Annotated in this window: 96 protein-coding genes and 12 pseudogenes; 53 read left to right on the top strand and 55 right to left on the bottom strand. The window is 68.6% G+C overall.

Going from position 1 to position 112,662, the window contains the following annotated elements; all coding sequences use genetic code 11:
* Positions 1-26: 26 nt before the first annotated feature.
* Positions 27-2,792 carry a helix-turn-helix transcriptional regulator gene (locus ACZ5VQ_RS00285; RefSeq protein ID WP_469102942.1) on the top strand — a complete coding sequence of 922 codons (2,766 nt, stop codon included), beginning with the start codon at positions 27-29 and terminating at the stop codon, positions 2,790-2,792.
* Here the strand turns inward: ACZ5VQ_RS00285 and ACZ5VQ_RS00290 are convergent.
* Positions 2,789-3,300, bottom strand: a pseudogene (locus ACZ5VQ_RS00290) (LuxR C-terminal-related transcriptional regulator); the annotation flags it as partial. The gene ACZ5VQ_RS00285 and the pseudogene ACZ5VQ_RS00290 sit on opposite strands and share 4 nt — an antisense overlap.
* A gap of 93 nt (positions 3,301-3,393) precedes the next feature.
* On the opposite strand from ACZ5VQ_RS00290, the pseudogene ACZ5VQ_RS00295 reads away from it, so the two are divergent.
* Positions 3,394-3,615: pseudogene (locus ACZ5VQ_RS00295) on the top strand (transposase); the annotation flags it as partial.
* Between the two features lie 632 nt (positions 3,616-4,247).
* Here the strand turns inward: ACZ5VQ_RS00295 and ACZ5VQ_RS00300 are convergent.
* Positions 4,248-4,796: a hypothetical protein gene (locus ACZ5VQ_RS00300; RefSeq protein ID WP_469103579.1), complete on the bottom strand. Its 549-nt coding sequence runs from the start codon at positions 4,794-4,796 to the stop codon at positions 4,248-4,250.
* A 389-nt stretch (positions 4,797-5,185) separates the two neighbouring features.
* Here ACZ5VQ_RS00300 and ACZ5VQ_RS00305 point away from each other — a divergent pair, with 389 nt between their 5' ends.
* The 5 genes from ACZ5VQ_RS00305 (at position 5,186) to ACZ5VQ_RS00325 (ending at position 9,193) form a co-directional block, all read left to right on the top strand.
* Entirely contained in the window at positions 5,186-5,332 is a 147-nt protein-coding gene (locus ACZ5VQ_RS00305) for a hypothetical protein (protein ID WP_469102943.1), read from the top strand.
* A 421-nt stretch (positions 5,333-5,753) separates the two neighbouring features.
* The gene (locus ACZ5VQ_RS00310; protein WP_469102944.1) at positions 5,754-6,875 is read left to right on the top strand and encodes an FAD-dependent oxidoreductase; all 1,122 of its coding nucleotides are present in this window, start codon (positions 5,754-5,756) and stop codon (positions 6,873-6,875) included.
* A gap of 143 nt (positions 6,876-7,018) precedes the next feature.
* Positions 7,019-8,143 carry an IS701 family transposase gene (locus ACZ5VQ_RS00315; protein ID WP_469102945.1) on the top strand — a complete coding sequence of 375 codons (1,125 nt, stop codon included), beginning with the start codon at positions 7,019-7,021 and terminating at the stop codon, positions 8,141-8,143.
* Between the two features lie 196 nt (positions 8,144-8,339).
* Positions 8,340-8,705 (top strand): Mu transposase domain-containing protein, encoded by a 366-nt coding sequence (locus ACZ5VQ_RS00320; RefSeq protein ID WP_469103542.1) that lies wholly within the window; start codon positions 8,340-8,342, stop codon positions 8,703-8,705.
* A 233-nt stretch (positions 8,706-8,938) separates the two neighbouring features.
* Positions 8,939-9,193, top strand: coding sequence for a hypothetical protein (locus ACZ5VQ_RS00325; protein ID WP_469102946.1), 255 nt, complete (start codon positions 8,939-8,941; stop codon positions 9,191-9,193).
* Between the two features lie 79 nt (positions 9,194-9,272).
* On the opposite strand, the gene ACZ5VQ_RS00330 is transcribed toward ACZ5VQ_RS00325, so the two are convergent.
* On the bottom strand, positions 9,273-9,692 hold the full coding sequence (locus ACZ5VQ_RS00330) for an ATP-binding protein (RefSeq protein WP_469102947.1): 420 nt from the start codon (positions 9,690-9,692) through the stop codon (positions 9,273-9,275).
* Between the two features lie 613 nt (positions 9,693-10,305).
* Positions 10,306-10,788: an STAS domain-containing protein gene (locus ACZ5VQ_RS00335; RefSeq protein WP_469102948.1), complete on the bottom strand. Its 483-nt coding sequence runs from the start codon at positions 10,786-10,788 to the stop codon at positions 10,306-10,308.
* A 292-nt stretch (positions 10,789-11,080) separates the two neighbouring features.
* Here ACZ5VQ_RS00335 and ACZ5VQ_RS00340 point away from each other — a divergent pair, with 292 nt between their 5' ends.
* The 7 genes and pseudogenes from ACZ5VQ_RS00340 to ACZ5VQ_RS00370 form a co-directional block, all read left to right on the top strand.
* Positions 11,081-11,368, top strand: coding sequence for a DUF3662 domain-containing protein (locus tag ACZ5VQ_RS00340; RefSeq protein WP_469102949.1), 288 nt, complete (start codon positions 11,081-11,083; stop codon positions 11,366-11,368).
* 563 nt (positions 11,369-11,931) lie between these two features.
* Positions 11,932-13,581 carry a serine/threonine-protein kinase gene (locus tag ACZ5VQ_RS00345; RefSeq protein WP_469102950.1) on the top strand — a complete coding sequence of 550 codons (1,650 nt, stop codon included), beginning with the start codon at positions 11,932-11,934 and terminating at the stop codon, positions 13,579-13,581.
* Positions 13,578-14,276: a hypothetical protein gene (locus ACZ5VQ_RS00350; protein ID WP_469102951.1), complete on the top strand. Its 699-nt coding sequence runs from the start codon at positions 13,578-13,580 to the stop codon at positions 14,274-14,276. The genes ACZ5VQ_RS00345 and ACZ5VQ_RS00350 overlap by 4 nt, the downstream gene beginning before the upstream one ends.
* A 337-nt stretch (positions 14,277-14,613) precedes the next feature.
* Complete coding sequence (locus ACZ5VQ_RS00355; protein ID WP_469102952.1) at positions 14,614-15,726, top strand: sugar ABC transporter substrate-binding protein; 1,113 nt, start codon at positions 14,614-14,616, stop codon at positions 15,724-15,726.
* Between the two features lie 30 nt (positions 15,727-15,756).
* Positions 15,757-16,536 carry an ATP-binding cassette domain-containing protein gene (locus tag ACZ5VQ_RS00360; protein ID WP_469102953.1) on the top strand — a complete coding sequence of 260 codons (780 nt, stop codon included), beginning with the start codon at positions 15,757-15,759 and terminating at the stop codon, positions 16,534-16,536.
* On the top strand, positions 16,527-17,768 hold the full coding sequence (locus tag ACZ5VQ_RS00365; protein ID WP_469102954.1) for a sugar ABC transporter permease: 1,242 nt from the start codon (positions 16,527-16,529) through the stop codon (positions 17,766-17,768). Before ACZ5VQ_RS00360 ends, ACZ5VQ_RS00365 begins: the two co-directional genes overlap by 10 nt.
* 14 nt (positions 17,769-17,782) lie before the next feature.
* A pseudogene (locus ACZ5VQ_RS00370) lies at positions 17,783-18,059 on the top strand (ATP-binding protein); the annotation flags it as partial.
* Between the two features lie 8 nt (positions 18,060-18,067).
* On the opposite strand, the pseudogene ACZ5VQ_RS00375 reads toward ACZ5VQ_RS00370, so the two are convergent.
* Positions 18,068-18,235 (bottom strand): annotated as a pseudogene (locus ACZ5VQ_RS00375) (IS481 family transposase); the annotation flags it as partial.
* 284 nt (positions 18,236-18,519) lie between these two features.
* Between ACZ5VQ_RS00375 and ACZ5VQ_RS00380 the strand changes: the two are divergent.
* The gene (locus ACZ5VQ_RS00380) at positions 18,520-19,389 is read left to right on the top strand and encodes a bacteriocin fulvocin C-related protein (RefSeq protein WP_469102955.1); all 870 of its coding nucleotides are present in this window, start codon (positions 18,520-18,522) and stop codon (positions 19,387-19,389) included.
* A 473-nt stretch (positions 19,390-19,862) separates the two neighbouring features.
* Here the strand turns inward: ACZ5VQ_RS00380 and ACZ5VQ_RS00385 are convergent, their stop codons facing one another.
* Positions 19,863-20,297 carry an Rrf2 family transcriptional regulator gene (locus ACZ5VQ_RS00385; protein WP_469102956.1) on the bottom strand — a complete coding sequence of 145 codons (435 nt, stop codon included), beginning with the start codon at positions 20,295-20,297 and terminating at the stop codon, positions 19,863-19,865.
* A gap of 127 nt (positions 20,298-20,424) precedes the next feature.
* On the opposite strand from ACZ5VQ_RS00385, the gene ACZ5VQ_RS00390 reads away from it, so the two are divergent.
* The gene (locus ACZ5VQ_RS00390; RefSeq protein ID WP_469102957.1) at positions 20,425-21,180 is read left to right on the top strand and encodes an SDR family NAD(P)-dependent oxidoreductase; all 756 of its coding nucleotides are present in this window, start codon (positions 20,425-20,427) and stop codon (positions 21,178-21,180) included.
* Positions 21,181-21,326: 146 nt separating this feature from the next.
* On the opposite strand, the gene ACZ5VQ_RS00395 is transcribed toward ACZ5VQ_RS00390, so the two are convergent.
* Complete coding sequence (locus ACZ5VQ_RS00395; RefSeq protein WP_469102958.1) at positions 21,327-22,040, bottom strand: hypothetical protein; 714 nt, start codon at positions 22,038-22,040, stop codon at positions 21,327-21,329.
* Between the two features lie 154 nt (positions 22,041-22,194).
* On the opposite strand from ACZ5VQ_RS00395, the gene ACZ5VQ_RS00400 reads away from it, so the two are divergent.
* The 3 genes from ACZ5VQ_RS00400 to ACZ5VQ_RS00410 all read left to right on the top strand — a co-directional run bounded on the left by ACZ5VQ_RS00400 (position 22,195) and on the right by ACZ5VQ_RS00410 (position 25,094).
* Entirely contained in the window at positions 22,195-22,692 is a 498-nt protein-coding gene (locus ACZ5VQ_RS00400; protein ID WP_469102959.1) for a peptidylprolyl isomerase, read from the top strand.
* Positions 22,693-23,793: 1,101 nt separating this feature from the next.
* A complete protein-coding gene (locus tag ACZ5VQ_RS00405) occupies positions 23,794-24,360 on the top strand; it encodes a sigma-70 family RNA polymerase sigma factor (protein ID WP_362069745.1) in 567 nt (188 codons plus the stop codon).
* On the top strand, positions 24,357-25,094 hold the full coding sequence (locus ACZ5VQ_RS00410) for a zf-HC2 domain-containing protein (protein WP_469102960.1): 738 nt from the start codon (positions 24,357-24,359) through the stop codon (positions 25,092-25,094). Before ACZ5VQ_RS00405 ends, ACZ5VQ_RS00410 begins: the two co-directional genes overlap by 4 nt.
* A 157-nt stretch (positions 25,095-25,251) precedes the next feature.
* Here the strand turns inward: ACZ5VQ_RS00410 and ACZ5VQ_RS00415 are convergent.
* Positions 25,252-25,640: pseudogene (locus tag ACZ5VQ_RS00415) on the bottom strand (right-handed parallel beta-helix repeat-containing protein); the annotation flags it as partial.
* A gap of 119 nt (positions 25,641-25,759) precedes the next feature.
* Between ACZ5VQ_RS00415 and ACZ5VQ_RS00420 the strand changes: the two are divergent.
* The gene (locus ACZ5VQ_RS00420; protein WP_469102961.1) at positions 25,760-26,839 is read left to right on the top strand and encodes a glycoside hydrolase family 5 protein; all 1,080 of its coding nucleotides are present in this window, start codon (positions 25,760-25,762) and stop codon (positions 26,837-26,839) included.
* Between the two features lie 227 nt (positions 26,840-27,066).
* On the opposite strand, the gene ACZ5VQ_RS00425 is transcribed toward ACZ5VQ_RS00420, so the two are convergent.
* From ACZ5VQ_RS00425 to ACZ5VQ_RS00445, 5 genes are all read right to left on the bottom strand, one after another.
* Positions 27,067-27,714 carry a CHRD domain-containing protein gene (locus ACZ5VQ_RS00425; RefSeq protein ID WP_469102962.1) on the bottom strand — a complete coding sequence of 216 codons (648 nt, stop codon included), beginning with the start codon at positions 27,712-27,714 and terminating at the stop codon, positions 27,067-27,069.
* Between the two features lie 366 nt (positions 27,715-28,080).
* Entirely contained in the window at positions 28,081-28,554 is a 474-nt protein-coding gene (locus ACZ5VQ_RS00430; protein WP_469103543.1) for a nuclear transport factor 2 family protein, read from the bottom strand.
* Positions 28,555-28,692: 138 nt separating this feature from the next.
* Positions 28,693-28,971 carry a DUF4259 domain-containing protein gene (locus tag ACZ5VQ_RS00435; protein WP_469102963.1) on the bottom strand — a complete coding sequence of 93 codons (279 nt, stop codon included), beginning with the start codon at positions 28,969-28,971 and terminating at the stop codon, positions 28,693-28,695.
* Complete coding sequence (locus ACZ5VQ_RS00440) at positions 28,941-29,129, bottom strand: DUF4259 domain-containing protein (protein ID WP_469102964.1); 189 nt, start codon at positions 29,127-29,129, stop codon at positions 28,941-28,943. Before ACZ5VQ_RS00440 ends, ACZ5VQ_RS00435 begins: the two co-directional genes overlap by 31 nt.
* 184 nt (positions 29,130-29,313) lie before the next feature.
* Entirely contained in the window at positions 29,314-30,330 is a 1,017-nt protein-coding gene (locus ACZ5VQ_RS00445; RefSeq protein ID WP_469102965.1) for an aldo/keto reductase, read from the bottom strand.
* A gap of 142 nt (positions 30,331-30,472) precedes the next feature.
* Between ACZ5VQ_RS00445 and ACZ5VQ_RS00450 the strand changes: the two genes are divergently transcribed.
* The gene (locus tag ACZ5VQ_RS00450) at positions 30,473-31,357 is read left to right on the top strand and encodes a helix-turn-helix domain-containing protein (protein WP_469102966.1); all 885 of its coding nucleotides are present in this window, start codon (positions 30,473-30,475) and stop codon (positions 31,355-31,357) included.
* Between the two features lie 548 nt (positions 31,358-31,905).
* On the opposite strand, the gene ACZ5VQ_RS00455 is transcribed toward ACZ5VQ_RS00450, so the two are convergent.
* The 4 genes from ACZ5VQ_RS00455 to ACZ5VQ_RS00470 are packed head-to-tail and all read right to left on the bottom strand — an operon-like array spanning position 31,906 to position 36,119.
* The gene (locus ACZ5VQ_RS00455; protein ID WP_469102967.1) at positions 31,906-32,871 is read right to left on the bottom strand and encodes a PfkB family carbohydrate kinase; all 966 of its coding nucleotides are present in this window, start codon (positions 32,869-32,871) and stop codon (positions 31,906-31,908) included.
* Positions 32,868-34,340 carry a purine-cytosine permease family protein gene (locus ACZ5VQ_RS00460; protein WP_469102968.1) on the bottom strand — a complete coding sequence of 491 codons (1,473 nt, stop codon included), beginning with the start codon at positions 34,338-34,340 and terminating at the stop codon, positions 32,868-32,870. Before ACZ5VQ_RS00460 ends, ACZ5VQ_RS00455 begins: the two co-directional genes overlap by 4 nt.
* Positions 34,341-34,389: 49 nt before the next feature.
* Positions 34,390-35,403 carry an ADP-ribosylglycohydrolase family protein gene (locus ACZ5VQ_RS00465; protein WP_469102969.1) on the bottom strand — a complete coding sequence of 338 codons (1,014 nt, stop codon included), beginning with the start codon at positions 35,401-35,403 and terminating at the stop codon, positions 34,390-34,392.
* Complete coding sequence (locus tag ACZ5VQ_RS00470; RefSeq protein WP_469102970.1) at positions 35,400-36,119, bottom strand: GntR family transcriptional regulator; 720 nt, start codon at positions 36,117-36,119, stop codon at positions 35,400-35,402. The genes ACZ5VQ_RS00465 and ACZ5VQ_RS00470 overlap by 4 nt, the downstream gene beginning before the upstream one ends.
* A gap of 179 nt (positions 36,120-36,298) precedes the next feature.
* Here ACZ5VQ_RS00470 and ACZ5VQ_RS00475 point away from each other — a divergent pair.
* Positions 36,299-36,395: pseudogene (locus ACZ5VQ_RS00475) on the top strand (aldehyde dehydrogenase family protein); the annotation flags it as partial.
* 178 nt (positions 36,396-36,573) lie between these two features.
* Here the strand turns inward: ACZ5VQ_RS00475 and ACZ5VQ_RS00480 are convergent.
* The 7 genes and pseudogenes from ACZ5VQ_RS00480 to ACZ5VQ_RS00510 all read right to left on the bottom strand — a co-directional run.
* Positions 36,574-36,702, bottom strand: a pseudogene (locus tag ACZ5VQ_RS00480) (sigma factor); the annotation flags it as partial.
* 62 nt (positions 36,703-36,764) lie between these two features.
* Positions 36,765-38,354: an ATP-binding cassette domain-containing protein gene (locus ACZ5VQ_RS00485; RefSeq protein WP_469102971.1), complete on the bottom strand. Its 1,590-nt coding sequence runs from the start codon at positions 38,352-38,354 to the stop codon at positions 36,765-36,767.
* Positions 38,351-40,078, bottom strand: a complete 1,728-nt coding sequence (locus ACZ5VQ_RS00490; protein ID WP_469102972.1) for an ABC transporter ATP-binding protein/permease — start codon at positions 40,076-40,078, stop codon at positions 38,351-38,353. The genes ACZ5VQ_RS00485 and ACZ5VQ_RS00490 overlap by 4 nt, the downstream gene beginning before the upstream one ends.
* Positions 40,065-40,295: a hypothetical protein gene (locus tag ACZ5VQ_RS00495; RefSeq protein WP_469102973.1), complete on the bottom strand. Its 231-nt coding sequence runs from the start codon at positions 40,293-40,295 to the stop codon at positions 40,065-40,067. The genes ACZ5VQ_RS00490 and ACZ5VQ_RS00495 overlap by 14 nt, the downstream gene beginning before the upstream one ends.
* Positions 40,292-41,293 carry a cytochrome d ubiquinol oxidase subunit II gene (locus ACZ5VQ_RS00500; RefSeq protein WP_469102974.1) on the bottom strand — a complete coding sequence of 334 codons (1,002 nt, stop codon included), beginning with the start codon at positions 41,291-41,293 and terminating at the stop codon, positions 40,292-40,294. Before ACZ5VQ_RS00500 ends, ACZ5VQ_RS00495 begins: the two co-directional genes overlap by 4 nt.
* The gene (locus ACZ5VQ_RS00505) at positions 41,290-42,708 is read right to left on the bottom strand and encodes a cytochrome ubiquinol oxidase subunit I (protein ID WP_469102975.1); all 1,419 of its coding nucleotides are present in this window, start codon (positions 42,706-42,708) and stop codon (positions 41,290-41,292) included. The genes ACZ5VQ_RS00500 and ACZ5VQ_RS00505 overlap by 4 nt, the downstream gene beginning before the upstream one ends.
* Before the next feature lie 42 nt (positions 42,709-42,750).
* Complete coding sequence (locus ACZ5VQ_RS00510) at positions 42,751-44,229, bottom strand: MFS transporter (RefSeq protein WP_469102976.1); 1,479 nt, start codon at positions 44,227-44,229, stop codon at positions 42,751-42,753.
* A 102-nt stretch (positions 44,230-44,331) separates the two neighbouring features.
* On the opposite strand from ACZ5VQ_RS00510, the gene ACZ5VQ_RS00515 reads away from it, so the two are divergent.
* From ACZ5VQ_RS00515 to ACZ5VQ_RS00525, 3 genes are all read left to right on the top strand, one after another.
* On the top strand, positions 44,332-44,865 hold the full coding sequence (locus tag ACZ5VQ_RS00515) for a MarR family winged helix-turn-helix transcriptional regulator (protein ID WP_469103544.1): 534 nt from the start codon (positions 44,332-44,334) through the stop codon (positions 44,863-44,865).
* An 884-nt stretch (positions 44,866-45,749) separates the two neighbouring features.
* Positions 45,750-46,421 (top strand): glycoside hydrolase family 11 protein, encoded by a 672-nt coding sequence (locus ACZ5VQ_RS00520; RefSeq protein ID WP_469102977.1) that lies wholly within the window; start codon positions 45,750-45,752, stop codon positions 46,419-46,421.
* Positions 46,418-47,104: a polysaccharide deacetylase family protein gene (locus ACZ5VQ_RS00525; protein WP_469102978.1), complete on the top strand. Its 687-nt coding sequence runs from the start codon at positions 46,418-46,420 to the stop codon at positions 47,102-47,104. The genes ACZ5VQ_RS00520 and ACZ5VQ_RS00525 overlap by 4 nt, the downstream gene beginning before the upstream one ends.
* A 171-nt stretch (positions 47,105-47,275) precedes the next feature.
* On the opposite strand, the gene ACZ5VQ_RS00530 is transcribed toward ACZ5VQ_RS00525, so the two are convergent.
* Positions 47,276-47,665 carry a MarR family winged helix-turn-helix transcriptional regulator gene (locus ACZ5VQ_RS00530; protein WP_469102979.1) on the bottom strand — a complete coding sequence of 130 codons (390 nt, stop codon included), beginning with the start codon at positions 47,663-47,665 and terminating at the stop codon, positions 47,276-47,278.
* Positions 47,666-47,774: 109 nt separating this feature from the next.
* On the opposite strand from ACZ5VQ_RS00530, the pseudogene ACZ5VQ_RS00535 reads away from it, so the two are divergent.
* Positions 47,775-48,358: pseudogene (locus ACZ5VQ_RS00535) on the top strand (SDR family NAD(P)-dependent oxidoreductase); the annotation flags it as partial.
* 72 nt (positions 48,359-48,430) lie between these two features.
* Here ACZ5VQ_RS00535 and ACZ5VQ_RS00540 read toward each other — a convergent pair.
* Positions 48,431-49,345, bottom strand: coding sequence for a LysR family transcriptional regulator (locus ACZ5VQ_RS00540; protein ID WP_469102980.1), 915 nt, complete (start codon positions 49,343-49,345; stop codon positions 48,431-48,433).
* A gap of 106 nt (positions 49,346-49,451) precedes the next feature.
* On the opposite strand from ACZ5VQ_RS00540, the gene ACZ5VQ_RS00545 reads away from it, so the two are divergent.
* From ACZ5VQ_RS00545 to ACZ5VQ_RS00565, 5 genes are all read left to right on the top strand, one after another.
* Complete coding sequence (locus tag ACZ5VQ_RS00545; protein ID WP_469102981.1) at positions 49,452-50,297, top strand: oxidoreductase; 846 nt, start codon at positions 49,452-49,454, stop codon at positions 50,295-50,297.
* 713 nt (positions 50,298-51,010) lie between these two features.
* Positions 51,011-51,289, top strand: coding sequence for a hypothetical protein (locus ACZ5VQ_RS00550; RefSeq protein WP_364197388.1), 279 nt, complete (start codon positions 51,011-51,013; stop codon positions 51,287-51,289).
* A gap of 116 nt (positions 51,290-51,405) precedes the next feature.
* On the top strand, positions 51,406-51,654 hold the full coding sequence (locus tag ACZ5VQ_RS00555; protein WP_469102982.1) for a hypothetical protein: 249 nt from the start codon (positions 51,406-51,408) through the stop codon (positions 51,652-51,654).
* A 743-nt stretch (positions 51,655-52,397) separates the two neighbouring features.
* The gene (locus tag ACZ5VQ_RS00560; protein ID WP_469102983.1) at positions 52,398-53,678 is read left to right on the top strand and encodes a prolyl oligopeptidase family serine peptidase; all 1,281 of its coding nucleotides are present in this window, start codon (positions 52,398-52,400) and stop codon (positions 53,676-53,678) included.
* Between the two features lie 524 nt (positions 53,679-54,202).
* Positions 54,203-55,084: a hypothetical protein gene (locus ACZ5VQ_RS00565; protein ID WP_469102984.1), complete on the top strand. Its 882-nt coding sequence runs from the start codon at positions 54,203-54,205 to the stop codon at positions 55,082-55,084.
* Positions 55,085-55,332: 248 nt separating this feature from the next.
* Here ACZ5VQ_RS00565 and ACZ5VQ_RS00570 read toward each other — a convergent pair whose 3' ends face one another.
* Both ACZ5VQ_RS00570 and ACZ5VQ_RS00575 read right to left on the bottom strand, forming a co-directional pair.
* A complete protein-coding gene (locus ACZ5VQ_RS00570; protein WP_469102985.1) occupies positions 55,333-55,839 on the bottom strand; it encodes a hypothetical protein in 507 nt (168 codons plus the stop codon).
* A 293-nt stretch (positions 55,840-56,132) separates the two neighbouring features.
* Positions 56,133-56,729 carry an NADPH-dependent FMN reductase gene (locus ACZ5VQ_RS00575; RefSeq protein ID WP_469102986.1) on the bottom strand — a complete coding sequence of 199 codons (597 nt, stop codon included), beginning with the start codon at positions 56,727-56,729 and terminating at the stop codon, positions 56,133-56,135.
* Between the two features lie 112 nt (positions 56,730-56,841).
* Here ACZ5VQ_RS00575 and ACZ5VQ_RS00580 point away from each other — a divergent pair, with 112 nt between their 5' ends.
* On the top strand, positions 56,842-57,681 hold the full coding sequence (locus ACZ5VQ_RS00580) for a helix-turn-helix domain-containing protein (protein ID WP_469102987.1): 840 nt from the start codon (positions 56,842-56,844) through the stop codon (positions 57,679-57,681).
* Between the two features lie 277 nt (positions 57,682-57,958).
* Here the strand turns inward: ACZ5VQ_RS00580 and ACZ5VQ_RS00585 are convergent, their stop codons facing one another.
* The 3 genes from ACZ5VQ_RS00585 to ACZ5VQ_RS00595 form a co-directional block, all read right to left on the bottom strand.
* On the bottom strand, positions 57,959-58,252 hold the full coding sequence (locus tag ACZ5VQ_RS00585; protein WP_469102988.1) for a putative quinol monooxygenase: 294 nt from the start codon (positions 58,250-58,252) through the stop codon (positions 57,959-57,961).
* Between the two features lie 30 nt (positions 58,253-58,282).
* Positions 58,283-60,844, bottom strand: coding sequence for a GH32 C-terminal domain-containing protein (locus ACZ5VQ_RS00590; RefSeq protein WP_469102989.1), 2,562 nt, complete (start codon positions 60,842-60,844; stop codon positions 58,283-58,285).
* A gap of 221 nt (positions 60,845-61,065) precedes the next feature.
* The gene (locus ACZ5VQ_RS00595; RefSeq protein ID WP_469102990.1) at positions 61,066-62,028 is read right to left on the bottom strand and encodes a carbohydrate kinase family protein; all 963 of its coding nucleotides are present in this window, start codon (positions 62,026-62,028) and stop codon (positions 61,066-61,068) included.
* A gap of 247 nt (positions 62,029-62,275) precedes the next feature.
* Between ACZ5VQ_RS00595 and ACZ5VQ_RS00600 the strand changes: the two genes are divergently transcribed.
* From ACZ5VQ_RS00600 to ACZ5VQ_RS00625, 6 genes are all read left to right on the top strand, one after another.
* Positions 62,276-63,298, top strand: coding sequence for a substrate-binding domain-containing protein (locus tag ACZ5VQ_RS00600; protein ID WP_469102991.1), 1,023 nt, complete (start codon positions 62,276-62,278; stop codon positions 63,296-63,298).
* 134 nt (positions 63,299-63,432) lie between these two features.
* Positions 63,433-64,428 carry an ABC transporter permease gene (locus ACZ5VQ_RS00605; RefSeq protein WP_469102992.1) on the top strand — a complete coding sequence of 332 codons (996 nt, stop codon included), beginning with the start codon at positions 63,433-63,435 and terminating at the stop codon, positions 64,426-64,428.
* Positions 64,425-65,261, top strand: a complete 837-nt coding sequence (locus ACZ5VQ_RS00610) for an ATP-binding cassette domain-containing protein (protein WP_469102993.1) — start codon at positions 64,425-64,427, stop codon at positions 65,259-65,261. Before ACZ5VQ_RS00605 ends, ACZ5VQ_RS00610 begins: the two co-directional genes overlap by 4 nt.
* A gap of 75 nt (positions 65,262-65,336) precedes the next feature.
* Positions 65,337-66,368, top strand: coding sequence for a LacI family DNA-binding transcriptional regulator (locus tag ACZ5VQ_RS00615; RefSeq protein ID WP_469102994.1), 1,032 nt, complete (start codon positions 65,337-65,339; stop codon positions 66,366-66,368).
* A 364-nt stretch (positions 66,369-66,732) separates the two neighbouring features.
* On the top strand, positions 66,733-67,053 hold the full coding sequence (locus ACZ5VQ_RS00620) for a hypothetical protein (RefSeq protein WP_469102995.1): 321 nt from the start codon (positions 66,733-66,735) through the stop codon (positions 67,051-67,053).
* A 674-nt stretch (positions 67,054-67,727) separates the two neighbouring features.
* Positions 67,728-68,132: a hypothetical protein gene (locus ACZ5VQ_RS00625; protein ID WP_469102996.1), complete on the top strand. Its 405-nt coding sequence runs from the start codon at positions 67,728-67,730 to the stop codon at positions 68,130-68,132.
* Positions 68,133-68,700: 568 nt separating this feature from the next.
* Here the strand turns inward: ACZ5VQ_RS00625 and ACZ5VQ_RS00630 are convergent.
* The 4 genes from ACZ5VQ_RS00630 to ACZ5VQ_RS00645 form a co-directional block, all read right to left on the bottom strand.
* Positions 68,701-69,414 carry a hypothetical protein gene (locus tag ACZ5VQ_RS00630; RefSeq protein WP_469102997.1) on the bottom strand — a complete coding sequence of 238 codons (714 nt, stop codon included), beginning with the start codon at positions 69,412-69,414 and terminating at the stop codon, positions 68,701-68,703.
* Between the two features lie 65 nt (positions 69,415-69,479).
* The gene (locus ACZ5VQ_RS00635; RefSeq protein ID WP_469102998.1) at positions 69,480-69,665 is read right to left on the bottom strand and encodes a hypothetical protein; all 186 of its coding nucleotides are present in this window, start codon (positions 69,663-69,665) and stop codon (positions 69,480-69,482) included.
* A 116-nt stretch (positions 69,666-69,781) separates the two neighbouring features.
* Positions 69,782-70,105, bottom strand: a complete 324-nt coding sequence (locus ACZ5VQ_RS00640; protein WP_469102999.1) for a hypothetical protein — start codon at positions 70,103-70,105, stop codon at positions 69,782-69,784.
* Positions 70,102-70,713, bottom strand: a complete 612-nt coding sequence (locus tag ACZ5VQ_RS00645) for a TetR/AcrR family transcriptional regulator (RefSeq protein WP_469103000.1) — start codon at positions 70,711-70,713, stop codon at positions 70,102-70,104. The genes ACZ5VQ_RS00640 and ACZ5VQ_RS00645 overlap by 4 nt, the downstream gene beginning before the upstream one ends.
* Positions 70,714-70,856: 143 nt before the next feature.
* Between ACZ5VQ_RS00645 and ACZ5VQ_RS00650 the strand changes: the two genes are divergently transcribed.
* From ACZ5VQ_RS00650 to ACZ5VQ_RS00665, 4 genes and pseudogenes are all read left to right on the top strand, one after another.
* Positions 70,857-71,591, top strand: a complete 735-nt coding sequence (locus ACZ5VQ_RS00650; protein WP_102934405.1) for an SDR family NAD(P)-dependent oxidoreductase — start codon at positions 70,857-70,859, stop codon at positions 71,589-71,591.
* A gap of 32 nt (positions 71,592-71,623) precedes the next feature.
* A complete protein-coding gene (locus ACZ5VQ_RS00655; RefSeq protein WP_469103001.1) occupies positions 71,624-72,247 on the top strand; it encodes an NADPH-dependent F420 reductase in 624 nt (207 codons plus the stop codon).
* Between the two features lie 121 nt (positions 72,248-72,368).
* Positions 72,369-72,744, top strand: a pseudogene (locus tag ACZ5VQ_RS00660) (helix-turn-helix domain-containing protein); the annotation flags it as partial.
* A gap of 2 nt (positions 72,745-72,746) precedes the next feature.
* Positions 72,747-72,983 (top strand): annotated as a pseudogene (locus ACZ5VQ_RS00665) (transposase family protein); the annotation flags it as partial.
* A 127-nt stretch (positions 72,984-73,110) separates the two neighbouring features.
* On the opposite strand, the gene ACZ5VQ_RS00670 reads toward ACZ5VQ_RS00665, so the two are convergent.
* The 3 genes from ACZ5VQ_RS00670 to ACZ5VQ_RS00680 all read right to left on the bottom strand — a co-directional run bounded on the left by ACZ5VQ_RS00670 (position 73,111) and on the right by ACZ5VQ_RS00680 (position 78,693).
* On the bottom strand, positions 73,111-73,296 hold the full coding sequence (locus ACZ5VQ_RS00670; protein ID WP_469103545.1) for a DUF3885 domain-containing protein: 186 nt from the start codon (positions 73,294-73,296) through the stop codon (positions 73,111-73,113).
* Between the two features lie 772 nt (positions 73,297-74,068).
* Positions 74,069-75,826, bottom strand: coding sequence for a ThuA domain-containing protein (locus ACZ5VQ_RS00675; protein WP_469103002.1), 1,758 nt, complete (start codon positions 75,824-75,826; stop codon positions 74,069-74,071).
* Between the two features lie 17 nt (positions 75,827-75,843).
* Complete coding sequence (locus ACZ5VQ_RS00680) at positions 75,844-78,693, bottom strand: PQQ-dependent sugar dehydrogenase (protein ID WP_469103003.1); 2,850 nt, start codon at positions 78,691-78,693, stop codon at positions 75,844-75,846.
* A gap of 395 nt (positions 78,694-79,088) precedes the next feature.
* Between ACZ5VQ_RS00680 and ACZ5VQ_RS00685 the strand changes: the two genes are divergently transcribed.
* From ACZ5VQ_RS00685 to ACZ5VQ_RS00705, 5 genes and pseudogenes are all read left to right on the top strand, one after another.
* Entirely contained in the window at positions 79,089-80,051 is a 963-nt protein-coding gene (locus ACZ5VQ_RS00685) for a threonine ammonia-lyase (protein ID WP_469103004.1), read from the top strand.
* A 189-nt stretch (positions 80,052-80,240) separates the two neighbouring features.
* Positions 80,241-80,411 (top strand): annotated as a pseudogene (locus ACZ5VQ_RS00690) (helix-turn-helix domain-containing protein); the annotation flags it as partial.
* 366 nt (positions 80,412-80,777) lie between these two features.
* Positions 80,778-81,524 (top strand): phosphotransferase family protein, encoded by a 747-nt coding sequence (locus ACZ5VQ_RS00695; protein WP_469103005.1) that lies wholly within the window; start codon positions 80,778-80,780, stop codon positions 81,522-81,524.
* Between the two features lie 230 nt (positions 81,525-81,754).
* Positions 81,755-82,831 (top strand): AI-2E family transporter, encoded by a 1,077-nt coding sequence (locus ACZ5VQ_RS00700; protein WP_469103546.1) that lies wholly within the window; start codon positions 81,755-81,757, stop codon positions 82,829-82,831.
* A gap of 105 nt (positions 82,832-82,936) precedes the next feature.
* Complete coding sequence (locus ACZ5VQ_RS00705; protein WP_469103006.1) at positions 82,937-83,665, top strand: DUF4389 domain-containing protein; 729 nt, start codon at positions 82,937-82,939, stop codon at positions 83,663-83,665.
* 72 nt (positions 83,666-83,737) lie between these two features.
* Here ACZ5VQ_RS00705 and ACZ5VQ_RS00710 read toward each other — a convergent pair whose 3' ends face one another.
* The 4 genes from ACZ5VQ_RS00710 to ACZ5VQ_RS00725 form a co-directional block, all read right to left on the bottom strand.
* A complete protein-coding gene (locus tag ACZ5VQ_RS00710) occupies positions 83,738-84,592 on the bottom strand; it encodes a carbohydrate ABC transporter permease (protein ID WP_469103007.1) in 855 nt (284 codons plus the stop codon).
* 2 nt (positions 84,593-84,594) lie between these two features.
* Positions 84,595-85,602: a carbohydrate ABC transporter permease gene (locus ACZ5VQ_RS00715; RefSeq protein ID WP_469103008.1), complete on the bottom strand. Its 1,008-nt coding sequence runs from the start codon at positions 85,600-85,602 to the stop codon at positions 84,595-84,597.
* Positions 85,603-85,666: 64 nt separating this feature from the next.
* The gene (locus ACZ5VQ_RS00720; protein ID WP_469103009.1) at positions 85,667-87,007 is read right to left on the bottom strand and encodes an ABC transporter substrate-binding protein; all 1,341 of its coding nucleotides are present in this window, start codon (positions 87,005-87,007) and stop codon (positions 85,667-85,669) included.
* Between the two features lie 75 nt (positions 87,008-87,082).
* Positions 87,083-88,102, bottom strand: coding sequence for a LacI family DNA-binding transcriptional regulator (locus tag ACZ5VQ_RS00725; RefSeq protein ID WP_469103010.1), 1,020 nt, complete (start codon positions 88,100-88,102; stop codon positions 87,083-87,085).
* Positions 88,103-88,283: 181 nt separating this feature from the next.
* Here ACZ5VQ_RS00725 and ACZ5VQ_RS00730 point away from each other — a divergent pair, with 181 nt between their 5' ends.
* Positions 88,284-89,624, top strand: a complete 1,341-nt coding sequence (locus tag ACZ5VQ_RS00730) for a glycoside hydrolase family protein (protein ID WP_469103011.1) — start codon at positions 88,284-88,286, stop codon at positions 89,622-89,624.
* Positions 89,625-89,701: 77 nt separating this feature from the next.
* On the opposite strand, the gene ACZ5VQ_RS00735 is transcribed toward ACZ5VQ_RS00730, so the two are convergent.
* From ACZ5VQ_RS00735 to ACZ5VQ_RS00745, 3 genes are all read right to left on the bottom strand, one after another.
* Entirely contained in the window at positions 89,702-90,745 is a 1,044-nt protein-coding gene (locus ACZ5VQ_RS00735) for an isopenicillin N synthase family dioxygenase (RefSeq protein ID WP_469103012.1), read from the bottom strand.
* 120 nt (positions 90,746-90,865) lie between these two features.
* Positions 90,866-91,762: an RNA polymerase sigma-70 factor gene (locus ACZ5VQ_RS00740; RefSeq protein WP_469103013.1), complete on the bottom strand. Its 897-nt coding sequence runs from the start codon at positions 91,760-91,762 to the stop codon at positions 90,866-90,868.
* Between the two features lie 151 nt (positions 91,763-91,913).
* The gene (locus ACZ5VQ_RS00745) at positions 91,914-93,113 is read right to left on the bottom strand and encodes an NAD(P)/FAD-dependent oxidoreductase (protein ID WP_469103547.1); all 1,200 of its coding nucleotides are present in this window, start codon (positions 93,111-93,113) and stop codon (positions 91,914-91,916) included.
* A gap of 471 nt (positions 93,114-93,584) precedes the next feature.
* On the opposite strand from ACZ5VQ_RS00745, the gene ACZ5VQ_RS00750 reads away from it, so the two are divergent.
* Positions 93,585-94,373, top strand: a complete 789-nt coding sequence (locus ACZ5VQ_RS00750; RefSeq protein ID WP_469103014.1) for an SAM-dependent methyltransferase — start codon at positions 93,585-93,587, stop codon at positions 94,371-94,373.
* A gap of 96 nt (positions 94,374-94,469) precedes the next feature.
* Positions 94,470-96,368 carry a Na+/H+ antiporter NhaA gene (gene nhaA, locus ACZ5VQ_RS00755; RefSeq protein ID WP_469103548.1) on the top strand — a complete coding sequence of 633 codons (1,899 nt, stop codon included), beginning with the start codon at positions 94,470-94,472 and terminating at the stop codon, positions 96,366-96,368.
* 95 nt (positions 96,369-96,463) lie between these two features.
* On the opposite strand, the gene ACZ5VQ_RS00760 is transcribed toward nhaA, so the two are convergent.
* Both ACZ5VQ_RS00760 and ACZ5VQ_RS00765 read right to left on the bottom strand, forming a co-directional pair.
* Complete coding sequence (locus tag ACZ5VQ_RS00760) at positions 96,464-97,078, bottom strand: VOC family protein (RefSeq protein ID WP_362069939.1); 615 nt, start codon at positions 97,076-97,078, stop codon at positions 96,464-96,466.
* A gap of 139 nt (positions 97,079-97,217) precedes the next feature.
* Complete coding sequence (locus tag ACZ5VQ_RS00765; RefSeq protein ID WP_469103015.1) at positions 97,218-98,234, bottom strand: phage baseplate protein; 1,017 nt, start codon at positions 98,232-98,234, stop codon at positions 97,218-97,220.
* A gap of 255 nt (positions 98,235-98,489) precedes the next feature.
* Here ACZ5VQ_RS00765 and ACZ5VQ_RS00770 point away from each other — a divergent pair, with 255 nt between their 5' ends.
* Positions 98,490-101,783, top strand: a complete 3,294-nt coding sequence (locus ACZ5VQ_RS00770; protein ID WP_469103016.1) for a GH92 family glycosyl hydrolase — start codon at positions 98,490-98,492, stop codon at positions 101,781-101,783.
* A gap of 542 nt (positions 101,784-102,325) precedes the next feature.
* Positions 102,326-102,931 (top strand): annotated as a pseudogene (locus tag ACZ5VQ_RS00775) (2-oxo acid dehydrogenase subunit E2); the annotation flags it as partial.
* 42 nt (positions 102,932-102,973) lie between these two features.
* On the opposite strand, the gene ACZ5VQ_RS00780 reads toward ACZ5VQ_RS00775, so the two are convergent.
* The 3 genes from ACZ5VQ_RS00780 to ACZ5VQ_RS00790 form a co-directional block, all read right to left on the bottom strand.
* The gene (locus ACZ5VQ_RS00780) at positions 102,974-104,035 is read right to left on the bottom strand and encodes a threonine aldolase family protein (RefSeq protein ID WP_469103017.1); all 1,062 of its coding nucleotides are present in this window, start codon (positions 104,033-104,035) and stop codon (positions 102,974-102,976) included.
* 106 nt (positions 104,036-104,141) lie between these two features.
* On the bottom strand, positions 104,142-104,717 hold the full coding sequence (locus ACZ5VQ_RS00785) for a helix-turn-helix domain-containing protein (protein WP_469103018.1): 576 nt from the start codon (positions 104,715-104,717) through the stop codon (positions 104,142-104,144).
* Positions 104,714-105,517, bottom strand: coding sequence for an alanyl-tRNA editing protein (locus tag ACZ5VQ_RS00790; RefSeq protein ID WP_469103019.1), 804 nt, complete (start codon positions 105,515-105,517; stop codon positions 104,714-104,716). Before ACZ5VQ_RS00790 ends, ACZ5VQ_RS00785 begins: the two co-directional genes overlap by 4 nt.
* 235 nt (positions 105,518-105,752) lie before the next feature.
* Here ACZ5VQ_RS00790 and ACZ5VQ_RS00795 point away from each other — a divergent pair, with 235 nt between their 5' ends.
* Complete coding sequence (locus ACZ5VQ_RS00795) at positions 105,753-107,864, top strand: LamG domain-containing protein (RefSeq protein ID WP_469103549.1); 2,112 nt, start codon at positions 105,753-105,755, stop codon at positions 107,862-107,864.
* A 92-nt stretch (positions 107,865-107,956) separates the two neighbouring features.
* Here ACZ5VQ_RS00795 and ACZ5VQ_RS00800 read toward each other — a convergent pair whose 3' ends face one another.
* The 5 genes from ACZ5VQ_RS00800 to ACZ5VQ_RS00820 form a co-directional block, all read right to left on the bottom strand.
* Entirely contained in the window at positions 107,957-108,889 is a 933-nt protein-coding gene (locus tag ACZ5VQ_RS00800; protein ID WP_469103020.1) for a hypothetical protein, read from the bottom strand.
* Positions 108,886-109,368: a hypothetical protein gene (locus tag ACZ5VQ_RS00805; RefSeq protein ID WP_362070003.1), complete on the bottom strand. Its 483-nt coding sequence runs from the start codon at positions 109,366-109,368 to the stop codon at positions 108,886-108,888. Before ACZ5VQ_RS00805 ends, ACZ5VQ_RS00800 begins: the two co-directional genes overlap by 4 nt.
* 3 nt (positions 109,369-109,371) lie before the next feature.
* Positions 109,372-110,592: a macrolide family glycosyltransferase gene (locus ACZ5VQ_RS00810; RefSeq protein WP_469103021.1), complete on the bottom strand. Its 1,221-nt coding sequence runs from the start codon at positions 110,590-110,592 to the stop codon at positions 109,372-109,374.
* Positions 110,589-111,497 carry a patatin-like phospholipase family protein gene (locus tag ACZ5VQ_RS00815; protein WP_469103022.1) on the bottom strand — a complete coding sequence of 303 codons (909 nt, stop codon included), beginning with the start codon at positions 111,495-111,497 and terminating at the stop codon, positions 110,589-110,591. Before ACZ5VQ_RS00815 ends, ACZ5VQ_RS00810 begins: the two co-directional genes overlap by 4 nt.
* Before the next feature lie 248 nt (positions 111,498-111,745).
* Positions 111,746-112,477, bottom strand: coding sequence for a nitroreductase (locus ACZ5VQ_RS00820; RefSeq protein WP_469103023.1), 732 nt, complete (start codon positions 112,475-112,477; stop codon positions 111,746-111,748).
* Positions 112,478-112,662 lie beyond the last annotated feature (185 nt).

Here is a 112,662-nt window from a genome sequence, read left to right on the forward strand (position 1 = left end):
CGAAGTATCCTGACAGGGGAGATGCCATGGCGAGGAGCGGCTCGAGTGCCGGACTCCTCGGGAGGCAGAACGAGTGCCAGGTTCTCGACCGCCTCTTGGCAGGCGCCAGGGCTGGGCGGAGCGGGGTCTTGGTCCTGCGCGGTGAGGCAGGGATCGGGAAGACCGAGCTGTTGAGATACCTCCTCGATCGTGCCGCTGGATGCCGCACCGTCAGGGTTGCCGGCGTCCAGTCCGAGATGGAGCTCTCCTACGCCGGCCTGCACCAGCTCTGCGCCCCACTGCTGGCCGACCTCGAGAATCTCCCCGTACCTCAGCGCGACGCACTCGGCACTGCGTTCGGTCTGCGCGCCGGCGATGCGCCCGACCGGTTCCTCGTGGGCCTGGCCACTCTGAGCCTCCTCGCGGACGCCGGAGGAAACCAGCCGCTGGTCTGCCTCATCGACGACGCACAGTGGCTGGATCGCGCGTCCGCACTGACCTTGGAGTTCGTCGCCCGGCGGCTGCTCGCGGAATCGATTCTGCTCGTCTTCGCCGTCCGCGAGCCCAGCGTCGGCGAGGCTCTTGGCAGCTTCCCCGAGCTGCCCGTCACGGGGCTGACCGAGCGCGACTCCCAAACACTCCTCGACTCGGCCGTTACCGGGCCGCTCGATGAGCGGGTGCGCGACCGCATCGTTGCGGAGTCGCGCGGTAACCCGCTGGCACTGCTCGAGCTGCCTCGCGGGTTGACCGCGGCGGACATGGCCGGCGGCTTCGCGCGTCCGGATGCATGGCCGTTGTCGAGTCAGATCGAGCAGGGTTTCCTCCGCCGTGTCCAGGCGCTTCCGGCCGAGACGCAGCGCCTGCTGTTCACCGCAGCCGCCGAGCCGGTGGGCGACGTGACGTTGTTGAGGCGTGCGGCCGAGCAGTTGGGGATCGACGTGGACGCCGCTGCGTCGCACGCCGACGCAGTGGAGCTGCTCACGCTCGGCACCCGGGTGCGGTTCCGGCACCCGCTGGTGCGCTCGGCGGCCTATCGCGCGGCGGGCCCGAACGACCGTCGCGAGGTACACAAGGCGCTGGCTGACGCGACCGATGCTCAGCTCGATCCCGATCGTCGGGCCTGGCATCTGGCGCGCGCAGCCTCAGACCATGACGAAACGGTGGCTGCCGAGCTGGAGCGTTCGGCGGACCGGGCGCAGGCGCGCGGCGGAATTGCGGCGGCGGCGGCGTTCCTCAATCAAGCTGCCGAGCTGACGCCCGATCCCGCACGACGTGCGCAGCGCACAGTGGATGCTGCACAGGCGAAGCTCCGCGCCGGTGCGTTCGAGCCAGCGGCTGCTCTCCTCGCCACTGCGGAGGCCGGCCCCCTCGACGAGCTCGGGCGCGCGCGGATCGATGTACTGCATGCCCAGATCGCGTTCGCGCAGGGCCACGGCAGTGAGGCTCCTCCGCTGCTGCTCGCCGCCGCTCGCCGGCTCGAGCAGCTCGACGTGGCGCTCGCTCGTGATACCTACTTGGAAGCAGTCTCGGCGGTGATATTCGCCGGCCGCCTGGCGCGCAGCCCCGGGTGGCGGGAGGTTGGCGAGGCGGCTCGCGGGGCACCGCCGCAGCTGCTGCGCGCGCCCGACATGCTGCTGGATGCCCTTGCCGTGCGTCTCACCGACGGCTACGCGGCCTCGACGCCGATGATCGAGCGAGTCCTCGGGGCGTTCTGTGACGAGGACGTCTCCGTCCAGGACTCGCTGCGCTGGCTCCTGCTTGCTGGGATCATCGCGGCGGATCTATGGGACCACGAGCGCTGGCACATAGTCGCAGCCCGTCACGTGGCGATCGCCCGTGAGGCCGGCGCACTCAGCGAGCTCCCCCTTGCGCTCGACTCCTCCGCCGTCGTGCACGTCTTCGCCGGCGAGCTCGCGGCGGCGGCGTCGCTGATCGAGGAGGTAAGAACGGTGAGTGCGGCGATCGGGAGCAACCAGCCGCCCTTCGGGGCGCTCGCATTGGCTGCCGTTCGTGGTCGCGAGCGCGAGGCACGCACGCTGATCGACACCACGATCAGCGAGTCCGTGCCGCGTGGCCAGGGGCTCGGAGTTACCGTCGCGCACTCCCACCACGCGGTGCTCTGCAACGGCCTCGCCCAATACGAGGTCGCTCTGGCCGCGGCCCAAGCAGCAGCCGCCCACCAGTGGGAGTTCGGCGCGCCGCGATGGGGCTTGGCCGAGCTGGTCGAGGCGGCCGTACGTAGCGGCGCGCCCGAGCTGGCGACCGACGCGCTCGAGCAGCTCTCGGAGACGACACAAGCCAGCGGTACCGACTGGGCGCTCGGTATCGAAGCGCGCTCGCGCGCGCTCCTGAGCGAGGGGGACGCCGCGGAGCGGCTCTACCGTGAGGCGATCGAGCGCCTCGCCCGGACCCGGGTCCGCGTGGAGCTGGCCCGCTCACACCTCTTGCACGGCGAGTGGCTGCGCCGCGAGAACCGCCGCGTCGATGCCCGTGCCCAACTGGGCGTCGCACACGAGATGTTCAGCCAGATCGGGGCCGAGGCGTTCGCCGAACGCGCGCGAAGCGAGCTGCAAGCGACGGGTGCGACGGTTCGGAAACGGACCCTCGCGACGCACACGGCCCTCACTCCTCAGGAGGCACAGATCGCTCGACTTGCCAGCGATGGGCTCACCAATCCCGAGATCGGCGCCCGGTTGTTCCTCAGCCGGCACACGGTCGAGTGGCACCTTCGCAAAGTGTTCTCGAAGCTGGGCATTGCCTCCCGCAAGGAGATCCGCACCAGGTCGCTCGAAGGCGAGGCGACGTCAGCCTAGGCCCGGGCCGTGGGGGATGGTCGGTCGGAGAGTGCGCTGCGGAGTTGTCTGCGGGAGGTGATGCGAGTTTGGCGAACACTTTCCGCAGGTGCCACTCGACGGTGTGAGGGCTGATGAACAGGTGCGCGCCGATCTCGGGGTTCGTCATTCCGTCCCGGGCGAGGCGGGCGATCTGTGCCTCCTGGGCGGTGAGCCCCGCTGGAGTGGCGGTGGTGCGCTTGGCGACCGTTTCGCCGGTGGCCCGCAGCTCGCGGCCGGTGCGGCCGGTGAACGCGCCGGCGCCGAACCGGGTGAACATCTCGTAGGCGGTCCACAGCTGGTCACGGGCGTCGCTGCGGCGGTTCTCCCGGCGCAGCCATTCCTCGTACAGCAGGTGGGCCCGGGCGAGTTCCACGCGGATGCGGGCGCGGTCCAGCCGCTCGATCGCCTCGCGGTAGAGCCGCTCCGCGGCGTCGCCCTCGCTCAGCAGCGCACGCGAGCGCGCCTGGATACCCAGCGCCCAGTCCGCGACCACCACGCCTTCCTCATCCGGCTGCACCTGGACCACTACGACCAGCTCACCGACGCAATCGGACAGCTGGATGCGCGGATCACGGAGGCGATGGCCCCCTTTCGAGGCACCCTCAACCTGCTCGACACCATCCCCGCCATCAACCAGGCCGTCGCCGAAGTGATCATCGCGGAGACTGGCGGCGACATGGCCCGGTTCGCCTCCGCCCGCCACCTCGCCTCCTGGGCCGGGGTCTGCCCCGGCCACCACGAGTCCGCCGGCCGCACCAAGAACACCAAGGTCCGGCCCGGGAACCCGTATCTCAAAGGAGCCCTCGGACTGGCAGCGTTCGGCGCGGTGAGAACCAAGGACACCTACCTGCAGGCCCGTTACAAGCGGCTCACTGCCCGCCGCGGCCCGCTCAAAGCCCTGGTCGCCGTCGAGCACTCGATCATCACCGCGCTCTGGCACATGCTCACCGACACGCCCCCTACCACGAGCTCGGCGGCATCTACTTCACCCAGCGTGACCCCGAACGCGCCACCCGCTGCGCGATCACCGCACTCAACCAGCTCGGCTACACCGTCACCCTCAACCCGATCGAGGACGCAGCCTGACACCCAGAACCCGGACACCCGGCGACCACCACGGCCACCGGGGGCACCGGGGGCACCGGGGGCATCCAGACCTGCCTACCACCGTCCTGACCTGCACCTATTTGCGCGTCAGATCCCCATGCCTATCAAGAGCGGCAGGTCACAGAGTCGGCTGGTCCCTTCCGGGACATCTGACCATCAGGAAGCAGCGCTGGCACTCACTACGTCGAGTGGGCCTGACCTGCCCGACAAGCCACCTGACACCCCATCAGAACGAGCGTCAAATGAGCGTCACGATCGTCATTTCAGCGCAAAGATACCGCCCGTAACGCCCACACCGCACATAATCCGCACACGCAAAACCGCAGGTCAGGATCCCTTAGCCGCCGGTTCGAGGATCGCCACACACTCCACATGATGCGTCATCGGGAACACGTGGGGCCAAGCAGCGTACCGCTCACTCTGTGCTTCACCGTCCACCTCGACGTTCTGGCCGTAGGGACTCCACCCTTTCAGGTACGCCTTGAGCTCGCCCGGCTTCGGTTGCCTTGGAGTTGGCATCTCCGGAAGCCGGTTCAAGGGGTCGATCGCACGCACGAATTCGCGTGCCCACTCCAACCAGCGTCTGGTCGATTCCAGAGCCGGCTCATCCACGAAGCCGCCCGACTCTGGAAGACGATGTTCCAGAGCATCGCAGTACTCACCGACTACGGCGGCCTCCTGCCAGCGTCCGGCGTCCTCGCGAAGCACCTTGGCGAGTTGATCCCGAACAGCTCGCTTCTTCGCCTCCTTCATGGCCGTCCGCCAGCGAATCTCACGCTCCGCCCTGGTCCGCTCCTCGCTCTCTCTGCGCTGAGCGTCCGCCGGCGCTCGCGCCTCGATCTCCCCGAGAATTACGCCCCACGCATTCTCAAGCACCCGGGCCTTCCGATCGCGCCAGCGGCCGGGCCGACCGGATCGGCCGTGGTCAAGTTCGACGACGAGACGCGCCGAGGTCTGCAGCCCGGAGCCCCCGTCGCGGCAGGTCACTGGTCTCTACCGGGACAAGTGACCACAGTAAATCCGGCAGGCCAAACAGCCGCCCACGGTAATCACTCAGCGTGCCTGCCGTGGGAAGAGTCTTCACTGCGCCCCGCCCGTGACGACGCCACCTCCCTGGAGAGAATCTGGGGAGTATCCGGGCTCCTGGGGAGCGCGTGGGGAGGATCGACCACATAAAACGGCACGACACCGAAAGGCACTGAAAGACTCATCTGTCCAGGTCAGCGCCAGGAAGAGTCGAATCACCCCAGGTCAGCGCCATCCAGGTGGACAACTCCAACACCCAGCCGGCCGCCTGGCTGAAGGTCGCCAACCGGCGCCGGCACCGCACTTTGCTGGCCCGTCCCACCGACCGGTGGGAGGCCGACCGGGCCGGGATGCTCGCGCTGCCACCGGTCGATCCGCCCTCCTAGTACTCCAGTCTGGTTTCGCGATCTGTCCAGTGGGCTCGTCGGCGGTAGTGGCTGCGCCGGGCTATCGCCTGGTGGTTGTCTGCGCCAGATGGACCAGTGCAGCAGCCTGGCCGTGGACAAGGCAGCACTCGGACAACCACGCCCAACGACACCGCCGAGCCGGTCGAGGCGGCTATCGGCGATGAACGTGGCGGGGGCGGTGCGTCGCAGCGTGAGCGGCCCCGACCGCTGCGGGCTGGATGCCGGGCTATAGTCACAGCGTCGCGAAAAACGATGTCCCGCGGGTCCACCCGCCGGGCATCGCGCATACATCGATGCAGGTGGTTCTGATCGGTGAGCGTCTCCTGCCGAGACCGGACATCCCGTCCGCTCACGGCGCTGACAATCGCCGACGCGTGTCGGCGCTACAGAGGAGCGCAGCATGCAGAAGACCATCGCCATTGTCGGAGCGGGACTGGGCGGACTGACGCTCGCCCGGGTACTTCAGGCTCACGGCATCGCCGCGACGATCTACGAGGGTGAGGCTTCGGCGACGACCCGTGCACAGGGCGGCTTGCTTGACATCCACGAAGAGACCGGACAGGTCGCGCTTCGCGCAACTGGTCTGTACAACGAGTTCCTCACTCTGGTCCGCCCGGGCGAGGACGCCAAGCGCGTGGTCGACCGCCACGGCACGATCCTTTTCGACATGCCTGCGGACCCTGGTTCGGCCCGTCCAGAGGTGGATCGTGGCGAACTCAGGCGCCTGCTCATCGACTCGCTCGCGCCCGGGACGATCAGGTGGGGTCACAAGCTCGCCTCGATCCGGCACCGTCCGGAGGGCGACTACGCCCTCACCTTCACGGAAGGTTCCGCCACGCGCGCCGACATCGTCATCGGCGCGGACGGTGCCTGGTCGAAGGTGCGTCCGCTGCTCACCCTCGCCGAGCCTCTCTACAGCGGAACCTGCTTCATAGAGATCGCCTTCACCTCGGGCGGCCAGAACCATCGGGCGAGCGTGGCCGCGATCGGCAGCGGCACGCTGATGGCGGTCGCGCCGGGCAAAGGCATCATCGCCCACCGCTACTCCGAAGGGCACGTGCGCGGATACGTGGCGCTGAACAAGCCCGAGACGTGGATGAGGTCGATCGACTTCCGCGACCCGTCCGCCGGCCTCCGTCAAGTCGCCGACGAGTTCGACGGCTGGTCGCCGCTGCTCACCGCCTTTGTGACAGAGAGCTGCGCGGAACCCTGGCTCCGACCCATCTACGCCCTTCCCGTCGGGCTTAAATGGGACAGGGTGCCCGGCGTCACGCTCGTCGGCGACGCCGCGCACCTGATGCCGCCCTTTGCCGGCGAAGGCGCAAACCTCGCCATGTACGACGGTGCCGACCTAGCGAGCGAGCTGGTTGAGCAACCCGACATCGAGGCCGCGCTCACCGCCTACGAAGAGCGGCTGTTCCTGCGTGGTAGCGGCGCCGCAGGCCGCTCGGCGCAGAACCTGGAAATCTTTTTCGGCCGGGAAGCACCGCAGAGCGTAGTCACTCTGTTCGATCACTCCTGATACCCCGGTCCGGGTTCGCCATCTTGCCGCGGCCCCGGCGGGGAACAGGTATGGCCATCGCGTGATCATCGGGGGTTGTGTGGACGCCTGAAGATCGTGCGGTGGCCGCGGGCCATAGCGTGGACCCTGTCCGTTGGCGGGCGATGTTCGATCAGGTCATGATCCGGATCGCGGGCCGGTTCGGGCGGGTGGAGCCCCTAGCGACCGCCCGCGCCTACCTGCTCGGGCTGCTGTCGAGTGTCGAGCGGAAGAACTGCTGGCAGCTGGCCGAACAGGCCAGCCATGCCCGGCCCGGGCCGATGCAGCGCTTGCTGCGCTACGCCCGCTGGGACGCGGATGCCGTCCGCGACGACGTCCGCACCTATGCCGTCGAACACCTGGGCACTGACGGCGGTGTCCTTATCGTCGACGAGACCGGCTTCGTGAAGAAGGGCCGGGCCTCGGCAGGGGTGCAGCGGCAGTACACCGGCACCGCAGGACGCATCGAGAACAGCCAGGTCGGCGTGTTTCTCGCCTATGCCACCCAGCGGGGACGGGCTCTGATCGACCGTCGGCTCTACCTTCCAGAGCATTCCTGGTGCTCCGATCCAGAGCGCCGCCGCGCAGCCGGGATACCCGAGACGGTGCAGTTCGCAACCAAGCCCCACCTGGCCGGGGAGATGATCGCCGCCGCGCTGGACGCGGGACTCACCGCGTCCTGGGTGACCGGCGACGAAGCCTACGGCCAGGACCCACACCTACGCGTCATTCTGGAGGAGACCGGAATCGGCTACGTCCTGGCCGTGGCCTGCTCCACCAGGGTACGGATCAACCAAGGACGCACCCTCGTGCGTGCGGACACCCTCGTCGGCCGGCTCCCCACAGCCGCCTGGCAGCGGTACAGTGCCGGCAACGGTGCAAAGGGCCCGCGCTACTACGACTGGGCCTGGGTCCGCATCGGCACCGGCGGCCACCGCCACCTGCTCATCCGCCGCAACCGGGCCACCGGTGAACTCGCCTTCTACCTCTGCTGGTCACCCACCGACGTGCCCCTGTCCGAGCTGGTCCGCGTCGCCGGTGTCCGTTGGAGTGTCGAGGAGTGCTTCCAGGCCGCCAAGGGCCAGGTCGGACTCGATCACTACCAGGTCCGCAACTGGACCTCATGGCACCGGCATATCACGCTCGCCATGCTCGCCCTGGCCTTCCTCGCTGCCTTGCAGTCGGCGCTGCTCCCGACCGAGCCGTCGATCCGCACCATCCCACCAGCAGCCGCGAGCCGATGCCATTGACCGTCCCGGAAATCCGCCGCCTATTCGCTGCCTGCCTCGTCCCACCGGCCATGTCCGTGGCCAGGCTGGTGCACTGGTCCACCTGGCGCAGACGCCACCAGGCGACAGCCCGGCGCAGCCACTACCGACGACGGACCGCCGACGAAGCCGCTGGATAGATCACGAAATCGCACTGGAGTACTAGTGGAGATTCCAGATCCGCCTCGGCCGCGACCACTACGTCCGCATCGACACCAACGACTACACCGTCGACCCCGCCGCGATCGGGCGGATGGTGACTGTGCACTGCGACAACGACCAGGTCATCGTGCTGGCCGCGGGTGGGGAGATCGTCGCCCAGCACCCTCGCTGCTGGGCCCGCCACCAGACCATCACCGACCCCCACCACGCGGCCACCGGCATCGTGATGCGCCAGGAAGTACACCGTCAGCAGGCCACCCGCCGGGCCGAGGCGGCGGGCACCGGTCCGCTGATCGAGGTCGAACAGCGCGAACTGGGTACCTATGACCGGCTGTTCACCGTCATCGACGGTGGCGGCGATGACCAGAGGGAGGCCGGCTGATGCCCCGCACCGCCATAGCCGACGGCGAAGGCGCCCGAGACGACGGCCGCCACCGCCAAGACGGGGACGACGAGTCGCCGCACGGGTCAGCAGACCGCCGCTGACCTGGCCTTCCTCGCTCGCGCGATGAAGGCAAATGGGTCCGTTTTGACTCGGCCAACGTGGGTCACGATTCAGCCGCCGCCGACAGTTTGCTCTTCCAGTACGGTACGTACGCATTCGACGGACCACCTATGTTCACCCTGGACCTCACCCGTCAATTCGGGATCAACGATGACGACGGCGAGCAAGATCACTATGTGCAAGTCCACTGCGAGCTCGAATATCCGTCAGATCCAGCCCTTGACCAGCTCAGCAACTTCAACTCCTGGTTCTTCCACGACACTGACGAGGCTCTCGATCAATGGGCTGAGGCTCTGGCTAAGCGTCTGGGGCCGCTCCGCGGCCGTCAGCCAGCCGATCTGCGCCTCTACGACGAGCCGGTGTAGGCCGACCTGCGTTACTCCGGTCGGTCGTTTGCTCCGTGCGGTGTGCCAGAACACCGATGACGCGAGCAACACCGGGGAATCAGATGGCCAGGACCGCGCGCACTCTCTTGCCGCCCCCGCTGACCGGGGTGATGTCGAACCGCTGCGCCAGGCACCGCACCATGGCCAGGCCCCGCCCGCTTTCGCCCTCGGCGGTCAACGGCCGCACGCGGGGCTGGTTCGGGTTGTCGTCGTAGACCTCGACGGTCACCCGTTCGTCGGACACCTGCAGGCGCAGACGGCAGGCACTGCGGCCGTGCTGGGTCGCGTTGGCTACCAGCTCGGACACGATGAGCGTCGCGTCGTCGATGTGCCCGGCGTCCACCTGGGCCATCCGGTGGCGGGATCGGGCGAGGAACACGGTAGTCAGCCTCCGCGCCCTCCCCGCCGATGCGGCCTCGTCGGGCAGCAGGTACTCCACTCGTACGGAACGCCGATGAGCACGCCGATGCGTACGCATGGCGAATCACTTCCCCTCCTAGGACAACCGGCAGCCTCGCTCCGTGACCGCGGCATGTCTTGCGCGGCTGGTCCCGCCCCGCCGTGATGCCCCGTGCCGGTGATCGCCAATCGCGCGGGCCATCAGGCCGACTTGACGGCCCCGATCGCTGGCGCACAGAGTCCGCCCTGACCTGGGAGGGTGACGCAAACGGAGCATCAAATACTCACGGCCGGATCGGGTAGCGGGAGGCGCTGTCTCATGCCTCCGCCCCAGGACGTCGTCGAGCTGATCCTCGAGGACCGCCGGAGCATGGAAGACGCACATCGGCGTGCAGGGCCTCCTGCACGGCGGGCGCCCATCCGGCCTGTCAGGACAGTTCTCCATCCTGAGGTTCGCCGACAGAACCGCTACAGGGCGCCATAGCTGTGGCACCATTCTCTCGGAGAAATTCGAACTCACACGTGATGCCAATACCCGCGGAAGGCACTCCCGCCCCCAAGGGAATCGCCAACTCACCCGCACAGATGGCCGGCTCGACCGCGTACGCACGCCTCGGGCCAGGCAGGGACCTTGGGGATGGTGGGCGCCCGACTCACCGTGAAGTCGGTAGGGGGCCCCGCCTACCATCCCGCTAGGAATCCTCATGGGCCTGGGTGCGCTGCCGCGGTGGGACCGGAGGCAGCGACTGCGCAAGGCTACGGAGATCATGGCCCTCGTCACCGTGCGGCTCCGGAGGCCAGATGGGGCGATGCGCTGCGGGCAGGTCCATCAGTGCCTGGCCGACGGTTGGCCGGACGGCCAGCAGCTCGGAGCTGCCCGTCTGCACGAGCAGCTCCATCAGACGACGCCCCGCTCCGGCCAGCAGGAACTTTCCGTCCCGGCGCTCCAGCAGCCACCGGATGGCGAGCAGGCAGTTGAGCCCCCGCGAGTCGCAGAAGACGAGGGCTGTCACGTCCAGCACCAAGTGCCGATGACCGGCGTCGACGCTGGCGCCGAGTGTGCTCAGGAAGATTCCCTCGCAGCTCTGATCGAGTTCGCCGCTCACCCGCAGGACCGCGCAGGCGTCGCAGGCGGCGACCTCGGTGATGGTCAGGCGGTGGATCTGCGTGGACATCGCACCTCCATCCGACCGTCGCGCGGAAAGGCTGTGACGAGCGGCCCTGCGCGTCGGCGCCCCTCCGACCAGACAAGCGCCCGAGGCGATACCGCTCGGGCCGGCCGGATCGGTGTGGCTGTCGTGTCTCCCGGCACCGTCTGATTCGGTACCCGTACGGGTGCGTGTGCCCCGCATTCCGTCGGGCAGCGGAACAGGATGAGATTCCTCATCGGCCTGGAACACACCATGGAGCGATGGGCCAACGCCCTGTGGAAGGTGCTCATTTCCGCGCGCCAGGAAGCAGGCCGAGGTGGTAGCGATACTCCGCCGCGAGTGCGACGACCGCGCCTTGATCCTGGACCGCCGGCGCACTCTGGTACCCAACACCTTCGTCATCGAACTCCCGCCGGAATCCCACCTCCGATTGACCGCAGGCAGTGCTGAGGTGGCGGGACACCTCGCGGCTCAGGTCCGCCGCCATGCCGCGGAGCAGGGGTACACGTTCGCCGGGCCGGTGGCCGTTCACCTGGCACAGACCGATGACGCCGGCGTTGGTCGCTTCCGTGTCCGAAGCCGCATCGTCCCCCTCCAGAGGTGAGCCGAGCTGGGCATCGCACCACGTGCCCATACCTGTTGACCGCAGCTGCTGCGTCGAGGAACTCGAAGGCGGACGCGGAGGTCCGCGTACGCCGGAGTCTGCCCTTTCTCGCAGGCCGCAACTGCAGCCAGACCAGCACAGCGACAGCGGCCGGCGCCACATCCGCACCCAGCCGCTGCATCCCCGCGAAGCGTCCCAGACGCAGCCGGAGCCCACGCACCGCACGCCGGTCCCACACGGTCCGCACCGACGGGGCAGCCACTCCCACCGGCACGCAACCACCACCATCCCCACAGGCGGAGGCTCGTCAACGACTGGGGGCGGCGCCAGCACTGCCCGTACGAGTCACGCATCGTCGGTCACCATCGAGTTCGAGCCGCCCTGCCGATGGCCTGCCGGATCACGCAGGGCGCGTTCCGCGCCGTGGCCGACCAGTGGCTCGGGGCGACCGGGGGTTGCTCCACCGCAACCGACATGGCCGAAAATGTGTCTCCCATCGCGTGGCCCGGAGCTTGCCAGGTGCATGGAGGCTCCGGCACCACGACGGCCCTGAGGGGGTACCGATGAACACATGGGCAGTTCCTGGCTACACCGAATCGCTGGAGCTGGGCTCTGGGGCGAGCGGCCGGGTCGTCCTGGCCGTGCACGAAGGGACGGGCATCGCGGTCGCGGTGAAGTACCTCAGCGAGTCCCTGTACACCCGACCTGGCTTCGTCCACGACTTCCGCGCGGAGGCGCGACTGCTCGCCGGCCTGAACAGCCCGTATGTCACCGGGTTGTACGAGTACGTCGAGAGCCCCGATGGCGCCGCCATTGTGATGGAGCTGGTGGACGGAGTGTCCCTCCGTTCCCTTCTGGCCACGCAGAGTCCGCTGGAACCCGAAGCCGCACTCGTGATCCTCAAGGGCTCCCTGCTCGGCCTGGCCGACGCCCACCGGCTCGGTGTGGTCCACCGCGACTACAAACCGGAGAACGTCCTCGTCAGTTCCGACGGCACGTCGAAGCTGGTCGACTTCGGCATCGCAGTGGCCACGGGTGAGAGCGCCGGAGTGGCCGGAACACCCGCCTACATGGCCCCGGAGCAGTGGACCGGTGCGCCCGCCTCACCGGCGGGCGACGTGTACGCGGCAACTGCCACCTTCTTCGAGTGCCTGACCGGCCACAAGCCGTACCCGGCCGACAACCTCGCCGAACTCGCGCTGCGGCACGTCGACTCGCCCGTCCCGGCCGATGAGGTTCCCGAGGCGGTGCGGTCACTGGTCTGCCGCGGCCTGGCCAAGTCGCCAGAGGCACGGCCCTCGCACGCCGCGGCGTTCGTCGCGGACCTGGAGGCGGCGGCCGTCGCCGGATACGGCCACGAGTGGGAGGAACGAGGCCGCGGCAGGCTCTCCGCACTCGCGGCACTGTTGCTGCTGCGCTCCCCGGCCCGCCCCGGCCCGGAGACCACCACGGACACCGCCCGCACCGTCCTGCGCCCGGGAGCCGGTGAGGGCGGTGGGCGGACCCACATGTGGCGGCCCACTCGCCCAGGCATGCTCGTGTCGGCCGCGGCCGCGCTCCTGGCGATCGTTCTGGCGTATGGCGTGCCGCGGAACGACGGCCAGGCGACCGACCAGGCGGCCGAAGCGTTCGCCACGACCAGTGCACAGCCCGGCGTGGAGTCGGGGTCCACCGCTCCGACCTCATCGGCCGACCCTGCCGAGTCCTCGGCATCCGCCGGATCGACCGGCCCTTCCCCGTCGGGCTCGCAGAGCTCGGCCTCCGACGGACCCTCGGCGTCGGCCTCGGCCCCGACGGAAGAGACCACGCCGCCCGGCGGAGCGACGGCCACACCCACCCCGACGACCGCGTCCCCCGACCCCACATCACCCACCGCGCCCGCCACGCCCGCGGTCAAAGACATCGCCGTGTCCGGCTTCCGCCAGACAGGCCCCACCACGGGTACGACCACCGTCTCCGTCACCACGGACGGCACCGGGCCGATCTCCGTGACCGTGTCCTGGTACACAGGCGACACCAGTGGACAGCTCGGCACGCCGGACGGAACGCCCGAGACATTCGACCGCAGTGGCGCCACGCAGTACACGTTGACCCTCGACCACACGTTCCAGGGCAAGGGCTGCTACTGGGCCGTGCAGGCCACGACAGCTCCCGCGTCCGCCGACGGCGGCGCCTCACAGCAGCTCCTGACGAGGCGGTGCGACATCCGTTGACTCCCACCAACGACCGCACCACGCCGCCCGGCAGCGGCTCCTGGCCCGCCCCACCCGACCACACCGCCGACGCGGAGGCGGAGTACAGCGCCACCGTGCTGGGGAGCCACTGGTTCCAGAGACCCGAGCAGGACACCACGCCGCAAGAGGACCGGACCGCCGTGGCACCGGCCACGCCGGAGACCCGGCCCGACCGTGTCGAGGGAACGGTCCTGCGCTTCGGCCCCGGTGTGACCGCCGCTCTCACGCACCGTTCAGGGACCCCGCTGTCCGCCGCCGTGCCGACGCCCACGCGGCATCCGCGAGGAAGGCTGCGCCGACATGCCCTGCCGGCACTGGTGCTGCTCATGGTCATCGCGTTCCTCGCCTGGCAGCGTTCCGGCCCTGGCTTCGCCGCGGACCAGGCGGCCGTCACCACCCGCAACACCGCAGTGGGATGCGACAGCACGGCGGACATCGTCGGAGTGATCACCACGAACGGCCGACCGGGCACCCTGTCCTACCGCTGGGTCCGCAGCGACGGCACAACCTCGGCCGTCCTGCGCGAAGTGATTCCCGGGGGCCAGAAGAGGGCACGGGTGCATCTGCTCTGGACGTTCCGGGGCGAAGGCCGCTACCGGGCCCAGGCCGAGTTGCACGTCCTCTCCCCCAGCCGCCACACAGCCACGATTCGCTTCGTGTACGACTGCTCCTGACGGCGGGGAGGCACGCGGTGGTTGCCGTACTGGCTGGATTGGCGGTCGTGATCGATTCGATGTCCGCCTTCCGAACGGCAGACCGTCGCTGGTGCAGGCGTACTCACACCGAGCACACAACACGCACTGCGTACGCGCCTCCATGTCGACAGTCGCCCCCTCATCATCAAGTCCACGCCTCGGCATGGTCGTGCGCCGCCGTCGTCACGTTCGGCCGCCGTCCGGTACTGCCAGGTGGGGCCGAACCTGAACGGGACGACACCGATACGTTGGTTACGCTTGGCACTAAGCGCCTATTACTGGGCACAATGGGGCGAAATTCCCTAAGGAACCGAAAATGGGTCTCGGTGTCAGCCTTCCGGCTGTGAAGCGTGGGTCGCTCACCCGTGCGTTTGTGGCGATCTCGGTTGCCGTCGGCCTGACCCTGAGCGGAGCCTGCGGCGGGGACGGTGAGGGCGGCGGCGACAGCCTCACCGTCGGCGTATTGCTCCCGGGCGGCGGGGCCTCGCGCTTCGGGCAGTTCGACAGGCCGCTGATCGAGCAGAAGCTGAAGCAGTTGTGCCCTCGCTGCCCGGCGGCGACCGTCGCTGCCACACCTGAGCCGGCGGTCCAGCGGCAGCAGCTCGAGGCCATGATCACCAGAGGTGTGGATGTCCTGATCCTCGCCGTCGTCGACGCCAAGGGGCTGCGCTCGACGGTCGAGGCCGCACACCGGGCCGGTATCCCGGTCGTCGCCTATGACCGGCTCGCACAAGGCCCGATCTCCGGCTACGTCACTTTCGACGGCACGACGGTCGGCAGGCTTCAGGGCGAGGGGCTGCTCAAGGCTATGGGCACGAAGGCGAACGGCGGCCAGATCGTCATGATGAACGGCGCCACGACCGATCCCAATGCCGACTGGTACAAGCAGGGAGCACTCTCCGTCCTCAAGGACAACGTGAAGATCGGCAAGTCGTACGACACCGTCGGATGGCGACCGGAGAACGCCTACGTCAACATGACCGGCGCCATCGCCGCCCTGGGTGCGGACAACATCGACGGCGTTCTGGCTGCCAATGACAGCCTCGCCGGCGCCGTGGTCTCCGCCTTCAACGCCACGGAAGTCAGGCCACTCCCCCCGGTCACCGGCCAGGACGCCGACCTCGCGGCGGTGCGCCGGATCGTCCGGGGCGACCAGTACATGACCGTCTACAAGCCTTTCAAGCCTGCGGCCGACGCCGCCGTCGAGATGGCCGTCGCCCTGGGGCGCGGCGAGACGGTCGCGTCCATCGCTCCCGGCACGGTCGACAGCGCCACCACCAAGGACATCCCGGCGGTCCTGCTCCCGTCGGTCTCGGTGACGGCCAGCAACATCAAGGACACTCTGGTAAAGGATGGTATGTACACAATCGACCAGATCTGCACTTCGAAGCTCCGGTCCGCCTGCGACAAGGCCGGACTCACCCCATGAGCTTTCGCGGAGGCGGAAGGAGGTGGCCACGTGCCGGCACAGCCCCTGCTGGCGTTGCGCGGCGTCTCCAAGCGCTTCGCTGCCGTCCAGGCGCTGGTGGACGTCGAGCTGGAGATCAGGGCCGGGGAGGTGGTCGCCCTGGTCGGCGACAACGCCGCCGGAAAGTCCACCCTGGTCAAGGTGATCTCGGGGGTCGCTCCCGCCGACAAGGGCGTGATCGAGTGGCAGGGCAGTGCCGTTCAGATCAAGCGTCCACAGGACGCCCAGATCCTCGGGATCTCGACCGTCTACCAGGACCTCGCGATGTGCGGCAACCTCGACGTCGTCGGCAATCTCTACCTCGGCCGGGAAATCCACCGGCTCGGCATCCTCAACGAGGTGGAGATGGAGCGCCGCACCCGCGAGCTGCTGCAAACCCTGTCCATCCGCATCCCTGACGTACGCGCACCGCTCGCCACCCTGTCCGGCGGCCAGCGGCAGGTCGTCGCGATCACCCGCTCGTTTCTCAGCGCCCCCAGACTGCTCCTCCTCGACGAGCCCACCGCCTCCCTGGGCATCGAGCAGACCAACCAGCTCCTCGACCTCATCGAGCAGGTGCGCGACCGGGGCGCAGGAGTGCTCCTCATCAGCCACAACATGGGCGACATCAAGGCAGTCGCCGACCGCATCGCCGTGCTGCGCCTCGGCCGCAACAACGGCCTCTTCGACGTGAACACCACCTCCCAGGAACAGATCATCTCCTCGATCACCGGAGCGTCGGACAATGCCGTCGCCCACCGCACGACCCACCCGGACGAGGCATGGCCGTGAGGTGGAGAGGGACGCGGGCGCGCGCCGGCGACGCCTCGCCCCGCGCCGGCCGCCGCAGGGCCCTCACCGGTGCGGTGCGCCGCAGACTGCACGAGGCCGAACTCGGCCCGGCCCCCGCCCTGCTCGCTCTCGCCGTGACCTGGATGGTCTTCCAGGGCCTCAACGACAACTTCCTCTCCTCGCGCAATCTGTCCGTCCTCAGCGTGGACATTGTCGGGACCGGAATGATCGCCGTCGGCATCGTCTTCGTACTGCTGATCGGAGAGATCGACCTGTCGGTGGGCTCGCTCGCCGGCCTGGCGGGCGCCCTGTTCGCGGCGCTCAACGTGAACCTTGGAATGCCGGAATGGCTCGCCGTGATCATCGCGGTCATCTGCGGTGCAGCCGCCGGCGCCGTCCACGGATTCTTCTTCGCCAAGATCGGCGTACCCGCGTTCGTCGTCACCCTGGCGGGCCTGCTGGCCTGGAACGGCCTGATGCTCTACCTACTGGGTCCGGAGAGCTCCATCAATTTCAGCGACGACGGGTTGGTCGCCACGCTGACCAGCCGCTACTTCAGTGCCGCCGTGGCCACCTACGGCCTGGCTGCACTCGGTACGGTCGCGTACCTCCTCCTCTCCTACCACGACCGCAGACACCGCAGCGCCGCCGGAATGCCCTGTCGGCAGGTGCGCGAGATCTGGGCCCGTACGGCCCTGCTCACGGTGGTCGCGTTCGCCGCCGTCCATGTGCTGGGCCGGTTCGAGGGCCTGCCGCTGGCGCTCCTGATCTTCCTCGGAGTCATCGTCGCCTCGGACTTCTTCGTGCGCCGCACACGCTATGGCCGGCAGGTCCTGGCACTGGGTGGCGGTGTGGAGGCGGCCCGGCGGGCCGGCGTGGATGTGGCGCGCGTGCGGATCGCGGTGTTCCTGGTGTCAGGAACCCTGGCCGCGGTCGGCGGCCTGTTCGTCGCCTCGCGGCTCACGTCGGCGACCACGGTTCCGGGCTCCGGCATGCTGCTGATCAACGCCATCGCCGCTGCCGTCATCGGCGGCACCAGCCTGTTCGGCGGACGCGGCTCGACCTGGTCCGCGCTGCTGGGGGTGCTGATCATCCAGTCGATCGCCTCGGGCATGGCACTGCTGGGAGTCGAGCCCGCGGTCCAGTTCATGATCACCGGTGGAGTGCTGCTCACCGCGGTGGTCTTCGACTCGTTGGCCCGGCGCGCCGTGGAAGCACGCGGGCGGGCCTGAGGGATGTCCGGTCACCGGTCACCATCCACACCTTCGCGTCCTACGAATGGATCAGGAAAGGCAAGCCGCTCTGTCCGGTAGGCGACTCCGGCACCGGCAAGTCGCACCTGCTGATCGCGCTGGGCACCGAGGGCGCGCCGGCCGACTTCCGGGTCCGCTGCACTCTCGCCGCCACGCTCGTCTGCGAACGCACCAAGGCCCTCTACGAGCGCACCAAGGCTTGACCGAGAAGGAAGAAGAAACCTCGTGGCCATTGCCTCGAACGAATCGTTCGAGGGCTGGACCAGGACCGCCCAGGTGAATTGACCCGCAGCGTTGTTCACAAGGCTGATCGGTGGTTGGCCGCCGAGTCCAGTGTGGCAGCGGTGGTGGCTGTAGGTGTGCAGGAAGTCTGTCAGGGCCGTGGTCCGTTCGGTGTTGGTGGTGTAGCGCCGAAGGCAGGCCCATTCGTCGAGCAGGGTGCGGTTTCGATGAGTGGCCATGCTGAAATCGCTCAGTGAGTGTCAAACGTTTCGATCCTCGCCGAAATGATTGGCGCTTCCAGACTCCTCGGCAAATGATTTCGCTTCAGGTAGATCCGATGCGCGAAAGAGTACTGAACGGCGCGCTACGGATCGGCGTGAAAACCCACCCCGGACGGGCACCACTGGACGGGTTGTCACATAAGCGTGGGGAGAAGCTTGTGACCGAGTGGATATTGGCATTCGACGCCGACTGCCGATTCTGTGAAGAAGTGGTGGATCGGGTTCGCGTGTCCGTCGACGGCACGTTGACCACCGCGGGCCTCACGGAGCCCCGTATTCGCGGCCTGCGCGCGCGTGCCCTGGGGGAAGGAGCAGCGTGGGCCCCGACTCTGCTGGCGGTCAACGGCGACCAGGTGCGGACCTGGACCGGAACCGCGCTGTCCTTCCGCCTGGCGCGGCTGTTGGGGCCGTCGGACTCGCTGCGGGTGGTGCGTGCGCTCCGCGACCTCGATGTGCTGCGGCCCCCGAGCCGTCGAGGAATCCTCAAGGCCGTGCCGGGGCTGGCCCTGGGAACGTTTCTGGTCACCGGCGGCCTGGCAACCTCACCGGCCCAGGCTGTGACCCGTGCCAAGGGCAGCAAGGCGTCGCGATGGGTGAAGGCCAACCTCGACCGGCTCCCCTCCGGCTACTCCGAGTTCGCCTCGTACCCCGCGGACTATCGGCGCGCCATTTACGGTGCGCTGTCCGCTTCGGCTCGGAGTGATCTGCGGGTGGCACACTTCGCGAACTACCGGAAGACACACCCCGGTCTGTCGGCCGAGCAGTCCGCCGTCCTGGACGACGCGACGCGGCTGGCACCGCCGATCATCGCGGGCCGTCAGCAGGGAGCAGCCTTCGAAGGGCTGGAGACGGCGGCCGTGGCGGCGTTCGGCGAGAGCGGGGCGCGGGCGGTTCTCATGACGCTGGGCCCTGCCGACACGCAAGGCGCGGCGTCTCGCAGCGATCGGGGCATCCAGGTCATGGACTGCAATTCCCAGTGCGCGGGGACCGGAAGCTGCAACATGGTGTGCTACTCCCATCCGTGGTGGTGCAACTGGACCGACTACGGCTGCGGTCCACTGTGGCTGGGACCGTGCAGCGGGGTTTGCGCCCCCTGAAGCCGTCCCTGCTCGGAACTCGCGCGTTCCTATGAGCGGCTGGGGTGCTTGAGGTTGGCGGCGAAGGCGGTCCAGGCGGCGGTTGATACGAGGAGGACTGGACCGCCGAGTCAAGTTCGTGAACACCGGCCGCCGCCACTGAGCCTTTCCCGATCAGCGGTGATTGCTCGCTGTGATCGCGGTGCCGACGCTGCGGGCTGTGGCTTTCGGCTTTCCCAAGTCCAGGAAGGCGTAAGGCCCCTGGTAGGAACGATCTTGCGAGGGATTGTTCTGACCGAGGGCCTCATGTGTCGATCAGTGTCACATACACCACCGTGCTCGATGTGAAGCGGTCCAGCGCCGAGCACCTGGCCCGACTATTACGAGACGCCGGAGCTGGCGGCGCCTGGAGCGGTGGCAGTAGGCCGGGGTCTTCGACCGAACCCCAGCTCCATCGGCCGGATCTTGGTGATGTCAGGGCGTAACGGGGGGGGCTAGCGAGGTGCCGCGAGTACGTCCCGGAGTACGTTCTCGAGCGTGACGCGGGCCAGCTCCTGTCTCAGGGTCTCCTCGATGCCCTCGTAGATGCCGTGCATCGCCGGCTGGATGCCGTAACCCACCACGCATCCCTGGTCCGGGGTGGTGCGGTGCATCGCGAACAGCGGGCCGGGTTCCACGGCCTCGTACACGTCGAGCAGGGTCATCGATCCCAGCTCGCGCGCCAGCGACCAGCCCGCGCCCACTCCCCGCCGGGACTCCACGAGCCCGGCCCTGCGCAGCTCGCCGAGCAGCCGCCTGATCACCACGGGGTTGGTGTTCGCGCTGGTCGCGATCTGCTCGGAGGTGGCGACCTCATGGCCCTGGCGCTGGTAGAGACCGATCCAGGCCAGCACGTGGGCGGCAATGGTCAACCTGCTGTTGGCGCTCATGACCCCTCCTCTCGGCCACAACACTTTATGTTACGACAGCGCAGTCGTAACAACAAAGGTTGCAACATGCTGTCGTAACAATTAGCGTTGCGACTGTCGGGAAGGGTCAATCAACGAGGTGAGAAGAATGAGCAAGCCACTCACGGGCAAGGTCGCCCTGGTCACCGGGGGGTCCCGCGGACTGGGAGCCGCGACCGTACGACTGCTGGCCGAGCAGGGCGCCGACATCGCCTTCACCTATGTCAGCTCGGAGAAGCAGGCGCAAGCTGTCATCGACGAGGTGCGCGGCAAGGGAGCGAAGGCCGTCGCCTTCAAGTCCGACCAGGCGGACACGAGCCGGGCGCCGGCGCTGATCGACGACGTGGTCGCACACTTCGGCGGCCTGGACATCCTCGTCAACAACGCGGCGATCTCGGTGGAGCAGGGCCGCACGGTGGACGACCCGGACGCCGACACTGCCGCACTGGACCGGATGCACGCCACCAACTACCTCGGCGTGATCGCCGTCATCCGGGCCGCCTCCCGAGTACTGCGCGCGGGCGGCCGCATCATCACGGTGAGTTCCGGACTGGGCTCCCGGGTCGGGGCCCCGGGCCTTGCCGACTACTCGGCGACCAAGTCAGGGATCGAGAGGTACACCATGGGGGCCGCACGGGACCTCGGGCCCCGGGACATCACAGCCAACGTCGTGGAGGCCGGACTGATGGAGGGCGGCATGGAAGGGCCGGGCCCCGAGACCCTCAAGGCCCTGATCAGCTCGCTGTCCCTGCAACGCATAGGTCACCCCGAAGAAATCGCCGCAGCGATCGCTTTCCTGGCGAGCCCCGCCGCGTCGTACGTCACGGGCGCGGTGCTGGACGCCCACGGTGGCTACAACGCCTGAACCGGAACCCCTGCCGCGCACCCCGGAGGACATCGCGCCTTCGGGGCGCGCACCGCCGACGGCCCGCGCATGCGTAATCACGCCTCGGGAAGACCGGATCGCGATCCGAGCCCTTAGGACCTCTTAACGTCCGCTCCGTCGTCGGTTCAATAAATTCGCCACAGCTTCTCCGAGTCCGAGTCTGAGTCCAGGTGACGATTGCGCCGCGCACCGGCCACCGTCAATGCCTGCGCGCGAGTGAGGCCAGGCCAGCAGCCTCGATGCGAAGAGAAGGCGCACTGTGAGGTTAATACCGGGCTCTTGGTTGACGAGTAGTCTGTGCAGGCAATGTCGAGGAGAGCGAGGATCCACTGCCCCGGGGCCTTCGGTGGAGCATTCCTCCGCAGGGCTCGTGAGAGCTCGATGGAGTCGAGCTCGACGAATGTGCATAGTCGATCATCGGATTGTTCATGGATGAGCACCAGTCGAATTTCTTCATTGCTTTCTTCGAGCACGTACATAAATGCGCTCTGGAATCCATTGAGGCCTGACTGGAGAACACTCTGCTCGATTATAATCTTGACCGCCCCGTTCTCAAATGTCACGACGGCCTGGTCAGCGAGGAGGGCGAACAGGCCACGTTCGACCAAAGCAGGAGAAAAGGAATGCGGGTGGGTGCGCAGCCGATCGCCGAATTCCGGCCGTTGGCCCCCACCATCGAAAAACCCGTTGTTGCCGATCTCGGTGCCGAGGAGCAGGCCGCGCAGGGTGATTGGATGCCTGTCCCCACGGACCGCAGCCAGCGGCGCCGCCCAGAAGCCGGTCCAGATCTCCCGGGTTGCCCCCTCTCGGTTCCCACGGCTGCAGCGGCGGCAGAACATCCGATCCGCCGAGCACCACGGCACGTCCGAGCTCTGTCACGGTGGCACGTCGACGGCGAGAACCATCGCGGTGGGCAGCCTCGGAACTGGTCTTCTTGGTGGGCGAACCGGGGCGGCTCCAAGGCAGTGCGCGGCGCCGTGACAGGATCCCCCTATGTCTACCAACGTCTTCTTCGACATCACCATTGACGGCAACGCCGAAGGCCGGATCGTCTTCAAGCTGTACGACGACGTCGTCCCCAAGACGACGCAGAACTTCCGCGAGCTGGCCACAGGCCAGCACGGCTTCGGATACGAAGGCTCGGGCTTCCACCGCGTCATCCCGGACTTCATGCTCCAGGGCGGCGACTTCACCCGCGGCGACGGCACCGGCGGCAAGAGCATCTACGGCCAGAAGTTCGCCGACGAGAACTTCAAGCTCAAGCACGACAAGCCGTTCCTCCTGTCCATGGCGAACTCCGGCCCCAACAGCAACGGCTCGCAGTTCTTCATCACCACAGTGCTCACACCGTGGCTGGACGGCAAGCACGTGGTCTTCGGCGAGGTCGTCGAGGGCCAGGATCTGGTGAGGAAGATCGAGTCCCTCGGCTCGCGTTCCGGTGCCACCCGCGCGAAGATCGAGATCGCTTCCTCTGGCGTCCTGGAGAAGTAGCGCCTTCGCCCCGGGCGGCGGAGCCGGCTCGACGCAGACTGTCTGGCCGCGCATCCGCCCGCTCGGCCCGGGGCCGCCACGCGAACTCCCCAGTAGGACGCAACATCCTTGTCCTCGCGCCACACACCCGCGTGCCGCGGCCGAGCAGCGGGTGGCACGCCAAAACGTCGATCGATGCTCGTGGACGCGGGCATCGATCACGTGAGCACTCCCCATCACTGGCAACATCCGCGGCGACGCGAGCGTCCTGGAGCCCGGCGGCAAGGTCCCCAGGCCAACGAAACTCGCCTCGTCACCACCGACGAGGTCCAGAACTGCTGGACGCGGCCGCAAAGCTCCGCCCAGGCCTCCTGGCTGGTGGACTAGGGCAGATTGACCCCACGGAGCCCCCGAACACCTCTCCTGGCCAGTGAGATCGAAATGGCGCAGCGCCTGGCGACCTATGCCGCCCCAGCAGAGACTCCACGGCGCACGCCTTCCTCACCCGGATGCTCGAGAATGAGGGCTATCCAGAGTCCGCCGAACAGCCAGCCCTCTGCCGCCCAGCAAGCGGCGGCACGTCCGGCCGCGCCGGTACGTGGGGTGGCCGACTCGGTGGTCGGGGCCATCTCGGCCGTGGTGCCCGAACGCGTACGGGCCCTCTCAGCCAAACCGTCGAACCTTTCGTGCCCGCGGTTCCGGCTGAGCCGGTCCACGATCGCCGCGCAGAGTCGGTAGGTACAGGTCAATGAGCATGTCGAAGATCATTTACGGGCCAGCCCTTAGGCACGCCGGACCGAGTTGAGATCGCAGAAAGAATGAAGGATGAATCTTCGCCGCGCAGAGAACCGATCCCTGCCTTGGCTACGTAGGACAGGTTGCGGCGCTGCTGAAGTGACGGCGGCCTACGGAAAGTTGGAACACGATGCGCAGGACCGCTCTCGCCACGGCCCCGGGACGGTCACCCACGCGTCACAGATGACTCTGGCGCATCGTCATTCGGTAACAAGACACACGGTGCTTGAACGCTAAATATCAGTGACGCAGGTCACTGTGCGACTCCGAACTCTGCCCCGGCAGACCTTCGTGTCTCTGGTGAACCCACGGGGATGGAGTAACCAGATGGCGATCCTACGATCTCGTGGCCCACAGGCCACGAGTCATGAAGCATTGATCCGCACGCTCTACGCGGAGCACGGCAAGGCCCTGCTCGCCTACGCGACGCGACTGACCGGCGACCGGGCCTCCGCCGAGGACGTGGTGCAGGAAACTCTGATCCGGGCCTGGCGACACCCTGAGGTCATCGCCAACCCCCAAGGATCACTGAGGGGTTGGCTGCTCACGGTGGCCCGGAACATCGTCACCGACCGGTACCGGGCGAAGGCGGCCCGACCCAACGAGGTGGCCGAGACCGAGACGGTCACGCCGGTCCACCGTGACCACTCCGAGGAGGTGGTCGACTCGGTGGTCATGATGGACGCGCTCAACCAGCTCAAGCCCGAACACCGGGACGTCCTGGTGGAGATCTACTACCGCGGCCGCACGGCGTCGGAAGCCGCGGGACGGCTGGGCATTCCGGAGGGTACGGTCAAGTCCCGCGCCCACCACGCCCTCAAGGCATTGCGCAAGTTGTACACCCCCAGCAACCCCGGGAGTGCCCTGAAGCTTGGAAAGGTGGGGGCGGCATGAGCACACAGCAGCATCCGAACGGCGAACTGCTCGGCGCCTACGTTCTGGGCATCCTGGAGACCGACAAGCGGTCGACACTCGAGGAACACACCGCCGAGTGCGAGGAATGCCGAATGGAACTGACCGCGCTTCAGGAGATGGAGGCGGCGCTCGACGAGGTTCCGCCGGAGGCGTTCCTCGAAGGCCCGCCCGAGGACGGGGACCTGCTGCTCCAGCGCACCCTGCGCCAGGTGCGCGCCGAGCAGGCGAGCGCCTGGCGGCGCCGGTCCCTGGCCGTGGGACTGGGTGCCGCCGCGTCGGCGGCGATCCTGTTTCTCGGGGGCTATGCGGCAGGGGGGAACGACCCTGGAGGCGCCACAGCGGTCCCTCCCGCCACCTCACCGTCCACGTCGACCTCGCCACCCCAGGAGGGAATCAGGGTCGCGGCGGCGACGGACAGCGGCACGAAGGCCTCGATGACAGTGGAGCTCACTCCGGCGAGCGATTGGGTCCGCGTGAACGCCTCGGTCGCCGGAGTCCCGAGCGGTGAGCGGTGCCGGCTGGTGGTGGTCTCCAAGGACGGACACCAGGAGACGGCCGCGAGCTGGGTCGTCTCCCCCGGCCCCGCCCCGACGACGAGCCCCCGGCCCGGAGAGGGCGGCCTCAACGGCTCCGCGGCCGTGGCGCCCGACGAGGTCGAGTCGGTGATCGTGGTGAACGACCAAGGCAAGCAGTACGTCGGCGTCGACATGTGAGATCCGGCCCGAGACAGCAGGAGATCCCCCGGGCCCCGTCCCGGGGGATCTCGCTGTGGACGCCTCCGCCACCGCCGCCCGAACACGGGGGTCGCGGAGGCGCCACGGTCAAGCAGCCAGGGGGCCAGGGGGCCACGGTGACGTTGGTCAGGCCCCTGCCGTCGGCGTTGTTCAGTATCTGGGCGTTGTCGCTCTTGTCGGAGAGCGTATTCGCGGATCCGACGAACACGCCTTCACCCATACGGCGGCGGCCGTCGTTGCCGGTGTTGCACATCCGCGAGTCCAGGTGATGCCGTCGGGGCTGGACTTGTGGATGTAGGCGTCCTCCATGTCCAGGTTGTGGACCGTGACGCCGTCGACCACGATACCTCTCACGGTGCCGATCATGATGCCCTTCTGTCCACCGGCCTTGAAGTTGCCCGCGTAGGCGCCGTCGCCGAACTGGCTGGTGTCACCGGGAGATGCTGCCGCAAGGGCGGACTTCAGCTGCGCCGCGGTGGAGACCTCGATGCACCGACAAATCAGCACGTGCGCCCCGACGTTCACTCCCGGATGTGAACGCCTCGAACTGCCGATGCCGTCAGGACTCTTGATGCGGACGGGGTCCCTTGGTTCTCTACTAATAGGAAAGTTTCCTATCGGACAGCTATGTGATCGGAGTTCACATGACGGCTCCCCCACGGTCGTTGCGCCCCGCTGCGCTAGCAGCCCTGCTCTGCAGCGTCCTGCTCCTGCTCGTGAGCGTCCTTCCCACCGCTTCCGCCTCCACGACCACCGACCGGAAGGCCGAGACAGCCGCGGCGACCACACCGGTCGCGGGCAACGGACAGCTCAAGGTCTGTGGCACCAAGCTGTGCAACAGCCGCGGAAACCCCATCCAGCTGCGCGGCATGAGCACACACGGCACCCAGTGGTACCCGCACTGCCTGACCAGCGGTTCGCTCAACGCGCTGGCGCAGGACTGGAAGGCCGATGTCCTGCGTGTCTCGACCTATGTGCAGGAGGGCGGGTACGAGACGAACCCGCAGCACTTCACGAACCTCGCCCACGCGCTCATCCAGCAGGCGACGGACCGCGGCATGTACGTGATCGTCGACTGGCACATGCTCACGCCCGGTGATCCGAACACCAACCTGAGCAAGGCGCGGCAGTTCTTCACCGACATCGCCAACCGCAACAAGGACAAGAACAACATCCTGTACGAGATCGCCAACGAACCCAGCGGGGTGAGCTGGTCGCGGATCAAGAGCTACGCGGAGCAGATCATCCCGACCATCCGTGCCATCGACTCCGACGCCCCCGTGCTGGTCGGGACCCGCGCATGGTCCTCGTTCGGCGTCTCCGAGGGCGCCAACGAGTCGGAAGTGGTGAACAACCCGGTCCGGGCGACCAACATCATGTACACCTTCCACTTCTACGCGTACTCGCACCGCGACGAGTACCTGGCGACCCTCTCGCGTGCCGCCGACCGGCTCCCGGTCTTCGTCACCGAGTTCGGCACCCAGAACTACGCCGGCGAGGGAAGCAACGACTTCGCCATGTCCCAGCGCTACCTCGACCTCATGGCGAGCAAGAAGATCAGCTGGACGAACTGGAACTTCTCCGACGACAACCGTTCCGGGGCTGTCTTCAAGACCGGAACCTGCAACGGCAACGGGCCCTGGACCGGCACCTCGCCCCTGAAGCCCGCGGGCGTGTGGATCCGTGACCGCATCGCGACGCCCGACAGCTTCCCGGTCGCCTGACTCCTGATCGCAGAAGTCGTCCGCGGCCGGGACCGACACTCGGCCGGGATCGGCTGCGGACACCAGGAGAAAGGCACGTCTGCGCCTGACCGAACGCGGGTGTGGGGCGGCGTCATCGACGAGTCGGCCTCCTGCACACGAGGCAGACTCACTGGCGCCGCCCTTCTCCTCACCCGAGCTCAACAGGAACCGAACAGCATTGGTGTCAGCAGCAATGGGTGTGGCGGTTACTCGGCGCTCTTGACGAGGGTGTTGAGGGTGTCCTCGGTCATCGTGTCGGGAACGTGGACGCCGGGAGAGAGCTTGTAGGCCTGACCGCGGACGGCACCGCCAGGGAACTCTGCGGTGTGGATGTTGAAGTACCAGTTCTGGGAGTTGGCCTTGATCCCCTCCAGCAGGTCCTGATCGTCGACGGTAACCGTTCCGTAGACGAACTTCTTGCCGTCCTCCAGCTTCTTCGTGAAGAACGGGATCTTCACATCGCCGTTGACACCCTTGACACCCTTGTGAAGGTGACCAAGGGTCGGTGTCCCGATCCCGGTGAAGGTGAACGCGTAGGAGACCTGGTCGCCCTGGATCCGCATAAGGGCGAGCGCGTGCCCGTCCTTGTCACCCACGGCCGGCCCGCCCTCGACCGGCACCTCGTTCGCACCGCTGAGGACCGACGAGAAGAAGGTCGCGTCCTCCTTGTTCTCGTCCCACCGGCCGGCACCCTGCACTGCGCCGATCCCGGCGGCGTGCCCGCTACCGGCAGACGTGTGTCCACCGGCGGCCGGGCTGCCCGCCGCGGCACTGGCCCCGGCGCCGGTCGCAGCATCCTCACCATTGCAGGCAGTCAGCACGAGCGCACCGGCGACGGCGGATACGACGATCATCCCAAAACGCTTGCTCTTCATGGCAGTTGGGACCTCTCAAGTAGTGCGGCCGCGGCTATTTCGCGGTCCGTCATCCACGACACGGACGGCCCTCACGGCCCAGGTCACCCGATGACACTCCTGAGACACTCCTGAGACGACCCACGATCACTCGGAACATGGTCTTGACAGAGAACCCGCACCGAGCGACCCGCGAGTGCCCTGCAGGACTCGACGGTTGCGCCGTCCTGACGTAGCCGGGGGCACGGCAGGGGATGCGAAGGACCTGGCGAACCGAACTGCTGTGGGAACCAAGGGGCTGCCCCAGCATGGCGTTGCATCTCAGTGCGGGAGTCGTTGCGGGCGGCCCGCTGAGCCAGAACGGGCTCACTCGTCGGCTGTTGCTCCAAGCCGCTCGGTCGGCCCAGCAAAGGCCAGATACAAGGAACGAGAACCGAGGAGCCAACGGCCTTCGTCCTTGAGGAACGAGTCCTCGTAGTGGCCGACCTGCGTCGGGGCCCGCGGGGGCACGAAAGCACCGGTATATCCGTCGACACGGTAGGTCGTGAAGTAGGTAGTCGCGGTGGCCGTTGTCTTGGATGTGACCGTGACCAGGATGTTCGTGCATATCCGCCGCGAGAGCCGGTCCGCGGGCCGACCGGCGAAATACGACCGAAGTGCGTCACGGCCCTGAATCCGACGGTCGCCTTCCGCCCACTCCCAAAACCCGACGTCCGTGAAGAGATCGGCCACGTCTCCCGGGTGACCGAGGTCGAGCTTGTGGACAAACTCCACGACGAGGCGTTCGCAAGCCCGCTCGGCAAGCAGACGGTCCATGGGATCCAGTGCTTCAGTAACCATCCCCATGTCGTATCAGGATAATCAAGGGCGCCACGACGGCTTTCTTGACTCCGCACACATCCGCGAGTGACTCCCGAACGCACCGCGAAACGACATCCCTGGAGAGGCTCTGGTCCACTTGTTGTGACGCCGTCACCGTTAGTGATCAATGGGTGGGGCGAGGGCCTCCATGATCTGTTGAACTTCGTGGCGCCACTGAACGGCGTCGGCACTGTCCACCCAGCGCGTCGCCATCTCTGATCCGTCTTGGAGCACACGATGCAGCGCGAGCACAGCTGACCTGCGGAGAGACAACGGTAGCTCCGGCAGTGGTTCTCTGGGTCCGTCATCAGGGTCGATCACAATCCCGCTGTCCTGGATTGTGCTGGCGACGAGAGCCGCGGCAGCTACTGCTTCGACGCCGTCTCCGCCGTCCACGCGTGCTCCGGAGTCCGTGACTCGTTGGAGTGCTCGCTGACTCGTTGGAGTGCTCGCTCGAGTACATCGATGACCTTCTGAGGAGGCAGACCCTCAAGTTCATCGACGAAGTCTGCGGCGAGGTCGCTGTCGAACGGGCCGGTTCCCCACGTTCCCATGCACGGCTCCTGGTATCGCTCTCTCGGACGAAGGCAGCATTCCAAACGAGAGCGCTGCCCCAGGCGTCGCGGAACGAGGTGGCGAGCACGCCGCCGCCCTCGGGCACATGGAGCGCCGCTGCCTCCAGTTTCCGGCAGACGGTGACGAGTTCGGCCGCGCCTGCGGGCATGGAGGCGAGCGGCTTCAGCGGCGGCGCAGGCGTTTCTCGGTGATCGGCGGGGTGGGGTCGATGTAGAAGTCGCCGGGATTCACGTCGACGCCGGGCGGGACGATCTCGTCGATGCGGTCGAGAAGGTCGTCGCCGAGTTCCATATCGGCCGCGGTGAGGAGGTCGGTCAGCTGCTCGGGGCGGCGTGGGCCGATGAGTACCGCGGTGACCGCCGGATGGGCCCGGACGAAAGCGGTGGCCAGATGAGGCAGCGGCAGACCGGCCTCGGCGGCCAGGGCGGTCAGTTTGCCCACGGCGTCGGCCTTGGCTTGTACGCCCGGCTGGGTGAGATCGAACATCTTCGCCCCCGCGCCGGCGCTGCGGTGCCCGGCGGTGGGGTCCGCGCGGCCCGAGAGCCAGCCGGAGTTGAGCGGGCCGAAGGTCAGCACGCCCATGCCGTAGCGCTGGGCGGTGGGCAGCACCCGGCTCTCCACACCGCGGGTGAGGATCGAGTACGGCGGCTGCTCGGTGCGGAACCGGTGGTGGCCGCGGCGCTCGGCCGTCCACTGGGCCTCGACGATCTCCTCGGGGGAGAAGAACGAGCCGCCGATGGCACGGACCTTCCCGGCCCGGACCAGGTCCGACAGGACGCCGAGGGTCTCGTCGATGTCGGTGTGCGGGTCCGGGCGGTGCATCTGGTACAGGTCGATGCGGTCGGTGTCCAGGCGGCGCAGGCTGTCCTCCACCGCGCGGCGGATCCAGCGGGCCGAGCCGCCGCCCCGGTTGGGGTCCTCGCCCATTGCCAGCCCGAATTTGGTGGCCAGGACGACGTCGTCGCGGCGGCCCTTCAGTGCCTTGCCCACGATCGTCTCCGACTCGCCGCCGGAGTACACGTCGGCGGTGTCGATGAGGTTGATCCCGGCGTCCAGTGCCGTGTGGATCATGCGGACCGACTCGTCGTGGTCGGTGTTGCCCATCGCGCCGAACATCATCGTGCCGAGTGCGTATTCGCTCACCGACATGCCGGTGCCGCCGAGAATCCTGTGCTCCATCAGGGGTTCCTCCAGGTGCGTGCTTGCTTTCCACCAGACGAGCACCGCTCACGGCCGGGGCGGGAGACCCGCTCCGACCGGGGGTCCGACAAACCCCCTTTGGCGCCGCCACTCCCCAGGTCACCCGGTCTACGGTGGTTGCATGGCCCAGGAACCGAACAGCGAGCTGCGGGACTTTCTCCGCTCGCGCCGCGCGAAGATCACCCCCGAGGAGGCGGGCCTGGCACCCCAGCCCGGCACCCGCCGCGTTCCGGGCCTGCGACGCGAGGAGGTCGCCCAGCTCGCCGGCGTCAGCGTCGACTACTACGTCCGCCTGGAGCGCGGACGCCACCTCAACGTCTCCGCATCCGTGCTGGACGCGATCGCCCGCGCCCTGCGCCTGAACGATCTGGAGCGCGCTCACCTGTTCCGGATCGCCAGACCGGCTCGCACCCGTCCTCGCCCGCTGCCCCCGCAGCGTGTCCGCCCCGGTCTGCGTCTGCTGCTCGACAGCCTCGCCGACGTCCCCGCCCTCGTCTACGGCCGCCGCATGGACGTCCTGGCCGCGAACGACCTCGCCCGAGCCCTGTACACGGACTTCGAGGCACTGCCCGCCCACAGCCGCAACATGGCCCGCCTGGTCTTCCTCGACGACCACTTCCGGACCCTGTACGCCGACTGGGAAGGCGCCGCCCGCGGCATCGTCGCCTCACTCCGCCTGTACGCGGGACGTCACCCGCACGACCCCGCCCTGGCCGAGCTCATCGGCGAACTCTCCGTCCAGGACGCGGACTTCCGCCACTGGTGGGCCGACCACGATGTGTTCCAGCGCACCCACGGCACCAAGCACTACCACCATCCCGTCGTCGGCGAACTCGTCCTGGGCTACGAGGCCTTCGCCCCCACCGACGACCCCGAGCAGATCCTGGGCGTCTCCACCGTCGAACCAGGGTCCCCCTCCGCGGAACGCCTGAAGCTGCTGGCCGGCTGGTACCGGCCCCCGCAACACCCAGCACCAGCCGCACAACCGGACGCCCCACGGCCCTGAATCCGCTCGCCGCGTACCGGGCCCAGGACCGCGCCGAGCAGGGCCCGGGTACCGGTCTCGACCAGGGCCATGACCGACACGGCGGACAGTCAGCCACCGTACCGGCCGTGAGCTTGTGTCGGCCCAGCCAGGCAACGTTCTCCTCGCTCTCGGAAACCCGAGCGAACTCGCAGGCGTCGAAATCGACCGTGCGCATGCCCCGGAGGACACGCCCGCCGTGCGGGGCCGCCCCAGGGGCCCGGCGACCACCTCGAAGCTCGCGCAGGGGGCCCGGGCCCAGCCGTCGGTACAGGCCGGCCGGCCCGGCATCGGTCAGCATCGCCACCCGGCACCCCAGCTGGGCCACCATCCCGGTCAGCGTGCCGCACACTCCCGCCGGGGCAGGTCCGGAAACAGAAGCAACGCCAACACGAAGTACACCGCCACCCGTATCGGCACCAGCCGAATCGGGCTGCGCCGACCAGGACGACCCAGCAGGTCATCCACTGTTTTCGCCCTTCGGGTCAGTCGCAATGCCCTGTCCTGTCTCAGGTCAAGGCTTGAGACCGTCAGCTCAATCCCAACGCACTCGATCGCTCCTCGCCCAGCAGTGCAGCCAGTTCGTCCGAGGTTGGCGCGGTCGCAGGACCGCGCCGTGTCACTGCCAGAGCCGCCGCCGCGTTCGCCCCGTGCGCCGCGTCGTAGGCGGATGCTCCGCGTCCCAGCAGCGCCAGGAATGCGCCGACATGTGCGTCCCCGGCCCCGTTGCTGTCGACCACGTTCACGGGAAAACCGGGGACGTGCACGATGTCGTGAGAGCCCGGTGCCACCAGCCAGCATCCGTCCTTGTCGGCCCGTACGACGATCCCGGCCTCGCTCCGGAGGCGCCCGCGCAGCACGCGCACGGCTTCCCGTGGCTCCGCCATCCCCGTCATCAGTTGAGCTTCCCGCGCATTGCAGCTCAACCAGTCGGTCCGGGCCAGTACCGGGTCCAGGACCTCGGCCGGGATGTCCGCCACAAGTGGTGCGGGGTCCAGGCAGACCCGTACGTCTCCCGCGAGGCGTGCGACGGTGCGGGACAGCAGAGGGCCGTTCACCTGCATCACCAGGCTGTAGCCGGACACCTGCACCAGGTCGCCGCCGCGCACGGACGCGGCGATCGTCTCCGCCTCGTCCGATGTCATGCGTGCGTCGACCCCGAAGCTGGTGACAAAGGTCCTCTCGCCTCCTCCGTCGACCAGAGCCACGCAGAACCCGGTGTCACCGTCGGAGCGCTCCGGGAGTACCAGTCCGATACCCTCCGCCGCGAGCGAGGCGCGCACCAACTCTCCATGGGGGCCGGTGCCATGGAGCCCGGCGTACACGGCTTCGGCGCCCAGCCGACGGGCCGCGGTGAGTGTGTTGAAGCCTCCACCCGCGTACAGCTCGGTGCGGGTTCCGATGACATCGCCACCGCGCTCGGGCAGCGTGGGCACATCGATGACCAGGTCGACGATGACGTTCCCCGCGAGGACAACGCGGTGGTCGTTGTTCATCGGGTGGCCTCCTCAAGCGTGGCGGAACCGGCGGCGGAGTCGGCGGTCACCCGGGGACGCCGTCCGAGCAGCGTGTAGGCCGCACCGGCTGTGACGATCGCGATGAGCCACCCCAGGCCGTTCGTGCCGAGCCAGGAATCGGCCAACGGTCCGGCGAACCACACATCGTCCGCGCCGGTCGCGGCCTTGGTGAAGAGCAGCCCGGCTGCGATCGCGGCCAGCCACGCGATGACGGCGGGCAGATGGAACCCGCCGGTGTACCAGTAGCGGCCGCCGCGTCCCGTGTCCATCAGACCGGCGGGGTCGTAGTGACGACCTCGGAGCATGTCGACGGCGATGACACCGATCCAGGCGGAGATCGGCACGGCGAGCAGAGTCAGGAAGGTGCTGAACGGGCCGTAGAAGTCGTCTGCGACGAGCATGAAGTAGATGCCGCCGAGGAACATCAGGACGACATCCAGAACGACCGCCCAGGCACGCGGCACGCGAATCCCGAGCGTGATCATCGTCAATCCGGCCGAGTAGGTGGAGAGGTGGTTGGACATCAGCAGTCCGCCGAACGCCGCGATCAGATACGGGACCGCCATCCAGGACGGCAGCATCGCGTTGATCGCCGCGACCGGATCGGCGGAGGTGGCGAGCGTCGGGTCACCGGCCGTGAGGAGCGAGCCCAGGGAGATCAGCAGCACGAGTGGAATGCCGGCCCCGAACGCCGAGGCGCGCACGAGCCGCATGCCCGGGATCGCCCTCGGCAGGTAACGGGCGTAGTCCGCACCGGCGTTGGCCCATCCGATGCCGGTGCCGGCCGCTATGAAGCCGATGCCTGCGATGACGCCGCTGACCGGGCCGGCCGGGATGTCGAGCACCTTCGACCAGTCGACGGTCGCCACAAGGAAGCCCATCACGACGAGGTTCAGGACTCCGAAGACCACTGTCGCCCACTTGTTGATCCACATGATGGTGGCGTGCCCGAGCCCGCTGATCATCAGCGTGCAGGCGATGAAGACCAGCAGGCAGAGCAGTGTGAGGACGGTGCCCCGGCCGACTCCGAAGACCGTGTTGAGCAGGGCGAGCAGCGCGTACGCCGCTGTGGTCGTGGTGATCGTCTCCCAGCCGACCCGGCTCAGCCAGGTCACCAGGGTCGGCCCGTGGTTGCCGCGCTGCCCGAACACCGCACGTGACAGTGTCAGGGCCGGGGCCCCGCCTTTCTTGCCCGCGATGCTCAACGCGCCCACCAGCGCGAACGAGCCCACCGAACCGCCGACCGCAACGAGTGCGGCCTGCCAGATGTTCAAGTCGCGGAAGGCGACGAGGGTCGCGCCGAGCGGCAGTCCCAGGATCGAGATGTTGGCGGCGAACCACGTCCAGAACATCTGGCTCGCGTGACCGTGCCGCTCGCTGTCCGGGACCGGTTCGATCCCACGGGTCTCCACGGTGCCGACGCGGTCGTTCTTCGTTGAAGCGGCCATCGCGGGACCTCCTTGCTTGTGCTCGGTACAGGGGAAAAGGGGGGTGGGTTCAGCGGGTGCGACAGGTGAGCAACTGCCGGGTCAGGGATTCCAGTTCGAGATCGTTGACTTCTTGCAGGGTGCGTACGGCGTCGCCGGGCAGGGCGCTGAGCCCCGCCACTGCACCCGCGATCGCACCCGCGATGGCGGCGATCGTGTCGCTGTCACCGCCGAGATTCGCGGCCAGCAGCGCGGAGCGCCACGGGTCACCGTCGGTGAGGGCCAGTACCGCGAAGGCGGCCGGGACCGACTCCTGGCTGGCGACGCTGGTGCCGATCAGCGAATCGATCCGGTCGAGCGCCACCGCTGTGTCCAGGTCGGCCACCAGTTCGCGTGCCCAGGCGATACGCGCCGAGATGCTGGCGCCCGCGGTCCAGTGCCCGCGCCGGGCGCCGGCCGCGGACACCGTGATCGCGGCCTCGAAGGCATCGTCGAGTGAACCACCGGCAATGCCTGTGGAGACGGCTGCGGCGACGGCCGATGCTCCCGCGATCCCGACGGTCGTGTCATGGGTGACCTGGCAGGACTCGATGACCCGGTCCAGGAAGCGTTCCGTGTCGGCGGTGTCGAACGCGATACCGACCGGCGTCACCCGCATCGCGGCGCCGTTCGTCGTGCCGTGCTTGCCTGCCTCTTTGAGGTCGACGCCGCGCGTCACCGCGTCCAGGGCCGCTTTCGTCGACGGTCCGAGCAGGTCGAACGATCCCTTGGCCTTCATCTCCTTCTCCCAGGACAGGAGTTCCTCGGCGAACCGCCTGGGATCGACATGCCCGTCGCCCTCGACCAGGAGCCGAGCCACGATCACCGCCTGGTCGGTGTCGTCCGTGACGGATCCGGCCGGCATCCCGGCGCTCACCGGGTTGTCGGAGCGCGCGGGCTCGAAGCCGCTCAGCGTGCCGTAGACCCGCACGACATCGGCCCGGGACATGACCTGCGTCGGCATCCCGAGGGCGTCGCCCAGCGCGAGCCCGTAGAACGCACCGAGGGCGCGGTCGAGCAGTGCGGGATCGGGTGTGGAGGTCACAGCTGGGCTCCTCGGCCGGTTCGTACGTGCAGTTGGAACCGGGACGGATCGAGCAGGCTGGTGACCTTCTCGACGACGTCCCCGTCCGCGCCCCGGAACACCTGGGCGACGCGGAGGAAGGACTCGCCGGGCGAGCGGTGCAGGATCGCGGCCTCGTCCGTGTCGAGTCCGGCGACGGCGATATGCGCCTCACCGGAGTCGGGAACGCGGCCCGCCGCCGCGAGGGTGCGGCTCAGGGAGCCGTCGTCCAGTCCGCGCTCGGGCAGGTCGGCGAGGCTCCCGACAGCGGGCACGCGGCTGAACTCAAGCGAGACGCCGTGTCCGTCGACCAGCCGGCGGACACGGTCGAGGGCGATGAACTGAGTTGATCCCAGGCCCAGTTCGGCGGCGAGAGCATCGTCCCGTATCCGCTCGAAACGCAGGGTCTCGGTCGTCAGTTCGGTGCCCTGTGCGGCGAGTGCACGGGTCCAGCCGAGCTGTTGGTCAAGGGGAGCGCCGTCAAAGGTGACGATCGACCCGATGCCGGCGTGCGTCTCGATGAGCCCCTGCTCGCCGAGGACGCCGAGGGCCTGCCGTACCGTCGTCCGGCTCACCCCGAACCGCTCTCGCAGGGCGTGTTCGCCGGGCAGCTTGCTGCCGTCGGCATGCACGCCCGCACGGATCTCCTCCGCCAGCACATGAGCGACACGATGATGCTTGTAAACCTGTCCAGGCATGTCTAGAAGCTAGATCCCGACCTCCCAACCTGTCTACACCTGTCCAAAAAATTGATCCGGATGTCCCGCACTCGGGACGGGGGCAGCTCATCGGTTGTTACGCAGTTCCTGCAGATCGTGACGGGCGACAACGCCGACCGCATCCCCGAGGTGGCGGCCGGTCCCGCCGAGGCCGCGCGTTCTGGAACGCCGGCCAGAACTGCACCGCCGGATCGAGGATCCTCGTCCACTCCTCCACAAAGGACGAGTTCGTCGCGGCCTTGGCCAAGGAGGCCAACGGGCGTCACGTCGCCGAGCAACCGACCCCGAGACCGGGAACGATCCGCTCGTCGAAGCCGCGCCCTCAGTCGGGTCCTGGGCTACATCAAGCAGGCCAAGGAGGACGGCGCCACGGTCGTCACCGGAGGCGAGCAGCCGCACCAGGAATCCGGCGGCCGGTTCGGCGCGTCCGCGGTCGGTACAGCCATGCCTTGAGGTTCGGGGCCTCGCGGAACTGGTGGAACGAGGTGTAGGCCCTGGCGTACGTCTCCTGGACAAGGTCCTCGGCGTCGGCCGGATGGCAGGTCATGCGCACGGCGGTGGAGCCGGCCGAGGAACGCCCGTGAACGGTGTCCTGGGCGACTCCGGAGCAGGATCGTGTTGTGGTCATGGTGCCTCCTGGGAGGTGTGGTCGAGCGGCACCCGGGTCACCTGCCTGGACGGCTCGTAGCAGACCGGTACGTCGTGCAGGGCGAGGACGACGGTGGTGTCGGGCACGTCCGCGAGGATTCCCAGTACGTGTCGGGCGGTCCGGTCGTCAAGACCCGTGGTCGGTTCGTCGACGATCAGGACGTGCGGGTGGCGGGCCAGGGCCCGGCCCAGGTAGACCCGGCGGAGCTCCCCGCCCGAGAGCTGCCTGCCGCCTGGGCCGACGGGGGTTGCGGCGGTCAGTCCGCTATCGTTCAGCCGCAGTTCGGCGAGGCGTTCGTCGACCTCGTCGTCGGTCAGGGCGGCGTCGGCGAGACGCCAGTTGGATCCGAGTGTGCCGGTGAAGAGGTGGTCGTCGGCGGCCACGGCCACGACGACGGGCCGGCCCTCGCGGTCTTCGGTCGCTTGCCGCAGCGACGAGGCGAGGGCTCGGAGCAGGGTGCTCTTTCCGCTGCCGGAGCGGCCGGTGACGACGAGCAACGCGCCTCGGGCGACGGTGGCACCAAGGACGCGCCCCGGCCGGAGGGCCGTCGGCGGAAGGGGGTAGCCGGCGAAGCCGATGCCCTGCTCGGTGGACCATGACCGCATCGCCGGAACGGTGGGGTCGCCCGCCACAACCGGGACGCTTGTCGTGAGTCTGCGGTGTGCGGCCTTCGCGGTGGCTCGGGCATCGGCGGCATGCGCCAGCTGTTCGGCCTGAGCCAGCACGCCGAGAGACAACAGGACGATGCACACGAACGTGGGAGCATCCGGGGCGCTGCCGGTAGCAGCCGTGGCGGTCAGCGTGGCCGTGGCGGTCAGGCCGGTGGCCAGCGTGGTCCCATGCCTGCGCCGACCGATCACTTCCCGTGCGGTGTCGAGCCGGGTGAACCTCGCCCTCGTACGCACCGCGAGCTGCTGGGCGGCGCCGAGCGATGCCAGCTCCGTCCAGGCGTCGACGGCGGTGACGAGTTCGGCGCGCAGCGCCTTGCGGGTGTGCTGCTCGGCTTCGCGGGCGGCACCGGGCGTACGGTGGGCGATCACCGCCACGATGACGACGCCGGCTGCGAGTACGGCTGCCGGCACGACGGACGTGGACACCGCGACGGCGAGGACGGTACCGACGGTCAGCGCGGCGGTGACGGCGACGGGGGTTGTGCACTCGATCAGCGCCATTCCGGCGCTGTCGGCGTCGGCCATGCTGCGGTCGAGCAGTTCACCCGACCAGAGGCGGTCCTCCTCGGCCCGTTCGGTGGCCGCGGCGCGGCCGAAGAGACCGGCTCGGGCGGTGGCGATCCGGCGCAGGGCGGCCGCGTGCAGCACCAGACGCTTGCTGTAGTTGCCGGTGACGCGGGCCATGGCGAAGGCACGCACACCGCCGCTGGGGGCGATGTAGGAGAAGGAGCTGAAGGTGGCGGCCCCGGCGACGGCGCAGGCGCTGATGAACCAGCCCGACAGACCGAGCAGTCCGGCGGAGGACAGTTCGGCGGCGACCGCGAGCACCAGTCCGCCGGCTGCGAGGGAACGCGCCCGCCGGCCACGGGCGTTCGGGCTGCGGCTGCTGCTCATTGCGCGTTCACCGGCCTCGCGTCGTGCAGGACGCCGTCGTCGATCGCGAGCACGGTGTCAGCCGCTGCGGCCAGCGTGAAGGAGTGGGTGGCGATGACGACCGTGCAGCCGTCGGTGGCCCGCCGCAGCGCTTCGACGACCTCGCGTTCGCTGTCCGCGTCGAGGTGGGCGGTCGGCTCGTCGAGCAGCCAGAGCCGGGCTCCGCGCAGAAAGGCGCGGGCGATGGCGATCCGGCGGGCTTCCCCCGTCGACACGCCCCAACCGCCCTCGCCGAGCCGGGTGTTCAGCCCCTCGGGGAGGCCCTCGATCACGGCGCTCAGCCCGGCGGCGTCGACGGCCTGCCGGATCTGCCGCGCGGTGGCCTCCGGACGGCCGAGGCGGATGTTGTCGCGGACGGTCGCGTCGAGCAGCACGGTCTGCTGTCCGACCCAGGCGCATCCGCCGAGTACCGGCGCCTGCCGTTCGGACGAGGTCTGCCACCGGACCGAGCCGGCCGACGGTCGGCGCAGGCCGGCGATCAGCGACAGCAGTGTGCTCTTTCCGGATCCGGAGGCACCGGTGATCACGGTCCAGGTGCCGGGCGCGAACTCGGCGTCGGCATGGATGGTGTCGTGGTCGGCTCCGCCGTAGCGGAACCGGACCGCTGTCAGCGACACACCGACCGGCTCGGTCAGCTGCGGAGCGGCTGCTCGGACGACTTCGGCGGGAGTGTCCTTGACGATGTCACGGATGGTGCCGGCCGCGATCACGGCGCGCTCCCGCTGGTGGAAGGCGGAGGCCCTGGCGCGCATCGGGGTGAAGTACATCGGACACACCAGCAGAACCAACAGACCGGTGAACAGGTCGAGCCGCGGGGCGTGCGGCACCTGCACATAACTGAGCAGCGACAGACCGATGTACGTGGCGTTCACCGCGATGGAGAAGGTGATGACGACGTCCATGACCATCCCGGACAGGAAGGCCCGGCGCAGGACACTCATCGTCGCCCTGTTCAGCTGCTCGGCGGCCGTGGTCAGCGTTCGGCTGCGTCGGCCGACCGCACCGAGCTCGCGCAGCGTTCGCATGCCACGGAAGCTGTCGAGGACGACGGCGTTCAGGTGCCGGGTCGCGGCCGACTGCCGGTCCGCGCCGTGCTGGGCGAACAGTCCCGCCAGGCGCATGTTCAGGGGCAGCAGCGCGGTGGTCAGGACGAGGACGATCGCGGCCGGCCAGTGCACCGCGGCCGTGACCGCCAGTACGGCGGTCATCGACAGCGGTGCCGACCGATTCAGGGGCACGGTCTGCGCGTGGAAGTCGGCGACGTCGTCGGCCAGGTCGACCATCGCCCACGCGGCCTCGGCAGGGCCGGTCTCGCTGATGCGCCCGGCAGTCGGCAGCAGAGCACCCGTCAACTCCTGCCGCAGGCCGGTCGCGACGGCACGCGCGCCCTGCTCGGCGAGCGTGCCCGCCGTCCAGCCGACGCCCGCCACCAGCACGCTCGTGACGGCGATTGCCACCAGGCCCCACCTCTCGTGCCCCCTGGCCCGGTCCATCACGGCTTGGGCCGTCCATGCCAGGGCGCCCCAGCGCGTGATGGTGAACAGCGTCTCCAGCGCCTGGGCGGAGCCCGACAGGCCGAACCAGTGCCGCCCCGGCGCGGCGCACGCGGTGAGCCAGGCGCCGTCGTCCTGTGGCTTTCCGACGGTGCCCGGCGCACTCTTCTCGTACGTCTCATTCGTCGTCATGAGGGCGCCGCTCGTCGACGATCCACGCGATACCACCGGTCAGAGCGATGGCGATCATTCCCAGAGTGGTCAGCAGTTGCGAGTGGATCTGCCGGTAGCCACCGAACATCCCCTGGCAGACGAAGTAGGCGAGCAGGCCCAGCACGGTCCAGGCGACCGCGGAGAGTAGACGCAGCACGACACGGACCGGCCTAGGGGGTGAGCTTCGGGCAGTCATGAGTGCGCTCCTGCGGCATCGAGCTTTCCGGCGAAGGCCCGGTGGGCGAACACGTTGTAGGCCAGCACCAGGGGCATGTTCAGGCCGATGCCCACGAGGATGAAGACCATCGTGGAGTGCGGGCCGACTGCGCTGTCGACGGTGAGACCCGGCGGTACGAGCAGCGGGTAGCGGGCCACGCCCAGGGCGAGGAACACGGACACCGTCGCGATCACGAGTCCGCCGAGCGGCAGAGTGTCCGCCGCCCCGGACTGCCGCTTCCACGGGAACGTGACGAGCGAGGTGGCCGCTCCCCCGGCGGCGAACAGCAGCAGGACAGCGAACGCGAAGGCGCGCCCCGGGCTGTCGAGGTTCAGCGGTGCCGCCGTGGTGTCGACGGTGACGAGGACAAGGACCAGCAGAACTCCGGCGACCACCGTGGCGATCACACCCCGTCGTGCCGCCGACTCCCGCAGCAGCCCGGAGGACTTGTGCTTGGTGTAGGCGTAACCGAGAGCGGTGTACGCGGCCGTGACCGTGAGTCCCGACAGCACGCAGAACCAGCTGAAGGCCCCGAAGGCCGACCCGGTGTAGACGTCGCCCCGCAGATGTACCGCCGAGGTCAGTGTCCCCAGGACGAAGCCCTGCGCGAACGACGCCAGCAGCGACGCCACGCCGAAGGCGGTGGTCCAGCGGGGAGCCGGCGGCGCCTGGGAGGCCATCTCGACACTCACGCCACGCACGATGAGGGAGAACAACACCACGGTCATCGGCAGGTAGGCGTGCGGCAGGAGGATGCCGAAGGCCAGGGGGAAGCCCGCCCAGAGCGCGACGCCGAGCAGGATGAGCCAGGTCTCGTTGCCGTCCCAGCCCACCGCGACGGACTCCAGCATGTGCCGCCGGTGTGCGGGGTCACGTTCGACGAGAGTGGCCACGCCGACTCCGAGGTCGTAGCCGTCCAGCACGACGTACATCAGGAGACAGACGAGTACGGTCGCCGACCAGAGGGTCGTGGTCATCGCGCCGCCACCTCCCGCGGGCCTTGCGGCACGGGAAGCTCCCGCGGTACGCCGTCCTTTGCGGCACCGGTGTCCGGCAGGTTCTCCGGTGGAGGTTCCCGCCCGGGGTCGTCGCGTTCCGGGCCGATGCGCATCGTGCGGACGATGTAGACGACGTAGGCCACCAGCATGATCAGGTAGAGCACGGAGAAACCGATCACCGAGAACAGGACTTCCCCGGGTGCCAGCCGGGACACCGCGGCCGACGTGCGGAGCTGCCCGAACACGATCCACGGTTGCCGTCCCGCTTCGGCCGTGACCCAGCCCCCGAGGATGGCCAGGATCCCCACCGGTGTCGTCCAGAGGACGAACCGGTGGAAGCCGCGCGCGGTCCACAGACGGTTGCGCATGCGCAGGACCGTCGCGGCGAACGCCGTGCCGAACATCAGCACGGCCGCCAGGAACATGACGCGAAAGCCCCAGAAGGTCGCGGCCATGTCCGGCCGCTCGGCGGCCGGAGTGAGCTTCAGACCCGGCATGGCCGTCTTGCAGGTCAGGTCCTTGGCGATGTAGCTGCCGAGGCAGGGAATGTCGAGCTCGGCGATGTTCCGCGCGGCTTGCTGGTCCGAAATGGAGAACAGGACGAAGCTGGTGTCACCGTTGCCCCAGTTGCCTTCGATCGCCTCCAACTTGGAAAGCTGGCGGGGCAGTTCATGCCCGGCCACACTGTCGCCGAGGTAGAGCTGAACGGGCATCAGCAGCGCGGCGATCCCGAGCGCGATCGACATCGAGCGGCGGGCGAAGCCCTTCGCACGCCCCTTGACCAGGTACCAGGCCGAGATCCCGGCGACGAAGAAGCTCGCCGAGATCAGCACGGCGGCCAGCATATGCGGCCAGCGCCAGATGAACGACGGGTTGAAGATGACGCGCATCCAGTCCGTGGGCTCGAACCGGCCGTGGACGACCTTGAATCCGGCGGGAGTCTGCATCCACGAGTTCGCCGCGATGATCCACGTGGACGACAGCACGGTGCCCACCGACACCATCACGGTGGACACGAACATCGTGCCCCTGCGAACGCGGCCGTCCCCGTAGAGCAGGACGCCGATGAAGCCGGCCTCGACGAAGAAGGCCGTCACGACCTCCATGCCGATGATCGGCCCGATGATCGGGCCCGTCTTCGCGCCGTACACGCCCCAGTTGAGACCCATCTGGAAGGTGATGACGGCGCCGGCGACGACGCCGATCGCGAAGCCCACGGCGAAGATGCGCCGCCAGAACCGGAACATCTGCAGGTAGACCGCCCTGCCGGTACGCCAGTACAAGCCGTAGACGACCGACAGGAAGATCGACAGGCCGACGGTGATCGCCGGAAAGGTCATGTGGAACATCACGGTGATGGCGAACTGCCATCGCGACAAGTCGAGAAGACTCATCACTGCTCCCTTTCATAAGGGCGGATCTTCGTAAGGGCGGCTTCAGGCGTCGACGACGGGAGTGGCGGCCGGCGTGGCCTTGTCGAAGCGCGGCAGGGCGGCGGCGCCGACCGCGAGCAGGGCGACGACGCCCATCTGCACGTACTCGACTCCGGCGAAGGCGTGGGCGACGTTGTGCGGGGCCAGGGCCAGATAGAGGGTGCCGAGGGTGGCCACGCCGAGCGCCAGTCCGCTCTGCTGCAAAGTGATCAGCACGCCGCTGCCGATACCGGCCATGTGCGTGGGAACGTCGGCGAGCACGCTGCGGAACAGGCCGGCGAACAGCATCGACTGTCCGGCACCGACCAGGGCCAGCGGCACGGCCATCGCCCACAGGCTGACGTGTGGCCAGTTCCCGAGCAGGACCGCCACCAGCGAGACGATTCCGGCGAGTTGGACGACGGCGCCGGCGGACAGTGCCGCCCGGCCGTACCGTGTGATCAGGCGCGGCGCGACCAGTGAACCGGCGAAGAAGAGCAGGGCCATCGGCAGGATCGCCAGCCCGCTGTGCAGGGCATCGACGTGCAGGCCGTTCTGGACGGTGAGAGCGAAGACGAACATGAACGCGCCGAAGCCGATGCTGAAGGCGAACACCATGACCAGGCCGCGGGACATCGACGGCAGGCGCAGCAGGGACGGCGGCAGCAGCGGGACCTCACCGCGCCGCTCGGTGCGCTTCTCCACGACGTAGGTGGCGACGCCGAGGACGACTGCGACGGCGAGCATCAGCCAGGTCCACCAGGGCCAGCCCAAGGAGTGCCCCTCGGTCAGCGGCACCAGCAGGGCGGTCAGCGTGGCAGCGAACAGCACGGTGCCGGGCAGGTCGATACCGACAGGGTGGTGCGAGCGGGTATCGGGCACGATCCGGGCCGCCACGATCAGGACGACCACGCCGATGGGTACGTTGACCAGGAAGATCGGACGCCAGGAGGTGCCTGCGATGTCGGCACTGACCAGCAGGCCGCCCACCAACTGTCCGACCACGGCGGCAATGCCGGAGGTCGCCCCGTAAAGGGCCACGGCACGAGCCTTGCGCTCTCCTTCGAGGACGTGGTGGAAGGTCGCCAGCACCTGCGGGATGAGCAGGGCGGCGGTGGCGCCCTGGACGATGCGGGCCGCGATCAGCGCACCCACGCTCGGGGCGACACCGCAGGCCAGCGAGGCCAGCACGAAGCCCACGAGCGCGCCCAGGAAGATACGCCGGCGGCCGTAGCGGTCACCCAGACGGCCACCAAGGACCAGCAGGGTCGCGTACGCGACGCCGTACCCGGCGATCACCAGCTCCAGCGACGAGGCGGAGGCGTGCAGCGAGGAGTTGATGCTGGGCAGGGCCACGTTGGTGATGAAGAAGTCCATGATCGGCAGGAACGCGCCGGCCAGCAGGATGAACACCCCGGCCGGGTGCAGGCCGCCGGCGCGGGCCGTGGCATGGGGAGAACGTGCTGCAGCCCCGGTATGCCGCGAGGAAGTGCTTGTCGTCATGACAGCCCCCAGAAGACTGTAGTTATGAGACTATAACTATGAACTCATAATGAGTATGCACCCATAACCACTTCCGGACAACCCCGTTACCCTGGAGCCGTGATGGAGGACCAAGCGCACCCCACGAACTCGACGGCCGGACCGGACCACGAGCGGCGGTGGGCCGAGCTGGCCGATCTCGTGCTGATCATCAGCCGGGAGGTCCAGTTCCGCGGATACGCCGACGAGAGAGCCATCCCCCTCTCACCGTCCGAGGGCATGGTGATGCGCTACCTGCAGCGCGAGCCCGACGCTCCGCCCAGCCGCATCGCCGATGCGACCGGACTGCAACGCACCAACCTCTCCACCGTCCTGGGCGGACTGGAGCGCAAGGGCCTTGTCGAGCGACGCACCGACCCGGGCGACGGCCGCGGCGTCACCGTCCACGCCACCGAACTCGGACGCACCAACTACGCCCTCGTCCGCCGGGAATGGGCCACGGCCGTCTCCGACGCCGCCAACCACGACACCGAACACCTCGACGCCGCTCTCACCCTGCTCACCGCCGTGGAGAGCGGACTGACCAGGACTCGACCACGGAACCGCGCCACCCCGTCCGGCAAGAGGAACCTGACCGGGCAATTGCGTGCCGAGTGAGGCCGACACAGCCGACAGGCACAGACACCCACCCACTCCAGGCGTGGCGCCGAGACTGTGTCACTCGCAGTCGCTGCCACAACTCGTCAGACGAGCGCGCGCATCACGTCTCACGGCCCCGACCACAGAGTCTCTCCGGGGAAGAATCTCGGGAGTGTGGCGCCCCGGGCTGTGCACAGGGCCTTCCCACGACCCTTGGCGGTCCAGGTGGACTACGCCACCCCCGGGCAGGGCGCGCTGCTCGTTGTAGACCGGCACGACGATGTCGGTGAGGTGGGAGGTGGGAGTCATGGCTTCCTCAGGCATGAGTGGACGGCAGACTGCGGCTCACAGGCCCTGGTTCAGGGCCGCGGCCTCACTGTTGCCGCCCCGCCCGTGGGAGGAGGATCCCGAGACTGACAGAGAGTCAGATCACTGGCCGAAAGCGCTCCCACGATTCACTGCGAACTCGGCCGCATCACGGCATTGCGGAGTCGGCCGACACCTGTGATCACAGTGATCACCTGCGTTCCCGGCCGAGGGGGCCCCTCGTGTTCACGACTGGCACTGGTTAGCGGCCGACGTTCCGGTCGTGATCAGATCACACAGATCGGGCCACAGGCCACCTCCCGCCAAAGCATCCTCCAGGAGGATTCCGTCGAGGTGGCGACGTTCGAAACATTCGAGTCCGCAACCCATCAAATTGATCTCCAATGAACAGACGTCACCGTCATAACGGCATCGACAAACCAATAGATGGCCACCAGCAGGCATTATCACGTTCCTGAACATCAGATCCTCTGCGAATGTTTCGCGATCAGGGGCGAAACTATTGACGCTTGACGAGTGCAGGTCAACACTGTTCGACCAAACCCCCGCCCGTCGAAGCCGGAGGAAACCCGCACATGAACCTCATACCTGCACAGCCGAGCCGCAGGCAGACCTGCGCCATGCTGCTGGGCGCCGCGACCGCGCTGGTTCTGCCCGGCACGGCCCGCGCCGACACGGTCGTCACCACGAACCAGACCGGTACGAACAACGGCTACTACTACTCGTTCTGGACCGACGCACAGGGCACGGTCTCCATGAACCTCAGCGCCGGCGGCAGCTACAGCACCACCTGGAGGAACACCGGGAATTTCGTCGCCGGCAAGGGCTGGAGCAACGGCAGCCGCAGGACTGTGGCCTACTCGGGCGCCTTCAACCCGTCCGGAAACGCCTACCTGACCCTCTACGGGTGGACGTCCAACCCGCTCGTGGAGTACTACGTCGTCGACAATTGGGGCACCTACCGGCCGACGGGAACGTACAAGGGCACCGTCACCAGCGACGGCGGCACGTACGACCTCTACCAGACGACGCGGTACAACGCCCCGTCCGTCGAAGGCACGAAGACCTTCAACCAGTACTGGAGTGTCCGGCAGTCGAAGAGGACCGGCGGCACCATCACCACCGGCAACCACTTCGACGCCTGGGCGCGAGCGGGAATGCGCCTCGGCAGCTTCAGCTACTACATGATCCTCGCGACAGAGGGGTACCAGAGCAGCGGCAACTCCAACATCACTGTCGCGGCATGAGCACCCGAATACGTCCCGCGTTACATCGCCTGCCGACGACGCTCACCGCCGTCGCACTGGTCGCCGCGGGCACTCTCACCGTCAACGCCGCCCCGGCACAGGCCGCCGCCTGCAACGGATACGTCGGACTCACCTTCGACGACGGCCCGTCCGGCAGCACACCGGCCCTGCTCAACGCGCTCACGCAGAACAGGCTGCGGGCCACGATGTTCAACCAGGGCCAGTACGCCGCCGCCAACCCGTCCCAGGTACAGGCACAGGTCAACGCCGGCATGTGGGTCGGCAACCACAGTTACACCCACCCGCATCTGACCCAGCTCGGCCAGTCACAGATCGACTCGGAGATCTCCCGGACCCAGCAGGCGATCGCGGCCGCGGGCGGCGGTACGCCGAAACTGTTCCGGCCGCCGTACGGCGAGACCAACTCGACGGTGAAAGCAGTCGAGGCCAAGTATGGTCTGACCGAGATCATCTGGGACGTGGACTCACAGGACTGGAACGGCGCCGGCACGGACGCCATCGTGCAGGCCGCCGGACGGCTCGGCAACGGCCAGATCATCCTCATGCACGACTGGTCCGCCAACACGCGGGCCGCGATCCCCCGCATCGCACAGGGATTGACCGCCCGTGGCCTGTGCCCCGGCAGGATCTCCCCGCAGACCGGCCGCGCCGTCGCCCCCTGACAGTCGGTCCGGCACCCCCTGTACGACGACCTCTGAGCACCACCCATCAGGTGTGTCGCCCCGGCATGCCCACAGCGACGGCCGACCTCGCGCCGGCCGTCGCCTTCGTGTCGGCCTCAACCGCGCGCTTGTCCGCGGCCCGGGCACCGGTTCTGCCTGACGAACGCCGCCCTACCGTCGGCGCCAAGGCAGTGGCTCCTGGTCGTCGCCGCGCGCGTCCATGCGTTGCAGTGCCGCGTTGATCGCCTCGCTGATCTCGGCAAGCTGGCTCACCTGCTCAGGGGTGAGCGCATCGAAGACCGCGCGGCGTACGGCCTCGGCGTGGCCCGGGGCCGCACGCTCCAGGAGCTCGAGCCCCTGCGGGGTGAGGGCGGCGAGCTGGTTGCGGCGGTTGCCGGGATCCTCCCGACGGCTGACGTAGCCGGTCTCCTGGAGGCGGTTCACGGCATGGGTGAGCCGACTGCGGGTCACCTTCAGTCGCTCGGCCAGCTCGGACATGGTCAGCGTGCGGTCCGGAGCCGTGGAGAGGTGGGCCAGCAGGCTGTAGTCCGCATGCGTCATCCCCGCGTCCCTGCGGAGCTGTCGGTTGAGATGGTCGCCAGGAGCGTGGAGAGGTCGTCGACGTCAAGCTTCACCGTGGGATCCGCCCAGTTGACCTGGCGCAGGACGGCTCGCCGCCGAACTGCGGAAGGTGTACGGGCAGGTGCACGGCCTGGTCAACAACGCGGGCGTCACCTGGCGCGCCGGATCGACGACGTACGCCCCGAAGACATGCCCGGGTCCACGCGGTCAACGTCACCGGGCCGCTGCTGGGCATCCAGCACCTGGTCCCGCTGATGCGCCCGGGGGGCGTCGATCGTGAACGTCGGTTCGTCAGCGGCGCTGACCGCCCACTACCCGGTCGCGTACACGGCCGGCAAGTGGGCGCTGCGCGTGCTGTCGAGGACCGCCGCCATGGAACTGGGGCCCCGTGGCCTCCGCGTGAACATCATCCACCCCGGCTTCGTCGAGACGGACATGACCACCTCCGCGGCGCCCGCGTTCCGCGAGGCGAACGTTCGCGGGACACCGCTCGGGCGCACCGGAACCGTCGACGAGATCACCCCGCTCGTCTCCTTCCTCCTCTCCGACGCCGCGTCGTTCATCACCGGCGCCGAGATCCCCGTCGACGGCGGCCTCACCGCGCACGGCGGCGCCAAGCCGATCTCGGACGCCCTGCGCCCGACGCCTGAACCAACAGCAACACACGAATGACACGGCAGAAGGGCCCAGGGTGGCTGTCATGAGAGCAAGGTGGGCGAGAACCACCACGATCTGAGCGCCCAGTCAACAAGTTGTGGCCCCTACCTCCCGCGCGGCGGCGAGGTAGGCGAGCACCAGTGTCCGTTTGTCGTTCCGGCAGGCGGCCACCGCCAGTTGAGAGGGGGAGATACCCCGGACCGGGACGGCGATCACCTCGTCCCGGACGATCAGTGGGGCGTTTCCGGTGGCCAGCAGCGCCACCCCCTGGCCCGCGGCGACCGCCTCGTGGGTCTCCTCGGCGCTGGCCACCACCCCACCGATCCGCGGCTGTCGACCGTCCCGAGCGTCCAGGGCGAGCCAGTAGCCCCGCAGCGGGCCGGCCTCCGGGGGAAGGGCGAGGAAGGGTTCCTCCAGCAGGTCGGTGAAGTCGACCTTCCCCTCGGGGTCGGACGCGGCCCGCGCGGCCAAGGGGTGTCCGTCCGGGAGCGCGACCAGCCGAGGCTCGCGGGCCACCACCGCATACCGGTAACGGCCGTCGTCCGGCAGCGGCAGCCAGACGAAGGCGACGTCGCTGGATCCATCCGCCAACCCGGCAGTGGGATCCGCCCAGTTGACCTGGCGCAGGACGGGCTGCGCGTCCGGATGCCGGGAGACAAGGCGGGTCCGCAGGGCTGGCAGCAGCCCGCGGCCGGGACTGGTGGACATGCCGATCACCAGAGTGTGCCGCTCGGCGGTCTTCGCCTCCTCCACCGCCACCTCCGCGGCCTGCCAGGCGGCCAGCACCGCGCGGGCGTGCGGTAACAGGGCTTCCCCCACCGCGGTCAACCGCACTGTCCGCCGGTCCCGTTCGAACAGGACCACGCCGAGTTGTTTCTCCAGCATCCGTATCTGCTTGCTCAGCGCGGGCTGGGAGACGAACAGCCGCTCGGCGGCGCGGGTGAAGCTCAATTCCTCGGCGACCGAGGTGAAGTAGCGCAGATCACGCCCATGGACGTCCATAACTCATGGCTATCACAAGGGGTCTTGGACGCCGCCCTGGTACCTGGCGAAAGATCGAGTCTGTCGACGGAAGAGCCCCGAACGGCAGTTGACGAGGGAGACGAAGATGAGTGAGAACACCAAGGTCTGGCTGGTCACGGGCGCCAGCAGCGGTTTCGGGCGGGCCATCGCGGAGGCCGCGGTCGCCGCCGGCGACACGGTGATCGGCACCGCCCGGCGAACCGAGGCGCTGGACGACCTGGTCTCCACGTACCCGGACCGCGTCGAGGCGATCAGCCTGGACGTCACCGACGGCGAGCGGATCGAAGTGGTGGCCGCCGACGTCCTGGCACGCTACGGCAGGGTGGACGTGCTGGTGAACAGCGCCGGCCGCACCCAGGTAGGGGCGTTCGAGGAGACCACCGACCGCGAGCTGCGTGACCTGTTCGAGCTGCACGTGTTCGGCCCTGCGCGTCTGACCCGGGCGCTGCTGCCGCAGATGAGGGAGCGGGGCAGTGGATCGGTCGTGAACATCAGCAGCTTCGGCGGGCAACTGTCCTTCGCCGGGTTCTCCGCGTACAGCGCGACCAAGGCGGCGCTGGAGCAACTCTCGGAGGGCCTGGCCGACGAGGTGGCGCCGTTCGGCATCAAGGTCCTGATCGTGGAGCCCGGCGCGTTCCGTACCAACCTGTTCGGCAAGGGCGCGGCGTACTTCTCCGAGGAGAACCCGGCGTACGTGGAGAAGGTCGGCGCGACCCGGCAGATGGTGCAGGGCAGCGGCGGCAGCCAGCCCGGCGACCCGGCGAAGGCCGCGGCGGCGATCCTGCTGGCTCTGGACGCCGAGAAGCCCCCGCTCCGCCTTGCCCTCGGCGGAGACGCGGTCGACTTCCTGGCCGCACACCTGGACTCCGTGCGGGCCGAGCTCACCGAGTGGGAGGAGGTCTCCCGGAGGACAGACTTCGACACGGAGTGACGGCCGGGCAGGGGAGGACTGTGTGCTCGGTGAAGCTTGACGTCGACGACCGCCGGAACCTGCCCGGTGCCAGGAAGTCCGGGATGTGCATGCGGACCTTCCCCCTCCAGCACCAATCGCCAAAGCCGTACTCAGCCAGGATCGGCACCGCTGAAGAAGCTCACCGACGCAGTTCCGCCGCCCCGACTGCGCCGCGCCGACGTGAGCGATGAAAACGGACGCGGCATCTTCCTTGTAGCGCAGCTCTCACGCCGATGGGGCAAGCGTTACACCGACCGGGGCAAGGCCATCTGGACCGAGCAGCCCCTGCCACAGCCCCGGTGCTGAGGCACCCGACGGTCGTTTGCGAGAACCGGCTGCGACAAGGTGGTGCACTGCTGTCGTCGCCCGGCGTGGGGAGCTTCCCCCCGCGCAATCGGCGGAGCGCCGGCCCGGACGGTGGGGAGGGGTCCCGGTCGTGGCGCGGTTCAGTGGCGGCCATGATGCGTAGAACATCGTCCACCGTCGTCGCCGTTGTTGTCGCTGCCGCGTTCGCTGCTCTCATGTCGTGTTCCTCGGATTCTTCGGACGGGTCCCCCGCCGAGGGGCGGCCCAGTGGGTCCGACTCCGGGGCACCGGCGTCGGTTCCCAGGCCGACTCCCACAGAGTCGGCCACGCTGTCGCCCTCGCCGGCCGGACCGTGCGCTGACGGGACGTGTGAGATCGAGGTCGCCGTGGGGGACGTCGTGACGGTGCCGGAAAAGTACGGCCTCGGGCCGATCGAGGTGACGGCGATCACCGGCGGTGAGGTCGAGATGGTTGCGCCGCTGACGGGGTCGGGCTACAGCGTTTCGGGCTGTTCCGGTGGCGGCGGTGTGTCCTCGAACGGCAGCGGCGGCGTCGGGCTCAGCTGCGGCGAGGGACCCGCCGCGACGATCAACGACGCCATGAGCCTGAAGGTCGTCGAGATCCGCGACGCCGGCGCCGTCCTTCGTATCGAACCCGCTGGCTGACGTACGGCTCGGCCCTTGGGGCAGGGTCCCGAACGAGGGTGGAAAAGATCTCTTGAATGCGCAGATCAGGGCGGTCATGGCTCAGGATCCTGGGCTGGGCATTGTTCATCGTCGGCATGACCATGTTCTTCATCAACGCCGAGGCCCTCGTGAACGGCGACGCCGTCGAGTGCGAGGGCAGCCCGATGAGACCCGGTCAGTGGTGCTCGAGCGTAGGCGGCGAATCCCTCAGCTACGACGAGGAGAAGAAGAACGAAGCCCGTGGAGAACTCGTCGGCTACGCCGGGGTGGGCCTCAGCGCCCTCGGTATCGTCATCTTCATCAGCAATAGGATCACCACTCGGCAGGGAAACCGGAAACGCTAGCCGCCAGCGTGGAGCACGTTGAGGGCTCCGCCTGGACGACGCACTGCCGGGGTCGGCGCGCGTTGTCGGTATCGGCCTGTCGGTATCGGCCTGCCGTCCCGACGCCGTAGCCGCCGCGTCGGTAGGAGGAGCCGGCCCAGGCGTATCCCTCGTCGACCATGACGGCCCAACGTTCCAGGATTCCTCGGTGGGAGTAGAGACGTCGTAGGAGAAGTCGGGGCCACCGTGCGCATGCACGACCGACGAACCGTCCCAGGGTTTAGAACCGCCATGGTGTAGTAGGCACCGTTGGCGACCTGCCCCATATAGCACCTGACCTTCGACTTCAGAGCGGCCGTGCGGCCGGTGAGGCGGCGAAGGCGAGGCTGGGCAGGCCCGGTGGTTCGGCATGGGTTCGCCTGGACCGATGAAAGGCCGGCATGGACCCGTCGGATCATCGACGCGGGTGAATCCGTCACTGCCGCGGGCGGAGCGGTGGTCGACAGACCGGTCGTCGAGCGCGTTCGACGACTGCTGGGCCGGATGACCTGAGGGCAGCCATGACCGCCTGGAGAAAAGCCGAAGCAGTGCCTGTCCGCTACGCATCGACGCCGGGAACGTGCCGACGGCGCTCACCTATGTCTTGCTCATGACACTTCCCATCCTGATCCTGTGCATGACGGGCCGGTGTCAACTGGCGGCGCTCACCGCCGGGTTCGGCACAGGGGCCTTGATGAAGCCTCTCCACCACCTAGGGAGTCCGCATGGCAACACAGACCAGCCGTCGCACCATTCTGGCCGCCGGCACAGGCGCCGCCCTGGGCCTCTCCTTGCCCGGCGTCACCGCGCATGCCGACGACGGCCGTGCGACCACCAGCGTGAGATTCACTCTGAACGCCCAGGTGCTCGACGGCGGCGAACAGGTCACCTCGATCACCCTCAACACCGCCCGGCTCGGCCCGATCGACCCGGCCGGCCTGACCACCGCCACCTTCACCGTGCACGCCAAAGCCACCAGCCCGATCCCCATCGCCGACGACGACACCATCTCCAGCGAGTACGACCTCGACCGCACGGTGACCGCCGTCCGGCTCGACCACCGCGGCAACATCGTCCTCGACCTGAGCCATGCCGAGGGTCAGACCGGCGGCAGCACCCTCGGCTACATCCGGGGCAAGGCCCGCAACGTCATGCTCGACCTCGCCTACACCATCACTCAGCGCGCCCCGATCGCCTTACGCGATCACCGACCGATCACCATCAAAAACTTCGTGCAGGACCGTCGGCTGTCGGACCCCGAGGTCGACGCGTTCAGCTCCCACGTCTCCGGCTCGGGAATGAAGTACCGGCTGTACTCACCCACCGGCTCCCACGCCTCCCGACGAGGCAAGCACCCGCTGATCGTCTGGCTGCACGGCGGGGGTGAGGGCGCCTCACTACCCGACAACTACTACGACAACGAGACCACGCTACGAGCCAACCGCGGCGCACTGGGCTTCGCCACCCCCCAGGCACAGCGCATCTTCAACGGCGCCTACGTCCTCGCCCCGCAAAGCACCTCCGCCTGGATGCAGGACGGCCCCCGCTTCGCCCCCCTCATCCACGAGATCATCGGCGACGTCACGCGCGGGAACCGCATCGACCACGACCGGATCTACGTCGCCGGCTGCAGCAACGGCGGCTACATGAGCATGAAGATGACCACCGTCTACCCGAACCTGTTCGCCGCTTCCGTGCCGATCTGCGGCGTTGTCACGTCCTTCCCGCCCGGCGGTGCACCGCTGATCCCCGACAGCGAGCTGGCAAAGATCAGCACCCCCAGCTGGCTCGTCACCTCCCGCGACGACACCACCGTGGACCCGCAGGCCAACACCGCCCACGCGCACGACCTCATCCCCGACTCGCTGATGACGCTCTACGACCACGTCATCTGGAACGGCCACCAGTTCGCCGGCCACTGGTCATGGATCTACGTCGCCCGCAACGACCCCAGCATCAACGGAACTCATATCTGGCAGTGGATGGCCGCCCAGCATCGGCACTGACGGAAAACCCACGTTCGCCTGCAACGCGATCTTCAGCGGCAACTGGTACGCCCCGGTTCTGATGGAGTCGCGTTGCCGGACATTCGAAATACCGGCCAAGAAGTTCCCCACCGCCAACGGCGGTGAGTGCGCGCCGCTTCCGGCTCAGATCCACCAGGTTCGAGCCGGTGTCGTCGTCACGAGCTCGTCGCGCGATCTTGTTGAGGTGCCCTGGATGGGCGTGACCGGTCTGCTGATTTGGCCGTTGTGTCGCCGGGCAGAAGATCGCGCAACCCTGTCCCCTGCCACTTCAGAGCAACAGTTGAGCTTTCCGGTCGGGGAACGAGAGCACGGCGCACGCCGAACGCGCCTGGCCGCCTTCCAGGGAAGATCAAACCGTGTCCACAGACCTCTGTGCCCTTCTGGCATCCACAGACATGCCACCACGTGCCGACCCGGGCCGGGAACGCACGAGAGGCTGTACAACCGTCCGGTGGGCTCACGTGTCTGATGTCTGATGCACAACGCATGAGATCAGGAGAGACATGGCCGATCGCCGGGACGTGCCACCCGTGGGCCCGGGCATCGCTCCCGAGAAGTGGTTGCTGCGCGTCGGTGTCGTGGGCCTCCTCATTGCGGCCCCGGGTGCGGCGGTGGGCTACTTCGAGGGGTTTCAGGACGGCACGGAGGCCGGTGACTTCGCCTGGGTCATGACCTTCCTCGGCGGTCTGCTGATGGGTGTCACGGCATTGGCCGGTGTGGTGCGCAGGCTGGATCCGGAGTCGAGGAGGGAGCGTCGCCGCAGGACCGCCGCCCGACGTTCCCGGCAGGCGCCCCTGACCGCCGCGGAGCTCACCCGTGACGCCCTCCTCGCAGCGGCCGTGCGCTCCACGGCTGCACCCCTGCAGCCTCAGCCGCCCGCGCCCGTGACCGACAGTCGGGGGCGATTGGTCTGGTGGCGCAACCGCGAACTGCTCACCGCTTTCGATCTTCCCTACATCGCGGCCGGGACCGTCGTCGGGGCGCTTGTCGGGTTCGGCGGTGTGCTGCACATCTTCGGAGAGGCCGGCCGCGGTTGGTTCTTCCTAGTGGCCTCGGCCGGCGGCCTGGCGGTGCTCGTGTTCGATGTGCGGCTCGTCCGCCGTCTCGCCCGCCTGGCCACCAGCAAGGATTTACACCCGATGTGCTGGCTGCTGCTGCGCGAACCGGACGCGGGTGACGCCTACTTGGTGCTGTACCGTGCCGACGACGATCCGGACGAAGCTCCGCCGATGCTTCTGCGGCTCGCGAAGAAGAGCCAGGCACGGCGCCTCCCCCCGTCGGGAGTTGCAGACGTCCACGGCCTGCTCAATTCCGTCACCGTGCTCGTGCCGTGGATCGACGGCTCGCCTGTGTGGACCCGCCATCCCGTGACCACCTCGACTTGACGGCCGAACGCGACCGAGGGCGGCTGACCTACCTCAAGGGATCCGAGACCCACGGTCAGTAGGCGTTCTTCCCGACGGATCCGACAACCTGAGCACAGGGTTCTCTGGGACTGACTCTCGCCGTGTCCCCGCGGTCCCAGTCAACAAAGTGATCGCCAAAGCGGCTTGGTGAGCCATGTCAAGGCGCGCTCTCACAGACCGCATCCAGGCAGTTGGCTTCGGACGTAGCGGGCCCACACCGGGTTACATCACACCTTGTCCCATCGCGCGTCCACGCCCCACGCGGCCTCACCCGAAGCGAAGTCAGCGAAGATCGTTCCACGTTCGATCACATCAAGGTCCGGGTCCTCGACCTTCAGCCCGACGCACGGCTGAAGACTCAGTCCATCGGTCCCGCGCAGCGCGGGCGGAAGGTGAAGCACCTCCTCCTGCGGGTCGAAACAGACCAGTCCATGGCGGCCGGTGAGGGCCGCCACCTCGGGTGCCGTCTCACTGGACCGACTCCACGACATGGGCATGAGCACATGAGCAGCAGAGACGTCGAGGCCTGCCCTCCACGGCGACACCGCCACCTGCTGACAGTCGTCCCCGGCAGACGAGAGCTCCGGGCAATCCATGATCAGCGCCTGATGGAACGCAGACACGGCCTCGCTCGCGACAACTCCTGCCCCTGCGAGGTCGCTGGCACACAGCCGCTCATACTTCCCGGCGGCATCAGAGGCCGAGACCCGCTCGGGTTCGAACCACACCGGCACCCAGGCGGTGGAATGCCGCGACGGCCTGCCGCAGACGGCGGCGCGTGCTCCTCGTGATTCGTGCGCTGCCGCTCAGTCAGTTGGCGATCGGGAGGCGAGTCCCCGAGCCCACGTCATCATCACCGGCATCTGGTGGGACATGCCCCACACGGGGGCTGTCTGCGGTCTGCAGGCCCTCTCCCCCGTCGACGTCTCCCAGCGGGTCGCCGACGAGCTCGTCTGCACGCACGCGCCGGCCCGCCCAAGGCCCAGGAGGTGGCGCCCCACGTCGGAGTGCTGCATCGTCGCCGCGCTCAGGCCGGGTAAGGGGTGGCCTCGCGTGCCGACTTGAGCGCGCCCGCCCACCAGGCCAGCTGGTCGAGCAGCGTCTTGGCGTACCCGGGGGTCCCGGGATCGAGCGGACGGCCGTCCTGCCATGCCGTGAAGTAGTTGGGGAAGACGAGACCGTCGCGGATCGTCACCGCATGCAGTTCGGTCAGCACGTTCTCCAGGTGCAGGACAGCGTGGCGGCCGCCCGCCGCGCCCCCGTAACTGACGAAGGCGACAGGCTTGGCCGTCCACTGGGTGAAGTGCCAGTCGATGGCCGCTTTCAAGGAGGCGGGGTAGCTGTGGTTGTACTCGGGTGTGACCACGACGAACGCGTCCGCGCTCTCCAGTGCGGTGGTCAGGTGCCGCATCCCGGCCGGGCGAGGGTAGTCGTCGCCGGCGTACTTCGGCGACGCCGCGGGCAGGGACAGCGGGATCTCGACGTCGGCCAGATCGAGGACATCGACGTCGAAACCGCCGTGCGAGTCGGCCTGTTCAGCGAACCAGGACGCCACCACCGGACCGAACCGCCCTTCACGGACGCTCGCGACGATGACCACCAGCTTGTGTGTGTTGTTCTCCATGCCCACCACCATCGGGGCGGCCCTCGGCCACAGCCAGGCCGGGCTCAGGCTGGCCCCCGCAGGGCCACCCTGAGCCCGCCACGACCAGTCCGGCCCGCCCTATCCTCAAGACATGGGTACGCCGTTGGGAGACTTCATCCGGAGCAAGCGCGACAGTGTCCAGCCGGAGACACTCGGCCTCCCGGACCGAGGCCGCCGCCGCTCACCGGGGCTACGCCGCACGGATCTAGCGGCGCGCGCCGGCATCAGCGTCGAATACCTGACCCGCATCGAGCAGGGCCGTGACCGCAATCCCTCGGTGGCGGTGGTGAACGCCCTCGCCGACGCCCTCAGCCTCTCCCCCACCGAACGCACCCACCTGCGCTACCTCACGAAGATCACAGGCGGAGAATGCACCGCCCACACCCGACCCGCACCCCCGCCCCGGCAGGTGCGAGACGCCGTTCAGCAGACACTGCGCCTCCTCGAACCAGGCATCGCTATGGTGACCAACCGGCTGGGTGACATCCTCGCCCACACCTCCGCGTACCGGTCGGTGACGAACGGCAGCGGACTGCTCGACACCGAAGCCCCGAACCTCACCCGCTACGTCTTCACCGACCCCCGCGCCCGCACCTTCTTCACCGACTGGGACGACGTCGCCGACGAGCAGGCATTCGACCTGTGGCTCGCTCCGTCCGCCGAAAACTCCGAGTGGTTCACCACGGAACTCGCACCCCTTGCCGGCCCCGACCTGACCCGGCGCCTGAACCGGCACGTCGTTCCACAACGCGGAGTCCTCCGACTCGGCCATCCAGCCGGATACGAGCTCCGGCTGCTGCGGGAAACACTCGAACTCCCCGCTGACGCACAGCAGTTGACCGTCCTCCTCCCCTCGGACGACGAGACCGCCAAAGCCGTCGAACAACTCCGCCGCAGGAGCGGGCACAGCACCCTGCGCGCCATCTCCTGACGGGTGCCAGGCGAGGTGCTCGACAGGCCGGCAGACGCACGCGGCGACTCACAGCTGCCCGCCGCCCGGGAAATAGAGGCAATCTCCAGGGACCTCCGTCTTTGGTGATGGAGACGGCGAGACCGGCGACTCCCCGTGGGACAGGGAGAAGGTCAGCATGGTCGTCGACAGTCCGGAATAGAGGGTGCGCACCAGTGGGTTTCGGATCGCGGCCTGCAGCAGGGTCCACATGGACGGGAAATACGGATCGGAGTGGGAGTGGGGCGGATGGAACTCCTCACGTCACGGGATCGAGGAAGGTCAGTACCGAGGCGTCCTCCTCGATCAGCGGGACGAGGGCCGCGTTGAGCGGGCCGCCGTAGGGGGCCTTCAGGTGTGCCTGGAAGGCGTCCTCGTCCCGGTACACCTCGAAGATCCAGTAGGCACGCGGGCTCGACGTCTTGGTGTAGACGTCGAAGGCGAGGTTGCCCTCTTCCTCGCGCACCTTCCGAGCGTAGTCCAGGATCAGGCGGTTGACCTCGTCCTCCGCGCCTTCTCGGGCGGTGAACTCGGCGAGCAGGGTCTTGTTCACGGTGTGGCGTCCTTGTGGTCGGGGGCGGGATCAGTCTCGGTAGGAGTCGAGGTGCCAGACGCGGGCCTGGTCGAGCTTCACCGAGCCGTTCACGGCGAAGACCTGGACTCCTTGGCTGGCGGGGTCGGGGAAGATCTGGTCGGTGATCACCGCTTCGCCGCTGCCGCCGAAGGCCTCGACGGACGACCAGTCGACGAGGACCCGCAGCTTCACCTTGCCGTTCTTGGCCTGCAGCGGAGCCCGCTGGACGCCGGGGAAGGTGCTGTTGAAGTCCACGGCGCCGGAGCGGGTGCGGTCGACGTACAGCTCCTGGGTCGTGGTGTCGTATCCGATGACGGTCTCCTCGCCGCCTGTGCCCGTGCGCACCTTGAGGCCGAAGCGTTCGGCGTCCTTGAGGGAGAACGTGGCCTCGATGTCGAGTGCCTTGCCCTTGGCCGCAGGGCCGATAAGGGGCTTTGTGGTGCTCTTGACGGTGACGCCGGTCGCCGTCGCCGGACGGTTCCGCCGGAGGGACTCCAGGCTGTCGACCGGCTTGCTGGTGAGACGGATCCGGCCGTCGACCGTGCGCAGGGCCATCTCCCTGGGAGCGCTTTGCGCGCCGCGCCAGGGCGAGGTGGGGACGGCGCCGCTGTAGTCCCAGTTGTTCATCCAGCCGACCATGTACCGCTTGCCGCCCGGTGCGTTCTCCCATGACACCGCCGCGTAGTAGTCCTTGCCGTAGTCGGCCCAGTCGGCGCGCTGTACGACGGATTCGGCGGGCTTGTCCGCAACGGTGAACCGGTCGGCCAGAATGTGGCCCCAGCCCGCGGTGTTCATGTCGACGATCTGGATACGTGCCTTCTTGCCGGCGTAGGGACGCAGGTCGAAGGAGGCCCAGTCGAGGGTGTCGCTGTTGGAGCCGGTGGCGCTGCGGACGACCTGGCCGTCGACGATCAGGTTGGCGGACGTCTCCTGGGAGACGGGCTGGGCCTTGGTGTCGGACAGCATGATGTGGTCGACGTTGAGGTGGCCCCAGCCGCCGGGGTTGTCGTCGACGATCCTGATCTGCGCCTTGCTGCCTGCGAGGTCGCCGACGTCCCAGGACGCCCAGTTGAGCGCCTCGGCGTCCTTTCCGGTGGCGCTGCGCACCACTTGGCCGTCGACGAAGAGCTCGACGGCAGTGGGGTCGGCGGAGCCGGCAGGGTGACTGCCGCCGCCGATGAGGAAGTTGATGTGGTCCTTGTCGATGGTGAATTCGGGTGAGGTGAGCGTGCCGGTGGTGGAGTCGCCGTTCAGGTAGGTGTTGACCAGGCCGTCGCCCAGAAATCCGGAGACTTCTTGCTGGTTGGGGAGGGTTCCGGTGGCCGGTGCCGTGCCGAAGGCGTCTCCGGTCGGCGTCCAGTCGCCGTAGCTGCCGCCTTCGAAGTCGGCCAGGACCGCACCTGCGGGCGGCGGTCCCTGCTCCATGACGGTTCCGGACTCGTGCGGGTGCCGTCCGCCCCCGACCTTGAAGTTCAAGTAGGGACTGTCGACGGTGAATTCGGATGAGGTGAGGGTGCCTGTGCTTCCGTCACCTGCGTGGAAGCTGTTGGCAAGACCCTTGCCGTCGAAGCCGTCGACGGTTCCCTGCCCGTTCAGTGCCCCGGCCGCCGGTCCGTCGCCGAACGCGGTGCCGGTGGTCGTCCACGTACCGAAGTCGGCGCCCTCGAAGTCCTGAACCACCGTGCCGGGCGGCGGGGTGTAGGTGCCCTTGTCCTCGGCGGTGAACTTCTTGCCGTCGAAGTCGCCGATGAAGTACTGGGCGGCGGAACCACCGGCGATACCACCGGGGTTGATGTTGACGACCAGGACCCACTTGATCTTCTTCTTGTCCCCGTCGACCGCGAGGGGGAACAGGTCGGGGCACTCCCACACCCCGCCCGTCGCACCGGCCGGCCCGAACTCGCTGAGCAGGCTCCAGTCCTTGAGATTCTTCGACGAGTAGAACTGCACCTTGTGCTCGGTGGACAGCGACACCGTCATCAGCCAGCTCTTGGTCGGCGCGTACCACTGGACCTTGGGGTCGCGGAACTCCTTGGAGCCGATGTCGAGGACGGGATTGCCCTGGTACTTGGTCCAGGTACGGCCACGGTCGGTGCTGTAGGCGAGCGACTGCGCCTGACTGCCCGTACCCTTGTTGAGGCTGGTGTAGATCGCCACCATGGGCGGGTTCTTGTCGGTGCCGAACCCGGTGGTGTTGTCCCGGTCGACGACCGCGCTGCCGGAGAACACCATCTCCTCGTCGTCGTGCGACAGGGCCAGCGGCAGTTCCTTCCAGTGCACGAGGTCCTTGCTCACCGCGTGCCCCCAGGACATGTCGCCCCAGGAGTTGCCGCTCGGGTTGTACTGGTAGAACAGGTGGTACTCGCCCTTGTAGTACACGAGGCCGTTGGGGTCGTTCATCCAGTTCTTCTCCGGCGTGAAGTGGAACTGGGGCCGGTAGGTCTCGGAGTACGGCGGGGTGTCGGCAGCTACGGCCTGGGGGGCCAGTGGGGCTGCGGACAGGGCGCAGACGGCCGCCACCGCCACGATCATCCGCACGCGGGCATGCCGGAACACACGTCCAGAGCTCATGGGATCTCCTGTGCCGCGGCCGTCCACGCAGCGGAGCATGCTGCCCGCGCGGACCGACCGAAAAGTGACGCCTTCCCGACACCGTCGTCCACGGCGCCGGGAAAGAGTTGTCATCGTTGACTTGTGTCATCGATGACATCGAATGGCCCGATGATGGGGCCGATCCGGCCGATGCGTCAACAGGCCGATTGCAATGGACGCTTGGGCGGCTCGCCTGCCCGTCATACGCCGTCAGCTGCGGCGAGCGGCGCCAACTGGCTCTGCCACGGCGGATTGGGACCGGCAACCGCGCAGGTCAGGGCAGCGACCCGGGTGGCGAACAAGCAGGCTTCCGCGACGTCGTCGAGTCCGAGTTCCGTCAGTCGGCCGCCGAGGAGACCGCGGGCGCCGAGATGGTGCAGCAGCCCGGCGGTGAAGGAATCCCCCGCCCCGACCGTGTCGGCGACCCTCGTCGGCACGGCGGGCACCTGGATCCGTTCGCCGTCGAGCGAGGCCAGGGCTCCGTGGGCACCGCGCGTGATCACGACGAGCCGTGCCCCGGCCGCGTGCCAGATGTCGCAGGCCTGCTCGGGCGGCGTGCCCGGCAGCAGGAATTCCAGGTCGTCCTCGCTCAGCCGGAGCACGTCGGCGAGGGCGCACCAGTGCGCCAGCCGGGCGCGGTAGACCTCGGGGTGTACGAGCAGCGGCCGGACGTTGGGATCGATGCTGATGGTCGCTCGGGGGGCGGCCGCCGCCAGGAAGTGCTCCACCACCGCTCCGCCGGGCTCACGGACCAGCGCCAGCGACCCGGTGTGCACACAGGCTGTTTCGGACAGATCCACCCTTGCCAGTTCCCCTGAAGTCCACTGCCAGTCGGCCGTGTTCTGCGCGTGGAACGAGAACGCGGCCTGCCCGGTGGCGTCCAGCTCCGCCACGGCCAGCGTGCTGGGCTCCGCGGCGGCGACGGCGTACGTCAGGTCGACGCCGGACGCCTCCAGGTGGGCCCGGAACAGGCGGCCGAACACGTCGCCGGACAGGCGTGCGAGGAAGCGGGCCGGCGTGTCCAGCCGGGCCAGGGCCACCGCCGTATTCGCAGGTCCGCCGCCGGGCAGCACCCGCAGGGCGAGCTCGTTCGAGGCGTTTGCCGGTTCGGCGAAGGCGTCCGCGACGCACTCCCCCAGGACGGTGATCTGGCGCGGGCTCATGGGCTGCTCTTCTCTCGGAAGGCGCGGGCAGAAACGGGCACGTCCCGGGCAGCCGCCGAAAGGCTTCGGGCAGGCGATGGCCGCGGGCGTTGCCGATTTGTGACGGGTACAAGGCATTGACGTTGCCGGGGACCGGAGTCCATCATCCTCGCCAAGCAGTGTCAACGATGACATAAGTCAACGATGACACCGAGGGACGGCATGCCCTGATGCCGGCCGATCGCCCGCAATCCCGCAGGAGTCGTTCATGTCACGCATCTCTCGTCTGCCCTCCTCCTTGCTCAGAGTCGCCGCCTGCACGGGTGTCGCAGCCCTCGTCCTGACCGCCTGCGGATCCGGATCCGAATCAGGCACCGCGAGCTCCGGATCGGGCAGCGTCAAGGTCGGTCTGATCACCAAGACCGACACCAACCCGTTCTTCGTGAAGATGAAGGAGGGCGCGGAGAAGGCCGCCAAGGAGAACGGCGCCCAACTGTCCACCGCAGCGGGCAAGTTCGACGGCGACAACGCCGGGCAGGTCACGGCCATCGAGAACATGGTCGCCGCCGGTGTGAAGGGCATCCTGATCACCCCGAGCGACTCCAAGGCCATCGTGCCCGCGATCGAGAAGGCCCGCGCCAAGGGTGTCCTGGTCATCGCCCTGGACACCCCGACCGAGCCGGAGAGCGCGGTCGACGCCCTCTTCGCCACCGACAACGTCAAGGCCGGCGAACTGATCGGCGAATACGCCAAGGCCGTCATGAAGGGCAAGACCGCCAAGATAGCCACCCTCGACCTCGCGCCCGGTGTGTCGGTCGGCGTCCAGCGGCACAGCGGCTTCCTCAAGGGCTTCGGCATCGAGGAGAAGGACCCGTCGGTCGTCTGCTCCCAGGACACCGGAGGCGACCAGGCCAAGGGCCAGACGGCGATGGAGAACTGCCTCCAGAAGGAGCCGGACATCAACGTCGTCTACACGATCAACGAGCCGGCCGCACTGGGCGCGTTCACCGCGCTCAAGGCCAAGGGCCGGGAGAAGGACGTCCTGATCGTCTCCGTCGACGGCGGCTGCACCGGCACCCAGGCCGTCAAGGACGGCAAGATCGCCGCCACCTCGCAGCAGTACCCGCTGAAGATGGCCTCCGAGGGTGTCAAGGCCGTCGTCACGTACGCCAAGGACGGCAAGAAGGCGTCCGGTTACACCGACACCGGTGTCACGCTGATCAGCGACAAGGCGCAGGACGGCGTCACCTCGAAGGACACCGCATACGGCCTGGAGAACTGCTGGGGCTGAGCCGCGTAGGACTCCGCTTCTCCCCTCAGCGGGGCGGCCGTCCCTTCCTCCCCGACCGGGGACGGCCGTCCGATTGTCCTCTTGTCCTCCAACCAGGGCGGGCAACGACTTCTGTCTTCCGACAAGGACTCCGCATGACAGCCACGACCTCGCCGTACGCCGAGATCAAAGCACCCACCACGGCCCGCAGACTGCTCACTGCACCGACCACCGGCCCGCTGGTCGCCCTCCTCCTGGCCTGCGCCTTCTTCTCCCTTTCGACCGACCAGTTCCTCACGGGCGGCAACTTCTCGCTGATCGTGCAGCAGGTCATGGTCGTCGGCACCCTCGCCATCGGGCAGACCCTGATCATCCTCACCGCGGGCATCGACCTGTCGTGCGGTGCCGTGATGGCGTTCGGCAGCATCGTGATCGCCAAAATGGCAGCCGAGGGCTCCCTGCCCCCGCTCGTCGCCATCGCCCTGGGCCTGGTCGTCTGCGGCGGCTTCGGCCTGCTCAACGGGCTGTTGGTGCAGAAGATCCCGCTGCCGCCGTTCATCGTCACCCTCGGCATGCTCAACGTCGCGTTCGCGTTGACCCACATCTACTCCGAGGAGCAGACGGTCACCAACCTGCCCGGCCCGCTGACGGCCCTCGGGCAGACCTTTCCCCTCGGCCACACCGACATCACCTACGGTTCCCTGGTCACCATCGCCCTGTTCCTTCTCCTCGCCTACGCGCTGAGCAGCACCGGTTGGGGCCGGCACGTCTACGCGCTGGGCGACAGCCAGGAAGCGGCGCGGCTGAACGGCATCCGCACCTCCCGGCTGGCGATCGGCGTCTACACCGTGGCCGGTCTCCTCTACGGCATCGCCGCCCTGCTGCTCATCTCCCGCACCGGAGTCGGCGACCCCCAGGCCGGACAGACCGACAACCTCGACAGCATCACCGCCGTGGTCCTCGGCGGTACCAGCCTCTTCGGCGGACGCGGCTCGGTCCTGGGCACCTTCATCGGCGTCCTCATCGTCGGCGTCTTCCGCAACGGCCTGCAACTGATGGGCGTCTCCTCCGTCTACCAGACCCTGATCACCGGAGTCCTGGTGATCCTCGCGGTGACCGTCGACCAGCTCTCCCGGAAGAAGGCCCGATGACCGCCACCTCCTCCCCCACCCCCGTGCTGCAGGCCCGCGGTCTGGTCAAGCGCTACGGCCATGTCACCGCCATCGACGGCGCCGACTTCGACCTGCTGCCGGGCGAGGTCCTCGCGGTCATCGGCGACAACGGGGCCGGCAAGACCAGCCTGATCAAGGCCCTCACCGGCGCGCTGGTCCCCGACGCGGGCGAGATACGGCTGGGCGGCGAGCCCATCCAGTTCTCCGGGCCGCAGAGTGCGCGCGCCCACGGCATTGAGACGGTCTATCAGGACCTCGCCGTGGCCGCTTCCATGGACATCGCCTCGAACATGTTCCTCGGGCGCGAGCTGCGCCGCCCCGGCGTCCTCGGCAGCGTCTTCCGCATGCTGGACAAGAAGCGGATGCGTGAGGAGGCCGCCAAGCACATGGCCGACCTGAAGATCGGCCTGCGCTCCCTGACGCAGTCGGTCGAGACGCTCTCCGGCGGACAACGGCAGGCCGTCGCGGTCGCCCGTTCCGTCGCCTGGGCCCGCAGCGTCGTCGTCATGGACGAACCCACCGCCGCCCTCGGCGTCAAGGAATCCGGTCAGGTCCTGGACCTGATCCGCCGCGTTCGGGACAAGGGCTTGCCGGTCGTCCTGATCAGCCACAACATGCCGCACGTCTTCGAGATCGCCGACCGGATCCACGTCCACCGCCTCGGCCGACGCGCTGCCGTGATCAAGCCCTCCGACTACTCCATGGCGGAGGTCGTCGCCATCATGACCGGTGCGCTCACCGTCGACGAGTCCGGAGATACTGTCGTAGCGGATTCCGAGGCGGCGAAGGCCGCAGGCGTCCGGGCCAACTGACGTACGACTGAAGCACTCACGGGTTCCGGCCGGGGCCACGGCCGGAACCGACAAGCACAGGAGACCGTTTCCTTCATGGCAGCGAACCGCCGCCCCACCCTGGCCGACGTCGCCCGCGAAGTGGGGGTCAGCGCCAAAACCGTCTCCCGCGTCCTCAACGAGGACGGACCCGCCTCGGCCCGGACCAGGGAACAGGTCCTCGCCGCCGTAGCCAAACTCGGCTTCCAGCCGAACCTCATGGCCCGCAACATCCGCGTCGGCGGACCCGACACCACCATCGGACTGGTCATCCCGGACCTCGGCAACCCCTTCTTCGGAGCCGTGGCCCGCAGCATCGAGGACGCGGTCCGCGATCGCGGCCTGACCCTCCTCATGGGCTCCTCCGCAGACGATCCCGACCGCGAACGCGCGCTGACGGACAAGTTCCTCGCCCGCCGCATCAGCATCCTGATGGTCGTGCCGTCCGTCGGCGCCAACCACTCCCACCTCAAAACGGACCGCGCCGCCGGCCTGCCCGTCGTCTTCCTCGACCGTCCGGGATCGGGGCTGGCCTCGGACAACGTCGTCAGCTCCAACCGTGCGGGCGCCCACGAGGGCGTCGCCCACCTGATCGCCCACGGCCACCGGCGCATCGGCTTCATCGGCGACCTTCCCACCAAGCTCTACACACGCCGCGAGCGCCTGGCCGGCTACCGCGCGGCCCTGCAGGAAGCCGGCCTCCCCTCCGACGGTTCCCTGGTCACCAACGCCCATGACCAGCACGGGGCCTCCGCGGCGACCGCCCAGCTCCTTGGCCTGGCGGATCCCCCCACCGCCCTGTTCGCCGGCAACAACATCGTCGCGCTGGGCATCGTGACCGAACTCGCCCGCAGCAAGCGCAAGGACGTAGCCGTCGTCGCGTTCGACGACGTAGAGCTCGCCGAGGCTCTCGAACCGGCGCTGACCGTCGTCGCCCAGAACCCCGAAGAAATCGGCAGAACGGCAGCGACCGCGGCCCTGTCCCGCCTGGACGGCGACCGCTCCCGCGCCCGCACCATCACCGTCCCCACCCGGCTGGTGGTCCGGGGCTCGGGGGAACAGCCTGCTCCGGCGCCGCAAGAGGCATGACCTGGAGCCGGTGCCCGTACGTGGACCAACCGACCGCCGGGCAACGGTGCCGGCCGTCGGCAGCGGCAAGACTCCGCAGGCCGTGGCCGTCACACAGCCCGGCGTACGGGGCAGGCACCACGCGCCCGCACCACCTCTCACCGTCGTTCGGGTCGTTCGCGGCGACAGCGGCGGGAGCCGGTCGCAGCCCAAGAAGGAAACACGTCCACCCGAGAATGTGGCGCCGCCTGCCGCCTGCTGGTCACATGAGGTGATCAGCCGCCGAAGGCGCCGTCAGCGTGACATACGGCCGCAGCCGCAACCGAAGCGGCCCTCGCGGCGCTCTGGACCGGTAGTTGGCAAAACACCCGGTTGGGAGACAGAGATGACCCCCTGGAGCAACGACAACCTCGGTTCCGGCGCCTACAGCGACCCCTACGCCGCTCCGGACCCCCGTGACAACATCTGGCCGACTCCCGTCCAAACCGGTGACGACCTGGACTACTTCCTGCCGCCGCCCAACCCCGCCGAACGCCTCAGCCGCATCCTCGCCCCACGCGATGAGCGGCGACTTGCCTTGAACGCGACGCTCACCGCCGCCGGTATCCCCCCGATGCCGGAAGACCGCGCGGTCATCGACCAGCTCAGCGCCCTGCCGGCAGACGTCAGCACCGTCATCCAACGCTGGCTGCACCACACCCTGTGAACCCGGGGGCCACACCCGTCAACGACGGCGGCCCCTCTCATGCACAGGGCCCACACCATGACGCGTCAACGCCGCCGCAGGGTGGGCGGCACGCAAGCACGGCGAGGGATTCCGCTCTGCCGAGCACGACACATGGAGCGAGCCGGCCCCGGCCGCAGTCCAGGTCACCGACCACTACGGGATCGCACGGACGATGGCCCGGGACCGTATCCACCCCGGCCCACCACCCGCCGCAAACCGTGTGCCGGTAGGGGACTTGGTGGGGAGACCGGTAGGGGGTTGGAGGCTTGCCCGACGGCACCGGTAGGCAGTCCACGCTCAGGCGGACTTGCTGCTGAGACCGCCGTGCGCGCGGCCCATGCCCTCGCCTTCAGCGCACGGGTCCTCGCACAGCGGCAAACGCGGACTCGGAGCCCTCCGTGAACCGGTCGGCGTCCCGCCTGGACAGGCTCGGGAACCGTTCCCCCGGATCCTGCGTGATCTCTTGACGTGTTGTCGGCTGGTGGTGAGGGGACCGAATGAGAGCGCGGACGATGGTGAGCGTGGCGGTATCGGCCTGTGTGGCACTGGTGGCGTGCGCGTGCGGTCCGGACAAAGCGAAGGGGAACACGGACGCAAAGCCTTCGCAGCCGTCCGCGTCCAAGCCTGCCGCGGAACCGTCGGACACGCCGTCCGTGTCCGCTCGGACCCAGAAGCCGTCGGCCGAGCCGACCGGCGACCAGCCCGCGCCCAAGACGAAGGCGGGCGCGATCCAACGCTACGAGCAGTACCTCCACGCCCTGGGCCGTGAGGACATCGACACGGTCTGCGAAGTGGCTGGGCCCGCCGCGAAGAAGGCACAGGACCAGGGGCTCGGCCCGTGCACGTCGACGTACGCTGCCGTGTTCCAGATGATCTCGCCCTCGCAGAAGAAGGCCCTGAAGACCGCGACGGTCGACCCACAGCGCATCGCCGTGCTCACGCCCGAAAGGATCGAGATGCCGGTCGAAGCGGTCAGGGCCTCCGCCACCTTCTCCGAGAGCGACCTCGGCAGCTACACCCTGGAATACCTCAAGAACGACTGGTACATCACCGACTGAACCCGACGCGCCGTGCGCGGAGCCGCCCGACGGACGGCTCCGCGCACCCGCCACCCGGGCGCCGGTCGACCAGCACCCGCCGACGACCTGCGACCCGCACCGTGCTGCCGGCTGTCTCCGCCCCCGTGTCTGGCCGCGCCCGGCGCACCCCAGGCTGGCCGCCGCCCACCGCGAGACTGTGGTCGCCGATCGTCGTTCCCCGGACAGCCTCCTGCCGAGTGCGTCTTCCGCCGAGCCCCTGCACCACACACGTTGAACCCGTCATGGCCGTCCTGACCCTTTCTGAACTGCGTGAAGTCGAACCGCATGCCCGCAACGCCCCAGAGAACCCGCTGGGCCAGTGGTGCCTGGCGCCGGTGATGGAGCGATGGCTCCGACTGTGCGCTTCGTCAGCACTCGCAGCCACCGCAGCCAACCGTGCCGTCTCATGACGTTGGTGGCACGGCCGCGATCACTGAGCGCGAGGGAGGTCGGCTTGGACTTGGGGAAGCCGCGGACGAGGTCGGTGAAAAGACGGTGATGAGGATCTTTGAGAACGACTCTGCCCGCAATGCGAGTTCCGCGAAGCTCAGTGGTTGGGGGCAATGAGGCCGGTGCGCTGCGCGTAGCTTTCCAGCGGCTCCGCTGATCCCCACCATGACCTGTAGTAGTCCCTGAAGGAATTGACGGCCTCAGCCGTCTCCAGGCTGTGTCCGCTCATGAAGGATCCGTCCGCGGTCAGGAGCAACAGGACCGCAGTGTCGTCAATGATCGCCATATTCACCGCGTCTACACCGCTGTTGGTGGTCACTACGCGAGCGTGATAGTTGGCAAGACCGTGCATCTCTTCGTAGTGCTCTCGTAGCCACAGGCGCATGGCACTCTTGCCGGGTTCCTGGTCAGGGACACCGATGATGCGGTGGAATGACGCGCCAGGGTTGCGCCGAGTCCAGTCGGCCGCGGTCCTGAAGTACTGCTCTGCAGCCGGGGATTGGAAGCTCGGCGGCGGCGTGTTGCGCACGTAGCTCGTGTAGATATGGCGTTCTGCGGTACGCACGAGACGGGTGAATGACAGGAAGAATTCGTCACTGGTGCGGTAGTGCGTGGAAGCCGTGGGAGTTTGACGATTACGGATCTCAATAACGACTGATAGCAGGACATAGAGCACTGCGTAGATCAGCGGTATCTGCCACTTCACATCCCACGCGAAGAGGTTCGCGACGATCGAACCGCCAATCACGAACAGGAGAGCGAGTAGCAACAACTTCTGCTCAATGGATTGCAGATTGACCACTCGTCGCACCGACCCCACCCCCATTACGCCTGTGCACTGCGCCTGTAAGCAGGCGAGTGACATGCGTTTCGTGTCTACCCCTCAAGCCGGGTCAGGATGCGGGTCCGGAGGAGTTCGAAGGCGGCCCGGCCATACATCGCCCTCTTCAGGGTTTTCACGCGGTTCACGTGTCCCTCTACGACGCCGGAACTCCAGTGCGGGGTGACTCCGACAGTGACAGCGTCGAGGTCCTGGCGGAGGAAGCCGGCGAAGCCCTGCATCGGCCCGGCACCACGCGAAGATCACCCCGCACACTCTCTGTCCAAGGCGTACTCCCAGGCGGGCTACGTCGCCGCTACGCGCGGACGCGTGCATGCTGTGCGGACACTGAGCCTTTTCAGCGTGGCCACTGATCGGGTGACGGTGGCAGGGCGAGGTCCACAAGGGACAGGCTCCGTGCCGTTGAGCTGTCCGGCAGGCCGTTGAGGCTGTTCAGCACTACGGCAGCTTGCGTGACCATCAACAGCCAGGCCGACCACGTCGGTCCTCGGGGGTCGCCGGTCTCCCCGGCGGCTTCTGCTGCGGCCTTCAGCAGGCGGGCGGCCACTTCCGTAAAAGCCAGCAGGTCCGGGCCGGGTGCCGGGCGGCCGATGTCGCGTACCAGCGGGTGCAGCCGCGCGACCGGCAGCGCGTCCAGCCCGGCCGCGGAGTGCCAAGTCAACTTGACACTTCCTCCCGGCGCCGGTCATTGCCGGCTGTGGCAGGGATGGCGTTGTCGATGAGGACGGCGGCGATGGCGGCGGCGGTGGGGAAGGCGTCGGCGTTGAGGACCCGGGTGCGAGCCGCGGCGCCGTCGATGAGCAGCGCGAGCTGCTCGCCGAGCTGTTCAGGGTCGGCGGCGCCGGCTTCACGGGCCGTGTCGGCGAGCCGCGCGGCGACGGCTTTCTTGTAGTCGCGTGCGTACTGCGATGCGGGGTGCTGGGCGTCGTGGAGTTCGACGGCGGCGGCGATGTAGGGGCACAGGGGGGTGGTGGGGGGGATGTCGAAGGCGGCGAGGAGCCGTTCGCGGGGCGTGAGGTCGGTGCGGTCGAACACGCCGGACAGAACGGAGGGGTCGAACCGGCGCAGGTACTCGGCGACGAGTTCGTCCTTGCCGCCGAAGTGCTGGTAGGCCGTGCGCTTGGACACCTCGGCCGCCGCGCAGAGCTGGTCCATGCCGGTGCGGTTGATGCCCTGCTCGCGGAACAGCCGCTGGGACGCGCCGAGGATGCGCTCGCGGGCGCCCCGGCCGCGGCGACTGCCCTTGGGGCCCTTCTCCAACTCCGTCATGAGCCCATCGTACCCCGGTTGGGTAACGACCGGTGTACTTAGTTGCGTCCCGGCCGACCGCCCCGTACGTTAAGCACACAGGGCGGTATACATAACACCGTCGCCCCAGGTGCGCACGGCACCATCGACCCAAGGGAACGACTATGGGAAAGCTCGACGGCAAGGTCGCGGTCATCACCGGCGGCACCACCGGCATGGCGCTGGCCGGCGCGAAGCTGTTCGTCGACGAGGGAGCGCACGTCTTCATCACCGGCCGTCGCCAGGACGCCCTGGACGAGGCCGTGAAGCAGATCGGCCGCAACGTCACCGGCGTCCAGGGCGACGCCGCCGACCTGGACGACCTGGACCGCCTGTACGACACCGTCAAGCGGGAGAAGGGCAGCCTCGACGTGCTGTGGGCCAGCGCCGGCGGTGGCGAGCCCGCCCCGCTCGGCGAGATCACCGAGGCCCAGTTCGACACCTGGTTCGGGCTCAACGCCCGCGGCACCCTGTTCACCGTCCAGAAGGCCCTCCCGCTCTTCAACGACGGCGGCTCCATCCTCATGACCGGCTCCAACGCCTCCCTCGGCGCCTTCCCCGGCTGGAGCGTCTACGCCGGCAGCAAGGCCGTCCAGCAGGCCTGGGCCCGCGTCTGGCTCAACGAGCTCAAGGACCGCCGCATCCGCGTCAACGTCCTGACCCCCGGCCAGGTCGCCACCGCCAAGCAAGAAGAACTCTTCGACGAGGCCACCAAGCGCCAGTTCGAGTCCCTAATCCCCCGCGGCCAGATGGGCCGCCCCGACGAAATCGCCACCGCCGCCCTCTTCCTCGCCTCCGACGACTCCAGCTACGTCAACGGCATGGAACTCGTCGCCGACGGCGGCACCATCGCCATCTGAACCGAACAACCACAACCAGGGCAGGACATCTCATGAGCAACATCAGCATCATCGGCACCGGGAACATGGCCCGCACCATCGGCGCGCGGGCGATAGCGGGCGGCAACACCGTCGAGGTCATGGGCCGCGATCAGTCCAAGGCCGCTGACCTGGCCAAGGCTCTCGGCGGCGGCGCCACGACAGGAGAATGGGGCACCGCTCCGGCCGGGGACATCGTCATCCTGGCCCTGCTGTACGACGGTGTCGTGCCGGTCGTCGCCCAGTACGGAGACGCTCTCGCGGGCAAAGTCATCGTCGACATCAGCAATCCCTTCAATTCCACGTTCGACGGGCTGGCCCACCGCGAGGAGACCTCGATCGCACAGGAAGTCGCCAAGGTGGCCCCGGCCGGCGCCAGCGTGGTGAAGGCGTTCAACACCGTCTTCCGTCATGTCCTGGAGAAGGGTCGGCCCAACGTCTTCATCGCCGGCGACAATGCGCAGGCCAAGGCAAGTGTCGAGGCGTTCATCGAGAGCCTCGGGCTGCGCCCGCTGGACGTCGGCGGCCTGAAAATGGCGCACTGGCTGGAAGGAGCGGGCGTGGTCACGGTGGGTCTCGCCAACCACGGGGTGGGGAACTTGGACTTCGCCCTCAGCATCACCGAACTTCCCGTCTGAACAAACGGTTGACGGATCACCGAAAGGACTCGGCAATGAAGCTTGGTTTCACACTTCCCATAGTCGGGCCCGCTATTGAGGGAGGTGTTCGAAGTCTCAACCCACCGGCACAGCAGCCCTGTTGATTCCCTACCCTGCTGCACTCGACCCCCCACACACCCTGGTCGAGTGGATCACGATGCTCATCGTCACACGTGAAGGTGACAGGCGCTGCAAACTCCCGCCGCACCAGCGCGCACTCGTCGCGCTGGTGTACCTGCACCGCAACGACACCCTCGCCCGGATCGCGACCGGCTTCGGGCTATCCGTCGGCACCGCCCACGCCTACGTCACCACCGTCACGGGCCTGCTTGCCAACTGGGCCCCGGGCCTGCTGAAGACGCTGCGCGAGCACGCTCCCGAGTTCGTCCTTCTGGACGGGCCCCCTCGCCGAGTGTGACCGCGTCGGCGGCAGCCGCGCCGATTGCTCCGCCAAGCACCGCCGCCACGGCGTGAACTCACCGACCGCGCCTACACTGGTGCCGACCTGCACGTCACCACTGGCCTGAGACGTCCGCCCGGCGGGAACTCACCCCCACCCAGCGCACCGTGAACCGCGTCCTCGCCCAGGCCCGAGCTCCCGTCGAACGCGGTATGGCGCGACTGAAGTACTGGCAGATCTTTCGCAGATCCCACATCAGCCCCAACCGCCCGCATGACCGCCATCGCCAAAGCCATTCTCACCCAGAGCCGGCAGACGGCGAAGAGGTGGCTGCAAGTGCGGAACTCAGGGTCAGGATCGTCCTCCACCAGCAGGCTCCGCCAGTACCCGGTGGCGGGTTGCAATGACGGAACATCGGCTTCGGTCATCCAGAGCGGAATGATCACATACACCTCCGCACGGCGAACAACTCATCGAGGACAGCGTTGTAACGCTCCAGGACGACGACGTACTCGCCCTCGCCCTCCGCGCACCGCTTCGACTCCGACAGGCCATGAAAACGTACCCAAACATCCCGATACGGGCCACGGAGTGGCCGCCGGGCCGCCGACGGGGGCGACGTCGGGATCCTCCAGCAACTGCGAGCTCCGAGCCCGGATGCAGCGCCGCAGGGATCCGATCAGCTCGTGCTCGGAAAGCGGCGGTGACGGTCACGTGTACAGGCCGGACGGTGCGGACGGTGGCCGCGGTCTGCGAGCGGTTCCGTGCAAAGACGACGAGGCGCAGCACCGCGAACCGCGCGACACCGGCGAGTGCGGAGGCGGACAGGTAGACGACCTGCTCGAGCACCGCACCGGGTGCCGCCACCAGCTGCTGCAGGACAAGCATTGCCACACAAGTCACCGCAAACGCGGCCGCCGCGGACCCGGCCGACCGACTCCACAAATGAGTTCGGCTTGGACGGTGCGGAAACGACGAGCGCCACGGGCGGCGGTGATCAGCGGATCATTGGCGGGCCGAGGCCCTCCAGGCTCCGAGAGCCGTGTCTCCCTGCACGATCTGCCAGCTCTGAAGTAGCTGCCGGGGGCCAGGTGTCCCTCGGATCTTCGGCAAGGCCAACGCCGTCCTCGGATCGGCCTTCTTGCCCGCACCGACGGTCATGTCCCGCGGAGTGGAACGACGCCCGGGAAAACCACCTCCCGTTCGTCTTCCGGGGCTCCGGTCCACCCGTTGCTGTTCGGGAATGCCCCGCGTGCCGCGAAGTGCTGTCCTTCCGGTCACGGACGACGTCCCGGCGACTGATCGCACAGCGTCTTCGCCCCGCTCACGCCGGTGAGCGGGGCGAAGACATGGAGAAGGCCGCTGACTCACCGCACCGTGGCGGTTGGTCAGTCAGTTCGTCACGGCAGGGTCCATTTCTGGTTGGTGTTGGCGTGGCAGGTCCACAGATGGACCGCGGTTCCGTCGTTCCAGGTGCCGCCCGAGGCATCCAGGCACTTGCCGGACTGCGGGTTGCGGACCGTGCCGTCGGACTGGGCCGACCAGGTTTGCGCGCCCGAACCGTTGCACGTCCAGAGCTGGATCCTCGTACCGTCCGCGCTGCCTCCGTCGGACACGTCCAGGCACTTGCCAAGCGCCCGCAGCGTGCCGTCACCGGAGACCGTCCACTTCTGGGCACCGGATCCGTTGCACGTCCAGATCTGCACCTTGGTGCCGTCGGCGGTCTGGGCGTTGTCGATGTCCAGGCACTTGCCGTTCACGCCCTTCACCTCACCCGAGCGGGGGCCTGGCTCCTGGCCCCCGTCGCGCTTGACGCGGATGTTGCGGAAGGACACGTCGTCGCCGTCGCCATGGTTCTGGATGCCGATGTGCCCCTGTCGCAGGCTCCGTACGGGGTCGGTGTTGGTGAAGTCGTTGATCTTTCGGCCGTTGAGGAAGATCTCCAACCGCTCGCCGGTGACCCGGAGTTCGTAGGTGTTCCACTCCCCCGGCGGATTCAGCGCCGCGTCCCGTGCGGCGACGTCCGCCGACTTGAAGCCGTAGACGGAGCCCGTCGTGCGGTCGGCGGCGTCGGTGGCGTCGATCTGGATCTCGTAGCCGTTGTTCACCGCCGTCCACGGGTCGTCAGAGGCCGGGAAGCCGATGAAGACACCGGAGTTGTCGTCCCCGGCCATCCTCCAGTCGAGCTTGAGGGAGTAGTCGCCGGTGAACTCCTGGGCGTTGTACCAGAACAGCCCCATCCCACCCACGGAGGTGAGAGTGCCGTCCGCGAGACTGAACTGCCCCGGACCGGCCTGCTTCCAGCCGCTGGTGGACGAGCCGTTGAACAGTGACGTGTAGCCGGTCTCCGGGCGGCAGTCCGCGTCGGTCATCCCGGCGGCCCAGCGGATGCCGCCGAGGAGGTGGCGCCGGAAGGCGGGCTCGGCGTACGACTCGTCGGTGTGCCCACCGCCGGTGTAGAAGGCCCGGCCGCCCTGGTAGTCCTTGCACCAGGCGATCGGGTGGTCGCCGGACATGTTCCCGCCCGAGTAGCTGGACTCGTCGAGCGAGGCCAAGACGTGGGCAGTGGTGCGCGGGTTGGTGCGGTAGTTGTACCACTCGTCGGTGCGCTGCCAGGCGCTGCCCAGGTGGGCGGTGGCGTCGTGCGCCCGGTCCTCCACCTTGACCGTGGCGGACTGGATGGCCGGATGCGAGTGGAAGAGCGCACCGGCCAGGCCCTCGTAGAAGGGCCAGTCGTACTCGGTGTCGGCGGCGGCGTGGATGCCGACGTATCCGCCGCCGCCCTGGACGTACTGCTCGAAGGCCGTCTGCTGGGCGGAGTTCAGCACGTCGCCCGTCGTCGACAGGAAGACGACGCTCTTGTACTGGGCGAGGTTGCCGGTCGTGAAGGTCCCCGCGTCCTCGGTCGCGTCCACGGTGAAGTTGTTCGCGGTGCCCAGGCCGCGCAGCGTCTCGATGCCCTTCTCGATCGAGGAGTGGCGGAAGCCCGCCGTCTTGGAGAAGACGAGGATCTTGTACGCGGGGTCCGCCGCCGCGATCGGTCGTGTTTCAGCGGTGACGGACTCGCTCACCGCTGCGGGCAGCGCCGCGGCCTGCGGGGCCAGACAGAGCGCGGCGCCGACGAACAGGCCGAGGGCCGCTTTCAAATAGGTACGCATGGTCGGTCTCCTCCCTCCTACGGCAGGGTCCATTTCTGGTTGGTGTTGGCGTGGCAGGTCCACAGGTGGACCGCAGTTCCGTCGTTCCAGGTGCCGCCGGAGGCATCGAGGCACTTGCCGGACTGCGGATTGCGGACCGTGCCGTCGGACTGGGCCGACCAGGTTTGCGCGCCCGAACCGTTGCACGTCCAGAGCTGGATCTTCGTACCGTCCGCGGTGCCTGCGTCGGACACGTCCAGGCACTTGCCAAGCGCCCGCAACGTGCCGTCACCGGAGACCGTCCACTTCTGGGCACCGGATCCATTGCACGTCCAGATCTGCACCTTGGTGCCGTCGGCGGTCTGGGCGTTGTCGATGTCCAGGCACTTGCCGTTCACGCCCTTCACCTCACCCGAGCGGGGGCTGCCGCCCGAGGTGGTGAAGGAGAACTCGTCCACGTCGAAGAGCGCGCCGCTGCCGCCCTTGAAGACGAGGTGGAGGGAGGTGGAGCCGGTGGGCTGGTTGTTCAGGCCGGCCGTCACGTCCTGGAAGGTCTCCCATCCGCCGGTCACCGGCACGGTCGCCGTGCCGAGCAGGGTGCCGGTCGTGGAGCCTGCGCGGACCTCGATGGTGCCGCCCGCGCCCGCGGAGGAGACCCGTGCGGTGAACTGCGTCGCGTTGCCGAGGGCGTACGGCTGGAAGGAGATCCAGTCGCCGTTGTCGATGTTGCCGACGGTCTTCCCGCCGTGCGCGGGACCGTGGGAGATGACGTCGACACCGGCTGAGGCACCGTAGTGCTCGCCCTGCCGGTGGCTGGGCTGGACGACATGCTGGTCGTGCGAGGTCAGCGCGGGCTGGCCGCCGGCGCCCTTGTCGGTGTACTCGGCGTCGATCACGCCGAAGATGTTGGCGTTGGGGTCGTGCTCGCCGTCAGCCAGGGTCTGGAGTGTGCCGTTGCAGCCGGTGGTGGAGGTCTGCGGATGGCCGTGGCTGTCGTGTCCGACGATGAAGGTGACCTTCACCTTGGAGCAGTCGATCGTGCCGTCCTCGGGGTCGGTCACCGTCACCTTGAACGGGATGGCGTCGCCGAAGTCGTGGATGCTCCCGTCCAGCGGCAGGTCGAGCTTGACCGTGGGCGCGGTGTTCCCCACCGTGATCTGCACTGAGGCCGTCGCCGACTTGCCGGTGGTGTCCGTGACCTTCAGCGTGGCTGTGTACTGGCCGTTGGACGCGTAGGTGTGGGAGGGGTTGGCGGCGGTGGAGGTGCCGCCGTCGCCGAAGGTCCAGGCATAACTGAGGGCGTCGCCGTCCGGGTCGGTGCTTCCGGCCGAGGAGAAGGTGACGGCCAGGGGTGCTGTGCCGGAGGTGACGTTCGCCTTCGCCTGTGCGGTCGGGGCGAGCCCGTCGACGACGTGCTCGATGCGGTACAGGGCCGAGTTCTCGTCGCCGCTGAAGTAGCCGGTGCCGTAGTCGAGGACGTACAGGGCGCCGTCGGGGCCGAAGGCCATGTCCATGACCTGGGTGCCGCTCCAGGGGAAGGGGTTGATGGACTGCACCGTGCCGTCGGTGCCGGCCTCGATGCGCTTGATCCAGCGGCGGCCGAACTCCCCCGCGAAGTAGTCGCCGTCGTACTCCTGCGGGAACTTCACCTCGGAGGTGGAGGCGGCGTCGTAGCGGTAGACCGGGCCGCCCATCGGGGACTCCGAGCCGTTGCCGAACTCCGGTACGGATCCGCCGTCGTAGGGGATCCAGGCGGGCTGGGCGGGCGGCAGGCTGGTGAGGCCGGTGTTGTTCGGTGAACTGTTCGTGGGCGTGGCGCAGTTGAATGCGGACCCGGAGGCGCCGGTCGCGAAGTTGTAGTCGATGTAGGCGTCGTTGTCGCCGGTGCAGTACGGCCAGCCGTAGTTGCCGGGTTTGGTGATCCGGTTGAACTCCACCTGCCCGCCGGGTCCTCGTGTGGGGCTGGCGGTGCCGGCGTCGGGGCCGTAGTCGCCGAGGTAGACGATGCCCGTGGCCTTGTCGACGTTCATGCGGAAGGGGTTGCGGAAGCCCATCGCGTAGATCTCGGGGCGGGTCTTCGCGGTGCCGGAGGGGAAGAGGTTCCCGCTCGGGATCGCGTACGACCCGTCCGCGTTGACCTTGATCCGCAGGACCTTGCCGCGCAGGTCGTTGGTGTTGGCCGAGGAACGCTGGGCGTCGAAGGCGGGGTTGCGGGTGGCACGCTCGTCGATCGGGGTGTAGCTGTCCGAGGCGAACGGGTTGGTGTCGTCGCCGGTGGACAAGTACAGGTTTCCGGCCGCGTCGAAGTCGATGTCGCCGCCCACGTGGCAGCAGATGCCGCGGGAGGCCGGCACGTCGAGGATCTTCTTCTCGCTGCCGAGATCCAGCGTGCCGTCGGTCTTCAGCACGAACCGGGACAGCCGGTTGACGCCGTCGAAGGGGGCGAAGTCGGAGGCCGTGCCGTCGGACGGGGCGTCGCCTGCCGGAGTGCTGAGTTTGGGGGCGTAGTAGAGGTAGATGGACCGGTTCGACGCGAACCCGGGGTCCACGGCGACGCCTTGGAGGCCTTCCTCGTCGTGGCTGTAAACGTCCAGCTTGCCCGCGACGGCGGTGGTCCCCGCGGCGTTCGTGAGTCGGACCGTGCCGTCACGGGAGGTGTGCAGGACCGAGCGGTCCGGCAGCACCGCCAAGGTCATGGGCTCGCCCGTCTCGGCCACGCCCTTGGCGAGGGTGACCTGCTGGAACTCGACGGCGGCCGCCTTGGGCCCGGCGGCCGGATCCGCCTGGCGCGCGGCGGCCTGAGGCATGGGCAGCAGACAGCCGACAGCGCAGGCCACGGCGGTCAGCAGGTACCGGATACGTCTGTGTCTGAGCGGTTTGTTGCGCACAGAGGTCTCCCAAAGTGGGGTGGGATGACGGCAGCCCTCGCCGGGCTGCCAAGCAGTGCACAGGCGCGCGCCGTCGCGCCGTCATGACCGGTTGCGGCTCTATGACCGGTTCATTTCAAGGAAGTTAGCGAGCTTTGTTGAGCTCCGTAACCCCTTTCACGCAAGATCTCGATACTTTTTCCATGCACGGGACAAAGTTGGAGCCGCAGCTTTGCCGGGGCGACCGCAGGCCGACCGCAATTCGGCCCTCTGCCATCGGGAACGTACAAGTCCCGGCACCAAGGCGTCGCTCCCTGCCTGGTCCCCGGTACGGGCTACCACTCGACAGCGGACGTCATGTGCAGCGTAGGGCTGTTGATCCCGGCCGCGACGCGGCGTGCGGTACGTTGCTCGGCATGCTCACGACGCGCCTCGATCTTGCCCGGATCCGTGCGGCCCGTCGGGACATCGACCCGGTCTTCCTGGATACTCCGCTGTACCAGTGCGACGCGTTGGGAAGCGAGCTTGGCTGCACGGTGAGTATCAAGCTGGAGACGGCGAACCCCGTGCGCAGCTTCAAGGCCCGCGGTACCGAACTCTTCGCCAGCCTGCTGGCCGGCCAGGGCGGCACAGCCGCGGTGTGTGCCAGCGCCGGCAACCTCGGCCAGGCACTCGGTTGGTCCGGTCGCCACCGTGGCCTCGATGTGACGGTCGTGGCATCGCGCAGGGCACCCGCCGCCAAACTCGATCGGATCCACGCGCTGGGTGCGGAGTTGGAGCTGGTCGACGGCGACTTCGAGATGGCCCGCGAACGGGCCGTGAGTATCGCGCAACAGCGCGGCGTCCGGCTGCTCGAGGACAGCCTCGACATCGAGACCTGCGAAGGCGCGGCGACCATCGGCCTGGAACTGGCGAGCAGGGCGCCCTCCTTCGACGCAGTCCTGATCGCCCTGGGCGGCGGCGCGATGGCCACCGGAGTGGGCTACGTCCTGAAGGCCCTTTCGCCAGACGTCGAGGTGATCTGCGTGCAGCCCCTCGGTGCACCCGCGTTGACCCGCTCCTGGCACCAGCGCCGGGTCGTCACCACCGACTCCACCGACACCATCGCCGACGGCGTGGCCGGCCGATACCCCATCCCCGCAGTCCTGAACGACCTCCTCGCGGTGGCCGACGATGCCGTCCTGGTCCGCGAGGCGTCCATCGTCACGGGCATGCGGATGCTCCTGGAGCGCGCGGGCCTGGTCGTCGAACCCTCAGCGGCCCTCGGCGTCGCGGCCGTCCTGGAAGACCGTGACCGCTTCGCCGGCCGCCACGTGGCCACCATCATCTGCGGCAGCAACGTCGACCTGGACGCCTACCACCGCTGGGTCCGCACGTGAGCCGGCGAGACTGGGTGCAGGAAGCGCTGCCCGGGCCCCGGCAGTCCTCTTGGTGCGCCCGAGCTTGCCGCTCGCTCGCAGGCCTTCGACATGAACACGCTTGGGGGACGGGAGATGTTACGGGGGACTTCCGCCGCTACGTCGTCGCCATGTATCTGGCGAATGGCGATCGCACCCACGTGAAAGCCTCGGCTGGACGGCGCAGACCAGGGCCGTCCCTGAAGCCTCGCGCTGGAGGACCGTGCACCGCTGGTGGCCGCCTACTGGCGCACGAACTTGACGCTGCGCCAACTGGCCCCGCTGTTCGACATCTCCAAGTCCGCGGCCGACCGCATCATCGACCACCTCGGGCGGGCGTTACGCGAACGGACCAACCTGAAGATCATTTACGGGAACCCTCTGCGCGGTTTTTTGACCTGGGCCGGGGACGACGGAACGTCAATCCGCGTCCACGGCGTACTGGCCAGACGAACAGTACGGATGGGGCACGTTCCCGGGTGTATGACGTGGTGTACGCACCCATCCGCATACGGCTCGGGTCGGCCGTACGCGCTCACCGCGACCCAGCTCAAGGGCTGTTCGAGGCTGCACGGCGGCAACGCCCTCGCCACGCAGGATGTCTTAAGGCCAGCAGGGATCGCACGACTGCTGGCCGAGGAGCCGGGACTGGGTCGATAAGCCCGGACCGGATCGGATCATCGATCATTCCCGGGATACTGGTCGCCCATGGATGAGGTCAAAGTCGTCGTCGCCCATTCCGAGCGCGCGACCCTGCGCGTCGGCGATGTGTTCCTGAAGGTGGACGCCGATCAGACGCGCATCGACGTCGAGGTCGAGGCGATGGCCTTGGTGCCGGTCCCGACCCCGGAGGTCCTGTGGCGCAAGCCGCCCGTGCTTGCGATCGCCGCGGTCCCGGGGACGGCGCTCGGCCGCCTGGGCGAGCCGTCGACCGCATCCCCGGCGGCGTGGGCCGCGGCGGGTGCCGCCATCCGGAAGTTGCACGACGCGCCGTTGCCGCCCTGGCCGGGTCGGGGTGGCCGGGGCATCGACGAGTTGGCGGCGGATCTCGACGGCGAGTGCGAATGGCTCGTGACGAACGGCGTGCTGCCCGCCGACCTGGTCACCCGCAACCGTCAGGTCGCCGAGGCCGCGTTCCGGCCGTGGACTCCGGCGTTCACGCACGGCGACCTGCAGATCGCTCACGTGTTCGTCGACGGCGCCGAGGTCACGGGCATCATCGACTGGTCCGAGGCGGGCCAGGGTGATGCCCTGTACGACCTCGCCACCTTCACGCTCGGACACGAGGAGCACCTCGACGACGTCGTCGCCGGCTATGGAACCGACGTCGACCTCGACGTAATCCGCGCATGGTGGTCGTTGCGAAGCCTGCTGGTGGTTCGCTGGCTGGTCGAGCATGGCTTCGACCCGTTCGCGCCGGGCTGTGAGGTCGACGTGCTGAGGTCCCGGCTGTAGGGCTGCGCGGGCCCGACGGCTGAGAGTGCGTTCTGGCGCATCGAACAGGCCATCCCCTGCCTGGTGCGCATCGCCTGTTCTCACTCCCGACAGAGTGCGGTGCGCAGTGGTCGTCGGCCGATGACGGCGAAGTAGGCGCGAAGTCCCGGTGCCTCACCGATCGGTGGGTTCCGCAGCCCAGGTCCTCCGGCCGGCAGCCGTGCCAATAGGGTTCCACCGTGACTGCAACCCTGAGTTCCACGAAGGCCCGCGCCGCGCTCCGCACATCGGCGCGCTTTTCCGCGGAGTCGCTGCTGATACTCGCGATGCTCGCAGTGTCTCTGTGGCTTCTGGGCCGAATGTGGTCGGTGGTGTGGCCGCTCGTCGTCGGCCTGCTGCTCACCACACTGACCTGGCCCCTGGCCCGCTTCCTGCGTCGTCACGGGTGGAAGCCCGCCCTCGCCGCGTCGGCCGTGACCGTGCTGTCCCTCCTCGTCGCAGGCGGCGTCGTGGCGCTCATCGCCGTACCGGTCGCGTCCCAGTCCGGTGAGCTGACCGACGGCGTGGTCGAAGGCATCCAGAAGTTGCGTGATTGGGCCTCCGGGCCGCCGTTGAACATCGGCGACGACGACATCACCAAGGCCATGGACAGCGCGGTCGCCCGCGCTCAGGACGGCCTCGGCAGCATGGTCACCACTGTGATCACCGGAGTGAGCACCATCGTCAACGGCCTGGTCACCGCCGTGCTGGCGCTCTTCCTGATGTTCTTCTTCCTCAAGGACGGCCCGCGCTTCCTGCCGTGGCTCGCCCGTCAACTGCCCGGCCGACTCGCCACCGACATCCCCACCGTGGCCTCTCGTAGCTGGGCGACCCTGGGCTCCTTCGTACGTTCCCAGGCGGCCGTCGGCCTGCTCGACGCCGTTCTGATCGGTCTGGGCCTGTGGGTCGTGGGGGTGCCGCTGGTGCTCCCGTTGGCCGTGCTGACGTTCGTCTCCGCGTTCGTGCCGATCATCGGCGCCCTGTTCGCCGGTTTCGTCGCGGTCCTCATCGCGTTGGTCTTCAACGGTCTGACGGACGCGCTGATCGTGCTGGCCATCATCATCGTGGTGCAGCAGCTTGAGGGGAACGTGTTCCAGCCCATGATCCAGAGTCGTGGGCTCGGCCTCCATGCGGCCGTGATCCTGCTGGCGGTGACACTGGGCGGCAGTCTGGCCGGCATCGTGGGCAGTCTGCTCGCCGTACCGGTCGCCGCGCTGATCGCGGTGGTGTGGAACTACGTGCGCGAGCAGCTCAGCGAGCCGTCACCGGAGCCAGTGGCCGAAGGGTGACCTGCCCGTCAGGGGGTCGGTCGCGGCCGGGTGCGCGAACGGCCCCTCCCAGGTCGCGGTGCTCCGCCTCGCTTGCGAATCTGCAAGCGAAAGGAGTTGTCTCCCATGCTTCCTGTCACCGCGTCGCCCGTGCGTATCGAGGCATCCGTCGATGCCCGGCTGTCCAGATGGCTGTGGCTGGTGAAGTGGCTCCTCGCCATCCCGCACTACATCGTGCTGTTCTTCCTGTGGATCGGGTTCGTCCTCGTCACGGTGATCGCGTTCTTCGCCATCCTGTTCACCGGTCGGTATCCCCGGTCCCTCTTCGACTTCAGCGTCGGCGTACTGCGATGGAACTGGCGGGTCAGCTACTACGCCCACACCGCGCTCGGCACCGACCGGTACCCGCCGTTCACCCTCGCGGATGTGCCGGACTACCCGGCTCATTTCGACGTCGCCTACCCCGCGCGCCTCTCACGCGGTCTGGTCCTGGTGAAGTGGTGGCTGCTGGCGATCCCGCAGTACATCGTCGTCGCGATGTTCGCGGGTGGCTGGGGATGGGGCGGGGACGGGGACGGGGACGACGGAGGCGGCTGGCGGGGCAGCGGACTGATGCCCTTCCTCTCCCTCGTCGCCGTGGTCATTCTGCTGTTCACCGCCCGGTACCCGCGGCACCTCTTCGACTTCCTGCTGGGCCTCGCCCGGTGGGTCGCACGGGTGATCGCCTATGCCGCGCTGATGACCGACCAGTACCCGCCGTTCCGTCTCGACATGGGCGGACAGGAGTCCACGCCGGTCCCCCATCCGGACGCACCGCCGACCGCGCCGCCGTCCTCCCCTTTGACGAAGGGCTGAATCCACGGAGGATGCGCTGGTACTCGGACGGCAGCGCCCCCTGGTACTCGTCCGCCCCCTCGGCGAAAGTGCTCAGCCCTTGATGGCGGAGCTGGCGACTCCCTGGACGAACCAGCGCTGGAAGAACGCGAAGACGATCAGCACAGGCAGGACCAGGAGGACGCCGAAGGCGAGGATCTGGCCCCAGTCCGGGGGCAGTTGAGCCTGGAAGACGCTCATCTCCAGGGGCAGCGGGCGTACCGAGGGGTCGGAGACCATCAGGACGGGCCAGAGGAAGGAGCCCCACTGGGTGAGGAAGGTGAGGATCGCCACGGACGCGAAGGCCGGCTTCGACATGGGGACGACGATGGCGAAGAAGGTTCGCCAGGGGCCCGCGCCGTCGATGCGGGCGGCTTCCTCGATGCTCGGCGGGATCGAGCGGAAGAAGGTGTGGAACTGGTAGACGGAGAAGGCGTTGGCGATGAACGGGATCGCCTGGATGAAGAGCGTGTTGCGCTGGTCGTTGAACATGTAGAAGAGCGGGACGGCCACCGACTCGAACGGGACCAGCATCAGCAGCAGGATGAGGGTGAAGACGGCGTTGCGGCCGCGCCACTTCAGCCGTGACAGCCCGTACGCCGCCATCGAGTTGACGAACAGACCGCCCGTCACCACCACGAACGCGAGCAGCAGCGAGGTGCCCACGAAGCGCCAGAAGTAGCCGGTGCTGTCGGAGTTGAGACTGCTCAGGACGTTGGAGTAGTTGTCGAAGGACAGGTGGGTGGGCAGGAAGCCGGACAGGCCGTTCAGTACTTCGTCGGACGGCTTGAGGCTGCCTATCAACAGATAGAGGACGGGCAGCACGAAGATGAACGCCAGCACACTGAGGACGCCGTAGTCGAGGCAGCGGCGCAGGGGTGTGCGGGTGAGGCCCGTGTGGGTGGTCATGGTCAGTCCTCGTTGTCGGGCCGGACGACGCGGCGCTGGACGATGGTCAGGGCGACGACGATCAGGAAGAAGACGACGGTGATCGCGGCGGCCTGGCCGACGTTGTTCTGGTCGAAGGCGGTGGTGACGGCCTGGTACATCACGGTGCGGCCCGCGTCCTCGTTGAGGCCGCCTCCCTTGACGAGGACGTAGACCTGGTCGAAGACCCGGAAGGCGAGCACCGAGGTGAGCAGGGCGACGAAGACGAGGGTGCCGCGGATGCCGGGCAGTGTGATGTGGCGGAACTGCTGCCAGCGGCTCGCGCGGTCGAGGTCGGCGGCCTCGTAGAGCTCACCCGGTATCTGCTGGAGGCCGGCGAGGAGGATGACCATCTGAAAGCCGACGCCCTGCCAGATGGACAGCACGATGATCGAGGCCATCGCGGTGGCGGAGTCACCGAGCCAGTCGAAGGCGCCCCAGTTGCCGAAACTGACCGCGTCCAGGGTGGAGTTGAGCATGCCCTGGTCGCTGCGGGCGAGGATGAGCCGCCAGATCACGGCGACCAGCGCCATCGGGAAGACGACCGGCATGAAGAAGAGGGACCGGAACAGGCCGATCGCCTTGAGCTTGCGGTTCAGCAGGATCGCCAGCCCCAGCGCCAGGGCCGTCTGGACGGGGACGACGACCACGGCGAAGGTCAGGTTGTTCAGCAGGGCCCGTAGGAAGGGGCCGGACAGGTCGGGGTCGGTGAACAGCCGCCGGTACTGCTCCAGGCCGAAGAAGGTGGGCGCGAGCGGGGAGCCGAGGCGGACGTTGTAGAAGGAGAGGACGACGGCGTAGCCGAACGGAATGCCCACGAAGGCGATGAGTCCGGCGACGGCGGGCGTGGACATGAGCAGCCCGTGCAACCAGTCGCGGTTCTTGCGCACGGAACGCGCCGGACGCACCGGACGCGCGGGCTTGGCGGCGGTCACGGGTGGGGCCTTCTCCCGGGCGTGGGGCGCGGCGTGCGCCGGTTCGACGGAGGTCACGGATGGGTCCTGTTCCCGGCGGGGGCGGGCGTGGTCTATACCGTCCCGCCCCTGGCCGATGGTCCTACGGGATCTTGTAGCCGGCGTTGTCGGAGAAGTCCTGGTCGATGGCGCGGGCGGCCTTCTCCAGGGCGCTCTTCGGGTCGGCTCCGCCGTAGATCGAGTTGAGGGCCTCGCCGAACTTGGCGGTGATGGTGGGGTATCCGGCGGTCACCGGGCGGGTGACGGCGACGCAGGACTTGGTGATGTCGCTGTCGCCGCAGGGCTTGGCGAGCTGGTCGGCGAAGAGCTGGAGCGGGCCGCCCTCCTTGTACAGGGGGCTCGCGGCGAGCGCGGTCTTCGTGGCGGGCGGGGCGCCGTTGGCCGTCGTCATCGCGGTGACATTGGCGTCGTTGAGCAGGTAGTCCACGAAGGCGCCGGCGGCCTTGGCGTTCTTGGTGTCGGCACCGATGCCCCACGCCCAGGAGCCCTGGCCGGTCTTGGGACCGTTGCCGAAGTCGGGCAGCGGCAGGACGACGAGGTCGTCGCCGAGCGCCTTGCTGTAGGTGGGGTACATCCAGTGGCCGACCCAGCTCAGGGCGACGCGGTCCTTGGCGAAGGCGTTGCCGTCGGTGTTGGGGTCGACGTAGGACTTCCAGGACTGGACGGTCTTCAGCGCCGAGACCACGGCCGGCGTGTCGAGGGCGCCTTCCGCCTTGTCACCCTTGATCAGCGAACCGCCGGCCGACCAGACGACGGGGGCGAAGCCGTAGGTTCCCCACTCGGTGGCCAGGCCGTTGCCCTCTTGGACGTCGAGGGTCTTGCCGTCGGAGTCCTTGGCCTTCAGCGCCTTGAGCGCGGCCGTGAACTCGTCCGCCGTCCAGGCGTCGTCCACGCTCGTCGGGTACTTGACCCCGGCCGCGTCCAGCAGCTTCTTGTTGCCGTAGATCCCCAGGCCCGAGTCGTACATGCCCAGGCCGTAGTGCTTGCCGCCGATCGCTCCCTGGGACTTGTTCGCGTCGGTGGCATTGGCCATCGTCTTGGAGGAGACGTAGTCGTCGACGGGGGCGAGCTTCTTGTTGTAGACGAAGTTCGCCATCGTCGGGCCGTCGAACTCCATCACGTCCGGCAGCTCGGAGGCGCTGGTGGCGGTGATGGTCTTGGTGTAGTCGTTGCCCGGTATCAGCTTCAGCTCGACCTTGATGTCGCTCTGCGAGGAGTTGAAGGACTTCACCGCGGCCTGCACGGCGGCGTCCTCGCTCTTCTGGCCCTGGTGGGCCCAGACGCTGATGGTGCCCTTGCCGCTGCCCGCGTCCGCCGAGGCGTCGGTTCCGCTGCCCCCGCCACAGGCGGCCAGTGCGACGAGAGGGAGCAGGGCCAAGCCCGTACAGGCCGTGCGGCGGTGCCTTCTGTTGGTCGAGCTCATGTCTGTGCCTCCGTGCTGTGGCGTGGGTTCGAGGTGTGGGAGCGCTTTCGAAGCGCGGGGGGGGCTCAGAGGGTGTTACTGAGGTCCGCGCGGTCGGGGCGGGGCGGTGGTCTCGCGCAGGACCATGCGGATGGGCATCTGGACATGGCCGGGGTGTTCGACGGCCGGCTCGTCCAGCTGGCGCAGGAGCAGCCGGGCGGCCTCGGCGCCCTGGCCCGCGACCGGCTGGGCGACGGTGGTCAGACCGATCACGTCGGCGAGTTCGTGGTCGTCGAAGCCGACGACGGACACGTCGTCCGGGACCTTCAGCCGGTGGCGGCGCAGGGCGCGCAGCGCGCCCATCGCCATCTCGTCGGACTGCGCGAACACGGCGGTCGGCGGCCGGGAGGCGGCCAGCAACTCGGTCATCGCCCGCTCGCCGCCCTCCAGGGTGTAGTCGCCGTCCGCCTCCAGGGTCGGGTCGTGCTCGATCCCGGCCTCGGCCAGGACGTCGAGATACGCCCGGCGGCGCTCGATGGGCGTGGTCCAGTGCAGCGGACCGCTGGATCCGCTGATCATGCCGATCCGGCGGTGGCCGAGGTTCACCAGATGCCGTACGGCGCTCTCCGCGCCGACCCGGTCGTCGATGCCGACCACGGTGAAGCCGGGCCGGGCGCCGCCGACCGTGCTGGCCAGCGGCACTCCGAGGGAGCGCAGCGCCGCGGACTCCCCCTCGTCGGGGATGAGCAGCGACAGCACCGCGTCCACCCGCTTGCGGACCGGCAGCTTCGTGAAGAAGCGCTTGCGCGTCTCGGGCGTGCCCAGGTTGTACAGCAGGACGTCGTACCCGGCGGCGCTGAACACCTGCTCCGCCGCGTCGAGCACGGTGCCGAAGAACCAGCGGCCCACGTACGGGACGACGACCCCGATGGTGAAGGTGCGGCCGCTGGCCAGGCTGGAGGCGGAGCGGGAGGCGGTGTAGCCGAGCTGTGCGGCGACGGCCGCGATCCGGTCCCGCACCTCGTCGGAGACGCCCGCCCGGCCGCGCAGGGCGCGGGACACGGTGGACGCGGAGACGCCGGCGGCGCGGGCGACGTCGTTGATGCTGGCCGTCACGGCTCAGTTCCTCCCGTTGATTTCACGGCGGTGTGATCTGCGAGTGACGTGACCGTAAACCTGACCTCGCTGTTGCGCAAGCGTTTGCGTTCATATTTACTTGGGCCGATTCCCAAGAGATATCGCTTTGGTCAATGGTCAGCGCACGCGTTTGAGCGCTGTGAGCCGACAGGAACTGTGCATGCGATACGCCCCGCCCGGCCTCTGCGTGAACGACTTCGCCCTCCTGCGCGACGAGGACGGCACGTACACGGTGCTGCACCTGCAGGGGCCCTGGACGGCGGAGTTCGACCACTTGCGGATGGAGACCTCCTACGGCCGGGCGACCTCCGCCGATCTGGTCCGCTGGCAGCCCCAGGGCACCGCCTTCGGCAACGGGCTGCCCGGCCGCTTCGACCAGCAGGCCGTGTGGACCATGCACCCGCTGCGGCACGGCGGCGGGATGGCCATGTTCTACACAGGAGTGAGCGGGCTGACGGCGGACGGCTGGCCGCTGCAGGCCGTCGGCCTCGCGTACTCCGACCGCACCGACGGCACGGGCTGGCGACGCCACGGCACCGGGCCGGTCGTCGAGGCGGACCCGCGCTGGTACCGCACCGGTGAAAGCATGGGCTGGCGCGACCCGTTCGTCGTACGCGACGACGAGGGCGAGGGCTGGGTGATGGCCGTCTGCGCGAGCGACGCCTCACTGCCGGTGGAGGTCAGCGGCTGCGTGGCGCTGGCCACCTCCCCCGACCTGGAGCACTGGACGGTCCACCCGCCGCTCCTCTCACCGGGCGACGTCGACGAGTTGGAGTGCCCGGTCCTGGAACGCCTCGACGACGGCAGCTGGCTGCTGCTCGGCTCGATCGGTGCCACCCGCGGCTTCGAGGCGTGGACCGCCCCCCGTCTGCGCGGCCCCTGGACCCGCCGCGGCCCTCTCGGCCCGACCGGCGCGTACGCCCCGCGTGTCGTCGCCGCGCCCGACGGTTCGCGGGTGGTCCTGCACACCACGCCCCGTCAGGTCGGCCTCACCGACACGGGGGACCGCTGCCGCGGCATGCTGGCCCAGCCCAAGTCCCTTGTCGTACGGGAGGATTCAGCGCCCCGCCTGGAATGGTGGACCGGTCTGAACGCCTGGCTCGGCGAGGAGACCGACCGGCCCGCCCTCCACGCGGTCGGTGACATCGGCATCACCGGGCCCGTCGAGATCACCCTCCGCAGCGACACCACGGACGACGGCCGCCCCGCCCTCTCCGTCGGCTGCGACGGCAAGAATCTCTGGGTCACCGGACCCGGCGGCATCCGGCTCGGCGAGACCGTCCTGACCGAGCCCGCCGCCAGCCTCCGCATCCTCACCATCGGCGAATACGTCGAGGTGTACGCCGACAACGTCTTCGCCCTGACGGCCCTGTGCTACTCCGGGCACGCCGCCCAGTGGACAGCCGTAACCGAAGGACACAGCCGCACGATCCCCAAACGCCCGATCCGGCTGCCCGACCCCCATCGCGACGACGCCTCGGCCGTCTGGCCCGGACCCTGAGTCACGACGACCCACGACGCCCGCTTGATCCTGCGGGCGGCCGCTTCGTCACCTCACTCCGCCGAGCACCGACGACATCACTCGGTGGCAGCCCGGGCGCGTGCGCCCTCGCGGACCGCGGCCACGTTCTTCTTGCCCATTCGCGAGCCGTTCAGCTTGGCCCTGATGTGCTCCCGGACCGTGACCGGTTCGTAGGCGAGGCCGTCGTCCGCGTCGAGAAGGGCGGGCAGCGTCTCGATGACGGCCTCCGGGTTCCCGTCATGGAAGAAGGCGGCCGAGCGGCGCCGCAGGATCGCCCCGTCGACGACGGGTGGCTTGACGCGGTGCAGCGTCGACATCCACCGGTCGTTGGTCAGCCGGGCCGTGAGATCACCGAGGTTGACGAGCAGAGCGCCGTCCGCGGGCGCCACGTCGTGCCAGGTGCCGTGTCGGTCGAGCACCTGGAGCCCGGGGACCTGGTCGGCCCACAGCACGGTGACGATCCCGTAGTCGGTGTGCTCGCCCATCCCCATCAGCTCGCCGTCCAGGTCAACGGTGCCTTCGGGCAGGGCGTAGTTGTTCATCCGGAGCACGTCGATGGAATGTCCGGTGAGCTCGCCGAAGAAGCCCGGTGCCAGGCCGAGGGCGTCCGCGAAGATCCGCGTCAGCGTGCGTGCCACCCGCGAGGCGTGACCGAAGTAGGCCTCCACCCGTGGCGTGAACCCCTCGATGTCAGGCCACACGTTGATCCCGAAGTCGTCCTCGGAAAGGCCGAGTTCGGGCGGGAAGGAACGCGCCTCGACACCGACGTTGAAGGCCTCGAAGAAGTCGTTCATCCGTGAGGCCGACTCAAGGCCCAGGCTCAGGCTGAGCGACTCGCTCTTCGGTGGGCTGTACCCGCGGTTGGCGCCGCCGTCGACGCGGTACGCCTTCTTCTCCTCCAGCGGCAGCGCGAAGAACGCGTCCATCGCCCCCTTCAGACCGTCGAGCGCGCTCTGCGGAATGCCGTGCCCAAGGACCTGGATGAACCCCACGTCGGCACACGCAGCATCGATCAGCCGTGCCACATGCCCCCGCTCCTCGTCCGTACCGTCTCCGGCGTAGGGGGAGATGTCGACGGTCGGCACGGTGAACACGGGCATGGGGGCGGCAATGTGAGAATTCACTGTCCTACGTCCCTTTCGGACTGCGGGTCATTGGGCGAAGGGTCACTGGCCGTGAGGTCGGGCGCGTCGGGCCCCGAGTGCGGCGGCCGAGGCGGGTCAGCGGGAGGTGAGCGGGGTTTCCGACTCGATGCGGGTGAGCTTTTCGGGGTTGCGGACGTAGTAGAGGCCGGTGACGCGGGTGTTCTCCACCGAGAAGGCCAGCACGCCGTCGATCTCGCCGCCCAGGCGGAGGATGAGGCCGGGGTTGCCGTTGACCGTCGTGGGCTCGCTGCTGAAGGTGCCGCCTGCCTTGTCGACGCTGCCGGCCATGTAGCGGAGCACCTTGTCGGCGCCGACGACCGGTCGCAGGGCCGCCAGCTTGAGGCCGCCGCCGTCGCTGACGAAGACGACGTCCGGGGCGAGTACGTCGAGCAGCCCCTGCAGGTCACCGGTTTCGAGCGCGCGGCGGAAGGAGTCCGACGCCGCCCGGGCTTCTTCCGGGGAAGCCGGTGTGCCCGGTCGGCGGGCGTCGACGTGCCGGCGGGCGCGGTAGGCGATCTGGCGTGCGGCGGCGGGGCTCTTGTCGATCGCGGCCGCGATGTCGTCGTAGCCGAAGTCGAAGACCTCGCGCAGTACGAAGACGGCGCGTTCGGTCGGTGAGAGGGTTTCGAAGATGTACATGAGTGCCAGCGACAGGTTCTCGGACAGTTCGACGTCCTCGGCCACGTCCGGCGTGGTGAGCAGGGGCTCGGGCAGCCAGGGGCCCACGTAGGCCTCCTTGCGCCGTTTGAGGGTGCGCAGCCGGTTCAGTGCCTGCCGGGTCGTGATCCGCACCAGGTAGGCGCGCTGGTCCCGCACCTGCGCCAGATCGGCCTTGACCCATCGCAGCCAGGTCTCCTGGAGGACGTCCTCGGCGTCCGCCGCCGAACCGAGCATCTCGTAGGCGACGGTGAACAGCAGGTCGCGGTGGGCGACGAAGGCCTCGGTCGCGGGGTCGGTGACGTGGTCGTTCATGTCGTGCGCTTCGCTCTCTCGCGGTCGGCCCCACCTGCCGGAGGCGGGCCGTGGATATGTACCCGGTCCCAAGACGGGCTATCGCCTACAGCCCTCCTCCTCCTTCGGCCGAACCGTTCGGTTCGGCCGAAGGAGGAGGAGGGCTTGACGGCTAGGCCGCGCGTCCGGTGTCGGACGGTGTCGTGCGGTGTTCCGGCCGAGGCGTCTCCAGGCGATCGGTGTCGTCGCCGTGGGCTGCGCGGGAACCGGCCTTGCGTGCCCCGGACACCAGCTTGCCGAGGGTGAACCGGCAAGCGATCTCCTTGACGCCGGCACCCGGCCGACCGCCGATGTGGAGCGCGTTCACCCTGTCGTTCGGGTAGGAGAACTGGGTGACGCCCTCGTCCCGGCCGAGGCTGAGGCACTGCCCGGCGAAGAACATCCGGACGGGAGCGGGTGTCTTCCCCGCGATCCGGCGCAGAATCGTGGCGGCGGCCGCCGGGCCCAGCTGCACGGCCGCCTGGCAGCTCATCCGGAACGACTGGTCCGTCATCGCCGCCGCGTCCCCGGCGGCGACGATGTGTACGTCGTCGACGCTGGTCAGCGTCGTGTCGGTGACCAGGCGGCCGGCGGCGTCGGTGCGCAGCCCGCTGCGGGCGGCCAGGTCCGGGACGCGGAATCCCGCGGTCCAGATCGTCACCGCGCTGGGCAGCTCGCGGCCGTCGTCGAGCTGCACGGCGTCCTGTGTCACTTCCGTCACCCGCGTACGGGGACCTTCGAGGACGGTCACACCGAGCCTGGCGAGCCGGCGGGCGACCGGGCGGCGGACCCGGGCGTGCAGGGAGGGGCCGAGCACGTCGCCGCAGACCAGGGTGACTCTGCGGCCCTGTTCCGCCAGCTCGGCAGCGGTCTCCAGGCCGGTCGGGCCGGCCCCGACGACGGTCAGCGGAGCCGCCGCGGGCGCCGCATCCAGCGCGGACCGCAGCCGTTCCGCCCCCTCGATGTCCGACACCGAATGAGCGAACTCGGCCGCTCCGGGCACGCCGGGATCGGCGGCGCCGCTGCCCACCGCGTAGACCAGGTAGTCGTACGAGACCGAGCCGCCGCCCGCCAGCGACACCCAGCGCTCGGCAGCGTCGATCCGCGTCGCGGTGTCGACCACCAGCCGGACCTTCCCGCCCAGAACCTCACCGAAGCTCTCGACCGCGTCGTCGGAGCCGGTCACGAGCTGGTGCAGACGGATCCGCTCGACGAATTCGGGACGTGGGTTGACCAGGGTCACCGACACGCCGTCGCGCCGAGCCAGGCGATTGGCCGCCGTCACGCCCCCGTACCCGCCGCCGACCACGACCACCTGAACATTCCCGTTCATCATGTCTCCCTGTGTCTCCCTCGAGTGATGGACTCGGCATGGAGACACCGGCCGCGCATCCCGTGTCACGGCCCGCGGATGAGACGTAGCGCACATCGGACGCGGCGAAGACGCCGCAGCGGCTCTCCGCGCCGCCCCGCATCACCTGCGAAAGTGCTTCGACGGGGGCCCGGCCTGTCGGCGCAACTGCCCGGCCGGGCCGACGGGCGGGACCGGCACCTGCCCCTCGGCGTCCGTGACCCCGGCGCGACGGTTCGGCCCCGCTGTGCGAGCAGGGTCCCCGCCACAACGGCCCCACCTCGGTGATGAGTTCACCGATCACATCCGGCGCCCCAGCGCCCAGTTCCACGAGCCACCAGGGCACTGGAACGCTCTTCCCTCTCGCGCGGAGCACATGATCTACTCGACCAGGGCACACGGAGTACTCGACCTGGCCCAGCCACTTGGAGCGACGGACGCAACGGAGTTGTCATGCCGACCGGCCCACAACGGTTCTCACAGATCGTCACCGACAAGGCGCATCCCGCCCGGGTCTACGACTGGCTGCTGGGTGGCAAGGACAACTATCCGGTCGACGAGGCCGTGGGGGAAAAACTGCCGCCCGAGGCCAGGGACGCGGCGCGGCAGAACCGCCAGTTCATGCACCGGGCGGCCGCCTGGCTCGCCACGCAGGGCATTGACCAGTTCCTGGACATCGGGACGGGAATCCCCACCGAGCCCAACCTCCATCAGGTCGTTCAGCGCATCGTGCCGACGGCGAAGGTCGTCTACGCCGACAACGACCCGATCGTCCTGCGTCATGCCGAGGCATTGCTGGTCAGCCTGCCCGGAGGAGTCACCGACTACATCGAGGCCGATGTCCGGCAGCCGCAGGGGATCGTCGAGCATGCCCGGCGCATCCTGGACTTCGGCCGCCCGATCGCGCTGTCGCTGATCGCGCTGATGCATTTCGTCCCCGACGAACAGGACGCGCACACCATCGTCCGCGATCTGGTCGCCACTCTGCCGCCGGGCAGCTATCTGGTGCTTTCGCACGCCGCCTCCGACCTCTATCCGGAACTCGCCGCACAGGTCACCGCCGAGTACGCCAAGGGCGGGATCCGGCTCGGCTTCCGTACCCGTGCCGAGGTGGAGCGCTTCTTCGACGGCCTCGACCTCGTTCCGCCCGGTCTGGTCACCGCGACGGAGTGGCTTCCCTCGGGCAAGGAGCAGGAAGCCGAAGGCAGCGGCATCTACGTGGGAGTGGCCCGCACTTCGTGAACCGCGGGGTCTCCCCACTGACAGCGTCGGCGGTCGCGGCAGTCCCGGCTTCGCCAGGTGCCCAATCCTGAGTGGGGTCAGACTTGTGGGGTGACCGTGCCACCTGAGACCTCACCCCCGTCGGGACAGACCCTCTGCGGCCAGGACACGCGCGGTCCCCTGAGTGTCTTCCTGCGGACGGAGACCGGCAGTGCCTCGGTGCTGCTCGTCGGCGCCCTCGCCGCCCTCGTCTGGGCCAACATCGCCGCCGGTTCGTACGAGGCGCTGTGGGGAACCGAGTTGTCGGTCCGTATCGGATCGGGCGATGTGTCGCTGGACCTGCGCGAGTGGCTGAACAGCGGGCTGATGACGTTGTTCTTCTTCGTCGTCGGCCTTGAGGCACGCCGTGAGTTCGACATGGGCGAGCTGCGGGAACGCCGACGGATCACCCTGCCGCTGCTCGCCGGGCTCAGCGGCATGCTGGTGCCCGTCGCGATCTACCTGTCCGTCAACGCGGGCGAGGACTCCGTGCACGGCTGGGGTGCCGCCATGTCGACGGACACGGCCTTCGCGCTCGGCATGCTCGCCGTCTTCGGGACCCGGCTGCCCGGCAGCCTTCGGGTCTTCATCCTCACCGTTGCCGTCGTCGACGACTTCCTGGCCCTGGCCGTCATCGCCTTCGCCTACAGCGAAGCCGTCTCCCTGCCCGCGCTGCTGACCGCGCTCGCGCTCTTCGCCGTCGTCCTGCTGGTGCGACGCACCCTCGGTATGCGATTCCCTTCCCTGTACGCGATCCTGGGCGCGGCGATCTGGGTGGCACTCCTGAAGTCCGGGGTGGACCCGGTGGTGACCGGCCTCGCGATGGGTCTGCTGACCTATGCCCGCCCGGCGGAGCGCAAAGACCTGGAACGGGCCAGCAGGCTGTTCAGACGCTTCCGTGAACAGCCGACCCCCGAACTCGAGCGCTCGGTGCGACGCCAGATCGCCTCGACGCTCTCCCCCAACGACCGTCTCCAGCGGATGCTGCACCCTTGGACGAGCTATGTGATCGTGCCGCTGTTCGCCCTCGCCAACGCGGGCATCACTCTCAGCGCCGACCAGTTGGCCGATGCCTTCACTTCGCCGGTCACTCTCGGCATCCTCTTCGGCTACGTCCTCGGCAAGCCGCTCGGCATCATCGGCGCGACCTGGCTCACGACACGCCTCAGCGCAGGGCGCCTGCACCCACCGGTCGGCTGGGGCGCCATCACGGCCGGCGGCACCCTCGCCGGGGTGGGCTTCACCGTGTCCTTGCTGATCGCCACCATCGCCTTCGACGGGGACGAGCTGGAGCAGGCGAAAATCGGAATCCTCGGCGCCGTCCTCTGCGCCTTCCTCCTCACCTGGCTGGTCACCGGAGTGATCGGCGCCCTTCCTCGACACTCCCGTGCGCGTGCCCTTCTCGGCACCGGCCGGGCGATCGTCGACCTCAGCGATCCTGTCGACATGGCCCGCGACCACGTACGCGGCCCCGTGGACGCACCCGTGACGCTCCTTGAGTACGGGGACTTCGAGTGCCCCTACTGCGGGTTGGCCGAGCCCGTGGTGCGCGAGCTGCTCGCCGACTTCGGGGACGTGCGCTACGTATGGCGGCATCTGCCGCTCACCGACGTGCACCCAGGTGCCCAGCTCGCCGCGGAAGCCGCCGAAGCCGCCGCCCGCCAGAACGGCTACTGGGAGATGCACGAGCAGATGATGCGTCATCAGGGAGAGCTGCGGCCCAGGGATCTGCTCCGCTACGCCGAGGAGATCGGTCTCGACCTCGACCGCTTCCGCGCCGACCTCAGAGCCGGTACGGGCGCCGCCCATGTTGCCGCCGACGTGGAGTCCGCCGACCTCAGCGGGGTGTCCGGCACCCCCACGTTCTTCGTCAACGGCCGTCGCCACCACGGCGCCTACGACATCGCCACCCTGTCCGCGGCCGTACGCGCCGCACGGGCACGAGCAGCTCTCACGGGAGCGGGTCACGAGAACTGACGTCCGGTTCCGCGACGGTCGTCCAGCGGGCCGACGGGTCGAGGCGGAGCGAGCACACGTCGTGCCTCGCCTCCGCGGTTCCGTCGGACGGGGCCTCATGCCTCCGCGGGCGCCCACAAGAAGCCGTCGGGGTCGGTGAAGGTCTCGGTGCCGCCGCCGATGGTCAGACGGTGGGAGCCGCTGCCCTCCGGCGGGACTCCGGCGACCTTGGCCAGGCCGCGGCGCCCGTACAGCGACAGCTTGATGGGACTGGACGAACCGTCGAACTCGACGTACTTGCTGCCGAAGCTCTTCGCGACCGTGAGGCCGCGGTCGACGTAGAACCTCTTGGTCGCGGCCATGTCCGAGACGCCCAACAGGACAACGATCTCATCGATGTCCCGGCTGTCCGGGCCGGTGTCCTTCTTCGACGAGCTTGCGAGCTGCCAGATCGTCCCGTCCGGGGCCTGTACGACGCCGCCGTAGCCCCACAACGACTTCTTGGCGGGCTTCAGCGCGGTGGCGCCGGCGGCCAGAGCCGCGCCGAAGAAACCGTCGACGATCGACGGCTGGGAGACCACGAGGGACACCGTGAACCCGCGGAAGCCGGACGTCGGCTCCTCCGAGGCCCGCAGACGTACTTCTTTGCCCAGGCCGAAGGCCTCCGTGTAGAAACGCTCGGCGGCCGTGGGGTCGGCCACCTCAAGGGTGAGGAATTCGATGGAAGTCATGAGATTCACGCTAGCTGCGACTCGGTGACCGGCGCTTCTTCAATCCTGACCGGTATTGCCACCCGCGTGTTGCCGGGGCCCGGAGCTGCGGCGCCTTCCGGGCCTCCGGCTTCTCAACGCCCGCTGCCTGAGCAGCTGCCTACACGAACTGGTTCTTGTAGAAGACGCTGGACTGCCGTACGCCGTCGGTGTTCGAGTGGAAGCCGAAGGCCAGCCGTGCCGCGCCGGACGCCAGCCAGATCGCCATGCCCTGCGGTTCACGGCCGGGCAGCGACGCACCGGCCGTCGTCTCCCACCGGTCCACGACGGTGGACTGTCCGCTGCCGTTCAGGTCGATGACCGAGATGTACGAGGGGCCGTTCGCCGCACCCTCCAGGAGGTATGCGTAGCGCCCGTAGACGGCGAAGCCCTGGAAGGGGTTGGCGGTCCCCCAGTCCCCCCGGGACGGCAGGGCCCGTTCGGCCAGCCGGCGGTCCGGATCCTCGGTCAGCCGTCCCGCGCGGGCGTCGCTCATGCTGAAGCCGACGATGCGCGGCATGTCCGCGGCCACCTTGTAGCGCACCCACAGCCGGTCGGTGGACGGATCGATCGCGGGCTGCGGATTGACCATGGTGTCGGCGATCGACGGTGTGCGGTCCTGGACCGCGGTGCTGGTCAGCTCCAGCGTGGCCCCGTTGACGAACTTGAACCGTCCCACCTTGGTGCCGAAGCCGGAGGCGCTGCTCCACCACTCGGTCCACAGATGGACATCGCCCTGATAGGGCTCCACACCGATCGAGACCCCGTGACCGAAGTTGTGCAGCGCCATCGCACCGAGCTCGTTGCCGGACAGGTCCGTCTTGGTGATCCACAGGTCTCCGACGTGGTCGGGGTCCGTGTTCGCCGAGTTGGTCTGGGCGAAGTAGATGTGCTGGTTGACGTTGTCGTACGCGAACGACTGCATGACCCAGTTGGCGTGCAGGGACTTCCTCTTGACGGGATTGTCGCCGTCCCCGTCCAGCTTGAACCGCGGCGAGTCGTCCACCACGGCATGCGCGGGGCCGGCACCGAGCAGAGTGGCTCCGGCTCCGAGCAGGGCCGCGGTGGCCATACCCCCGCCGGCCCCCAGCAGCCGCCGCCGACTGAGACCACGGTCGTTCGAACGTATCGGGTGCATGTGTCTCCAGGTACTGGATGGCTGATCCACCCATTCAAGCAAACGAGTCGATGCGACACCGGGAGTTTCCCCCGCCACGCGGGGCACGAGCCGCGTCGCCGAGGACACGCACGACGTCCCGGTCCCGCACGGGCGTCGACGTCGGCGAACTCAACTGCGTGCGGGCGGTGTTTGGGCCATTGACAGCGATCCGGTCGGCATGACACGTTCTCGTTCTGTCCAGGCCGAGACAACGTTGTCAAGGAGGTCTGCCCGATGCGGCTGTCCGTCAGACGGATAACGGCCCGCGCCATCGCTGTGGGCGTCAGCTTGCTCATTCCAGGCCTGCTGTTCGGGGGTGCACTTCCGCCCGTCGCGGCCGCCACGGAGCCGGTTTCCGACCCCGCCGCACTGGTGAATCCCTTCATCGGCACCCAGAACTTCGGGAACACCTTCCCCGGGGCCGCCGCCCCCTTCGGCATGGTCCAGGTCAGCCCGGACACCGGTGGTCAGGGCGGATACGACTATCAGCAGGACAAGATCCACGGGTTCAGCCAGACCCACCTCTCCGGGGTCGGCTGCGGTGTCTCCGGAGAACTGCCCATCATGCCGACCACCGGCGCGGTCGACAGCGTGAACCCGGACACGTACCGCTCCAAGTTCTCGCACGACGACGAGGAGGCCACCCCCGGCTACTACCGGGTGGGGCTGTCGACGTACGACATCGAGGCCGAACTGACCGCCACACAGCGCACCGGCTGGCAGCGGTACACCTTCCCGTCCACCGGCTCGGCGAACGTGCTGTTCAACACCGGCAAGGCCAACCAGAACGTGTTCGACTCCGAGGTGCACGTGGTCGGGGACCGCACGGTGGAGGGGCGGGTGCGTGCCGGAGGGTTCTGTGCCGGGAAGGACAAGCACACCGTCTACTTCACCGCCAGCTTCGACCGGCCCTTCAAGGATCACGGCACCTGGCGCGGTTCAACACCCGAGCCGGGCACGCGAGATGCCGAGGGAGAGGGCAGCAACGGCGCCTGGGTGACCTTCGACGCGACCGACGACCGGGACGCCGTCGTGAAGGTGGGCCTGTCGTACACCGGCATGGACGGCGCCCGGAAGAACCTCGCGGAGGAGACCGGGGACTCGTACGACTTCGACGCCACGCGCGCCGAGCTGCGCGCCACCTGGGAGAAGCAGCTCTCCTCGATCAAGATCGGCGGAGGCTCCGAGGACCGGCGGAAGGTGTTCTACTCCGCGCTCTACCACGCCCAGTTGCACCCGAACCTGGCCGGTGACGTCGACGGCCGCTACACGGGGTTCGACGGCGCGGTGCACGCCGCCTCCGACTTCACTCCGTATCAGAACCTGTCACTCTGGGACACCTACCGGCCGCAGAACCAGCTGCTGGAGATGCTGGAGCCACGCGTCGCCCGGGATGTCGCGCTGTCGGTCCTCGCGATCGGCAAGGACGGCGGGTGGCTGCCCCGGTGGGCCCTCGCCAACAGCGAGACAAACATCATGACCGGTGACCCCGTGACGCCGTTCCTCGTCGAGGCGTGGTCGAAGGGCATGCTGGCCGGGCACGAGGACGAGGCCTACGCGCTGCTGAAGAAGAACGCGACCAGTACCCCGCCCGCCGACTCCCCGTACAACGGCCGCTCCGCCGTGGACCAGTACAGCAAGCGCGGCTACGTGCCCTCCGGCCTGCAGCTGAAGAAGGACTGCGCGGACAAGGGCGGCGACAACGACTGCACCCACCCGGCTTCGGCGACCCTGGAGTACTCGGCGGCGGACGCGTCACTGGCCCTGATGGCCAAGGGGCTCGGGCACGGCTCCGACGCACGGATGTTCGCGGCCCGCGGCCAGTGGTACCGCAACCTGTGGGACTCCTCGATCGGCCAGTTCCGGCCCCGCACGACGGCGGGGACGTGGGTGACTCCGTACGATCCGGTCGAAGCGGGCCACCAGTTCCACGAGGGCGGCGCGTACCAGTACCAGTGGCTCGTGCCGCAGGACCCCGCCGGTCTCGTCGATCTGATGGGCGGCCGGAAGGCCACGGAGAAGCGGCTCGACTCCTTCTTCGCCTACGACAAGCTGCTCACCGACCCGGCGGGCACGGCGCGCAAGGACTGGATCTCCCAGCCGTACGACTACTACGGCAAGCCGACCTACAACCCGAACAACGAGCCCGATCTCCACGCGCCCTACATGTATCTGTGGGCCGGCGCGCCGGCGAAGACGGCGACCGTGGTGCGCGCCGCGATGACGCTGTTCACCAACGGGCCCGACGGCATGACCGGCAACGACGACCTGGGCACCATGTCGGCCTGGTACGTGTTCTCCTCACTCGGCCTCTACCCGACGATGAGTGGCGGCGACTTCATGGCGCTGTCCAGTCCGCAGTTCGACTCGGCGGCCATCACGATCGGCCGGTACGGGAAGCGGCAGGGCGGCACACTGACGATCAAGGCGCCGGGGGCGAGCGACACCAACCGGTACGTACAGCGGGTGTCGTTGGACGGCCGGGACGTGAAGCGCACCTGGCTGGACTGGGACAAGGTCTCGCACGGCGGCACTCTGGTCCATCGGCTCGGTACGACGCCGTCGGGCTGGGGTACCGGTGCGGGTGCCCAGCCGCCGTCGGTCAACCAGGCGGACGCCGACGGCCGTCGGCACCTGGACGCGTCCCTGCGGAGCTCCTCCGACGTCGTCCCGGCCGGCGACACCGCTCAGACGGCCCACCTGACCCTGGACGTCCTCGGCCAGGCCCCTGGTGAGCTGCGGGCGTCGGTGACGGCTCAGGCGCCCACCGGCTGGCGGGTGACGACAACTCCGCACTCTCCGCTGCGAATCCGGTCCCAGCACCTGCCCGTACAGAAGACGGTGTCCGTGAAGGTGACCGTGCCTCCCGGCACCGCCGCCGGTTCCTACCCGGTGCGCTTCACGGTCGAGGCCGACGGAGCGGGACGGGTCACCCGGGAAGCCACCGTCGAGGTACGCCCCGCCGCGAAGTGTGCGACAGCCACGGGCAAGCAGTGCGCGGTGGACCTGAGTGGGGACATGGCGCACGACGGGACGGCCACCACGGACAATCCCGGCCAGGGTGACTTCGACGGATCCGGCTGGAGTTACGACGCCGGTCTCCTTCCGGCCGCCGGGCCTGTCACCTGGGACGGCGTGACGTACGAGGCACCGGATCCGACCGGGACCGCGGCGAACTTCGTCGAGGCCCACGGCCAGACGCTGTTGCTGCCCGCCCGCAGCCACGGCACCCTGCGCCTGGTGGCGGCATCGCACAACGGGCCGGTGACGACCGCGCTGACCGTCCGGTACACCGACGGCAGCAGCTCCGAGGTCCCGCTCAAGGTCGGCGACTGGGCCGGCCAGGCCCCCGACGGCACCACCGTCGTCCTCGACATGCCCCACCGGATCAAGGCCGGCCAGGGCGTCGACGGGCCGCCGGTGCGACTGTTCGGCAGTTCCGTCGAGCTGAACAACGCCAAGGAGATGCGCTCGTTGACGCTGCCGGACGATCCGCGGATCGAGGTGTACGCAATCACGCTGTCGTAGGCGGCCTCGCGGAGGCAGCCGTCGGTAGCCGCCCTCAGCCCCCATCCGCCTCCGCTCCGGCCTGTCGGCCGGAGCGGAGGCGGGGCGCTTCCGTCTTCAACGGCCGCAGCCTGGCCTCCGGTACGGTCGGGGGTTCCGGACCTCTGGTCCGGGGATGTACTCCTCGCCACCTGCTGGAACACCGGCGAGAACCTCGGCCCAGGTAACCGTTGGTACCTCACCGTCTATGAGCGCTACAACCACCTCAACGGGCTTGAGCTGACCGTGACCGGGTGGACGTATGCGCCGTTCGTGGACAGCAGCGCCGCTTCCAACGGCGGCGTCACGCACTGCCGAGCTGGTGGGCATGGCGCCCTTTCCACCATGAAGTGGCTGGTCAGCGATCCAGCACACCTCCAGTGCGCGCCGAGGGCAAGGTAGATCCCGTGGCGCGCGCCGGAGGTGCTTTTGCTCGCCGAGCTGTTTGCCTATCGGGCAAATAAAATGGCCTCTTGGGTTGACCTCGTGTGTCGCTCAGCCGATCCTGGGTGCATCCGTAGGGCGACGTCACGGCGACCATGCGGCTCCGTGACACGGTGGCCGCCCGCCGCGAGTTCCGTGATCTGCGCGTCACACCGCTGCTGTTCGTGGCCCGGGCACTCCTGCTTGCCTTGCGCAACACCCCTGAGGCGAACGCCAGTTGGGACGAGCCGGCGCAGGAGATCGTGCTCAAGCACTACGTGAACCTGGGCATCGCCGCCGCGACCGGGCGAGGGCTCATCGTCCCCAACATCAAGCAGGCCGACCGGATGTCGCTGCGTGAACTCGCCGAAGCACTCGCAGCGCTCACCGGCACAGCCCGCGAGGGCAGGACAACACCCCAGTCGATGATGGACGGGACCATCACCATCACGAACGTCGGCGTGTTCGGCGTGGACACAGGAACCCCGATCCTCAACCCGGGTGAGGCGGCCATCCTCGCCGTGGGCGCCATCCGCCGTACCCCCTGGGTGGTGACCGACGCGTCGGGGACCGAGACGATCGAGCCCCGGTGGGTCACTCAGCTGGCACTCTCCTTCGACCATCGGCTCGTCGACGGCCAGCAGGGCTCCCAGCTACTGGCCGACCTGGCCGCCTTCCTGCACGACCCCGGGCTGGCGATGCTCTGAGGCGGCATGAGCGCACTGGACGTACTCGTGGTTGGCCTTCAGTCAGCGTGTGTGACGGCGGACCGCGTCGAGGAGTTGGTCGATGTCGTCGGCGCTGTGTGAGAAGGCGGTGACGAACCGGACGATCCCCGGTTCCCAGCGGTCGTGGTAGAACGCGTAGCCCTCGGCGAGGAGTCCTTCGGTGACCTGCTGGGGCAGGCGGCAGAACAGGATGTTGGCCTGCGGTGTGGCCAGCAGGCCGGCACCGGGGATGGCCTTGAGGCCGTCGCCGAGCCGGGTGGCCATCGCGTTGGCCTGGCGGGCGTTGTGCAGCCACAGGCCGTCGGTGAGGTACGCGTCGATCTGGGCCGTGTGGAAGCGCATCTTGGAGGCGAGCTGGCCGGCGCGCTTGGCGCGGAAGGCGAGCTCGGCGGCGAGTGCAGGGTCGAAGGAGACGATGGCGTCGGCGGTCATCGCGCCGTTCTTGGTGGCGCCGAAGGACAGCACGTCGATGCCGGCCTTCCAGGTCATCTCGGCCGGGGTGACGCCGAGATGCTCCAGGGCGTTGGCGAAGCGCGCGCCGTCCATGTGGACGCGCAGTCCCGCGTCCTTGGCGATGGCGGACAGACGGCGGATCTCCTCCAGGGTGTAGACGCTGCCACTCTCCGTGGCCTGGCTGATGCTCACCGCGGACGGCTGCACGCTGTGCACGTCACCGGCCCGACGGCGCACCGCCGCCTGCAACGCATCGGGGTCGATCTTGCTGTCGGGACCCGGCACACCGACGAGCTTGGCGCCGTTGGTGAAGAACTCCGGGGCGCCGCACTCGTCGGTGTTGATGTGGCTTTCGGGGTGCGAGAGCACGCTGCCCCACGGCGGGGTGAGGGCGGCCAGGCTCAGGCCGTTGGCGGCGGACCCGGTGGAGACCGGGAAGACATCGACGTCCCGCTCGAAGATCTCGCCGAGCCTGCGGCGGGCGCTGTCGGTGTAGGGGTCGTTGCCGTACGGCAGGACCTGTCCGGCGGCGGCGTCGGCGACGGCCTGGGCTATCCGCGGGGATGCCCCGGCCATGTTGTCACTGCTGAAGGCACGGCTGGAGGGGGTAATGGCGATGGTGGTGCTCATGAGCGGTCTTCCTTGGTCTCAAGTACTGAGGTCTCAGGCGTGGCGTCTCAAGTGCTGGAGCCGCAAGTGCCGGGGGCTCAAGTGCCGGGGGCTCAAGTGCTCGGTCTCAGGTGCTGATGGGCGAGGCGAAGACGACGGTGACGTCCACTTCCTCGGCGCCGGTGCGGTAGAAGTGCGGGGCGTCCCCGGCGAAGGCGAGCATGTCGCCGGGGCCCAAGTCCTGCGGGGCGTCGACGGGACCGGCGGTGACGTGCCCGGTGGCGATGAGCAGGTGCTCGATCGTGCCGGTGGCGTGCGGGACACCGGGCAGCTCCGTCTCGGGCGGAATGCGCAGCCGCCAGATCTCCAGGCTGTTGCCGCTGCTGATGCGGCGCAGCAGTTCCCGGGAGACCTCGCCCGGTTCGGCGTCCGTGCCCGGCCGGAACACCGGCCCGGTGTCGGCGTCGCGCGCCAGCAGGTCGGCGATCGGGATGCGCAGGGCGATGGCGATCGCGTCCAGGGTGTCGATCGTGGGATTGCCGTTGCCGGCCTCCAGCTGCGACAGCGTGGCCTTGCTCAGCCCGGCGCGCCGGGCCATCTCCGCGGCGCTCATACCGCGCTGCTGACGGCGCAGGCGGATCTTCGCGCCGACCGCGGCGGCGGTACTGCTCACCGGCTGGCGGCCGGACTGCGAGGGCGTCATCGGTGGCTCCTGTCCGTTGCGGTGCCCGACACATGAGGTGCGGCGTACGACCCGTGTGCCGCGGTGTACGACACATGTGTCGCGGTGTAGGACACGCGGATGCGGCCCTTCTTGACCTTGAGCGTCGGCAGCACCGCTTCGGCCAGGTCGCCGAGGCTGCGAACGTGCGTACCCCCGCACGGCGCGGAGTGCAGCGAGCCCAGGTGCACCTCGCGCCGCCCGTCGGCGAGGCACCGTGCGAAGACCGGCAGATCGTCGGCGACCGCGCCCGCCACGGCGGCGCGCAGCACAGCGGTCACCTCCTCCCGCCCTTCCGGGTCGGCCAGCCGTGTGTCCGTCCGCGGTGCCTGGAACTCGATGCGTGCCTGACCGGGGAAATGGTTACTGGCGACCATCTCCCACCCCTGCATCCGCCCGACCGCTTCGACGAGGTGTCCGGCCGTATGCAGTGCGGCGTGAGCTGTCCGGGCCCGAAGGTCGATCCGGGCCCGCACCTTCTGTCCCTCGGTGAGACCCGGAAGGCTGCCGCTCTCAGGCCTGCCGCTCTCGGGTGCCATCGCCACGACCAGCCCCGACTCACGATCCCGGACCGGGATGATCTCCATGTCCTCCAGCCACCCCCGGTCGGCGGGCTGGCCCCCGCCCTGCGGATGAAACAGGCAGTGCTCGACGGCCGCCCATGGCGTCCCGTCCCTCTCTCCGACCGCGATCACCCGCGTATCGACCAGCTCCAGGTAGGTGTCATCGAGGTAGGCGCCGACCTGTGCGCCTACCCCAAGGGCCTCGATTGAGTGAACCATGTGTTCACTATACCGAACGACGCCGGACCTGGTGAACCTATCGTTCGTTTTACTGAACAACCCTGATCGAGTCAGCGACGCTGCGAGCGGGATGGTGCCGGTGAGGGAAAACCCTGTCGGTGCTTGTCAGTGCTCTCTGTTAGCTTCAGGCGCTCGTGTGATCAACGAGCCTCAAATGCTCACAGGGGAGGGACACTTGACCAGGTTCAGAAGGACGGGCAGACGCAGACGGACGGTGGTGGGGAGCTGCGCGGTGGCGCTGCTGGTCACGGCCACCGGGACGGCGTACGCGGTGGACAACCTGCCGCCGAAGCAGCCGCTCGCCCAGGATCTCAAGTCGGGAAGCAAGGCCTGCGCGACCGGCGACGACACGCCGTACGTTTCGGCGCCGCCCAGGCTCGATGCGGTGCTGTACGACCCGGAGGAGGACAACCAGCCCTCCGAATCCAGCCCGGTCAACGGCGAGTTCGAAGCCTGGTGGACGGACGCGTCAGGAGTGGAACAGCGGCGCAGCTACACCAGCATCACCCTGTCGTCCGGGTCGCACCACTACTGGACGTTGCCGGGCGACATCCCGGCGAACACCGTCGTCTCCTGGCACGTCCGCGCGAACGACGGCAAGGCGACCTCCGCGTGGAGCGACGAGGGCGACGGCTCGGTCTGCTCGTTCGTGTACGACGACGTGAGCCCTGCGAAGGCAACGATCACCTCTCCCGAATACCCCAACCCCGAGGACGTGTTCTGGGTGGACGGAGTGGGCGTCTACGGCCACTTCACCATGGACTCGCCCTCCGACGACGTGGTGTCGTACACGTACGGCTTCATGGGCGGCCCCTACGGGACCGTTTCCGCGGAGCGTCCCGGCGCGGCCGTGACCATTCCGTACCTGCCACTCACTTCGGGGCCCAAGGCGCTGACGGTCCGCGCGATCGACCGGTCGGGCCGGAGCAGCGGGGAGTCCCGGTACGAGTTCAACGTGAAGGCCGGCCGTGCTCCCGTGGCCCGCTGGAAACTGGACGACGCGGCAGGTTCCCGCTCGGCCGCCGCCGAGACCGGCACCGACGCCCGTGCCGGCACCGGGGTGACCTTCGGCGGCCCGGTGCCCTCGGGCACCAACACCTCCGCCACGGTCGGTCTCGACGGCAGCGGCCACGCTTTCCTCACCCCGGACGCCCCGGCGACCGACATCCGCAAGACCTTCGCGGTGAGTGCGTGGGTACGGCCCGCCGGACTCGGCCGGAACATGACCGTCGCCAGCCAGGACGCCGACGGGGCTCCCGGCTTCGGCCTGGGGCTGCGCCGTCAGGACTCCGGTGCCGCCTGGTCGTTCTCGGTCGGCGGCGCGCGGGTGTCAGGCGGCGCTCCCGAGACCGGCGAGTGGGCCCATGTGCTGGGTCTGTACGACGCAGAGACCGCAAAGGCACAGTTGTACGTCAACGGCCACGAGGTCGGGACGACGGCGGACGCGGCTCCGGCCGAGGCGGCCGGCGCTTTCCAGATCGGGCGCGCCCGCGGGACGGCCGGCTATCGGGACCGGTGGCAGGGGGACATCGGTGACGTACAGGTTCACGACCGGGTCGTGGTGCCGGACGAGGCAGCCGAACTGGCGTACCGCAAGCCGAAGCTGCTCGGCCACTGGTCGCTGGAGAACGCGACGGACGGCGTGAGTCCCGAGCAGTCGGACGGCGTGCCCCTGCGGCTCGGCACGGGGGCTTCGATCTACCGGGGCTCCGGCAGTTCCTGCATTCCTGACCTCGATCCCGACTGCACCTACGTGCCGCCGCCGCTCGTCGGCGACGGGCATCTGCGTCTGGACGGCGAGAACGGGTTTGCCGCTGCCGACGGTCCCGTCGTGGACACCGGGGACAGTTTCACGCTCGGTGTCGTCGTACGCCTCGCGGACTCCGAGCCCGCCCACCCGATGACCGTGCTCTCGCAGGCCGGTGACCACACCAACGCCTTCAAGGTGCGCTACGAGCCGGCCACGCACACCTGGCAGCTGGTGATGCCGGAGAAGGACGAGGCCGGAGCCCCGGAGAAGGTGGTGTCCCAGATCGAGGGCGCGGACGGGGGCGAGGGCCAGGGACATCGCCTCGCCGTGGTCTACGACGACGCGACCGACACGATCAAGCTCTACCTCGACGGCTACACCAACGCCCAGGCGACCGCGACCCTGCCCAACGGCTGGAACAGCACCGGTGCCCTCCAGATCGGCCGGGCCAAGGCCGCTGACGGCTGGGGCGAGTACCTGCATGGCGACGTGGACGAGGTACAGGCCTACTCCGGCGCGCTGAGGGACGGGGACATCCGCGGCCTTGGGTGGGGCACGGATCCTTGTCTGTGCTGACCCCTGACCCCTGACCCCTGATCTCCGACCTCCCCGGCGGCCCGCCCGACCCCAGGTTCCGGCGGGCCGTTCTCCGGCCAAGTCCCTCGTGGCTACGGGTGATCCGGCGCACCGGTCACCCTGTGGCGGTCGCGGATGAGCGCGATCACGGTGTCGGCGGTGCGGTCGAGGTGGCTGCGGCCATCGGGCAGTTGAGCCGTCGGGCTCACGTAGCTGCACGGCCCGACGTGGGTGGCCGGGTCGAGCCGGTGCACGGTGATCTTCCCTGCGCGGTCGGCCCGGTTCCATGCACTCCCCCGGAACAGCGGCCAGCGCTGAGGGAACATCCACGTACCGACTCGCTCGATCCGGTCGCTCGCACTGGTCAGCCGGTGCAGGTGCTCGGCACGGGTGAGGTCGTTGGCGCCGTTGTGGAACCCACCGAGCGTGATCAGCAGGAGCGGGGAGCGCAGCCGGCTGTACAGTTCGTCGACCGCGCCGCCGGCGACCTGGGCACCGCCGCTGTAGCTGAGCAGCACCACGGGGATACCGCTGTCGGGCCGGTAGCCGGCGAGCCGGAGCTGCGTGGAGATCTGGGAGCCGACGGCCCGGTTGTAGAGGGGTCGGTATCGCTGGTCGGCGGCGACGAAGATCTGCATGACGTTGTGCAGGAACAGCAGCAGCCCGATGCGGCGGCGCAGCCACTTCCACACCGGTCGCTCGTCGAGCGGGGCGGCCAGTGGCGAATAGGGCTGCACCTGGCCCAGTACCCGCAGCTCCGGAGCTCTGGCGATCAACGCCTTGACCAGCTGGCCGCCGTCCCGGCTGTCGCGGACGCGGCGTTTGCCGATGCCGTCCAGGTAGACCAGATAGGCGTCCGGGGGGCTGTCGGGCGCCGCGCCCCGGGCGTAGGGCACACCCTCCGGGAGCTTGGTGACGGGGGTCCGCCAGCCGGAGCCGTAGGCCAGCACCTCGTAGCGGGCGAGCAGGGCTTCGGCGATGAGAACCGGCCCGATCGCGAAGGCCCAGAGCAGGTACGCGTTCATATGACCGGCCCCCGTGCCTCGGCAGCGCTGATCCTCACGACGAGACGCCGAACGGCCTCCACGGCGATACCGAGCCCGGCCCCGGCGACGGCCACACATCCGGCGGCGCCCCACCAGCCCAGGTCGGTCACCGCGGCGAGTGGACCGGCCAGACCGGCTCCGACCGCCACGAAGAGCAGCAAGTGGAGGAAAGGCCCGAGCAAGGGGAACGCGAGGACGGCGGCGAGCACCAGCGGGGCGACCAGATCGGGTGTCCAGGCCAGACCGTCGCCCTCCGGTGCGGAGGACAGCACCAGTTCGGCCAGGGTCCACGCGGTCAGTGGCCACAACGCGAACACAGCGCCCTCGACAAGGCCGCCGGCACAGAGCAGTCCGGCCACCCGCGTCCGCGACATGCCGGGGCGGCCCACTGCCACAGGCAGGATGCGCCCGGCGGCTTCCGACACTCCGGCGAGCAGCAACAGGATCACGAGTGCCATGATTCAGCCTCGCCGGGACGGACCCACGGGAGCCGACCGGCCTGCCACGCCGTTCGTGTGCAGATACCGCTCGCATTCGTCGGCGGCACGCCGGTATCCGCCCGCCTCGTGCTGAGCACCCTGCAGGGTGGCCGCGGCCGCCCGGAACCGGGGTTCGTGGAGCAGGCGCCCCCCGAGGGCACGTACGGAGTCCTCGGTCACGTCCTGGGTGCGGATCGACAGGCCGGCGCCGAGCTCCGCGACACGACGGGCCACCATCGGCTGGTCGGCGCCCTGTGGGACCACCAGCATCGGAACGCCTGCGTACATGGCCTCGTTGACGCTGTTCATGCCGCCGTGGGTGACGAACAGCGACGCGCGGGCCAGTACCTCCGGTTGTGGGACGAAGCGGCGGGCGAGCACGTTGGGCGGCAGCGGACCCAGCGCGGCGGGGTCGGTCTGTCCGGTGGAGACGACGACAGTGCCGCCCAGCGGGGCGAGCGCCGTGGCGAAACCGCGCAGCAGCCGCGGGTCGGCGTTGAAGACCGTGCCGAGCGAGGCGTAGAGCACCGGATCCCGCAGCTGATCGGCCGGGAACGACGGGTCGGCCGGACGGGCGCCGATGCTCGCGCCCACGAACCGGTAGGACCGGTCGAACTCCTCGACGGCAGGCTGGAACACCCGCGAGGTGTAGACCAAGTTGAGTGGTTGGCGGATGTTCCCCAGGTCGAGGAGGGGCAGCCCACTCGTGTCGAAGCGGCGCAGCCCCCGGCGCGCCCGCAGATAGCCCTTGAGGCTGTCCCGCCGAGTCGCCGCCTCGGCCAGCAGGTGCCATGAACCGCGGGTAGGGCTGGGCACGTGCCGGTTGAAGGCGAACGTGGTGAACGACGACGCCGCGGGCACTTCGAGTTCGCGGGCGGCGACCGCGCCCCACAGACAGGCGCTGTCGTGAACGATCAGATCGGGCTGTATCCGGCGCAGGTCGGTGAGCACCGGAGGCAGCAGGCGGACGGCTGTGCTCGCGAGCCCCTCCATCAACGTGACCGGCATCGGCGGATCAGGAAGCGGCTGGTCACCCCCGGGGTAGAGACACACCGTCGCGCCGACGGCCTCGATCTCCTCACGGAAGGCGGGCGAGGTGTGGTACGTGACGGAGTGGCCGCGGCGAACGAGTTCGGCCGCCACCGGCAGCGTCGGGTTGACGTGCCCGTGCATGGCGATGTTCAGGAACGCGATGGTGCTCACAGGGCCACCCCCGATACAGAGGAAGTCGAGTTCGAGGAAGTCGATGCTGTCGAGTCTGAGGAAGTCGATGCTTCGGCCGGGCCGTCCGACGTCGCCGGAGGGCCGTCGGCCCGATACAGGCCCGGCCCGCTGACGTGCAGGCCGTCGAGAAAACGTCCCGCCGTGCGGGAAGCGGTGCTGATGAGCCGCTTGGAGTGGCCGAAGTCCCAGGGGGCGGGCCATTCCTCGATGCCGGTCGGCAGCACGACGGTCGGGATGTGCTGGGCCACCTCGTGCAGATCACGCTCGATCTGATGGTGCATCAACAGCAGCCCGGCCCTCGCGGCGATGGCGCCGGCCCTCCGCCGCGGGACGGTCGGGCTCAACGGTGAGCACTCCGGTCCGGTCGACAGCACCACCACGCTGGCGGCCCCGGCCTGCAGTGCTGCCAGCACCGGGACGTAGGCGATCACGCCTCCGTCGACCAGCGTCCTGCCCTCCCGGTCCACCGGGGGCAGCATGCCGGGAACGGCCGCGCTGGCCAGCAGCGCGGACTCGAGGTCTCCGTGGTCGAGCAGCGCCGGAGCGCCGGTGGCCAGGTCCATCGCCACCGCGGTGAACGGGACCGCCAATTGCTCGATCCGAGACGGCAGCCCGGCCCCGGCGATCAGTCGGCGCAGGCCGCGGTCGGTGAAGAGACTGGCCCGTGAGGACAGGTAGCCGAGCGGATACACCTCGCGGCGACTCAACCGGGTCCACACATGGTCGAGCCAGGGCGCGGCCGTGTCGGGGTGGGCGGCAGCGATGGCGCCGTTGAGAGCGCCCACCGAAGTGCCGATGATCATGTCCGGGACGAACCCGCGCTGCTCCAGAGCGGCCCCGACTCCGACGTGCGCCGCTCCGAGCACGCCACCGGCACCCACCACCACGGCCACGGGACGGGGAAGGGCGTGCAGGCCAGGCGAGGCGGGCTCCTCGGGCAGTCGGCTCGACGGCAGGAGATGCGTCCCCTGCTCTGCCGTCAGGGTTCGACACTTCTCACGGCCACGACCACTCGTCGAGTCACCCCGGCCGAAGCCCGAGGGAGCCCATGAGACCGGCCTCCGACCACAAGCAATCATCAAGATCAACTCTCTTAGCGCTGAACCGAATCGTTTTTGGTTCCTCACTCATGTCAGGGCGGCAGCCCTATGTGTGACGCCATCTGCCGCATTTTTCTTGTGAGTACGTCATTGATGCGTGCGGCAACGAATGGCATCCGCCGGACGCGGCGTGCATGACGCCCGGCAGGATCCACGGTTCCGGCTTCCCGATTGCGGGGCATCGAGGTCGAGCAGGTCGCCGCCGTCTCTGCGGCACCCTCGAACCCGATCGACATGCCGCAGAAGAGGATGAGTTCGTCCGGGGGTGACAGAACCTCCGCGACGGCTCGGTGATACTTCGCCCACGCCACCTGCGTACTGCCGTGCAGCCCTTCGGCGCGGAGCAGCAGCATGACGGCCTGCAGAAACATGCCGACGTCGCACCACTGGGCCGGACCCAAGTCGCGGTCGACATAGCAGAACAGGACTACGGGAGCCCCGAGGGAAGACCGACGCTCGCGGTACGGGGACTTCGGCGCGGCCACTTGCTGCTCGCAGCCCGGCCCACCCCAGGAGTCCCCCGCCGCATCACATTCACCGACCAGCTTCTCCAACTCGGCCAGCGGCCGTCCGGTCAGCACGTAGACACGCCGCGGCTGGAGGTCCGGCGCGCACGATGCCCGGGCGGCAGCGGACAGCACCCGCTCCAGCACCTCTCGCGGGACATGCCGATCAGTGAATCCGGACACCGCCCGTCGGCTCACAACCGCTTCATACATGCCCAAGACCGCCACCCAATCCGCTCGGCGCTCCCGCCTGGCCACCTTCAAGATAGTATCACTCGCTACCATCTCGTACGCGACTACATCTGCGCGGACCCCAGCCTCTGCCCCGCCCCGGGGCGGTCTCGTGGAGGAAGGCCACCGCTCGCTCGGTGATTGCGAGGACGCTGCCCTCAGCGCCGGGCCCGCTGCGACAGTCGCGTAAGCGGGCGTATTTCCGGAACCGA

It is taken from the genome of Streptomyces sp. NPDC033178 (assembly GCF_055577685.1).

Excerpts from the sequence above, each read along its gene's own strand:
- ACZ5VQ_RS00595 (WP_469102990.1), bottom strand. The coding sequence starts at position 62,028 with ATGAGCCCGCGCCAGATCACCGTCCTGGGGGAGTGCGTCGCGGACGCC.
- ACZ5VQ_RS00450 (WP_469102966.1), top strand. The coding sequence starts at position 30,473 with ATGGCCCAGGAACCGAACAGCGAGCTGCGGGACTTTCTCCGCTCGCGC.
- ACZ5VQ_RS00790 (WP_469103019.1), bottom strand. The coding sequence starts at position 105,517 with ATGGTTCACTCAATCGAGGCCCTTGGGGTAGGCGCACAGGTCGGCGCC.
- ACZ5VQ_RS00485 (WP_469102971.1), bottom strand. The coding sequence starts at position 38,354 with ATGAGCAGCAGCCGCAGCCCGAACGCCCGTGGCCGGCGGGCGCGTTCC.
- ACZ5VQ_RS00445 (WP_469102965.1), bottom strand. The coding sequence starts at position 30,330 with ATGGAGCACAGGATTCTCGGCGGCACCGGCATGTCGGTGAGCGAATAC.
- ACZ5VQ_RS00760 (WP_362069939.1), bottom strand. The coding sequence starts at position 97,078 with ATGACTTCCATCGAATTCCTCACCCTTGAGGTGGCCGACCCCACGGCC.
- ACZ5VQ_RS00515 (WP_469103544.1), top strand. The coding sequence starts at position 44,332 with ATGGAGGACCAAGCGCACCCCACGAACTCGACGGCCGGACCGGACCAC.
- ACZ5VQ_RS00620 (WP_469102995.1), top strand. The coding sequence starts at position 66,733 with ATGACCCCCTGGAGCAACGACAACCTCGGTTCCGGCGCCTACAGCGAC.
- ACZ5VQ_RS00745 (WP_469103547.1), bottom strand. The coding sequence starts at position 93,113 with ATGAACGGGAATGTTCAGGTGGTCGTGGTCGGCGGCGGGTACGGGGGC.
- ACZ5VQ_RS00395 (WP_469102958.1), bottom strand. The coding sequence starts at position 22,040 with ATGTTCTGCCGCCGCTGCAGCCGTGGGAACCGAGAGGGGGCAACCCGG.
- ACZ5VQ_RS00800 (WP_469103020.1), bottom strand. The coding sequence starts at position 108,889 with ATGAACGCGTACCTGCTCTGGGCCTTCGCGATCGGGCCGGTTCTCATC.
- ACZ5VQ_RS00505 (WP_469102975.1), bottom strand. The coding sequence starts at position 42,708 with ATGAGTCTTCTCGACTTGTCGCGATGGCAGTTCGCCATCACCGTGATG.
- ACZ5VQ_RS00705 (WP_469103006.1), top strand. The coding sequence starts at position 82,937 with ATGCTTCCTGTCACCGCGTCGCCCGTGCGTATCGAGGCATCCGTCGAT.
- ACZ5VQ_RS00315 (WP_469102945.1), top strand. The coding sequence starts at position 7,019 with ATGTTCGATCAGGTCATGATCCGGATCGCGGGCCGGTTCGGGCGGGTG.
- ACZ5VQ_RS00605 (WP_469102992.1), top strand. The coding sequence starts at position 63,433 with ATGACAGCCACGACCTCGCCGTACGCCGAGATCAAAGCACCCACCACG.
- ACZ5VQ_RS00695 (WP_469103005.1), top strand. The coding sequence starts at position 80,778 with ATGGATGAGGTCAAAGTCGTCGTCGCCCATTCCGAGCGCGCGACCCTG.
- ACZ5VQ_RS00740 (WP_469103013.1), bottom strand. The coding sequence starts at position 91,762 with ATGAACGACCACGTCACCGACCCCGCGACCGAGGCCTTCGTCGCCCAC.
- ACZ5VQ_RS00500 (WP_469102974.1), bottom strand. The coding sequence starts at position 41,293 with ATGACCACGACCCTCTGGTCGGCGACCGTACTCGTCTGTCTCCTGATG.
- ACZ5VQ_RS00310 (WP_469102944.1), top strand. The coding sequence starts at position 5,754 with ATGCAGAAGACCATCGCCATTGTCGGAGCGGGACTGGGCGGACTGACG.
- ACZ5VQ_RS00545 (WP_469102981.1), top strand. The coding sequence starts at position 49,452 with ATGAGTGAGAACACCAAGGTCTGGCTGGTCACGGGCGCCAGCAGCGGT.
- ACZ5VQ_RS00730 (WP_469103011.1), top strand. The coding sequence starts at position 88,284 with ATGCGATACGCCCCGCCCGGCCTCTGCGTGAACGACTTCGCCCTCCTG.
- ACZ5VQ_RS00355 (WP_469102952.1), top strand. The coding sequence starts at position 14,614 with ATGGGTCTCGGTGTCAGCCTTCCGGCTGTGAAGCGTGGGTCGCTCACC.
- ACZ5VQ_RS00410 (WP_469102960.1), top strand. The coding sequence starts at position 24,357 with ATGAGCACACAGCAGCATCCGAACGGCGAACTGCTCGGCGCCTACGTT.
- ACZ5VQ_RS00425 (WP_469102962.1), bottom strand. The coding sequence starts at position 27,714 with ATGATCGTCGTATCCGCCGTCGCCGGTGCGCTCGTGCTGACTGCCTGC.
- ACZ5VQ_RS00555 (WP_469102982.1), top strand. The coding sequence starts at position 51,406 with ATGACCATGTTCTTCATCAACGCCGAGGCCCTCGTGAACGGCGACGCC.
- ACZ5VQ_RS00710 (WP_469103007.1), bottom strand. The coding sequence starts at position 84,592 with ATGACCACCCACACGGGCCTCACCCGCACACCCCTGCGCCGCTGCCTC.
- ACZ5VQ_RS00510 (WP_469102976.1), bottom strand. The coding sequence starts at position 44,229 with ATGACGACAAGCACTTCCTCGCGGCATACCGGGGCTGCAGCACGTTCT.
- ACZ5VQ_RS00390 (WP_469102957.1), top strand. The coding sequence starts at position 20,425 with ATGAGCAAGCCACTCACGGGCAAGGTCGCCCTGGTCACCGGGGGGTCC.
- ACZ5VQ_RS00520 (WP_469102977.1), top strand. The coding sequence starts at position 45,750 with ATGAACCTCATACCTGCACAGCCGAGCCGCAGGCAGACCTGCGCCATG.
- ACZ5VQ_RS00400 (WP_469102959.1), top strand. The coding sequence starts at position 22,195 with ATGTCTACCAACGTCTTCTTCGACATCACCATTGACGGCAACGCCGAA.
- ACZ5VQ_RS00785 (WP_469103018.1), bottom strand. The coding sequence starts at position 104,717 with ATGACGCCCTCGCAGTCCGGCCGCCAGCCGGTGAGCAGTACCGCCGCC.
- ACZ5VQ_RS00565 (WP_469102984.1), top strand. The coding sequence starts at position 54,203 with ATGGCCGATCGCCGGGACGTGCCACCCGTGGGCCCGGGCATCGCTCCC.
- ACZ5VQ_RS00385 (WP_469102956.1), bottom strand. The coding sequence starts at position 20,297 with ATGAGCGCCAACAGCAGGTTGACCATTGCCGCCCACGTGCTGGCCTGG.
- ACZ5VQ_RS00750 (WP_469103014.1), top strand. The coding sequence starts at position 93,585 with ATGCCGACCGGCCCACAACGGTTCTCACAGATCGTCACCGACAAGGCG.
- ACZ5VQ_RS00470 (WP_469102970.1), bottom strand. The coding sequence starts at position 36,119 with ATGCCTGGACAGGTTTACAAGCATCATCGTGTCGCTCATGTGCTGGCG.
- ACZ5VQ_RS00645 (WP_469103000.1), bottom strand. The coding sequence starts at position 70,713 with ATGACGGAGTTGGAGAAGGGCCCCAAGGGCAGTCGCCGCGGCCGGGGC.
- ACZ5VQ_RS00615 (WP_469102994.1), top strand. The coding sequence starts at position 65,337 with ATGGCAGCGAACCGCCGCCCCACCCTGGCCGACGTCGCCCGCGAAGTG.
- ACZ5VQ_RS00770 (WP_469103016.1), top strand. The coding sequence starts at position 98,490 with ATGCGGCTGTCCGTCAGACGGATAACGGCCCGCGCCATCGCTGTGGGC.
- ACZ5VQ_RS00765 (WP_469103015.1), bottom strand. The coding sequence starts at position 98,234 with ATGCACCCGATACGTTCGAACGACCGTGGTCTCAGTCGGCGGCGGCTG.
- ACZ5VQ_RS00405 (WP_362069745.1), top strand. The coding sequence starts at position 23,794 with ATGGCGATCCTACGATCTCGTGGCCCACAGGCCACGAGTCATGAAGCA.
- ACZ5VQ_RS00575 (WP_469102986.1), bottom strand. The coding sequence starts at position 56,729 with ATGGAGAACAACACACACAAGCTGGTGGTCATCGTCGCGAGCGTCCGT.
- ACZ5VQ_RS00580 (WP_469102987.1), top strand. The coding sequence starts at position 56,842 with ATGGGTACGCCGTTGGGAGACTTCATCCGGAGCAAGCGCGACAGTGTC.
- ACZ5VQ_RS00805 (WP_362070003.1), bottom strand. The coding sequence starts at position 109,368 with ATGGCACTCGTGATCCTGTTGCTGCTCGCCGGAGTGTCGGAAGCCGCC.
- ACZ5VQ_RS00675 (WP_469103002.1), bottom strand. The coding sequence starts at position 75,826 with ATGCGTACCTATTTGAAAGCGGCCCTCGGCCTGTTCGTCGGCGCCGCG.
- ACZ5VQ_RS00655 (WP_469103001.1), top strand. The coding sequence starts at position 71,624 with ATGAGCAACATCAGCATCATCGGCACCGGGAACATGGCCCGCACCATC.
- ACZ5VQ_RS00650 (WP_102934405.1), top strand. The coding sequence starts at position 70,857 with ATGGGAAAGCTCGACGGCAAGGTCGCGGTCATCACCGGCGGCACCACC.
- ACZ5VQ_RS00600 (WP_469102991.1), top strand. The coding sequence starts at position 62,276 with ATGTCACGCATCTCTCGTCTGCCCTCCTCCTTGCTCAGAGTCGCCGCC.
- ACZ5VQ_RS00540 (WP_469102980.1), bottom strand. The coding sequence starts at position 49,345 with ATGGACGTCCATGGGCGTGATCTGCGCTACTTCACCTCGGTCGCCGAG.
- ACZ5VQ_RS00325 (WP_469102946.1), top strand. The coding sequence starts at position 8,939 with ATGTTCACCCTGGACCTCACCCGTCAATTCGGGATCAACGATGACGAC.
- ACZ5VQ_RS00330 (WP_469102947.1), bottom strand. The coding sequence starts at position 9,692 with ATGCGTACGCATCGGCGTGCTCATCGGCGTTCCGTACGAGTGGAGTAC.
- ACZ5VQ_RS00610 (WP_469102993.1), top strand. The coding sequence starts at position 64,425 with ATGACCGCCACCTCCTCCCCCACCCCCGTGCTGCAGGCCCGCGGTCTG.
- ACZ5VQ_RS00365 (WP_469102954.1), top strand. The coding sequence starts at position 16,527 with ATGGCCGTGAGGTGGAGAGGGACGCGGGCGCGCGCCGGCGACGCCTCG.
- ACZ5VQ_RS00735 (WP_469103012.1), bottom strand. The coding sequence starts at position 90,745 with ATGCCCGTGTTCACCGTGCCGACCGTCGACATCTCCCCCTACGCCGGA.
- ACZ5VQ_RS00345 (WP_469102950.1), top strand. The coding sequence starts at position 11,932 with ATGAACACATGGGCAGTTCCTGGCTACACCGAATCGCTGGAGCTGGGC.
- ACZ5VQ_RS00440 (WP_469102964.1), bottom strand. The coding sequence starts at position 29,129 with ATGGGAACGTGGGGAACCGGCCCGTTCGACAGCGACCTCGCCGCAGAC.
- ACZ5VQ_RS00530 (WP_469102979.1), bottom strand. The coding sequence starts at position 47,665 with ATGACGCATGCGGACTACAGCCTGCTGGCCCACCTCTCCACGGCTCCG.
- ACZ5VQ_RS00780 (WP_469103017.1), bottom strand. The coding sequence starts at position 104,035 with ATGAGCACCACCATCGCCATTACCCCCTCCAGCCGTGCCTTCAGCAGT.
- ACZ5VQ_RS00490 (WP_469102972.1), bottom strand. The coding sequence starts at position 40,078 with ATGACGACGAATGAGACGTACGAGAAGAGTGCGCCGGGCACCGTCGGA.
- ACZ5VQ_RS00685 (WP_469103004.1), top strand. The coding sequence starts at position 79,089 with ATGCTCACGACGCGCCTCGATCTTGCCCGGATCCGTGCGGCCCGTCGG.
- ACZ5VQ_RS00590 (WP_469102989.1), bottom strand. The coding sequence starts at position 60,844 with ATGAGCTCTGGACGTGTGTTCCGGCATGCCCGCGTGCGGATGATCGTG.
- ACZ5VQ_RS00635 (WP_469102998.1), bottom strand. The coding sequence starts at position 69,665 with ATGCAGGGCTTCGCCGGCTTCCTCCGCCAGGACCTCGACGCTGTCACT.
- ACZ5VQ_RS00525 (WP_469102978.1), top strand. The coding sequence starts at position 46,418 with ATGAGCACCCGAATACGTCCCGCGTTACATCGCCTGCCGACGACGCTC.
- ACZ5VQ_RS00430 (WP_469103543.1), bottom strand. The coding sequence starts at position 28,554 with ATGGTTACTGAAGCACTGGATCCCATGGACCGTCTGCTTGCCGAGCGG.
- ACZ5VQ_RS00720 (WP_469103009.1), bottom strand. The coding sequence starts at position 87,007 with ATGAGCTCGACCAACAGAAGGCACCGCCGCACGGCCTGTACGGGCTTG.
- ACZ5VQ_RS00420 (WP_469102961.1), top strand. The coding sequence starts at position 25,760 with ATGACGGCTCCCCCACGGTCGTTGCGCCCCGCTGCGCTAGCAGCCCTG.
- ACZ5VQ_RS00285 (WP_469102942.1), top strand. The coding sequence starts at position 27 with ATGGCGAGGAGCGGCTCGAGTGCCGGACTCCTCGGGAGGCAGAACGAG.
- ACZ5VQ_RS00560 (WP_469102983.1), top strand. The coding sequence starts at position 52,398 with ATGGCAACACAGACCAGCCGTCGCACCATTCTGGCCGCCGGCACAGGC.
- ACZ5VQ_RS00455 (WP_469102967.1), bottom strand. The coding sequence starts at position 32,871 with ATGAACAACGACCACCGCGTTGTCCTCGCGGGGAACGTCATCGTCGAC.
- ACZ5VQ_RS00495 (WP_469102973.1), bottom strand. The coding sequence starts at position 40,295 with ATGACTGCCCGAAGCTCACCCCCTAGGCCGGTCCGTGTCGTGCTGCGT.
- ACZ5VQ_RS00460 (WP_469102968.1), bottom strand. The coding sequence starts at position 34,340 with ATGGCCGCTTCAACGAAGAACGACCGCGTCGGCACCGTGGAGACCCGT.
- ACZ5VQ_RS00335 (WP_469102948.1), bottom strand. The coding sequence starts at position 10,788 with ATGTCCACGCAGATCCACCGCCTGACCATCACCGAGGTCGCCGCCTGC.